This is a genomic window from Undibacterium sp. TJN19 (genome assembly GCF_049339485.1).
Taxonomy (GTDB): Bacteria; Pseudomonadota; Gammaproteobacteria; order Burkholderiales; family Burkholderiaceae_D; genus Undibacterium.
This window is the reverse complement of record NZ_JBMPPL010000006.1, coordinates 230,686-346,028: the sequence shown is the minus strand read 5'-3', so window position 1 is coordinate 346,028 and position 115,343 is coordinate 230,686. Positions and strand designations below refer to the sequence as shown.

Here is a 115,343-nt window from a genome sequence, read left to right as displayed (position 1 = left end):
AGGTTTATCCCTACCGGGGGTTCGAATCCCCCCTTCTCCGCCATGAATATTTTTAAAATCAAGCACTTAGATTTTAACAACGGCATCAAAATGGGGGATTTTGGGGCTAATTTAGCCCTGAAATGACAACATGATGACAGCACAAAAAGGCGACTTCGGTCGCCTTTTTTGTTGCCTAAATCAGACGCAATTTGCGATCTTAATTTGCATAGAAATAGGCACCTGGCCATGAGTCATAAAGTGATTTTTTGCTGTTCAAATTTTGACGAAAAAAGGCAGAAAAGTGCGCCCGTTCTAAAATAAAGCACCCCTCGGGAAAACCCTAACATCACTGACATTTTTTCCCAACACCTTGGAAACCCTTGATGTATATAGGTTTCAGCACTTCTTCAAACCCTAACTTTTTTCTAACCTTACCCTAATCAGCTTAGCTTTTAAATTCTAATTTCTATTAAAAATAATTCCTTTTAATATCAATTACTTAAAAAATAGTTAGGTTTTTGGTTAGTAGAGGTTAGGTTTTAACCCTAACATTACGATCTCCTAAAAATCAAAGACTTAGCAAGGTAAAACACTCGTTTTTCAATAGTGTTAGTGATGTTAGCGTTTTTCCTAGCTCAAACCTGGAATCAACATTTCCCCGCCCTCCTCACTTCATCGAATTTGCTGTGAAATTTGCGTCAAATTGCGTCAGCTTATCGAGGCATACGTGTGTCCGCAAACGTAAGCCGGGCTTGGTTCTCAGTGGTGACGCATATTTGAGTAAAAAGCGACCTATTTAGAGTGCAGGCTTGGTCGGGGAATGTCTGCGCGCCAAGGCTTCAAAACTGCAAAATATTGCAAATTGACAACAATCCTCATATGACCTGTATGCATCCGCGTGATATAACTGATCTGGGCCCGATGTGATTTAATTGCCAGTAATCACGTTATTCCTATTCTCAAGCTCTAAGAGTAGTATGTTTTGAATGAATCTTGCATTACCCAACGATGTCTTAAATGATGGATACGGCGCAAGATCTGAGCTAACCGCAGTAGCAAATACGCTGCATTAATTCTGCCAATTTATGAAAAATCAAGTGACTTCGATTAATCAGGCAAGTCCAGCGCCCAGAAAGAGATCCCTCAAATGGCTCGCTATGGGATTTGTTATCTTTGTTTGCGTGTCGCTTATATGCATGGATGGCTGGCGTAGCTGGACAGCAAGAAGGACGCAATTGCGTGAGATGGAAGTTTCCACTGCCAACATGGCACGCGCAATAGCACAACATGCAGACGATACGATAAAAGCGGCGGATACTGCACTGTTAGGAATTGCCGAACGAATCCAAGTAGATGGTACTAGCCCTGCAGCTTTGGAACGCCTCCACAATTTATTAGTACTCAGGACAGCGGAACTTTCCCAGCTCAAAGGCTTATTTGTTTATGACGAAAATGGACGGTGGTTAGTCAACTCACTCCCCACGATGCCATCAAATGCCAACAATGCAGATCGCGACTATTTCATTTATCACCGCACTCACGAGGGCAATAGCACCTATTTAGGATCGCCAATCCTTAGTCGTTCTAGTGGCATATGGGTCATAACATTGTCACGTAGGATTAATCACGTAGATGGAAGTTTTGCTGGTGTTGCACTTGCAACGATAGATATTGACTATTTCAATAAATTCTACGACAGATTCAATATTGGCAAGGCAGGAGCAATCGTTCTGGTATCGAATAGCGGCACCATGATTACCCGTCGCCCACTTTTGCCCGATTCTATTGGCAAAAACATGAAGACGACACCCGTTTTTAAAGAAAGCTCGTCTAAAGCATTAGGGTCATTCACTGTAAAATCGTCCCAGGATGGTGTCAAACGGTTAAACAGTTTTCAGCGCCTTGATAAGTACCCTCTGTTTGTCTCTGCAGCTGTATCAGAAGATGAAATTCTTGCCGATTGGCTGACAGATACATATTGGCACTCAGCAGGCGTCGCCTTGCTCGTTATCATATTGAGTTCTGTAGGTTTCTATCTGATTGGTCAGATGAAATTGCGCTTCAATGCAGAAGCTGAGCTTATTAGGGCGCGGGACGCAATGATTGATCTCAATAAGACACTAGAGCGCTTGTCTCTTCAGGATGCGCTTACTGAGCTTGCCAATCGACGTAATTTCGATCTCACTTTAGAAGAAGAGTTTAGCCGGGCTATCAGAAATGCCAGTTCACTGGCCCTCATCATGATTGATGTTGATCACTTTAAACAATATAACGACCTCTACGGCCATACTGCTGGGGATGAATGTCTGAGGAAAATCAGCCAAGCTGTTAAATCTTGCCAAAATCGCGCTGGCGACCTGACGGCTCGATATGGCGGTGAAGAACTGGCGGTGATTCTTCCTACTACTGACGTCGAAGGTGCCATATTAATTGCTGAGAAAATACGTCAGGCAATTCACAATCTAGGCATTTCACATGCTGGCAACGAGGCTGGAATTGTGACTGTCAGCGCGGGGGTTGAAGCCATTACCCCCGTAAGAAACTTGCATAACCCTGTGGAATTGATTGAGGCTGCAGACAACGCACTTTATGCAGCCAAAAAAAGCGGACGTGACCGTGTGTGCAGTAATTTGAATTTGGTACGTATTGCCAGTTAATAAATAAGGACATACGGAGGGTTCGAATCCCCCTTCTCCGCCATGAATATGAAAAACCCTTGATAATCTCAAGGGCTTTTTGTTTTCAATGGCCAAATAATTTTTGTCTTTTTTCATGGCGCTGTTGCGCTTCCAGTGACAGGGTCGCTGTCGGGCGTGCCAGCAAACGTTCTATGCCTATAGGCTCACCAGTGTCTTCGCACCAGCCATAATCGCCTTCGTCTATACGGGCAATCGCAGCACGTACTTTCTTGAGCAACTTTCTTTCGCGGTCACGTGCACGCAATTCCAGCGCATATTCTTCTTCAACAGTGGCACGATCGGCGGGGTCGGCAAACAATTCGTTTTCCTGGAGATGCGCTGAAGTTTCATTCGCATTTTGAACCAGGTTTAATTCAATTTCCTGCAAGCGTGATCTGAAAAATGCCAGTTGCGCATCGTTCATATATTCCATATCACCCATGTCGAGAATTTTCTCTTCTGTCAGCCTGGCTGGCGAGGAAAATACATTTGATCGAATTGCTTTTTTTGACGCTGGGTTGGTATGCATGGTGCTCATCGTAGACTCCTGAATAAATATTGGCTCACTATTTACAAAAATGTTTCTTCAAAAACCTGCCAAGCCGGGGCAAGTCACCGACTTGTTCATGCTCTGTTTGCGAAACACTTAAAACGTATGGCAAGATACCAAGCAATGCCCATGTTATCTACAAGGCAAAGGCGACAAAAGTTGTCAGCAAGTTCCTACGTAAATCAGCTTGTCTTCTTATGATGCGGTTATTGGATTTCTAAAAACTATCAGATCGCGGTAAGGGACAGGGTTCGTTGTCGTACGGAAGCCTTAAATTTTTTTTGAGACAATCATGCTGACTACAGTTTTATCGTATTCTGTAAAACAACTTCTCAAAAAAGAACTGAATCATCCTCACTCAATTAGACCTATAGATACCTACATATGGCTGACCTGGTTATCAATCGCAAGGAAGGACTATATTGCGTGCCGGGCGATTTCTATATCGACCCCTGGCGCCCGGTACCGCGTGCCATCATTACCCATGCGCACTCTGACCACGCTAGGATGGGTAATGAACATTATCTGACGGCAGCGTCTGGTGTCGGCGTAATGAAGTCAAGGCTGGGTGATATCCGCATAGAAGGGCTGGAATATGGCGAACAGCGCGTGCACAATGGCGTGACGATCTCCCTGCACCCGGCCGGGCATGTGCTGGGTTCTGCTCAGGTCAGAATGGAATACAAGGGCGAAGTATGGGTGGCCTCTGGCGACTACAAGGTAGAGGCTGACGGCACCTGCGCCCCTTTTGAATCCGTCGCCTGCCATACCTTCATTACCGAATCCACCTTTGGCCTGCCCATCTATCGCTGGCAGGCCCAGCAAAGTATTTTTGATGATATCAACCAGTGGTGGCGCAATAATGCAGCACAGGGCAGGACCAGCGTGCTGCTGTCTTATTCATTCGGCAAGGCACAGCGCATTTTGCATGGGCTCGATGCCAGCACAGGCAGCATTATCTGCCATGGCGCAGTCGAACCACTGAACCATGCTTACCGCGAAGCGGGCATACGCTTGCCAGCAACAAAAATGGTCGGCGATGTCAGCGACAAAAACGAACTCAGACAGGCGATCGTCATCGCCCCGCCTTCTGCTGGCAATTCGCCATGGATAAAACGCTTTGGCGATTTCAGCGATGCCTTTGCCAGCGGCTGGATGCAGTTGCGGGGCGCACGGCGCAGGCGTGGCGTGGACAGGGGCTTTGTGCTGTCTGACCATGCCGACTGGCCGGGCCTGATGCAGGCGATCAATGCGACGGGTGCCTCACGCATTATCGTCACCCATGGATCAATACCCGTCATGGTGCGTTATTTGCAGCAACAAGGCTTGCAGGCATCTGGTTTTGATACTGAATACGGCGATGAAGACGAAGCCTCTGCAACAGTTGCTGTAGAGGCAGCAGTAGCGGGAACAGAAACGGGAACAGAAAAACCCAAAGAAGGCGATCATGCGTGAATTCGCCCAGCTCTACGCCCAACTGGATGAAACCACATCCACCAACCGCAAGCTGGACGCCTTGAAAACGTATTTCAGCCAGTCACCGCCTGAGGATGCGGCATGGGCAGTGTATTTTCTGGCAGGCGGCAAACCACGCCAGGCAGTGCCCAGCAAACTGTTACGGCAGTTTGCCATGGAATATGCCAACATCGAAGAATGGCTGTTTGAAGAATGCTATCAGGCGGTAGGTGACCTGTCGGAAACCATCGCCCATGTCTTGCCGCCACCTGTACGGCAAGCTCACGTTGGCCTGGCAAACTGGATGTTGGAAAGAATCGCCCCTCTGCGTGGCGCAACACCAGAGGTGATTCGCAGCGCCCTGTTTTCTTTTTGGGATGAACTGACGACACCAGAGCGCTTTTTGCTGGGCAAACTGATAGGCGGTGGCTTTCGTGTAGGCGTATCGAAACTGCTAGTGACGCGTGCACTTGGCGATGTCGCCAAAGTCGATAACAAGCTGATCGCGCAAAGGCTCATGGGCTGGACAGATGGCCGTATGGCACCAACAGCAGACGGCTTCATGAAACTGATAGCCCCTCAGTCAGACCAGGAACATAGTTTGCGTGGCGGCCAGCCTTACCCTTTTTTCCTGGCGCATCAGTTATCCGCTGCGCCAGAATCCCTGGGCGACATCACTAGCTGGCAGGCAGAATGGAAATACGATGGCATACGTGCGCAACTGCTGCGCCGTGACAACCAGACTTTTCTGTGGTCGCGTGGTGAAGATCTGATTACTGAACGTTTCCCAGAAATAGCCGCCGTCCCTCTGCCAAACGGCACCGCCATTGATGGCGAAATCCTGGTGTGGACTGAAGACCGCCCTGCCCCGTTTGCTGATTTGCAAAAACGCATAGGACGCAAGAGTCTCACTACAAAACTCTTGTCCGAGCTGCCAGCCGTGCTGGTGGCCTATGATTTGCTGGAGCTGGGACAGGCTGACTTGCGCCATCTGCCACAGCATGAACGACGTGCCATGCTGGAACAGTTGGTCACGAGCATAGACAACCCCATGCTGAGGATTTCGCCTGTTTTACAGAAACCGGACTGGCAGGACCTGGCCCTGCTACGCCAGAACTCCCGTGCACTGGGTGTCGAGGGCATGATGCTCAAGGCTGTCAATGCGCAATATGGCGTGGGCCGCACCAAGGATGTGGGCACATGGTGGAAATGGAAGATCGATCCTTATTCCATCGACGCAGTACTCATCTACGCCCAGAGCGGCCATGGCCGTCGTGCATCGCTGTACACCGACTATACTTTTGCGGTATGGGATGAAGATGCCAGCGGCAAACACCTACTCGTGCCTTTTGCCAAAGCCTATTCCGGCCTGACGGATGCAGAAATTGCCCAGGTTGATGCCGTGATCCGCAAGACCACCATAGAAAAATTTGGCCCGGTACGCAGCGTCAAACCCAGCATGGTGTTTGAAATCGGCTTTGAAGGTATCTCGCTTTCCACACGGCACAAGGCTGGCATTGCAGTACGTTTTCCACGCATACTGCGGCGACGTGAAGACAAGCAGATAGAAGAAGCCAATACCCTGGAAGACTTGAAAAATTTACTGGCTACTAGCAATGCGCATGAGCTTGGCAACTAAAGCAGTCAAAGACTGGTTTGCTGCAAAGGGATGGAAAACCTTCCCCTTCCAGCGTGAAGTCTGGAAAGCGGCGCAGGCCGGCGAGTCTGGCATTTTGCATGCGAGTACAGGCTCAGGTAAAACCTATGCCGTCTGGTTTGCTGCGCTGTTGCGGGCCATGGAAAGAAAGCCAAATAAAAGAAGCGCAGCAGGTCTCAGGGTATTGTGGATCACGCCCATGCGGGCACTGGCAGCAGATACCTTGCGTGCCTTGCAAGAACCTCTGACTGAGTTGCCAAATGAGTTATTGCCACAATGGAGCATAGGCGCACGCACCGGTGATACCGGCTCTGCCGAGCGCGCGCGTCAGGCCAAGGCCTTGCCTGCGACCCTGATCACCACACCAGAAAGCCTGTCGCTGATGTTGAGCAAGAACGATGCCCAAGCCCAGTTTGCTCAGCTTGACATGATCATAGTCGATGAGTGGCATGAACTGATGGGTAACAAGCGCGGCGTACAAACCCAGCTCGCCATCGCCAGGTTGCGGGCATGGAACGCGCAATTACTGGTATGGGGTTTATCAGCAACCCTGGGCAACCTGGAACAGGCACGCGATGCCTTGCTGGGAGTCGGGAATGGCTTGCTGGTACAGGGCCAGAACCAGAAAAAGATCAAAGTCGATACACTGATACCGGCGAACCCTTCACGCTTCCCATGGGCCGGCCATCTGGGCTTGCAAATGCTGCCCGCGGTCGTCGCTGAAATTAACAAACATCAAAGTACCCTGGTATTTACCAATACCCGTTCACAGGCAGAAATCTGGTACCAGAACCTGCTGGAAGCGCGCCCCGACTGGGCGGGTGTCATCGCCCTGCATCATGGCTCGCTAGACAAACAGGTACGGGACTGGGTTGAGCAAGGCCTGAAAGCAGGACAATTAAAAGCCGTCGTATGTACATCCAGCCTGGACCTGGGCGTGGATTTCTTGCCGGTAGAGAGGGTACTGCAAATCGGCAGCGCACGCGGAGTCGCACGCCTCATGCAAAGAGCCGGGCGCAGCGGTCATGCACCAGGGCGTGTATCACGGGTGACCCTCGTCCCTACGCATACGCTGGAATTGCTGGAAGCTGCCGGTGCCAAACAGGCTGTTGCCCTGCGCCAGATAGAAACCCGCCAGTTACCTGACAAGCCGCTGGACGTGCTGGTACAGCATGTGGTGACCGTGGCGCTCGGTGGCGGCTTTCGTTCACAAGACCTGTACGCAGAAGTCAGGGCGGCATATTCCTACCGCAATCTGAATCACGATGAGTGGCAATGGGTGCTCGACTTTGTCGCCCGCGGTGGCCAAAGCCTGATTGCCTATCCTGAATACCATAAAGTGGTAGAAGATGAAGACGGCATCTATCGCGTGCCAGACCCCGCCATAGGCCGCAGGCACCGCATGGGCATAGGTACCATCGTTTCTGAAGCATCAATCAGTGTTAAATTCATCAGTGGCAGCCGCATAGGGACGATAGAAGAATCCTTTATCTCGCGCCTGAAAAAGGGCGATCATTTTTTGTTTGGCGGCCGCATACTGGAGTTTATCCGCGTTTATGAAATGACAGCCTATGTCAAACGTGCGGTAGGTAAAAAGGGAACCATACCGCGCTGGCAAGGCGGTAAAATGCCTTTGTCTTCTGAACTGGCCCATGCAGCGCTGGAGCAACTGCGTCTCGCCGCCAGGCAGGAATTTGATGGCCCTGAAATGAAAGCCCTGAAACCTTTGCTCGACATACAGCAACGCTGGTCTGCCCTGCCAACGCCAGAAACGCTGCTGATAGAAACCATGCAAAGTCGCGAAGGTTTTCACCTGTTCATGTATCCGTTTGAAGGGCGCGCCGTGCATGCGGGACTGGCGGCATTACTTGCCTACCGCATGGCAAAGCACCAGGCAAATACTTTTTCCATAGGCTTTAATGATTATGGTTTTGAATTGCTGGCACCACAGTCCACAGACTGGGCTTTACTGTTTAATGCAGAATCAGGCAAAGAGACAGCCCTGTTCAGCACCGACATGCTGCTGGAAGATGTCTTGCTGAGCCTGAATGCAACTGAATTGTCACAACGGCGTTTTCGCGAAATCGCCCGCATCGCAGGACTGGTATTCCAGGGCTACCCTGGCCAGCCAAAATCCAACCGCCAGTTGCAGGCATCATCGAGTTTGTTTTTTGAAGTATTCCGCAAACATGATGCTAACAATCTGTTGCTGACCCAGGCCCAGCGTGAAGTATTGGAGCAGGAACTGGAACTGACACGCCTGCGCCAGACCTTGCAGCAATTACAGCAAAAACAAATTGTCTTGCGTGAAATTGCCAGGCCTACGCCGTTTGCCTTCCCGCTCATGGTGGAACTGTTCCGCGAAAAACTCAGTACTGAAAAACTCTCGGACCGTATCGCCCGTATGGTGCGCGAACTTGAAAAGGCGGCGCAATCATGATGGCACTGGAACTTGAGGTCGCAGGTGAAATCCTCATGCTGTTGCCGCAGAAAGCCATGTACTGGCCCAGCAATTCAACACTGATCATTGCTGACATTCACTTTGGCAAGGCAGCCACATTCCGCCGCCTGGGTGTGCCCGTGCCGCATGGCACAACAGCACAAAATCTTGAACTACTGGATGAGCTCATAATGCTCTACCCGACCCAGCACATTATTTTTCTGGGGGATTTTTTGCATGCGCCTGATATTTCAGCAGCCACGCTACAAAGCCTGCTCAACTGGCGTACTACCCATCCTGCACTTGAAATGACGCTGGTACGTGGCAATCATGATTTGCGGGCAGGCGACCCACCGCAGCAATTAGGCATACATATCGTCAATGAGCCTTTCCGCAGCGGGCCATACGCCTTTTGCCATTATCCTGATGTTGAAAGCGACGGTTATGTGCTAGCCGGTCATGTGCACCCGTCTTTTCATTTGTATGGCAAACGTGATTCACTGCGTTTGCCCTGCTTTGTCGTCGGTGAACGGCGCACGATACTGCCAGCCTTCGGCGCTTTTACGGGCACCTATTCCATGGCCCCGCAAGCAGGAGAGCAGATATTTATTATTGCAGACGACAGGGTCATGAAAATTGGTAATTGAATGATTGCCCCTTATTGTCCCTTATTGCAGCATATTCCTACACGATTTTCATTATGTTCTGACATTTTTTACTCAGGATGAAGCGGAACATGGAGAGTGAATCCTAGAACTCATTTAACAGAAAAAATATCATCCAGTAGGAGTCAACATGGCACACGCAATATGGAAAGGTGCGATCAGCTTTGGTCTGGTCCATATACCGGTAGAGCTTTTTTCAGCAGTGACCGACAATGCACTTGATCTGACCATGCTGGACAAGCGTGATTTTTCTCCTATTGGTTTCCGTCGCTATAACAAGGCAAGCGGCAAGGAGGTCAAATGGGAAGATATCGTCAAAGGATATGAATACAAGCCAGATGAATATGTTGTACTGTCTGATGAAGACTTGAAACAGGCCAATGTAAAAGCAACACAGACTATCGATATCCAGTCTTTTGTCGATGCGAGTGAAGTGCCACTGACTTTTTATGAACAGCCGTATTTCCTGGTACCTGACCGGGGTGGCGACAAGGTATATGCCCTGTTACGTGAAACCCTGCGCAAGGCAGACAAGGTAGCGATTGCCGAAGTCGTGATCCGTACCAAGCAGCATCTGTGCGCCTTGCTGACCATAGATGATGCGATAGTCCTCAATACCTTGCGTTACAGTGACGAAATACGCGATACGGGTGAATTGAAATTGCCCGCCAAGAGTACAAAGACAGCAGGCATTTCCGACAAGGAAATTGCCATGGCAATGTCATTGGTGGATGGCATGACAGAAGCATGGAATCCCTCACAATACCATGATACTTACCGCGAAGACATACTGGCACTGGTCAAGAAAAAAGTGAAGGCCAGACAAACCAAGACCATCACTATGCCGAAAGCGGAAACAGAAGAAAAACCACGCAGTGCGCAGGTATATGACCTGGTCGGTCTGCTGCAACAAAGCCTCGGTAAAAAACCTGCTGCTAAAGCCACAAAAACTACAGCCAAGTCCAGCTCCAAAACCACGGCTGACAAATCCGGCGAACCTGTACCTATCCGCAAAAAAGCCGCTGCAATTGCCAGTAAAAGCAAGGCAAAACCGGTAGCAAAAACGAGCAAAACTGCGACAGTCAAAGCCAAAGCTGCTGCACCCAGACAAAGACGCAGCGCCTGATATCCGGCAAACAGGCATTATGAAAATTAACAGCCTGGAAAATATTAAAAATACTGCCAGGCTGTTTAAATTTTTTTGTTACAAACTAATGCTGCAAATGCTTTTCTACCGCAACAGCACTGGTGCCCACTTCTTGCACGGCAGTGACCAGTTCATCTTTGGTACAGTCAAATTTCCGGGTCCAGTAAGCGACTCCCCAGGGTTCACTCACGTTCACCCTTGACGCGTCTTGCGGACCACGGTTTTGCAGATTGTCGGCCATGTCAGCCTCCTTGATTTGTTGTTGACAGCAACACCGTGATTATGGTGCTGGCTGGCCTTTTACTGCGTTACGGTATTTAGCCTTGGCGGCCAGCTTCTTTTCTGCCTCTGCGGCGACATTGGTACGCTTGATGTCGCGTTTTTCCTGTTTGCCGCGGTGTTGCGCTTCGTCTTTATTGCCTATGCGTTTTGTCATAAATTTCTCCTGAAATAATTGATGATTTCATGCATCCAAAAGTGCAGATGCCGTGAAATGCCAGAGTAGACAATGCCATTCGCCTTGTATGTAGGAGGATAAATGAAGCAGATGTAGGATAGCTAGGCTTGTTCCTACATGCTTGTCATCACCTGGCTGATAGCCCGTCTCTCTTCATGAATTTATGCTCTGCCCTATCACATTTGATCAGTACATATGTATTTCACGGCAGAAAGTTCATCATGGCAAAACCAGACGCGCTGCAAAAATACAAATCCAAGCGCGATTTTTCAATTACGTCCGAACCTGCAGAAGGTGGCACGCCTAACGAAAAGGCGAGAGCTTTTGTTATCCAGAAACACTGGGCCAGCAGCCTGCATTATGACTTTCGCATAGAGCTCGATGGCACCATGAAAAGCTGGGCAGTACCGCGTGGCCCGAGTTTTGACACACATGACAAGCGCATGGCAGTGCATGTCGAAGATCATCCTATTTCCTATAACACTTTTGAGGGCACTATCCCGGCCAGACAATATGGTGCGGGCAAGGTCATCATCTGGGACAAGGGTTATTGGAAACCTCTGGGCGATGCCCGCCAAGGCTATGAAAATGGCAATCTGAAGTTTGAGTTGTTTGGTCACAAGCTGCGTGGCAAATGGGAACTGATCAAAATGCGCAATGCCAAAGGCAAGCAGGAAGCCTGGTTGCTGATCAAGGAAAAAGATGAATTTGCCCGCCCTGCCAGTGAATTCAGTGTTGTTGATGAACAGGCCGAAAGTGTCAAGACATTGGGTATGCCTGCCATGGAAGATGATGAATCAAATGCAGAAAAGGTAGAGACAGAAACTGCAAAAGAAGAATCCAGCTCTAGCGGGCCGCCTGCACTGGCAAAAGCAGCGAAGTTACCAGAGGGCCTCAAGCCCCAGCTTGCCACACTGGTCAGCAGCGCCCCGGCGAATGTGGATGACTGGCTGTTTGAAATCAAGTTTGATGGTTACCGCCTGTTAAGTCGTATAGAAAATGGCGCCATACAATTGTTCACGCGCAACCAGAATGACTGGACAACAAAGCTGCCACGCCTGCACAAGGAGTTGCTGGGCATGGATTTACCCGATGGCTGGTATGACGGTGAAATCGTGGTACTCGATGACGATGGCAAACCAGACTTTGGCGCACTGCAACTGGCTTTCGATGAAAACAATACCAGGGCCATTCATTATTTCATCTTCGACTTGCCCTACTGTGCCGGTCACGATCTGCGCGATGTACCCTTATGGGAAAGACGTCAGGTGCTGGAGCGCATCATGCAAAGACAAACGTCTGAAGTCGTGCGCTTCAGCGGCATATTCGACCATGATCCTAGCGAGATTGTCGCTGCGGCTTGCCAGATGGGTCTGGAAGGCGTCATTGGAAAACTGAAATCATCGACTTATATATCAAGGCGCAGCGATGACTGGATCAAGCTGAAATGCGCCCAGCGCCAGGAATTTGTCATCGGCGGTTTTACTGAACCGCAAGGTTCACGCATAGGCATAGGTTCATTATTGCTCGGTGTGTATGACAATGATGGCAAGCTGCGCTATGCCGGCAATGTAGGCACTGGCTTCAATGAGAAAAGCCTCAAAGCCTTGCGTAAACAACTGGATGGGCTGGTGAGTGAGCAAGGTCCATTCGCTGACAATACCGGCATAGACAGCAAATCACACTGGGTCAGGCCTGAGCTGGTTGCCGAAGTCAGTTTTGGGGAGTGGACCAGTGCCGGTCATATACGGCATTCGGTCTTCCAGGGCCTGAGGACAGATAAACCAGCCAGTTCCATCGTGCGCGAGCAAGCGGTAAGTCCTGCACATGCGGCATCAGCAGATAAAACACGGCCCGGCAAATGGCAGAGAATCAGGAATGCAGCAAAACCAGATAAAGCAGCCAAGGCAAGTAACAATGCAGATGTGCATGAGACCCTGCCAGCAAACTTCAAGATCACACATCCTGAACGCATCATGGATGAAGAAAGCGGCACCACCAAGCTGCAACTGGTGAGTTACTATGCCTCGATTGCTCCCTTGATGATGGAACACCTGAAAGACCGGCCACTGGCACTGGTGCGCGCCCCTACCGGCGTCAGTGGCGAGTTATTTTTTCAGAAGCATGCAGATACACGCACCCTGCCCGGCGTCAGTCAGACCGCGGATAATTTACTGCCGGGCCACCCCGGTTTGCTGGTGATCAAGAAACCGGAAGGTCTGATTTACTCAGCCCAGTGGAACACCGTAGAAGTACATACCATGAATGCTACCGCGGCTTCATTCGACAAGCCAGACCGCATGGTGTTTGACCTTGATCCTGGTGAAGGTGTAGATTGGAAATCAGTGCAAGAAGCAGCCAGTTTAATGCAGGCCATGCTCGTGGAGCTTGAATTGCTGCCATTTTTAAAAACCAGCGGTGGCAAAGGCTTGCATGTCATGGTGCCCATCAAGAAACGTTATGACTGGGACACCGTCAAGGATTTTTCTGAAGCCATCGTGACTCACATGGCCAATACCATCCCAGAGCGCTTTGTTGTAAAAAGTGGCCCTAAAAACCGTGTAGGGAAAATATTCATCGATTATCTGCGCAATGGCCTGGGTGCAACTACGGCCTGTGCCTGGTCGGCACGTGCCAGACCGGGCATGGGTATATCCGTTCCAGTCACTTGGGAAGAGCTGGACAAACTGCATGGCGGTAATCACTGGACCGTGCATACCGTCCATGAACGCCTGAATGTGGGAAATGAGCCCTGGAAAGATTATGCAGATTCAGCCAAGTCGCTGACAGCCAGTATGAAAAGGCTGGGGTTTAAAGCCGTACGTAAATAATATTCTCTTCTTCAATCCAGCTCACTTACATTCAAAGTTATCCATGTCAACAACATCACTTAAAGTCATCGCCCAGAGGAAGAAACAGGTCCACCGCCTGCTGCACGAGGTATTTGGCATTACCAAATTTCGCAATGGCCAACAAGCTGTGATAGATAGCGTACTGGAAGGACGGGATACGCTGGCGATCATGCCTACGGGAAGCGGGAAATCGCTTTGTTACCAAATCCCTGCGGCAGTTTTTGATGGTGTGACCATCGTCGTTTCGCCGCTGATTTCACTGATGAAAGACCAGCTGGAAAAACTGACGGCGCTGGGCATGCATGCCAGCCAGCTCAACAGCAGCCTTACTCATGCTGAAGAACGGGCTGCGCTCGATGACATTGCCAACGGCAACAGCAAGATCATATTTTGTACGCCAGAGCGTCTGACGTCGCCAGATTTTTTGCAGTTGCTGGCAACGGTCAACATTGCCCTGGTAGTCATCGATGAAGCACATTGCATTTCGCAATGGGGTCATGATTTCCGTCCGGCCTATCTGGAACTGGCAGCCGCAATCCGCAGTCTGCACCGCCCGCCTATACTTGCGCTGACAGCCACCGCAACGGAAGACATCATTGCAGATATGGAAAAACAACTGGGCATGATCAAACCCCATGTTATCAACACCGGCATCTACCGTAAAAACCTGCGTTATCGCGTTATCCAGACCACCAATGAAGAAGAAAAATTGGCACTGGTGACACGCATGATCAGGGAAAGCAAGGGCACAGGCATCATCTATGGCACGACGGTCAAGGCAGTCAATGTTTTGTATGAACACTTGCAACAGAGTGGGGAAAGTGTGGCTTGTTACCATGGAAAACTGTCTGCCACTGAACGTAAACAAAACCAGGAATTGTTCATGAGTGGTACCTGTCGCCTGATGGTGGCGACCAATGCTTTTGGCATGGGCATAGATAAAAGCGATATACGCTTTGTCATTCATTTGCAGGTACCTGCCTGTCTGGAAACTTATTATCAGGAATCTGGACGTGCCGGGCGCGATGGCTTGCCGGCAGATTGCACCTTGCTTTATTTTCAGGACGATAAACGCGTGCAACAATTCTTCCTGACAAAAAACTACCCTGAAGCGCACGAACTGCAAATGCTTTCGCAGCAGTTACAAGAAATGAGCGTAAAAAAACCAAGCATGTCCTTTACGGAAATTAAGGATAGGCTGACCGATATCCCTGGAAGCAAATTGAAAATCAGCCTCAAGTTGCTCAAGGATGGTGGCGTGCTGCGGCAGGATCGCAAATTGAACTATTTGATTAAGCCGAAGCAGACTCAGCCGGAAATATTCTCTGAATTAAGTGCCACGTACCAGCAAAAGCAGGATGCCGCCCGCGTCGCTTTGGAAAAAATGGTGGCCTATGCACAAAGCGGATTTTGCCGCTGGAAATTATTGCTGGACTACTTTGACGATGATCGCGACTTCAAGCAGTGCTGCCAGTGCGATAACTGCCTTTCTCCACCGACAGCCAAGGCTGAAGACAATAGTACTCTGGAAATTCTCATTCCTCCTGTGCATACACTAAAAGAACATAAAGAACTCATCTCCACTTTTGAAGTGGGATCACAGGTCAGGTTGAAGAAATTCGAGGTGGGTACTGTCATTGCAGTGGAAGGTGAACAGGTCACGGTGGAATTTCCACAAAACCTCATAAAAACCTTTTTGCGGGAATTCGTCATGCCCGCGTGACAGGCCTCCAAACTTAGGATAGCGACTTTCTCCTACACCAGAAGGCGCTTGAAACTGACCACATTTACCTGCAGCAGGATTTACCATGCTCGACGAATGTTCTGGAAAAAGCGATGAGTTCCAGATATCAAATAAAGTCCGGTACATGACGCAGATAGAAAAAAGAAATAAGAAAGCTTATGATGCCATTAGAAGAAACCGTTCAGGTCGAAGCCGCGGCAACACTTGCAGACAATGACAAGAAGGATTCCGTCCTGGCCAAGCTGGGGCCGGGGCTGATTACGGGCGCTGCTGACGATGACCCCAGTGGCATTGCCACGTATTCACAGGCAGGTGCACAGTTCGGCTTTAACATGCTGTGGACAATATTGCTGACTTATCCACTGATGTGCGGCATACAGATAGTCAGCGCACGCATAGGCAGGGTCAGCGGCCAAGGGCTCGCCACCAACATCGCACGGCATTATCCAAAATGGCTGCTGTACTTCATTGTCGGCTCTTTGCTGGTCGCCAATTGCATCAATATCGGCGCCGATCTGGCAGCCATGGGTGAAGCAAGCAAGCTGCTATTAGGTGGCCAGGCTAAATGGTATGCCATTATTTTCGGCCTGATATCCATCTTGTTGCAAGTATTCATCCCCTATCAGCACTATGTACGGGTATTGAAATGGTTGACGCTTGCCCTGCTGGCTTATGTGGCGACAGTGTTTGTAGTGCGCATCCCTTGGGGACAGGTAGTGCTGAGCACTATCATGCCGCATATTTCAATGAAAGCTGAATATCTGACGATGATCGTCGCTGTATTTGGTACCACCATCAGCCCTTACCTGTTTTTCTGGCAAGCCTCACAGGAGGTCGAAGAACTGCGCGCAAAGCCGGAAGAAACCGCATTATTGAAAGCACCCTTGCAGGCGATAAGAAGTTTGAAGCGTATCAATATTGATACCTTTATCGGCATGGGTTTTTCCAATATGGTGGCATTCTTTATCATGCTGACTACTGCAGTGACCTTGCACATGCATGGGCAAACCGATATACAGTCCTCAGCGCAGGCAGCGGCGGCATTGAAACCTATCGCAGGTGAATTTGCTTTCCTGCTATTCAGCCTGGGAATTATCGGTACAGGCTTGCTGGCTATTCCTGTACTGGCCGGTTCTTCTGCTTACGCCATCGCAGGCAGTTTCAAATGGAAAAACAGTCTTGAGCACACAGCCACACAAGCGAAGGAATTTTACGCCGTGATTGCAGTGTCAACTGTCATCGGTGTCATTCTCAGCCTCAGCAATATTGACCCTATCAAAGCACTGTTCTGGAGTGCGGTGATCAACGGCATCATCTCTGTGCCTGTCATGGCGGTCATGATGCTGATGGCAGCCAAACCTGCCGTGATGGGACAATTTGTCATTTCCCGCCGATTAAAAATCCTGGGGTGGCTGGCTACGGCAATGATGGGTGCAGCGGTTGTTGCAATGGGGTTTACACTTTGAATTGCAGGCTTTGACTTGCAGACTTTGAATCACAGACTAATAGCTGCAGGTCAGCCTATGCTTAAAAATGAAATCACCAGGATGTATGCAGCGATATAGTTAAGTGGAGGCCAAAATGATCATAGTTAAAAGCGTGGGCAGAGGCATTTTGCGAGCCACCGTCCGTCTCGAAACGATAGCGTATGGAAATGGCTGGACGGTAGGTGTAGAAATCAATGGCATCATGGTGCATCACCCCGACACGGATTTATATCTGACTGAACAGGACGCGCTGATAGCCGGCGACGAAGTTGTGGATGTCATGGTGCCGACAATGCATTAATAAAAAAAACAGCGTACTCCCCGAAAGAAATACGCTTTGAAACCAGAACTTGTTCTGGGAGGGGAAATTGCCGTGGAAGCTGGAAGTTACCAGCTTATTATTTGGCTTTTGCCATGACTGCCTTGGGATCAGTTTCCAGCCGTGTTGATGATGTCACTGGAGCAGAATGACGTGCATCCCAACCACCACCAATGGCACGTATCAAACTCACTGCCGATTTGGCGCGCGCACCATCCAGTTGTGCAGCGATGCGCTGTTGCTGTAAGACCGTGCGGTCAGCATCGATCACATTTAGATAACTGACTGATCCTTCGCGGTATTGCACATGCGAGAGTTTGGCTGCACGCTCTGCCGCCTGCACCGCGTTGTCTTGCGCCTGGGTTTGGTCGCGCAAGATACGCAAGTCAGCCAGGTTGTCTTCGACTTCCCTGAAGGCATTCAGCACGGTTTGGCGGTAATTGGCTACATCTTCTTCATAGGCTGCACCTGCCCTATCTACACTGGCCTGGCGACGGCCACCGTCAAACAGGGGCATGGACAACAAAGGGCCGAGCAAGAAGGTACGGCTGCTCCAGTTCAGCAAATCACCGAGGCTGGCCGATTCATAACCAGCAGAGCCTGTGATATCCAGCCTGGGGAAGAAAGCTGAACGGGCCACACCGATGCGAGCATTGGCAGCGGCCATGCTGCGCTCTGCTGCGGCAATATCTGGCCTGCGTTCCAGCAAGGCTGATGGCAAACCTGCGGGGATATTGACAGCAATGCGTGACAAAGGACGCGGCAAGAAATTGAACTCTGCCGGTGTCTTGCCCAGCAAGACGGCTAGTGCATGTTCAGCCACTGCACGGCTGCGTGCCAGGCCCAGTGATTCTGATTGCGCCGTTGCCAGTTCGGCTTTGGCACGAGCCAGATCAAGTTCGCTGATATCACCTTCATTAAAACGGGTTTGCACCAGCTTCAGGGTTTTTGAGCGCAGCTCTACCGTGGCTGCATACAAGGCCTGTTCTGCATCCAGTTCACGCAACAAAAAGTAAGCTTGCGCCACATCGGCTTGCAAGGCCAGTTGCACAGACTGGAACAGGGCCTCATTCTTTTGCGTATCTGCCGTTGCTGCGTCTATGCTGGAAGCGACGCGGCCAAACAGATCCAGTTCATACGATGCACCAAGCTGGGCATTATAGGTCGTGGAAGTCGGCATCCTGGTATTGTCAGGCAAACCCTGGGACGCCGGCGCAACACGCCCACGGCTGGCACCCAGCCCCGCATTCACTTGCGGGAACAGACCAGCACGCGCATCCTGCCGCAAGGCGCGGGATTGCTTAAGACGTGCAGCAGCGGCTTTGAGGTTCTGGTTGGCCGCCATGGCCTGGCTTTCCATCTCGTTCAGACTGTCGTCCGCAAAGATTTTCCACCAGTCGCCACGGGCAACTTCTTCTGAGGGCTGGGCTTCTTTCCAGTTGGTACTGGTTGCCAGCACTTCCTTGTATGCAGCAGGGGTAGACACTTCTGCTTTTTCATAAGTCGGCGCGACAGAACAGCCCGCCAACACCAGCAATAACATCAGCAGGGACGAAGCCGATTTCAGGGGTTTTATAGTATTCATCATCATGCTCTCTCAAACTTTAACAGTGACGTGATTATGGCCATGGTCATGACCGTGCACGATAGCTGGCGCTTCATGCACTACCGCAGAATGCAGCTTGCGGCCACCTGCAAGAGTACGCAGCAATACATAAAACACGGGTGTCAGGAACAGGCCAAACAGGGTCACACCCAGCATGCCAAAGAACACCGCCACACCCATCGCATGACGCATCTCGGAACCTGGGCCGCTGGAAATCACCAGTGGCACCACACCCATGATGAAGGCGATGGAGGTCATCAGGATAGGACGCAAACGCAGGCGGCTGGCATCTATCGCTGCCTGCAAAGGCGTGCTGCCCTGCAGTTCAAGTTCCCGCGCAAATTCCACAATCAGAATCGCATTCTTGGCCGATAGCCCCACCAGCACCATCAGACCGATCTGGGTAAAGATATTGTTGTCACCACCTGTGAGCCAGACGCCAGTCAAAGCCGCCAGCAAACTCATGGGCACGATCATGATGACAGCCAGTGGCAAGGTCAGGCTTTCATACTGCGCTGCCAATACCAGGAAGACCAGCAAGACACTGATAGGGAATACCCAGACACCGGCATTGCCAGCCAGGATTTGCTGGTAAGTCAGGTCCGTCCATTCAAACTTGATACCGGCAGGCAGGGTCTTGGCAGCGATACGTTCTGCCGCAGCCTGCGCCTGGTTCGATGAATAACCGGGTGCCGGGCCACCATTGATATCCGCCGCAGTGTAGCCGTTATAACGCACCACCATTTCAGGACCAAAGCTGGGCGTCACTTTGACCAGCGAAGACAAAGGCACCATTTCGCCAGCCGTATTACGGGTTTTCAGTTGCAGGATATCTTCAGGCTTGGCACGGTAAGGTGCATCTGCCTGGGCACGTACCTGGTACACACGGCCAAAACGGTTGAAGTCATTCACGTACAAGGAACCAAGATAAATCTGCATGGTGTCAAACACATCAGTCACGGGAACACCGAGTTGCTTGGCCTTGACGCGATCGAGATCGACATCCAGTTGCGGCACATTGATCTGGTAGCTGGAAAACATGGGCCCCAGTTCTGGTGCCGTCCTGGCCGCCGCAATAAAGGCCTGTGCTGCAGCATCCAACTCAGCATAACCGAGCGCACCCTTGTCTTCGATCTGCATCTTGAAGCCACCCACAGTGCCCAGGCCCATCACAGGTGGCGGCGGGAAGACGGCGATGAAACCATCCTTGATGGCTGAATACTTCTGGTTCAGCTTGCCAGCAATTGCATCGGCTGCCAGCTCCTTGCTGCGGCGTTCTTCAAATGGCTTGAGCGTCACAAAAACGATACCGGCGCTGGAGCTATTGGTAAAGCCATTGATAGACAGGCCAGGGAAGGCAACAGCGCTCTCCACGCCCGGCTCTTTGAGCGCGATGGCCGACATATCACGAATGACTTTTTCAGTCCTGTCCAGCGTTGCGCCATTTGGCAATTGGGTGAAGCTGATCAGGTATTGCTTATCTTGCCCTGGTACAAAACCACCAGGCACGATGTAGGAAATACCAACGGCTGCTGCCAGCAATACCACGTACACCACCATGCTCGAAGCCTTGCGGGAGATAACACCAGCCACACCTTTGGAATACTTTTCAGAACCGCGATTGAACATGCGGTTGAACGCATTGAAGAAACGGCCAAACAGGCGGTTCATGACTTTGGTCAGCCAGTCAGGTTTTTCATCATGGCCTTTGAGCAGGATGGCTGCCAGGGCTGGTGACAAGGTCAGCGAGTTGAAAGCCGAGATCACAGTAGATATCGCTATCGTCATCGCAAACTGCTTGTAGAACTGCCCGGTCAGCCCAGTCATGAAGGCCAGTGGTACGAATACCGCAACCAGCGTCAGGGCGATAGCGATAATAGGGCCACTGACTTCACGCATGGCTCTGTAAGTCGCTTCTTTCGGTGACAAGCCAGCCGAAATATTTCTCTCCACATTTTCTACCACCACAATCGCATCATCGACGACGATACCGATGGCCAGCACCATGCCAAACAGCGACAAGGCATTGATGGAATAGCCAAAGCCCAGCATCAACGAAAAAGTACCAACGATGGACACAGGCACGGCCAGCAAGGGTATCAGCGAAGCACGCCAGGTTTGCAAAAACACGATGACCACCAGTACCACCAGCGCAATCGCTTCCAGCAAAGTCTCAACCACTGCATGAATACTGGAACGCACGAATTGCGTAGGGTCATACACGATCTTGTATTGCACCGAGCTTGGGAAGTCTGCCGACAATTCCTTCATTGCCGCACGTACCTGGTCAGATACATCCAGCGCATTGGCGCCAGGTGCCTGGAAGATAGGTATCGCGACGGCTGGTTTATTGTCGAGCAAAGAACGCAAACCATATTCGGAAGCATCAAGCTCTATGCGTGCCACGTCCGCCAGGCGGGTGACTGCACCATCGGCAGAGGTCTTGAGTATGATCTCGGCAAATTCTGCTTCTGATTTCAAGCGGCCTTGCGCGTTCACATTGAACTGCAAAGGCGTACCCGGCACATTCGGTGATGCACCGATGACACCCGCTGCCACCTGCACGTTTTGTTCGCGTATGGAGTTGACCACGTCAGATGCAGTCAGGCCACGTTGTGCGACTTTTTGCGGGTCCAACCAGACGCGCATGGCGTAATTGCCAGACCCAAACAAGCCCACTTCACCGACACCCTTGATACGCGCCAAGCGGTCTTTGACATTCAGCACGGCATAGTTGCGCAGGTAGGTCATGTCATAACGGTCATCTGGTGAAATCAGATGCACGACCATGGTCAGTGCAGGTGAACTCTTGATGGTCGTCACACCCAGACGTTGCACGTCAGCAGGCAAGCGTGGCAAGGCTTGCGAGACTCGGTTTTGCACCAGTTGCTGTGCCTTGTCAGGATCTACACCGAGCTTGAAGTTGACGGTCACCGTCAGGTTGCCATCACTGTTTGCCTGTGACTGCATGTACAGCATGTTTTCCACGCCGTTGATGGATTCTTCCAGAGGAGAAGCCACGGTTTCTGCAATCACTTTGGGGTTGGCGCCGGGATATTGCGCCCGCACCACGACAGAAGGTGGCACCACCTCGGGATATTCCGATATAGGCAACTGGAACATGGCCAGCGCACCGGCCAGCAGGATAATTACCGACAGCACCCCGGCAAAGATAGGGCGGTCGATAAAGAATTTTGAGATATTCATGATAGATTTCTTTGTCTATATATTTTTACGTGACGATCAGGATTTTTTAGCAGTAGTTTTTTCTGCTAGCGGAGTCGTCTCGGGCACAGCAGATGCAGCAGGCCCAACAGTTGCGGCAGCCACTTTGCTCATCGGCACCATATTCGGCGTGATGGTGTCGCCAGGCCGGGTACGTTGCAGGCCATTGACAACAATGCGTTCGCCAGCTTTCAGGCCAGATTCCACGATCAGCAAATCTTCCTGCCTGCTACCCAAGCGCACTTCGCGGTAAGCGGTGTGATTTTCCTTGTCAACCGCTAGCACGAAACGTTTGCTCTGGTCAGTGCCAACAGCTTTCTCATCTATCATCAATGCTGCATGTGGTGCACCGCCACCCAGGCGTATGCGGGCATATAGCCCGGGTAGGAGCAAGCCATCCTGGTTTTCAAATACGGCACGCACGCGTATAGTTCCTGATGAAGTATCCAAGCGGTTGTCGATGGAAACCACTTTGCCCTGGCGCGAATAACCTTCTTCATTCGCCAGACCCAGGAAGACTGGTACCTGGCTATTTTTTGCCTGTGCCGGGTTCACGTATTTCAAAAAGCTTTGTTCGTCCACATCAAAAGATGCATACACTTGTGACACTGATACGAGTGTGCTCAAGGCTGGTGAACTGGCACCGACTGCAATGACGTTGCCGACGGTGACTTCAGCACGCGAGATACGGCCAGCAACAGGTGCCGTGATCTGGGTATATTCAAGATTGAGTTTTGCAGTTCTCAATGCAGCCTGTGCCGCCAATACATTGGCTGCAGCTTCACGCGATGCATTTTGTTTTTCTTCAAAATCACGGCGGGCAATGGCGTTTTCACCGAGTAGTCTCTCACCGCGTGCCACGTCAGAACCTGTGTAGGCTGCGCGCGCCTCGGCAGCAGCCAGTTGCGCCTGGAAGCGTGCCACTTCAGCCGCATACGGACGCGGGTCTATGGTGAACAGCAAATCACCTTTCTTGACCAGGCTGCCGTCCTTGAAATGCACGGCAGTCAGTGTGCCACCGACCAGCGGGCGTATCTCAACTCTATCGACAGCTTCTAGCTTGCCAGAATAATTTTGCCAGTCAACGATATTGCGGCTGACGACTTCGGCCACGTCGACCGTGGTTGCTGGTGGTGCGCCTTTCGGTTCAGTATTGCTTGCATGAACGCGGATTGCGCCTATGGTGCCTGCCCCCGCAATCAGAAGAACAATGGCGGCGCTGATGGCGATGGAAAAACGGCTGCGTTTGACGGGTAAATTGACTGAATTGGACATGATATTCCTCGTGGAGAGTGGATTTGTATGAATATGGTTTTCAAGTTTTGGGGTCGTGTCAGGCATGAGGTTCCTCCGGTTCAAAAACTGGCAGTTTTAATTCAGACGGCATTGCCAGCCGGCGGCGCAGGAATTCGGCGATTTCTACCAATGCCGGTGCATGCTCATGCAAAGACGCATGCTTGACACCGGCAAAACGTGCGACCTGGGTAGGCACGCCGACAGAAATCAGCGCTGTCGCATATTTTTCTGCTTCTACATGCAGCACATCATGTTCAGCAGTGGCAATGAAGGCAGGCGCAAGACCACCCAGACGACGCGATTCCAGCGGCGCGGCATAGGGGTGCAATCTTTGCAGGGACATGGGCAGGTACTGACGGTAGCAATTCGCACATTCCTGTGGTGTCAGATCGGAATCCAGTCGTTCTGCATCACCAAGGCGTGTCATGCTGGGATCAAGCATGGGGCCGATCAGGGCCTGGGCAAGTATGGGTTGCGCATTGCGGTCGCGGGCTATCAGCGTCAGGCAGGTGGCCAGGTTACCGCCAGCATCATCACCAGCAACTGCCAGACGACTGGCATCGGCATTGATACTGCCTGCATTTTTGCCAACCCAGACCATGGCGGCATAGGCATCTTCAGGTGCTGCTGGAAAAGGTTTGGCCGGTGCCAGCGCATATCCAACTGAAAGTACGAGAGCATTGCTGTTTCTGGCAATGAAGCGCGCGGTTACATCAGCATCATCGAGTGACCCGCTGATGAAACCACCACCGTGGAAATACAGCACGACAGGCAAAACAGTATTGCCTTGCGGCCGGTACAGGCGAACAGGGATGGAACCCAGCGGGCCAGGAATAAGGAAATTGCTTATCTGCAAAGCTGACTCAGCTGTCTTCGTGGTTTTGCTTCTTGCTTTTCCAGCAATAATTGTTGTTGCGATGGTCATGTTGTTGCGAAAATCCGCTCCATGGGTGAGATTGGAACGAATAGTAGGCGCTGCGCGATTGCAGATAAACAGCGATAATCCAACATGACTATTCCGCCAGGTCGACTAATCAAGGGACAAAATCCATTTATACTATGTCCAACAAAATAGTCACGCAGTTAGTCCTATAATTAGTCATGTAATACGGCAGGTCTTATCAAGGAGTCCGTAATGGATCGCTTTCAAGCAATGCAGGTATTCACCCGTGTGGTGGATTCGAACAGTTTTACCAGGGCCGCTGATAGCCTGGGCTTGCCACGTACTACTGTGACTACGACTATCCAGAGCCTGGAAAGCCTGTTGCAGGTGCGCTTGCTGAACCGCACCACACGCCGACTGAGCCTGACACCAGACGGCGCGGCTTACTACGAACGTTGCGTACGCATACTGGCAGATGTTGATGAGACAGAATCTTCTTTCCAGAACGTCGCACGCGGGCCGAAAGGCCAGTTGCGCATCGACGTACCGGCATCGATAGGCAGGTTGATCTTGCTACCTCAAGTCTGCGAGTTTTATGAGCGGTATCCTGACATCAAACTCGTCATGGGCATGGGTGACCGTATGGTGGACATGGTGCAGGAAGCGGTTGACTGCGTGATACGCGTTGGTGAATTACAGGATTCCAGCATGGTCGCCCGGCGCATAGGCACTTTCCAGAGCATCACCTGCGCTGCCCCCGCCTATCTTGACCTGCATGGTGAGCCACAAACCTTAGAGGATTTGCAGCACCACCAGGCGGTACATTATTTTTCCAGCCGCACGGGCCGTAACCTTGACTGGGATTTCATCGTCGATGGCAAAACCATTGATGTCACCGTCAATGGCAAAATCTCTGTCAATGATTCTGAAGCCTATATCGCTTGCGCACTCAAGGGCTTTGGGCTGATACAGGCACCGCGTTTCATGCTGATGCCGCATCTGCAATCTGGCGCATTGCGTGAGGTATTACCACAATGGACACCTGCCCCCATGCCTATCTCGGTGGTCTACCTGGCCAACCGGCATTTGTCACCGAAGGTGCGTGCCTTTGTTGACTGGGTAGCAGAATTGTTTCCACGTTGCCCGCTGTTTAGCGGACGCGATGCAGAATTCCTGAGTGGGCTCGGTGAATGTGCGTTCGCTGGCAAACCCGATCAGCGCCACACTGGAAACACCTTACGTGCAGTGCTGGAGCAGCAGAATATCGCTGAAACTGTATTTTAAGTTTTCATTGTTGCGAATATCTTCCAGCACAGATCTGGGCTGATGCAGGCTTACTCCAGCGGCAGCGGCCTTACTGTATAAAACTCACTGGCTATCTTCCAGTGACCATTAGTCTTCAAAAGCTGTAGCAGTTTCCAGCCAAAGCCACCCTTTTGCGTGCCGGCTTCTTTGGTGATGAAATCCAGTGATACTTGCGCAAGCGCACCATCCTGATTGATTTTGACATTGAAAAATGCCTGCTCAAGCTTTCTGCCACTACCAAAAACACTTTCGCGAAAATCCGCATAGCGACGGGTATCCAGCGTATCGCTGTTGTTGACGATATCAGGAACGCCACGCACCGCCATGAACGGTACTTTATCATCCAATAGCAAGGTGGCAAATGTCTTGCCGTCGCCAGTACTGACTGACGTAGTATAGGCACTGAGCAAGCGCTCGATAGCCAGCTTGTCTTCAGCGCTGCCAACGTAATGTGATTGAAAATCAATGTGGGATGAAACAGTTGCGGTAGCAGGATAGCTCATGGTCATTGTGCTTGCGAGAGTCATGGTGAAAAGTAGAATGAAGGAGATGGGGAAATTAATTTCATTGCGTGCGTTCATTCAAGAAGGCTTATTGATCTACTATAGAGTGACGACACCCATTAATAAATCGAATATTCATAATGCCAGACATTACAAAACCTAATGATTGAATACTCATCATGAAAAACCTCGATATAGGCTTGCTAAGAACTTTTTTGCATGTGGCAGAGACCCGCAGCATGACCTTTGCCGCGCAAAGGCTGCACATGACGCAAGGTGCTGTCAGCCAGCAAATCAAGCGGCTGGAAGAAGTACTCGACAGACGGATACTGGATAGAGGCAAAACCGGTGTCACCCTCACCCCTGAAGGTGAATTATTGCTTATGAAGGCACGTACGCTGGTAGAAATGAATGACAGCATATTGGCAACACTGGCAATCACCGAAGTCGCAGGCATAGTAAGGATAGGCGTGCCACATGACCTGATGGTCATGCACTTGCCGAATATCCTGCCTGCATTTGTCAAAGCCTACCCCCTGGTAGAGATCTCCCTGTTAGCAGGTTCATCCACTGAACTGATCAGGAGTTTTGATAGTGGTTTGCTCGATCTTGCTATCCTGGAAGAGCCAGCTACCCACGCCCAGGGCGAGCTATTGGCAATGGAAAGACCAGTCTGGGCAGGCAAAAAAGATGGTGGTGCCTGGCAAAAACGACCATTACCGATCTGCCTGGTATCAGAAACCTGCGTCTTCAAACCCACGGTATTGCGCGAACTCGCCAGGGCCAGCATAGACTGGCGCAATGTCGTCGACTACCCCAGCATGGAAGCCATTACCGCCACCGTACAGGCAGATCTGGCAGTAACAGCCCTGCTGCCATCGACCGTGCCGCCTGGGCTGGACATACTGGGTGAAGAGGCTGGCTTGCCAGTGCTGGATGAATTTGCCATAAGCCTGCGCATACCAGCACATGGCATCAGTGCTGCCAGTCTAGCACTGGCGGATGCGATACGGAGTGCTTATGCGGCTGGAGAGGCAGGCTGTTGACGTGTTTTAAATGCTAGAAACAGGCAGGCAAACTTTGTAGGTAAATTGAACGGAGCCCGGTTCATAAGTGGGGCTGGAAAACCGTAGCCCAACTTACCAAACCCAGCTCTACCTACGATGAAGATTGAAACTCAACAAGCTTCACCCACCAACATAAACAGGCAAACTCAACAAACCATCAAGCCGGTCTATCGTGCCGGGAATACGTTCCAGGCGCGGGTAGCGCAATGAGTCTGTGTAGTTGATACTGACAGTGCGAGGTTTTCCATCGGCCATGAAAGTCAGCGCTATCGCTTCCTTCGATACTGCTGCCGCCTTGATTGCCTGTTTTAGTGCAACATCCGAATATACTTCCTTGCCGACATTCAGCAAGCGCGTACCCAGGCTGATGCCAGCTTGAAAGGCAGGGCCTTCCCATGTCACACTATTGACTACACCCTTGCCATTGACTATCAAGCCCAGCGAATGAGAAAAATCCGTCGCGCCTGTATCGGCTTCCATTTTCGTGAAATAGTCCGTCGGTTCATCCGTGTAAATCAGGAGGTAGCCGCTACGTGTCAGGCCGTCAAGTACGTGGCTGGCATCATGGGCTTGCAGGCGTGTGGTGAAATAGGCAGCCCAGTCGTAAGGCACCAACTTGTTCAGGCCTTTGCAGATATCAGCAAAGGTATAGGTGCTGATTGCACTCGTCGCTTTGCCCCCGCCAAAGAACTTGCCAGCAAAATCAACTAAGCCTGTTTTGCCGGATGAGCGCTCACGCATCAGCATCTCTACATCCAGCCACAGCATCACGCCTTCGACATAATAATCTTCACGGCGCTGCCAGTCGCGCCAGCGCACTGCGGCCTTGCCACCCGCCATATAGATGGGATCAATAGTGCTGTCTTGCAGTGATTTCCATTGTCTGCCCACGCGGGCGCTGACAAACGCAGCATCCATCGCCAGCGCTTCCAGGCTTTGCTGGCGTGTCATGAAACCCAGGTGCGATGTCAGTATGCGCCCCCAGAATTCAGCCTGCCCCTCATACATCCACAGCAGGCTGCCACGCATGGGCAGGTTCAGATTAGGGGTCCATAAATCGGCAGGCTGACGAAAACGACCATTCCAGGCATGGGTATATTCATGTGGATGAAGACTGGCAATGCGTAATTGTGCGTCGGCGTTGGTAAAAAAATCTGCCGGCAGATTAATCTCTGTCGACTCAGAATGTTCGGCACCACCGCCAGAAAATACCGTATCCGACAATGTCACCAGAAAATCAAAATGCGGATAAGGCTGCCCCTTGAACAGCTTAGGAACAGCCAACACCATGGCCTGGTACTTGGCCAGAAATTCTGGGGTGATGGCGATAGCAGCTTCCGTATCACCTACCATATTCAAGCGTATGGGCACAACCGCACCGGTAGCCGTGAGCTCTACGCGTTTGAAATACCTTCCTGCATACACAGGCGCATCCATCAGTTTTTCAACACTTGTCTGTTTAAAGCTGATCTGGTTGCCATTGACTGCATCGCTATCCAGCGACGTAGCAAATTGAAAGCCCTTCGGCAGAGTGAGGGAGGCGGTGCTGGCAATATTGCGCAGATACCAACCCGCCGGATACAGCGCCAGCCTGGACCATTGCAACTTCAATATATCCGGCGACAAGCCACGGCTGGCTGGCAGTATCTGGAATTCCAGCCTGAGCTCACGCGCATTTTTTGGCACAGTGATATGAAAGGCATACGGATTCACCGTATCACGCTGCCATTCCAGCCTTGTGTTACCCGCCATGATGCTCAAGCCTGCGAGGTCGGCGACCGTTTGCGTGGCTGCATGGCTGGCAGTTTCCCACTCGGGATATAGCAAAACCATGTCGCCACTTTTTTGCACAGGTATGCTTTGCCGCACACGGATAATCTTGTGCACAGTATCTGATGCATCCACGTCCAGTTTCATGACACCATGAAATATCCTGTCACGTGGTGCTTCTATCTGCGGCGTTGGCGCTGCTGGCCTGGGGCCAGTGCCAGCTTGTACTGGCTGTGAAAAAGCGATCTGTGACAAGGTGAAAATGAAGGCGGGCAGTATTTTAGTCATGGGCAATCTGTTAACGGTAAATCTCAGGCTGTGTTGGCAAATGCAGATATATGCCTATTGAAACGGTGCTTGCTCTGCATTTTTTTATTTCGCTTCCTCACATGAAAGAGTTCAGCTCTTCCATCACTATAATTCTATGTCGTCGGAATGTGTGCGTGTAAAACGCCGCGAACTTTTGTACCGCTGTCTTTTCCTATCTCCGTTTTTCAAACTTAGACAAACATCCCACCCTCATCCGCATCGAGTATCACCGACAAAGTAATATGCCGCGGACGGGTCAGCGCAAACAAGACTGCATCTATTACGTCTTTGCTCGTCGCACGCCCCCCTTTCTTGCGGTCTTGCACTGCATCCCATTCGGGCTGCTTCGGCATGACATCATCAAGATAAGGCGGATGCACGATGATAGATCTGATGGGTGTGCCACTCAGCATTTGCCTGAAGCCATCTGCCAGACCCGCCTGCGCATGCTTGGCAGCATAAAATGGTACAGACACGCTTTGCATCCGTGCATTTGCTAAGCCGCTGATCGAACCTATGGTGAGAATATCTGCACCGCTCGATAGTCTCAACAGCGGTAACAAACCCTGGGTAAATAAAAAAGTACCTGTGACAGCAGAATTAATCACACCCAGCACTTCAGCAGCCGTATAGGCTCCGTCTCTGGCTTGCAGCCACATGGCACCATTGTTGATGAGCAGGTCAATATGCGCGTGCGATTTGATGATCGTATCAACGGCATCTTGTACGCTCTGCACATCGGCCAGATCGGTTTCTACACATATCGGATTTTCGCGTCTCATGCCTTGTATGATGCTGGCAGTATCCTTGAGTTGTGCAAGATTGCGGCCACATAAAATCACTTTACAGCCTGCCTCTGCCAATGAAATCGCCAGCGCAGCCCCCAGGCCCCGTCCTGCGCCAGTGATCACCGCGATTTTCCCAGCAAGACTAGTCATGCATGCTCCTCACGAATTTCCACATTATTTCCCCATTAATGCGGGAGAAACTATACATGAGTCTTATCACCCACGCAGAGCGCCTGCAAAGAAAAACGGCTGTTGAACATGCCTCTGTTCAGCAGCCGTTTTACAAAATAATGCTGGTTGATTACAAGGATTTACAAAGACTTCAGGAAAGCCAGTACTGCATCACGGTCCGTTTTTGACAGGGCTTCAAAACGCTGGCGGGCTTTATCTGCTTCGCCCCCGTGCCAGAGTATGGCCTCAGTCAGGTTACGGGCGCGGCCATCATGCAGGTAGCCGACCTTGCTGCTGTTACCCATGACTTTGTCGGTATAACCTATGCCCCACAAAGGCGAGGTGCGCCACATATTGCCCAGTGCCTGGCCTTCCACCAGTTTATCCGCCAGACCTGACCCCATGTCGTGCAACAGCAAATCAGTGTAGGGTTTGATGGTTTGATTGCGCAATTCAGCCAGCAAGTGACCTGAACCTGTTTTCATCTCTACGGTATGGCAAGCTGCACAGCGCATACCCTGGAAGAGTTTGGCGCCAGCACTGACCTGCTGCGCGTCGACGCGGTGTTCGTCCAGTGGTGCAACGCCTTTCGGGAAACCACTGGCAATACTGCGTTGAGCAGGCACTGCGACCAAAGCCAGATAACGCGAGATGGATTGCAGATCTGTTTCTGACAAGCCTTGCTGGCGCACGGCAGAGGCGCAGGTGGCAGGGTCGGTCGTGCAGCTACGGTTAGGGTAAGGAGTCGAAGTCACTGCCATATCCTGTAACAACGCGGCAGCAGCCTGATGACGCAATGTTGCTTTCGAAGCCTTCCAGCCAAAACGCCCCAGGCGAACTGCGCCAGTTTCAGGCTCGAAGACAAAGTTGGCCACGCCAATGACGCCATCTGCGTCTGGTGCAGTGCGTGCCCGCGCCAGTATGTCTGCTTCAGGTATGGCTTCAAGCAAACCCATGCCTATCATGGGCTGTGCGGCACGTAATGAATAAATGCTTGGCACTGCCCCTTCAAAGGCCAGCGTTGGTTTACGCAATTCAACTGAGCTGCCATCTGCCAGTTTGACAGTGCTGGTTTCGAATCCGGCAACATTGACATTGTTGCCCCAGTTTTGCGGTATACCAGTACTGGAAAAAGCATTCATCTGCACCGCACTGCCATACTGCGGATGGGGTAATTGCTGCCCAGCTGCATTCAGCGTCGCCACACGCACGGACATACTGTCCAGACGCTGGTTAATGGCTGTAGGTGCCGGGCTGCGGCCATTATTGACGTGACAGGCTATGCAGGCTGACTGATTGAAACGTGGCCCCTGCAAACCCACTGCCTGCAAATAGCGGTCATTACCTGGTTCATTGTGATCACCGGTGGTGAAATTGGTATGTACCAGACGCCGTCCTTCAACAAAGCGCTGGATATTCTGCATACCTGCATTGTTATGCGGCTGCTGGAACATGAACAAACCATTATCGGAATAGTTGTATGACACCGAGCCTTGTCCACCGGATAAAGTCTCAACCGGCAAGGGTACCGAGTTCAGTCGTGGCTGCACACCATACCAGGGTTTCAGACCGGCACCGACGACGTAAATCCATTCAGATGAATAATAACGCACCCCGCCGCTATCGCCTTTGGCTGCCATGCCATCCGGTGTTGAAAACATCGATGGCGACACTTCGATTACATCACCTACCACCAGGGCGCGTCCTGGCACATCTTTACCATTCGGGAAGCCATTCGCATCCAGGTCGCCATGACCAGGATAATCCTTCACGCGCAGGGTACAAGCACCATTGATACCATCCGGGGTATTGAGCTTGCCATTGGCCGGATAAGGAACCGGCTTGCAAATACTGACATTGCGATCGACCAGTTCACCTGGATTCATCCAGCCATAGCCAGTCACACCCGGGCGGTCGAACGCGCGGAAGAATGCCACACCGCCAGGTAAAAAGTCCACCGTATTGTACTGATTGACGATCAAGGTTGGCTTGGTCACACCAGCCACGCGACTGTTATCGATGATCTCAAAACCCCAGGTACGGTTCTTGAAATACTGGGCAACGAAAGTCAGGTAATTTCCCGGCCCTTTATCAACAGGCAGGCCTGTGGCAGCATCAACAGTATCGTTGGGGCCATAGCCGATTTCATTCCATTCTTCACCACGCTCGCGGCCATGACGAGCCAGGCCACGAGCACCGAAACGTGTCACCAGCGTACCATCAGCCAGTGTGAATTGCAGGGTTTCAAGCGGTTCTGCAGATGCAGGCAATGGCGCCAGGTTGCTGCCGTTCACCGGGAATTTCAGTGCTGAAGTAGTTGCATCAGGCAAGGTATTATCACTACCGGGTGTCTTGAATTCAACTTCAAAAAGCGAGTAGCCATATTGGGTAGCACGGGCAACTCCTTGCAGACGTATATAACGGGCATTGGCACCGAGATTGAAAAACTCTTCTGTGCCCCCCTTGCCATTGCTGACATAACGCAATTGCGACCAGTTCTGGCCATCGTCAGATACACGCAGGGCATATTCCTTGCCGTAGGCATTTTCCCAAACCAGTTTCATATAACCGACCGGGGTTTTGACACCAAAGTCGAACTGTATCCAGGCACCATCTTCTGAGGTGCTGCCCCAGCGCGTATTCAATTGGCCATCGATAGCCATTGCAGCAGACATGGCCTGGTTTTCGACTGCTGACGATGTGGCAGCGACGGGCTTGACGGCGACACCGGGCTTGCTCAGATCAACTTGCACTGGTTGTTGTGGGTCTGTTCCAGGTTGTGTCGTCACCGGAACACCAGAGAATGCCTGGATTTCGATAATAGAATAACCGTATTGCGTCGATCGCTTGATACCCTTCATGCGCAGATAACGGCCCTGTCCATTGAGCCCAGTCAGGTCCTCGGTCCCTCCCTGACTATTATCAACAGTCTTGATCGTTGTCCAGTCACTGTTATTATCAGAAACCTGCAATAAATATTGCGTGGCGTGGGCGTTTTCCCACTCTATGCGCACGCGTGTAATGAGTTGGGATTTACCAAAATCCAGTGTCAGATACTGGTCATCAGTAAATGCACTGCCCCAGCGTGTCGCTTCGTTGTGATCAATGGCGGCAGCCGCAGACAGGTCACCACGCTCCATGGAACTGGCAATTGCGCTTACTGGTGTCAGAGCGGTTTCCGCGGGTGCAGCTTGCGGCGGTGTGGCCATGGGCATATTGCCAGTGCCATTCTGGGCAGCAGGGTCAGCAGTACTGGAACCTCCGCAGCCGGCCAGTTGCAAACAGAGTAGAGATGACGCCAGACAGAGGGTCGTCATGCGAGCAGATATTTTTTTCACGTAAGAACTCCTGGTTTATACGTTTGGTCATTTTGATGATGCTTGTGTGCGGAATCTTTTTGAAATTCCCGACATATGCTTTTGAATGCACACGGATATGGTGCAGCGTAATGACCTAACAGTGGATGTCTTTGCTTGTCGAAGCGCCACAGTACCTAGTTGACATGCAGCTTGCAAGCCATCAAAAGCAGGATGCACATTGACTGACAATGCATTGAATGCGCTCTAAAATGAGGCGTGGTTTATTTCAATTTTTGTCAGTGCACTGACAGATTTGGTCACTTCCGCCCCCGCGCAATAATTACCCTTAATGCAAGATGCAGCCTTCAAATGGAAACTTTTCCATTTTTTGACGTTTTTATTCAATGATGAACATGCATTCGAATATCAAGACCGATGCTTGCTCTCATACAAGATGAATGCGGGCATGGAAGACGTGTTTATGAGGCATATTCATTTTGCATTGCCAAAAGAACGAAGAGGCTTGGCACTTCGTACTACATCCATAAAATGAGAATGGCGGATGGCAGGTAGCACTGATGAACAGAAATAAGAGATCGGTGAATCAACACTAATACCACTAACAATAACAACTTGAACTGGTGACAAAAAATGGCAACAAGATGTCAACATTCAATCCCATTCAGGCAATTTTTGCACACAAAATAAAGTGGTATTGTCGCTTGCCTTATTTATGACAAAAAAGTCAGAAACAAATTGACGTTGTTGTTACATAAAATTACAAATGATGCAGACTGAAAAGAGCTACAAACGACACTTTGCGACACTTAATTGAAATCAATACCCCGTCATTTCAGATAGACTTAAAATCAGGTACCTGACTATCTGGTGTTGTTGTACCACGCAGAAAAAAAGATAAAACAGTGGGGTGGTATCACTATAAAAGTCACCATCAGCGGGGCTCCGGCTCGTGTACTTCTGCACGAAGACGAGAGGGCGAACTTAAGCTGATCGCCTTTTCCGGACAAGCTGTCACACATAAGCCACAGGCCCGGCAAGCATCCGTGTTTGGCGTATAGGCCACTTGCATGCCATGTAAACGCAGTTTGATCTGTGCAAGCAAGCCCAGCGCCTTGTAGGCAGGGGTGTCAATGCGGCGTATTTCAAACACATTTTCTGGAAAGACATCAAGGCAATCGCCCTTGCCTTCGCATTTACCGAAATTCACGATGGGGATGAAAAGGCCAGGATCTTGTTTACAGGCTGATGTTTTCATATTTGCAGGTAAATTTTATTTTGATATTTTCCGTGGTGATTTGAATGCGGGCAACGAAACATAGTTCATTGCCCGTATCTCATGACCACCTCTCACTGCATCAATCGCAATGCACTCTATTCGTGATGATGATGCTTCCTGCGCAAATGCATCGCCTGGTGGAATTTCTCGCGCTCTTCGGCCGTCATACTTTCCCAGCGACTGTGATGGATATGTCTATGCCAACCGCCATGACCACGCCAGCCGCCAAACAGGATTTTGCTCAGCACCAGCAAGCCCAATGCGTGCAGGTAACCGATTTCACGGGCACCTGTAAACAATGCAGGCATAAGCCAGTTCCACAACAGCATCACCACACCACTTAAAGCAGCAATGCCAGCCAATACCATCACCCCTATTTTTAATACTCTTAAACGATGAAACATATCTTTACTCCTCTTTCAATTAAATTCGTCTACGATAGTCTGCAAGCGGGTACGTAAAAACAGGACGGCATACCGTTTTCGCGCCAACAAGGTATTCACTCCCACACCAGTTTCTGCTGCCATTTCTTTGAAGCTGCGTCCTTCCAGTTCATGACTGATAAAGGCTTCACGCTGCGTCTGGGGTAATTCTTCCAGAGCGTCGTAGAGCTCTCCTAACAAGACATTGCGTGCATACGCTGCTTCTGGCCCGTCATCAGTCGATGGCAAAACCTTGTCCAGCCATGTCGCGTCATCTTCGTCATCGCCTGACTCTGGCAAGGCCAGCTCTTTCTTTTTACGGAAACGATCAATAATGCGATTGCGTGCCACGCGAAACAGCCATGCACCAACCTGCTCTATCGGTTCTGGCAGGCGATAAGCCTCCACCAGTTCGTAAAACACATCCTGCAAGATATCTTCTGCTTCACTGGCGTCTGCGACGCGTTTGCGTATAAAACTGCCAAGCCGCGCCCGCTCACGCAATACGGTTTCAGTGATGTGATTATCTTGATCAGCCATCAGCTTTTGAGGGGGTGATGTGGTTTCCATACAAGTGTAGACGCATCAGTGTCACAAATATTGTATGGAAAAAATGATTAAAGACTTGACCCTGCATCTTGCAAAATAAACACGCGTTCAGGCAAACAGAGGGAAAGGAATCGCATGAATTTATATTAACTGTTTAAATTAACTAACCGCTATCAAATATGAAGCAGTGCCTTAGCCAGCCAGCGTTAACTCAGGAACAATTTGCGGCGCAACAAGCGGCAAGGTCATGGTAAAAGTAGCGCCATTTCCAGGCGTGCTAAAAAGTTGTATCTCACCGCCCAGGACGCCAGTTACAAGGTTATAAACAATATTCATTCCCAGGCCTGACCCACCCTGCCCCAGTTTGGTGGTAAAAAAGGGATCAAATACTTTTTTCTGGATATTTTCTGTAATGCCTATGCCATTGTCGGAAAAAATAATTTGCACCTGCTGATCTTGAAATAGCTGGGTACATAAACGCATTTCACCACTGGCACGCCCCTCAAATGCATGGGTCAGGGCATTCGTCATGAAATTGGTGATAATTTGACCCAATGGCCCGGGATAACTATCCATCCCTATGCCTGGTGACAATTCAGTCACCAGATTGAAAGCACTTTTTTTATACATGGGTGCAAGCGTAACGATGAGTTCCTCAAGCACTGTCTGCAAATCGAATTGACGCCTTTGGCTGCTCGATTGATCCACCGCGACTTGCTTGAAACTGCCTATCAGTTCACGCGCCATACCCAGGGTACGCATCAACAGTTCAGTTCCATTGCTGGCGTTATCCAGATACTTGTCCAGCGTTGAGCGTTTCAACTTTCCTTCTGTCACATCACGCAGCAACTCCCTGGTTTTATCCTGCAAGGTACTGGCCACGGTGACGCTGTTACCTATCGGCGTGTTGAGTTCATGTGCGACCCCGGCGACGAGCGAGCCCAATGCCGCCATTTTTTCCGAACGGACCAATTCATCTTGCGTATGCCGTAGTGATACCATGGCCGCAGCAAGTTCAGCATTTGCCTGCTCAAGGTTCAGGGTTCTCATTTTGACGCGGTCTTCCAGTTGCGTCGTCATTTCTCGAATTTCCTGCTCTATTTGCACCTGCCTGGTCACATTGAGCAATGAAAAAATGCACATGCGATGGCTACCCATATCGATCAACCTGGCAGACAACAGGAAAATCATTTCTACGCCAGCCTTAGCTTTCAAGCGCACTTCCAGTTGATCGACTTTTTTATTCTGCCTGAGCGCCGTATTAAATTTTTCCCAACCATTTGTATTGCTGGCAAAGCCGAGTTCTACCGTGGTCTGGCCTAACACTTCGTCACGCTCATAACCAAATTCCTTGAGCCAGATATCGTTAACTTCGACAAAACAATTGGTGTGCACATCAACCAGGCCGAGGGGAATTGGCGACAGTTGAAATAAGCTGGCGTATTTACGTTCGTTTTCTCGCAACAAAGATTCAGTCTGAAGACGCGCCGCCTCGGCGCTCAATTCCTGATCAATATTTCTAGATGACAGCAGCAAATAGGTTTCGTTACCAGCTTCAAATTTGGACCCGGATATACGACATTGTGTGACATGCCCCCATTTATGGCGAAAGGCAATTTGTATATTTCTGACTTCGCCATCGCGGACTATCATGGAGATCAGTTCTTCACGTTGCTCTGGCTTTTCCCATAAGTTCAGTTCATTCGACGTCTTCCCGATGACATAATCCCGCGTGTAACCTGAAAGCGGCTCCCAGTTGCGATTCACATCCACATATTCACCGGTCGACATTCTGGTAATCGTCAAAGTGTCAGGTACGAGCTGGAAGACTGTTGAAAGCAATTGCTCGCGCTCCTTCAACTCCCGCTCAGCCTGCTCCTGAAGTTTTTCTACTCTGCGTAGAGCGGTCACGTCTTGCATCGCATAAACGACATAGGGCTCGCTGCCAGCATCAAAGCGGGTGCCTGAAATAAGTACATGGTAATGATGCCCCTGCTTATGGCGATACACCGCTTCAAAATTACTTACTTCGCCATCACGAAACAGGTGCGCCAACATCTCGGCGCGCCGGTCTTTATCTACCCACAAGTTCAGTTCCAGTGAAAAATGACCCAGTGTCTCTTCCCGGGAATAACCAGTAATGGCTTGCCAGTGCCGGTTCACTTCCAGATAGCAGCCATCTTTTTCACGACAGATTGCCAACACATCAGGAACCATTTGAAAAACTTTTTCAAATAAGGTTTCACGCTCTTTTGAGAGTCGCTCAATTTGCTTGCGTTCCAAAATTTCTTGCTGGAGATTTTCATTGATGTCTGCTGCATCGCTTTGCTGACGCAACAATACAGCGAGCAAAAACAGCATGCCTATGGACAAATCAAGAAAGGCAGAAATCTCGAAACCGATAACAGCAAATTCTTGCCTGTCACGGAAAAATGGGAAATCCAGCAGATGCAGGCCTTTAAGGAAAATCAACCCGCCCAGCACTACATGGCCTGGTGCCGGTCTTTTAGCCGGCACGCGCCAAAAAGTCAGTGCCGCCGCGACTAACAATCCACCCGCAAAAAAGTAAACGGGAAGCATGCGCCAGAATGGTGTCATCCCCGTTGAAAATGCCATCAGCAACCATAAAACAGCCAGAGAAAAAGCAAGCATGACCGGCATGACATATACAGTCACGGCATGAAAAATTCTAGTGCCTGCCCATAGAAAACAGATATACCCAAGCATGAAGATATCGGCACCGACGGCAAACAAGGGATTGTGCGTTTCCATCAACAAACTGCAGGCATGACGGGCAGCCAGGCAAGCATAGGCCAGAGCCCAGCATCGTGTAGTGCGGACCAGTACATTCAAATGCTGCATATACAACAGCACGAACATGATCAAAGCCGAAGCAACCAGTGATGTCGATATCGCTGCGGGAAGGTAAATTGACGACATATATATCCTGATTCGCTACCTAACTCCGGGGCATGTTGACAACAGGAAGTAAAAACCTTGCAAGATGAATGATCTTAGCTATTAAAAAACTAATTTGACCAATACTTTACCCGCAAAACATCGTGTTTTACACATTTTAATTGAATACCGTGCCCATAGCGTAAGCAGGCTGTAAGCTGAAATCGATATACACTAGTGGGCACGACTTTAATAATCATTATTTAACAGTTTTCAATTTTTTGAACTTGATTATGCTGGCTGCTTCACATAAGATTGAATGGTAAGTAAGTCAATTCAAGCAACAGGGAGCACACTGATGAAGAATCAATACAGTAGAACACCCGGCTTGTTACAAAACGATCTTTATGTCGCCAGCATGGTTTGCGATGTTCTGGCGAAAAATGAAAGATTAACGGGTTCTGGATTTTTTTACTGTCTGGGAAAAGATTTTATATCCGATGGCGCACTGGGCACCAATCAGGACGACGATATCATTGATTTTATAGACGAAGATGATAATGCGTTGCAGCCCAAGATAGCGCTACATCCATGGAAAATCCTGATTGCTGATGATGACAGCAATGTCCATGACACGACACTGTTAGCTTTAAGTGATGTCAAGATTCATGGCAGGCCATTGGAATTTGTTCATGCTTATTCTGCCAGGGAAGCACGTGCCATCATTACTGCAAACCAGGATATTGCTCTGGTCTTGCTTGATGTTGTCATGGAAACGGTTGATGCCGGCTTAAAATTGGTGAATATCATCCGCAACGAAATGGGGCTGACCAATCTGCGTATCGTTTTGCGTACAGGTCAACCCGGCTATGCTCCGGAACAACAGGTTAGCGAGGCCCTGGCAATCGATGGTTATACAACCAAATCCAAGCTCACCCGTTCATTGCTGATTTCAGTGTTAAACGACACGCTGGCAAATTCTTATGACAACCCTGAATTGTCGAATTGAATTGAGCCGGATTCATTTTAGTTCAACACATTAAAAGACCTCTTCAGAGGTCTTTTTTTATTCTGCGTCTGCTTGATTGGCAGGTGCTGCACGTACGAATGCAGGGTGTTCAATACAGGCCTGGTGAATTCGCATCAGCACAGGCATACCAGACAAGTCGCAATTGAAACGCTGGGCGTTGGCAATTTGTGGCACCAGAAAACAATCTGCCAGTCCCGGCGTATCACCGAAACAAAAGCGCCCTGCCTGTGGCGCCAAAGCCAATTTCTGCTCCAGTATTGCCAGACCCGCGACACACCAATGACGATACCATGCATTTTTCTGTTCATCGCTGACGTGCAGTGTGCCGGACAGGTATTTCAAGACACGTAAATTATTAACCGGATGAATTTCGCAAGCAATGGACAATGCCAGTGCGCGTACGTGGGCACGTTGCAAAGGATGTGCAGGCAACAGACTGATTTCTGGATAGACCTCGTCAAGATATTCAATGATCGCCAGCGATTGGGTCAGGGTTGCAGCTTCACCATCGAAACTGTCTTGCAATGCTGGCACCAGGGTATCGGGGTTAAGCGCACGATAGGCTTCGGAAAATTGTTCGCCCCCATTTTTAACCAGATGAACGGCAACCTGTTCATAATCAAGCCCCTTCAGATTCAAGGCTATCCTGACACGATAAGAAGCTGAACTGCGGAAGTAACCATAAAGTTTCATATTATTTTCCTTTCACACCAGTTTGATATTAAGTTCGCTTAAGCCTGTAATGCGGGCCTGTAAAACATCACCCCGCTGCACCGCAGCAACACCGGCGGGTGTTCCGGTAAATATCAGATCACCAGGCTGCAGGGTATATAACTGGGAAAGGCAGTGAATGATTTCAGCCAGGCTCCAAATCAGTTTTCCCGTGTCACTGTTTTGTCTGGTCTTGCCATTGACCTCCAGGCTGATGCGTGCCTGATCCATGTCGGACACCGTTGCCGCAGGGTGTATCGCACCCAGCGGCGCAGAAAAATCAAACCCCTTTGCCGTACACCATGGCCGCCCCTGCGCTTTCGATTCTGCCTGCAAATCGCGACGTGTCATATCCAGGCCGACTGCATAACCCCAGATATGTGATAAGGCGCCTGCTACTGGAATATCCTTACCGCCCGTACCGATTGCCAACACCAGCTCAACCTCGTGATGCAGGTTATCCGTCATCGGTGGATAAGGCATTTCGCCCACCGCCGTTTCGGATACGGCCAAAACCGCATCCGCCGGCTTCATGAAGAAAAAGGGCGCTTCCCTGCCCGTTCCCCCCATCTCCTGGGCATGCTCTACATAGTTACGACCAACACAATAAATTCTGTGCACTGGAAAGACGGCATCGCTTCCAGCGACTAAAGCTACCGCTTGCGGCTGAGGTGGGATAAGGTAATCCATGCGAACTCCAAAAAAAGTACCGGGAACTAGTGCCATATATTTTCATATATCGTCACAGCGCCAGCTTATGTGAAATCAGGCGAAAGTCTCATTATGACATTGGTGCCAAACCATGTGATACCTGACAGATAAATATCCTGAAGCCTGGCTTTTTGTTGAGCCCGGCATTCAACGCGCCAAGCTCGCTATAATGCAGGATCAATTGTGGAGCAAACAACATGAATACCTGCATACATCCTAAATACCTGGTTCCTGTCGAGCCACGTTCCGTGATGCTGACTGAGCATGCGCTCGTCATTCAGGAAGAAAAAATCCTGGCCATCCTGCCCAGTGCCGAAGCACGTCAGCAATACCCGGACGCCCGGCACCTTGAACTCAGCGGGCACGCTTTATTGCCAGGCATGGTCAATCTGCACGGTCACTCTGCCATGAGTTTATTACGTGGTCTGGCCGATGACCTGAGTCTGATGGACTGGCTGCACAACCATATCTGGCCTGCCGAGAAGAAGCATGTGTCGGAAGAATTTGTATTTGATGGCAGTGTCTACGCGATGGCAGAAATGCTGCGTGGTGGCACCACCACCATCAACGATATGTATTTTCATCATGAGGCGGTGGCACGAGCGGGCCTGCATGCAGGCATGCGTACCGTCGTTGGCTGTAGTGTGCTGGAGTTCCCTACCGGGTATGCAAATGATGCCGATGCCTATTTGGAAAAAGCCATGGCTGCACGACAGACGTTTCAGGGTCAGAAAGGTGTTGAATTCAGGCTGGCACCGCATGCTCCGTATACGGTTTCAGATGCCACTTTCCGCAAGATTATTGAACTGGCTGACAAGCATGATATGGGCATACATTGTCACATTCATGAAACCATGGATGAAGTCAACGACAGCCTGAAAGAACATGGCATGAGGCCCCTGCAGCGCCTGCATCAGTTGGGCTTGCTGTCGTCACGCCTGATCGCTGCCCATATGGTGCATGCCAATGAGGATGAAATCGCTTTGATCTCCAGGCAAGGTGTCCATATCGCTCATAACCCTGCCAGCAATCTTAAACTGGCATCCGGTTTTGCCCCTGTACATGCAATGCAGGCAGCAGGCGTCAATGTGGGCATAGGTACCGATGGTGCGGCCAGCAACAACAAACTCGATTTGCTTGGCGACTTGCGCATGGCGGCCTTGCTGGCCAAGGCAGTATCAGGCAACCCCACTGCACTGAATGCCAGCAACGCCCTGGAAATGGCAACCCTGGCTGGTGCCAGGGCGCTGGGGCTTGATCATCAGATCGGCAGCCTGCAAAGCGGCAAGCTCGCAGATGTGATCGCCATTGACCTGTCTGCCATTGAAACCTTGCCGCTGTTTGACCCGATATCGCAAATCGTCTACGCAGCAGGACGCGAACAAGTCAGCCATGTCTGGGTCAATGGCCGTTGTGTCATGGCAGAACGCCAGTTGCAAAGCCTGGATGAAACACAACTCAAAGACAAGGCGCTGTGGTGGCAGCAACGCATAACAACAGCCTGAGCATACACCTTTTAACTTATTCTCTTTATTCCATGAAACCAGCAAGCAAATTTATCGCTACATTCATTTTGTCCGGTTGCGCGTGGGCTGCCATGGCGGCCAACAATAACAGTACCAGCACCCTGAGCACCATTGCCGAACAATCTGGCTTCCAGAAAACCGGTCGCTATGATGAAGTAGACAGGCTTTGCCATGCATTCCAGGCAAGCTATCCCAAGGAAGTACGCTGCATCACATTTGGCCATACGCCTGAAAATCGACCCATGCTGGCCTTGCTGGCAACACGTACTGACGTATTTCGCGCAGAGGATGCGCGAAATAAACACCTACCTGTCACGCTGATACAGGGCGGTATTCATGCGGGGGAAATTGACGGCAAGGATGCCGGCTTTCTCGCCCTGCGTGAAGCGCTAAACAACACCGCAGCAAAAAATACGCTGGATATGCAGATTTTGCTGTTTGTACCCGTGTTTAATATCGACGGTCACGAACGCTTTGCCGCATGGAACCGCCCCAATCAGCGCGGCCCGGAAGAAATGGGCTGGCGCACGACAGCGCAAAATTACAATCTGAACCGCGACTATATCAAAGCCGATGCGCCAGAAATGCAGGCGATGCTGAAACTGATCAATGACTGGGACCCGCTTGCCGTCATCGACCTGCATGTCACCGATGGGGCAAAGTTTGAACACGATATCTCGATACAGGTAGAACCTGTCAACTCCGGGGACTTGGCCTTACGACAGGCCGGTAAGCTGTTGCGTGATAATGTGATTGCTGACCTGGCTAAATCGGGTTCATTGCCACTGCCCTTCTATATGTCTTTCCAGCGTGAAGATGATCCCATGTCGGGCTTTGTCGACAATGTGGCGCCACCTCGTTTTTCCAATGGCTATCTGCCATTGCGCAATCGCTTCGGCATGCTGGTGGAAACGCATTCCTGGAAAGACTACCCCACACGCGTGCGCATTACCCGCAACACCATTATCGCGATACTGGACCAGGTCGCCCAAAATGGTCAGACATGGTTAAAAACCGCACAGGAATCAGATCAGCGCGCCAGCCAGCTTGGCGGCCAGAATGTTGCGGTCACCTATAAAACCTCAGGCAAGGAAAGAGATATTGCCTTTCGCGGTTATGCATATACACGCAGCATGTCAGATATTTCCGGCGCACTGATGACGCACTATGATGAATCAAAACCGCAGATATGGAATGTTAAATTGCGCGATGAAATTCTGCCAGATGCCGTGATACAGGCACCCAAGGCAGGTTACATCGTGCCGGCGGGCTACAGCACAGCCGTAGCAGAAAAACTGCGCCAGCATGGCATCTCGTTCCGCACCATCAATGCTGACCTCGACAATATCGCTGTTGAGCAATTCAATGCCAGTAAAGTCAGTTTCCAGGCACAGTCTTTTGAAGGGCACCAAGGTTTAAAATTGCAGGGTGACTGGGCTGGCAAAAAACAGAATGTGCGCAAGGGTGCGCTGTTTGTTCCGATTGCCCAGGCCAGGTCACGTCTGGTCATTGCCCTGTTTGAACCTTTGGCCCCGGATGCCCTGGTCAACTGGGGATGGTTCAACAACGCCTTCGAAAGAAAAGAGTATATGGAAGCCTATGTTGCAGAAGACGTAGCGCGTCAGCAACTGGCGAATGACCCTCAACTCAAAGCTGCGTTCGAAAAGAAAATTGCTGAAGACAGTGATTTTGCCAAAAGCCCGTCCGCCCGTCTGGACTTTTTTGCACAACGCCATTCATCCTGGGACAATCGTTATCAAGTCTATCCGGTCATGCGCGTGGATAATATTCCCCAATAATCCATATCAATCAAAGTAGTGTGGCTATTACAAGCCACACTACTTTGTCTTTTCCCATGCTAGTGAAAAAATAGGTAGGCGACAAAAATGGCGGCGATTACACCAGAAAAATCTGTCAGCAAACCCATGGAAATCGCATAACGGGTCTTGCGTATGCCTGCTGATCCAAAATACAAAGCCACGATATAAAAAGTGGTGTCGGCAGAGCCCTGGAAGATACAGGCAAGCCTGGCGACGAAAGAGTCTGCCCCATAGGTTTTCATCACATCCACCATCATGGCGCGTGAACCGCTACCGCTCAAGGGGCGCATCAATGCTGTCGGCAAGGCCGGCGTAAAATCGGTATTGACCCCGATTTGCGTAAACACCCAGTTAAAACCGGAGATGATGAATTCCAAAACACCAGAGTTGCGCAATACACCGATGGCAACCAGCATGCCTATCAGGTAGGGAATTATCGTCAGTGAAGTCTGCATGCCGCCTTTGGCACCCTCAATAAAGGCTTCATAGACATTCACCTTCCTGCGCATCGCGCCAAGTATGAAGCAGATAATGATGCTGAATAACAGCAGGTTACTGCTGACTTTGGAAAAAACTTCAATCTCGGCACGCGTCATATGCTGACTAAGATACCAGACCATGCTGCCAATAAAAGCACTCAGCCCACCCAGCCAGCCCATGACGACGCGATCAAACAGATTAATCTTTTGCCTGATCGCCACGGCAACCAACCCCACTACGGTAGCCACATAGGTGGCAATCATGCAGGGAATGAAAATATCGGATGGGTCATTCGCCCCCAGCACGGCACGCTGCGCCATGATCGCCAGCGGGATCAATGTCAGGCCAGATGTATGCAAAACCAGAAACATGATCTGCGCGTCACTGGCTTCATCTTTGCTGGGGTTGAGGCTTTGCAGGCTTTCCATCGCTTTCAGGCCAAACGGCGTCGCCGCATTATCGAGGCCCAGCAGGTTGGCTGAAAAATTCATCACCATATGCCCGTTAGCCGGATGATTTTTAGGCACACCCGGAAAAATCCGCGCAAAGAAAGGGGCAATCAGTTTGGCGATGAAATCGATCGCTCCCGCCTTTTCACCAATATTCATGATGCCCAGCCACAAGGTCATGACGCCTGCCAGGGGCAAGGCAATATCCATCACACCAATGCGTGCTGAATCAAAGGTGCCATCCACAATGCGCTTGAATACTTCTACATCGCCCAGAAACAGCCATTGTCCCAAAGCAGCAACAAAACCAATCAGAAAAAAACCTGCCCAGATGTAATTAAGAACCATGATGACGAAAAAATCCGCAGTAAGTGTGCTGGCTTTTTATCACGAAAACCTTGCTATGACGTATGAAAATTTCATGCAAACCTATAGACAGGCAACATAGTTGAAACATCCTGTTGCATTTTTCTCCGGCTTTTGTGTCAGCGTGCTTGCCGCGGCCAGCGTTATACCACTACTGAAACAAAGGAGTGATGTCATGAGTAAAAGCACCTTGATCAAATGCATGATGGCCGCCGCTATCGTATGCGCAGCCGGCGCAAATGTGGCCTCTGCCCACGATTATGATGGCAGAGCTTATGGTTGGCACCCAGCCCCGCCGCCAGTGCGTCATGTAGTGCGCAACTATAATTACGTCTACTACCCCAGCCATCAAGTGTATTACGCCCCTGCTGAGCGTAACTGGTACTGGGCAAATGGTGGAAGCTGGTCGGTAGGCAGCAGTTTGCCCTATGGCTTCAACGTCGATATGCGTGTGGGTGGCGTACCCATCGTGTTGAGCTCACCAAGACCGTATGTTGAGCACGTGTATGTGGAGCAACGGTATGGCCGCCCATGGCGTGACAGCCACAGGTGGCAGGATGACCGGTATTACAGGCACGAATGGCATGATGACCGCCGCGATTATCACCACGGCTGGAGTCGCTAACTGCTCACCAGGCTCGCAGCGATGTTAATGGAAAAGCCAAGAACTGCGATATTGAAAAAGAAACTGAGCACAGATTGCGCCAAAACTGTCTTGCGTGCTGAACGGCTCATGACAGTCACATCAGATGTCTGTGCCGCAACCGCGATGGTGAAGGAAAAATACAGGAAATCCCAGAAATCAGGGAGCTCTTCACCATCGGGAAAAGCTAACGCACGTTTGTCTTCTGGCGCATTGTAAAACAGCAGCGCATAGTGAAAACAGAATATCACTGCCAGCAAAGTCCATGAGCCCAGCACTGTGGATGCCGCAAACAGGTATTTCACGATACGTTCATCACTGGGCAGACCAGACAAGCCTGACAATTCATGAATGATCGCCATCAGGCTGATAATGGCTGATAGCGAAAGCAGTACCAACACCCCAATGGCACTTTCATCTTCTTCTTGTGCCATCCTGCGCACTTTTTGCTGACTTGCCCGTGTCATCAGCAATGCCATCAAGATAAGATAAGCCCAGACACCGATATTCCAGCCACTCAGCGCACGTGTGACGAAAGGCGTAGTATCGGGTAATAAAAACGCAGAAAAAATTCCCAAGCCCAGAGTTATTACCAGTCTGGAACGCCGTTGCACGAATTTTTTAATCATTTGGCCTTTAATTTAACTTTAAGCTATATTTACCTGAATCAACAGTATATGGAATTGCGCACAATTATGCTTTTTCAACTTTTCTTAAAAAAGTTTCAAGGCGTGTAGTATATGCATTAACAATGAAATACGATCTGAAATTACCTGAGTTTCATCAGGAAAATCCGATTTCATCATAAAGCCCGTGAAAAAGAAGGTTTACTATCAACATGGCTGATTGCATTCCATCTTTACGGATAAAACTGTCATAGCGAGAGGCAAACAAAATGAGCAAACGTTACCATTATTTGCCCCTGTCCAAAGTCAGCGCCGGCATGGTGCTGGCAGATAATTTGCTCGATAAGGTTGGGCATGTCCTGCTGCCCGCTGGCGTTACCTTGACTGATGCCATGCTGCGTGCAATCGCCCATCACGAAATACACCAGTTATCGGTAGAGGCCGCGCCAATTTCAAAGCAGGAAGAAATGGAACTGCGCCAGAAACAATTACTACGTGTTGAAAAGCTGTTTCGCCACGCACCAGATACAGAACCCGCCAGTTTATTGAAGTCTTATATCCTTGAATACCGTCAGGGTGAAATAAAATGAATCAGCCCAGCGAACACCATAAACAACTTGAAGATATGGTCAAACATATCAAGGATCTACCCACCCTGCCCGAAGTTGCGCTGGAAATGCTGCAAAATCTCGACGATGAAGAGAGCAGTCTCGATATGATTACCGAGAAGATTGCCATGGATCACTCGATCACTGCCAAATTGTTGAGGCTGGCAAATTCATCTTATTATGGCAATAACTCACGTGTCGTCACCTTGCAACAGGCAACCGCCATGCTGGGGGTCACCAATGTCAAGAACCTGATACGGGTCAGTATCTTCACCAGCAAATTTCCCGCTGCGAATTGTCCTTTTTTTGATTTCCAGGCATTTTGGCGTCACAGTATAGCAACCGCAGTATGCGCTGAACTGATCTCACGTGCCTTGCACATGAAGCATGATTTTGCCTTCACAGCCGGTTTGTTGCATGACATAGGTAAACTCGTGCTGGTGACCTGCTATCCAGAACAATACAATGCCGTGCTCGAATATAAAGCCAGGGAAGATTGTCATTTATTACAGGCTGAACGGGCAATCATGCATATTGACCATGTAGATGCAGGCCTGGCGCTGGCAACACAATGGAATTTCTCTGAAGCCGTGTGCGATGCCATACGTGGGCACCATGACCCGGATCAGGAAAATCTGCATGCGCTAGCACCCGTTGTGCATATCGCCAATGCGATTGTGCACGCGCTCGACTTGTCTGGTGAAGAAAACGATATGCTACCCTTGCTGTCGCAGGCGGCTTGGGATACGCTAGGGCTTGGCAAGGAAGACTACATCGGCATTTTCAGGGAAACCGAAATGCGTTTTGGTGCCTTGGACCAGACTGTATTTTGATTTTTTATTTTGCCCATGTATCTGGATAAAACAATTTTGGAACATTTGATGCAATTCAGAGATACGGATTACCGTATAGAAGACATCCACCTGTTTCGTGACATTACCGACGACAACCGAAAATCCATCGCCGACATCATCAAGGATTGCATCGTCGTCAGAGCCAGGACCGGTCAGGTCGTACTTGATGCCAACAGTTCAGGCGCCAAGCTGTTTATCGTACTGAAGGGTGCCCTCGGCGTTACCCGTGTGACGGAAAACACCAACCAGCTGGAAAACACCATCACCCAATACCTGCCCGGTGAATGCGTGGGTGAGATATCCGTACTCGATGAAGAAATTCATTCTGCCACCATTGCAGCCATCAGTGATAGTGAGCTGTTGCTGATTGAAGCAGAAACCCTGTGGCGCATGATCGATGAATCCAACGGCGTGGCACGCAATCTTTTGCAACTGCTGTCCTTTCGCATCCGCGCTGCCAATGCGCAAATCCGTAATCGTCAGAAAGTAGGCGAATTCTACCGCCAGTTATCGATGGTAGATGGCCTGACCGGGCTGCATAACCGCGCCTGGCTCAATGCACAATTGCCGGGTATGGTAGAACATGCACGGGCGACCGGTGCAGCACTCAGCATCATCATGGTTGATCTTGACCATTTCAAACGCTTCAATGATGAATACGGTCATCTGCTCGGCGATGATGCATTGCAAACAGCGGCAAAGGTCTTGAATGCAGGCTTGCGGCCCAGCGATTTTGCGGCACGTTACGGTGGTGAAGAAATGATGGTCATCTTGCCAAATACCACGCAAAAAGCCGCTGTCGGCGTGGCGCAGCGATTGTGTACACGACTGGCCAAGACCAAGGTCTTTGCAGACAAACATAAAGCCTTACCGCACATCACCGGCTCTTTCGGGGTGGCCACGCTGGCAGCAGACCAAGACGGTAATGCCCTCATCAGCGCCGCTGACGCAGCACTATACCGCGCCAAGGACAATGGCCGCAACCAGGTAGCAAGTTAAGCCAGGCATGCCAGGTTTTTGGTAGTGTGCAGCTCCATTAAAGCCATGCGGTCAGGGGCTGAATAATAAAAAAGGGTTCCAGCATTTGCTGGAACCCTTTTTTCATCGTGCGTATTTTACTAATTGATCAGAAGCTATAGCCCACTGCGACACCATAGACCACGGGACGGAAATCGATCGTGGTTTTACGCTCGATACTGCCTGTCGTTGCTGTCATGTCTGATTTGACTTTGGCAGCAGCGATGGAGGCATTCACAGACCAGCGATCGTTGATGCGGTAATTGATACCCGCCTGACCTGCCAGACCAAACGAGTCTTTCAAATCAATCTTGGTTGGGCCACCGGTTGCGATATTGCCTATTGCTGTCGATTTCGCATCAAAGAACTGGGTGTAGTTAAAACCCAGACCTACGAATGGGCGCCAGGTATTTGTCGCTTCGCCAAAATTGTAGTTGATGAAGAACGTAGGAGCACGTTGCTTGACTTTGGAAATAACACCGTAAGGTGCCAGTGTGCCACGGCCAACGACTTCATGTTCTGGTGGAATACCGGCAACGAAATCGAAATCGAAATGATCAGTCAGCCTGCGGGTGTAACCAAATACCACTGTGGTTGCATTATTGACGACCAGACCGGCAGGTTGCGGTGTCAGGAAAGCCGGGCCATTGCTGGTGAAATCTGGTGATTCTGAATGAACCTGGACATTGATCACACCAGCACGTACCGTATTTTCATAGGCAGATGCGGAGAGTGAGGCCAGACCAAGTGCAGCACATACAGCTAAATGAAGTTTTTTCATGATGGCGTCCTCTCTTATTTAGCCAAGACTTGCTGGAAGAAAGCACGGGCCGCCGCATTACAGAACGGAGGAACCAGAGTCGCATGATAAACACCGGCAACTGCTGTAGCCGGGTCTTGCTTGGCAGCGATAGCCGCATTGATCGTAGCTGTCTTGCTTTGACCAAAACCCACTTTTGCTGCGGCAAAAGGATCAGCAGCGCTAGTTGGGGCAGAATCGACATCCAGCACTGTCAACGCAGCTGCTGGCAAACCTTTGGCCTGGAAGAAACCAGCTGTTGCCTGGGTGCTGGCAAAGAACACGGTAGGGTCACCGTTACCACCACAAAGGAAGACAGGCACATTTGGTACGTAATTACGCAAATCATTTTTCACGCCAGCCTTGCGGAATGCATTCGCAGGTGTGCAGTTCAAAGGATCAGCAGGATTGACGTTACAAGGATTTTTCTGTGCATCAGCCAGGTAGGTATTGCGATAGCTGGTTTTCACCAGGTTACCGTCACCGAAGAAAGCAGCAAATGCTGGAGATGATGGACCAGGCAGAGAATCTTTGGCGAACATTGCGTACGCAGGCAATTTACCCGAGGTGAACAAATCGTTGAACGCCAATGGGCCAGGCAACAATGTTTCTATACCGGTTGCATACTTGTCTTCATAGATTTCGTTCGGGCTCGCATACAGACCACCGTAAGATTTTTGCCAGCTAGTCGTGATCAGGGGGACAAACACCGTGCCGCCTGCATTTGGGCTACCGGCAAAGGTTGCGTCACCCAACAAGGATATCGCATAAGGACCAGACATACCGGCCAGAGCAGTAACCTTGAACTCGGAAGCGTAGGTTGTTTGCATGGCGCGTTGTGTTGCCATGGCAACATAACCACCTTGCGAGTAACCACTGATGACCAGCTTGCCAGAATCCTGCGCACCGATCCCGCCAAAAGCCTTGCGTGCTGCACGCAGGGAATCGATCATGTCGTTGGCTTGTTGCTCGCCGTTCAGGTAAGGATGGTAAGTCAATGAGGACGTATCGTAACCGGCATAGTTTGGTGCAACCACGATGAAACCTTGAGCGGCATACATGGCAGCCAGCAGAGTGGCTTCCGAGTTATCACGCAGGTTTGCCATGTTGAAAGATTTTTCAACTGTGGTGCCGTGCGCATACAAAAGTACAGGGCGTGGGCCAGTACAGGCAGGGTCATTGCCAGACGGTACCATGATGGCACCAGTTGCATCAGTGGCTTCATTCGCGCCACCAACAGTGGTGTATTTCATGTAATAAGTGCTGATTTCGCACTTTGGTGCACCAGTGATCTGCGTCAGACCAGGCTTGGCAGCATCCAGGGAATTTTTGAAGACGACGGGGTCAAGTTTGGTCAAAGCAGGGCCGCTTGCCTGAGGAATAGGCACCAGCACAGGTGGATTAGCGACCAGTGTGCCGCGAGCAGGTGTGTTATCGATTGTTGGACCAGCACTACCACTGCCACCGCAAGCCGATAAAACGGCAGCCGAAAGCAGACCCAGCGCTACGTGAATTTGACGCATTATTGTCTCCTGTTAAGTATTTTTTGCAAGTCACTAGAAACGCAAGACACTCTGCAATAAAATGGAACGAGCGTTCTAAAACTTAGCAAGTAGTATGTCATTTACGCAATTTGCTGAATAGGGAAAAATACAAATCTAGAGTAAACACTCTTAAAAATCTGCTTGTATTTGCCTCATATACTTTCTATACGATGCAAATACAACAATCCAGCAAAATCATCAAACAGCCTGATATTTTTTTGTGCAAACGCACATTTTATTGGTGTGCTGTCTCGACCATACCAGTATCTTTATAGGCAAAAAAACCAAGTGCCTTTTTACCCAGGTCATCCAGATAAGTGTAAGCAATAGGTACTACCAATAAAGTCAATAAGGTAGATGTGATAATGCCACCGATGACAGCACGCCCCATCGGAGCCTGCGTTTCTGCACCATCGCTCAAGCCCATGGCCATGGGCAGCATGCCGAAGATCATCGCCAGCGTTGTCATCAGAATTGGCCGCAGACGAACCTGTCCCGCCGCCAGGATGGCATCGGATTGCGCCATGCCCTGCTTTTGCGCCTGATTGATGAAATCAACCAACAAAATCGCATTTTTCGTAACCAGCCCCATCAGCATGATGAAACCAATGATAGAGAAAATATTCAGGGTACTTCCTGTAACCAGCAAAGCCAGCAAAACACCGATTAAAGAAAAAGGCAAGGCAGTCATGATCGCCAGTGGTTGCAGGAAACTGCCAAATTGCGACGCCAGTATCAGGTAAATAAAGATGACAGCAATACCCAGTGCAGCGACGGCGGAACTGAAGGATTCCTGCATTTCCCGGGTTTGCCCACCAATGTCGAAGCGATAGCCTGGTGGCAGTTCTATGGTCTTGACCAGCTTTTGCACTTCCGTGCCGACATCCCCCGTAGGCCGCCCTTCCACATTGGCGTAGATGGCTGCCCGGCGTTGCAGATCCTGGCGCTTGATGACGCGCGGGCTGGTACTGGGAATAAACTGCACGACCTGGCGCAAAGGCACCATCATTGGCTTACCAGTTGCATCAATACGGGTGCTGGCCAGCGATAATTCTGCGAGATCAGAAATTTTTTGCCTTCCCGATTTGGGTAACTGCACATTGATTTCATAATTTTGCCCATCAGGTGCCAGCCATTGACCAATATTGTCGCCGGCGACAAAGGGTCGTAAAGCTGCACCGATTTGCTGTACAGACAAACCAAGGTCGTTTGCCATTTCATTGTTGACCTTGACCAGCACAGTCGGGTTGGCACCTGTCAGGCTGCTTTCGAGGTCAGTAATACCCTTGATCCTGGCCATTTGTTGCATGACCCTTTCAATAACATCCTGAAGCTTGTCTGCGTCCGGCCCCAAAATGGCGACATAAATAGGTTTTTCAAAACCTACGCCCATTTCTATGCCGGGTATGGATTTCAGGCGTTCACGAATTTGCATTTCCAGTTGCTTTTGCGATTTGCGATGAGACAGTTTTACTCGCGTCAGCTTCATATTGATCTGCGCCGTGTTGCGCTCGTTCTGAAGACCTACCGAAGTATTCATGGTGACCACTTCAGGCATGGATTTCAGCACGGCCTCAACTTGCCTGGTTTTCTGATCCGTATACTGCAGGCTGGAACCTACGGGCGTCTTCAGGCTCAGCGTGATTTGTCCTTCATCTGCCTCAGGGGTGAATTCAGTGCCTATCATAGGCAGCAGGAAAAAACTGCCTATGAATAAAGCCAGCGCCAGTGACAAGGTCGTTTTGCGCTTGCGTAAAACCAGCTTTAGCAAGCTTCCATAAATTTGATGCAGCTTGTCGATGCCATGTTCTATGCCATCCATCATCTTCGCCAGCCAGGGCAGGCGCTTGAAGCGATTTTCCGACGGGTCGCGCCATACCGAAGACAGCATGGGATCAAGCGTAAAGCTGACAAACAGGGATACCAGCACCGCCACGGTCACCGTGATGCCAAACTGAAAAAAGAATTTACCTATCATGCCTTTCATGAATGCCACGGGTACAAACACGGCAACGATGGCAAACGTCGTTGCCATGACGGCCAGGCCAATTTCATTGGTACCGTCTTCAGCAGCTTGCCGGTGTCCCTTGCCCATACCCAGGTGACGCACTATATTTTCCCTGACAACGATCGCATCATCAATAAGCAGACCTATACACAGCGACAGGGCCATCATCGTCAGGAAATTCAGGGTGAAGCCAAAGGCTTTCAAGGCAATGAAGGTGGCAATGACGGATATCGGCAAAGTCAGGCCAGTGATAATGGTGCTGCGCCAGGAATGCAAAAACAAAAACACAATGAGTACCGTCAGACCAGCGCCTTCAAGTATGGTTTCTTTCACGCCGTCCAGAGACTGACGGACAAAGTCTGCATTATTTTCACTGACGGTCATCACCACATCTTTTGGCAGACGGGTTTTTAGTTCTGCGATAGCATCGACGATGCCATCGCCTACCTGCACGATATTGGCGTCCTGTATTTTGGTGACGGCAAGAGCAATTGCCCTTTGACCATTCACTCGCGAAATCGAATACTCTTCCCGCTCGCCGTCAGCGACTTCTGCAACCTGTTCCAGATAGACTGGGGACCCGGCACGACGCGCCACGATGACTTTGTTAAAACCACGTGCATCGGTAATTTTCGCTTCCAGCCTGACCAGTTGATCCTGCGCGCCACGCGTAATCAAGCCGGCCGGCATGTTCTGATTGGTTTCCTGTATCGCTGCCAGCACCTCATTCACACCGACATGATTTGCTGCCATACGGTCAGGGTTGAGCTTGACCTGTACCTGACGTACTACCGCGCCACGCACATCCACCCGCCCTACCCCTGGCACACTTTGCAATTTCTTGACGATAATCTGCTCTGTCAGTGTCGACAGTTCACGCAAACTGCGTTCACCAGAACGGATCGCCATCTGCACCACCGGGCGATCATTTTCGTTCCCGCCGCGCACGATGAATGGATCTTTGACATCCTTGGGAAAACTGGGACGTATCTGCGCCACTTTGTCGCGCACTTCCTGCAACACGCGGTCAGCATTGACCGATAACTGAAATTCTATCCAGATACCTGCACGGCCTTCATATGAACTCGCCATGATGCGCTTGACGCCGCTGATGGTATTGACGACATTTTCTACCGGCTTGGTAATATCGTTTTCGACAATCTCTGGTGAAGCCCCTGGATATTGTACTTCCATCCAGACGCCGGGCGATTCCACGCTGGGCATATTTTCCAGGCCGAGACCCTGATAAGAAAACACGCCCAATACCACCAGCGCCACCATGATCATGGTGGCAAATACCGGGTGCTGGATACTGACTTTAGTCATCCACATGATCAGGCTTTCGGTGCTGAGGCGGCGCTGGAATCCGTATTTGCAGCAGGCTTTGCATCTGCTTTTGGCAAACGCACTTTGCTACCTGCCTTTACCGTATCCAGACGTGAGACAATCACCAACGCACCTGGTTCCAGGCCCTGTACGATTTGTGCCAGGCCCTCGTCCTCGCTACGCAAACCGAGCTTGACGGGCTGTATTTTCACCTGCTCATTCACAACCTGATACACCACGTCAGCACCATTGACTTGCCGCACTGCGCTCAAGGGCACAACGGCTGACGAAGCCGTTTTTTCCAGTACCAGGTTGCCTTTGGCGAACATACCCACTTTTAGAGACGTATCTGGATTATCAACTGCGATATAGACAATCATCGAGCGCGACCCGGCTTCGACTGCCGGATTGATACGGGCCACCTTGCCCTGGAATTCGCGGGCGCCAAAACCGTCTACCCGGAACAAGACCGTCTGACCAGCTTTGACACGTGGAATTTCACTTGCCGGCACTTGCGCTTCCAGTGTCAGGTGGCTCAAATTGACAATGCTATATAAAGCAGTATCAGGCGATACTTTTTCACCGGGCTGCACATGGCGTTTGCTGACAACGCCATCAATTGGCGAGCGTATCTGGGTATCCGCCAGTGCCAGTTGCGCCACTTCTTTTTGCGACAGGGCAGACTTCAGGCTGGCCTGTGCCAACTCCAGACCATTGTGTGTAGTATCAAAGGCATTTTGCGAAATGTAGTTTTGCTTGAGCAAAGTTTCATTGGATATACGGTTTTTCTTTGCCAGCGCCAGTTTAGCCTGTGCTTCATCCACCATGGCTTCTTGCGTGATCAAACGTGCATGCAGATCAGCAGCGGTAAAGCGCGCAATGATTTGTCCTTTGTGTACGGCAATGCCTTCCTGTACTGGTGCTTCAGCAACTTCGGCGATGACTTTGGAGCGAACTGTTACCTGCGTCTCCGGAGCCAGTGCCCCGGACAGCGCCAATTGGGAAGATATCTGCCTGGTTTCTGCATTGGCCACATCGACGGCAGACAATTCATAAACCGGCTCTTTCGATGCTGCCGGATTTTCTGTGGTTTTTGCCTGCGCCGTTGTTTTGTTGGCATAGATTAGCCAGGCAATACTGCAAAGCAGTACCACACCGACACTGATCAGTGGCATGCGCCAAAGCAATTGGCCACGCTTATTTCGTTTAAGGAAGATATTTTGCATGATGAACATTTCTCAGTAGGCGTCTGCGTGGAATCTCTGTTGCGACGGGCGTCGCAGGATCCTGTTTGCTATCTGACTGAGTTGCGGAAGATTAGTTCATCCGCTGTTGGCATGAATATCGAAAAACAGCGCTCGTATGTACACCCGGGCGCTGTTTGATATGCAAGACTGGTTTCTCTAAATAGGCACCAGGTATTTAATTCACTTGCTGGCCCAGTTCACCAGATTCACTCGCTGCTTTCCCGCGTTTGCTTAACCATTGATCAAGAGATAATTTGCCAGGGCCAAAACTGACCAGTACCAGCAATAATATGCCCCAGTAAAAATGCGAATTAATCGCGGCCGGGCAATCAAGGGTGAATAATAAAGGATAAGAAATGACCGCCATGAGATTCACACCAAACAATGCCAGCGCCGCAGGCCGGGTGAAAATACCCACCAGTAACAGTACCGGCAAAGCCAACTCCCCTGCTGCCCCCAGCCAGGCGGCCAGTTCAGGCGGAATCACGGGCACCATATACTCATCTTGAAACAGAGAAAGCGTGACCGACCAGTCAGACACTTTGACCATACCTGCCTTGAAAAACTGCCAGCCGACATAAAGTCTGAGCGCAAAGCTTAAGGCCGAGCCACCCCATTCGGTAAGGCTTTGATCGAAACGGGTACTTAATTTATGAAAGTATTGCAGGCTATACATTGATATTCTCCAGTTTAATCTCCTGCCTTTTAGTCAGTCCAATCGCATTTTCCTTACACCAGCATTTCAGAAATTTTAATTTGGGTAAATAATCCCAGATTAAACCAGGACTGCAAATGCGCATTAATATCAAAATCCGTATCCGCACCGACAGCAATTTCCAGCGCGTCACCCAGTTTGACACCTTGTTGCAATGCCTGTAATGCAAGGAAAGCCGGTCCTGTCAGCACGGTCAATTCAACCTGCCACTGTTTTCTGGAGATAAGGCCAAAACTGCCTTGCCGGATGTTTTCCGGGGCTGCCATGCCAGGCTCGGCTTGATGCGCATGCCAGATAGCCACACTTGCCCAGTCTGACTGATACAGACTGACGGCGGGATGCAGACCCAGCACCACATCTGGCAACGCCAGGCCTTTTCCTGCAATCAACTGCACAAAACCAGGCAAACTAAAGCTTTCTGCATCGCTTGCATAATAAGCATTATGAACTTGCCATTCCAGTCTGGCGACTTCCGGGAAATAAGGGTAATCAGCAGCATCAGGAATTTCGCTCAGGAAGCCTGGCAATTGTGTGCCGAATTGATTCAAGTCACCAGAAATGGAAGGATAAGTACGTCCGAACGCACGCGCTACCTGTTCGAAATAATCGTCACCGACCAATTGACGTAAAACCGGGTAAGCGTTGCCCAGCGCTGCAAGCCAGATCGCCGTTAAATTACCGCGGTATAAAGCCAGCCGGTCATCTTGAAAAGAATGTGGAACCAGCATGGCAGCGACGTCAGCAGCAGCCTCTGGATGGATCAGCGCATTGGCAAATGCCTGCTGAATCTCACTAAGTGAGTGATGTTGTATGGCACGTGTCATTGCGCACGAGCCTTCTGCAACATTTGTTCTTTTACTTGTTCTGTTATTTGCCGCGCCTTATGCGCTTCGCCCAGCAACACAGGTAAGGCTGGTATCGCCGTATCCCATTCAATCAGTACAGGGATATCTGTCTGAAGCAAATGACAGGCCTGCTCAAACAAAGCCCACACTGCCGGGGCCACCTGGCTGCCATGGTCGTCCACCAGGCAAATATCGGTGTGCAAATGCCCGGCCAGATGTATTTCGCCCACGGAGCCAGCTGGTAATGCTGCCATGGCTTGCAGGGCATCAACTGCACTTTCCCCATGATTGGATTGATTCACATAGAGATTATTAATGTCCAGCAGAACACCGCAACCTGTGCGTTTCACCAGTTCTGCCAGGAATCCCGCTTCTGACATATCGTCCTGGGCAAAGCGCACGTAGGTGGAGACATTTTCGATCAATACCCGTCTTTGCAAGCTTTCCTGCAATTGTTCAACCCGCTGGCAAACCAGGTCCAGCGCGCTTTGCATCAAAGGCAAGGGTAATAAATCATTCAGATGGCGGCCTGTGACCGCTCCCCAGCAAAGGTGCTCTGAAACCAGAAATGGATCCACACGCTCAATTAAACGTTTAAGACGCTGTACATGATGTTCAGCATACGTCTGTGCCGAACCCAGGCCCAAGCCAACGCCATGCAGGCTGACAGGGTAATCACGGCGAAGCTGTTGCAAAACATGCAAATCATAGCCGCCATCCCCAAAATAATTTTCTGAATGCACCTCCAACCAGCCTGTATCAACAGGCGCATTCAGAAAATCACGATAATGCGGCGTACGCAAACCCACGCCCACCCTGTTTAGGGTGGGCGTGGGCATTTGGTACGATTGATCTGAATTATTCAAAGCAAATCAAGTAACTCAGACCAGCAATAAAATCGCCTCAAACAATTAAGACTTAGGCGCTTCTAATTTGCCGCCCATTTTTTCGCAAGAACCTGATGGTACTTTTTTCCATTCAGATGCGTCATTGTCTTTCTTGGCCTGACCAGCGCAAGAATGGGAACCAGATTTTGTGGCGCAGTCATTTTGACCGGCTTTTGCTATACCAAAACATTTTTCCGTTTTAGCTGGCTCTGCAGCCATTGCCAAACTTGTGCCAAGCAAACCAGCCAGAGCTACTGCAACCATTGCCTTGTTATTCATTTTCATCTCCTGAAAAATTCAATATGCCCAAATGGGAAAAGTTAAAACTACAGCTTATAGTCGGCGCAGAAACAGTAAACTTACAAAAATTTTTAAAAAAATTAATGATCTACCGATCCACGCAATAATATACGCGGAAAAATCCACAACGGATTCAAGCCACGTTCAAATCATCGTACTATCTTATTACTAATTTTCAAGTAAAAGCTTTCAGTATGCTTAACAAATTAAAAGAATTGCAAGTCAGCATTCAAGATTTATCCGCTGAGCGCATCAATGCGCACGAGTTTTGCCGTGTTTGGCGAACGCAGGAAGAATTATTGGGCAATTTGCCACCCCAGTTTGCCGATGTGATGGAAAACCTGTTAGGCAGATTGGAAGCCAGCAGCATGTTCACTGAAGAGAGCTGCTCCTTCAGTCAGGCTGATTTAGTGGCGCAATTGCAAATCTGGCTGGACAAAGCAGCTACACGGCTTCAGAAATAGTGTAAGCTGCGCCCCTTTTATTACGCCACATCAGAGGAATTTGTATGCAAAAACTGAGTTTTAGCCTTGAAGGCGAATACGTAGAATTGAATCAGCTGTTAAAACTGGTAGGCCTGTGCGAAAGCGGCGGCGCTGGCAAAGCGATAGTTTCCAGCGGCGACGTCAGTGTTGACGGTCAGCAGGAATTACGCAAGACCGCAAAGATACGCGCAGGTCAGGTGGTCAGCATTGGCGATATCGAGATTCTGGTGCAGGCCGCCTGAATCACAGGCTTACGCGAGATTGGTCTCAGGTTCAGGGCTGGTTGAGATTTTTTCCGGATTACTTGCCATGAAACGTGCCAGCATATTGTCCATGGTATCGACATGATGCTCAAACCATAAAGGCAATTCCTCAGCCAAACGACCAGCCAGGTCCGTTTCACCGATTTCTACCCTGCGTCTGACCTCTTGCATGACTTCCAGTACAGCTTCATGTTCTTGCTTATGGCAGCCTGCGGGTGGGAAACCCGTTTCAGCCATCCATTGATTTTCCTGCTCAAAATGGGCAATGGAATGCACTATCAGCGCATCAAGTCGCTCAATGAAAGTAGCTGGATTATCCTCGGACAAGGCTGCGCACAATTCAACGAACTCTCGATGCGTGTCGTCCATGGGTTCATAACTAAGGCTAAGGCGATCAGACCAGCCCCAAGAATTTTCATTCATGCGTCTTCCTAAATTCTGGATCAACCCAATTATCGCTGATCAGGTAAAAGCTTGCTTGTGATAAATCATAAAGCACAAGACGATTAAAACACAGCATGCAAAAACAAAGCGCGCCTGAGGCGCGCTATTCAAAACCAGGCAACAGATGGCTACTCAACCAAGACCTGTTGTGAAGTATCAAGCTGTCGTATTGATATTACGGCCCAGATTAGGTGGCAGGTTGGCGACCGATTTGTTATCTGGTATCGCTTCGATCAAGGCTGTCGCACTTTCCGCACTGACATCAATTGCTTTTTTCAATACAGCAATACTTACTGCCTGACTGGTACCTACGTCAGCCAAAGTGGTTGCCACACTGGCAATTCCGGTTACATCCATGACAATTCTCCTTATCTGTCTACTTAAGTAACGGCAGCATTAAGGGAAATCTTTAACGAATTCCAGGATTTTTTTCAAGAATTCGTTTTGCATCGCAATAAATAACTATCTTGCAACCAGGCCAACACCAGATGCAACTGATTTAAATCCAGCCAGCTCACACCCTGGCGCAAATCATCCGGCGCGACGACATCGGATGCAACGGCAATGACATTCATATCATCAGGATACAGTGCCGGTTTGCCCAGGGATGGCCTGTACACCTCAAGCTTGGGAACCGGCTCCCATTTATAACCTTCAATCAATGTCAGGTCTGCGGGTGACAGTCGCTCTAACAAGGCACTCAAAGGAGGCTCCTGCTCTTCTCGCAATTCACGCGTCACAACATAACGATAAGGTGAAGCCAGCAAAACTTCGCTGGCGCCCGCCAGGCGCAGCCTTGCGCTGTCTTTATGTGGCGGCTCTATGATGATGTCATGATGGCTATGCTTGACGATATTGATACGTTTTCCGGAAGCAGACAACTCTCTGATCAGATATTCCAGCAAACTGGTTTTTCCACTGCCCGACCAGCCAACCACGCCCAGTATTTCCCCTGACATCTTGTTTCCACCCACAGACTATGAAGCCGCAAGTATAAACATATTTCCTATGAATATAAGCAAGCGTATGTCCTGGTCATTACTGCGTAACAATCAGATGACATAATTGCCACTTTGCAACAAATACAGGTTTATCAGGATGCCCGCCTTCCTCCGTCTTTGGTTTTTAGTCATTCTCCTCTGCCAATTTTTGGTCGCCAGTGCCCACGCGCAAAGCAATGCGATTATCATCGGCCAGGCGATCGATTTATCCGGCCCGAACGGCAGCATAGGGCGTGATTACGTCGCTGGCATTACAACCTATTTTGACAGTATCAATGTCAGTGGCGGCATTGGTGGCAGGCGCATCAAATATCTGGTGCGCGATGACCAGGGCATTCCGGCGCAATCCGCGCAGGCAGTTACTGAACTGATAGAAAAAGACAAGGCAGAATATTTGCTGGGTGGCATAGGTGCGGCGGTAACAGATGCAGTGCTGGCAGCACCGCGCTTTGCACAAAGTGGCCAGACCTTGTTTGCCCCACTGGTCGCCTCAGTCAAAAACTATAATTCCAGGGTCTTGTTCTGGCGCCCCAGCCCAGAGCAAGAAATGCAATACATCTTCTCTTACTTCGATAAACTGGGCATCAAGAGTGTCGGCATCGCCATTCAGGAATCAGCACTTAACCAGGATATGTATCAATATGTCGTCACAGAACTGCGCAAGCGCAGCATGACATTGAGTGGCATTGTGCACTTGAGCGCTGCGCCGGCAGATATGCAAAGAGAATCCGCAGCGCTGGCAAAAGCCAACCCTGGCATTGTCTTTGCCATTGCAGACACCTTCGGTACCGGCACTTTTCTCAAAGAATTCAGAAAATCTGCGCCGCGCACGTTTGTTGCAGGTATGTCCCTGATCAACCTGGATACACTCGCCGAAGTAGCCGGCCCGAAAGCACTGGAATGGACAGTTTTTTCCCAGGTTGTACCTAATCCCTTAAGCAAAAAATCTGTGATACAGATAGATCATAGCAGCATGATGAAGAAATTCAGGGATGAAGACTTATCGTCTTTAACCTTTGAAGGCTTTATTGTTGCCAAAACGCTGGTCAAGGGAATACAGATGGCTAAACCTGGGCGTGATGCCGTGCAGACCCTGGCGCTGCAAAAAAACCTGATTGATCTGGGCGGTATCAGCATCAGCGTATCGGAAGGAACGCATCGCATGTCCAATTTTGTTGACATGGCGCTGTTCAGGAAAGGCGGCGGTCTGCTCTTCTGACGCATCATCACAGGCAACGGTATGCAAAAATTAAAATCCCCAAACACCTTAAGATGCTTGGGGATTTTTTATGTCACGTGACCTGAGTTACCGGTCATTGCCAGCTGTCACCCGCTATTGCGCAAACCTGCCGCAATACCATTGATCGATAAATGTATGCCGCGATGTACACGCTCATCATCGTCACCATTACGGTAACGCTCCAGCAATTCCACCTGCACGTGATTCAAAGGCGACAGATAAGGGAAGCGGTTGCGTATAGAACGTGCCAACAAGGGGTTTGCCGCCAGCAGTTCATCCTGACCAGATATGGCCTTCAATATGTCTATGGTCGTTTCATGCTCGGCCTGTATGCGCGGGAAGATGCGGTTACGCAAAGACTCATCCTTGACCAGTTGCGCATATCGGCTGGCGATACCAATATCACTCTTGGCCAGCACCATTTCCATATTTGACAGCACCGTGCTAAAGAAAGACCATTCCCTGAACATGGCTTGCAAAGTCTGCAAGCCATTATCAGGATGCGCCTTCATGTATGCTTGCACGGCAGAGCCAAAACCAAACCAGCCCGGCAACATCAAACGGCATTGCGACCAGCTGAATACCCAGGGTATGGCACGCAAATCTTCAATCGCTGTCGATTTTTTACGCGATGCAGGGCGGCTGCCGATGTTCAAACCGGCTATCTCGGAAATGACTGTCGATTCCCAGAAATATTTTTCGAAACCTTCGGTCTCATAGACCAGGTTACGGTAGGCTTTGAAAGCATGGTCAGACAATTCTTCCATTGCCGATAAAAATTCTGGCTTGGGTGCAACCTCCGTATAGGCCAGCAAACTGGCTTCCATCGTTGCTGCGGCCAGCACTTCCAGGTTACGCCGCCCGACTTCAGGGTTACCGTATTTGGCAGTAATCACTTCGCCTTGCTCGGTCAGACGAATCTGGCCTTGCACGGCACCGGCTGGCTGTGCCAGGATAGCCTGGTAGCTAGGGCCACCACCACGACCAACAGAGCCGCCACGGCCATGGAACAGGCGCAAACGTATCTGATGCTTGGAGAATATCTCGATGAGATCAAGCTCTGCCTTATACAGTTCCCAGCCTGACGTCAAAAAGCCGCCATCCTTGTTACTGTCTGAGTAACCGAGCATGACTTCCTGCGCATTATTACGGCTGGCCAGCAGGCGCGCATAGGCAGGTATGCCGAATAATCTGTCCATCACGGGCGCGCTGTTTTGCAAATCACCTATGGTTTCAAACAGCGGGATGATATTGACATCGACACGCCCTTCTGCGGGGTGCAGCAAGCCAGACTCTTTCAAGAGCAAGGCCAGTTCCAGCATATCTGACACGCCATCAGTCTTGGAGATGATGCAATTGGGTACTGCGCCTTTACCATAGCGTTGTTGCGCAGTGAAGGCAGCACGATAAATTGCCAGCTCTGATTGTGTCTCTTCAGAATAGCTCAGGTAAGGTGAAGCCAGCGGGCGGGCGGAACTGATTTCCTTGACGAGCACGTCGATACGCTGATCTTCATTCAATTCCAGATATTTCAATTCAGGGTTGGCGGCTTGTAATAACTCATGAACCACGCGTTCATGCACGTCAGAATTCTGGCGCAAATCCAAAGGCGCGAGATAGAAGCCAAAAACCTTGACGGCACGGCGCAAATGGCGCAGGCGGCCACGTGTGATGGCGGCGGAACCATTTGCATGCAGCGAATGATGGACAATATCCAGATCGGCAGCCAATTCTTCTGCTGTTGCATACGGTTCAGCATCACCGCTCGCATGAATGGTTGGTTCCAGCCCCAGCAATTGCTTATAGCTGGCGGCAAGTCGCGCATATACACCGCTGATTGCCAGACGATATGGCTCATCAGAACGATGCGGCGAATGATCAGGTGAGCGTTGTGCCAGGGCCAGCAAGTCGTCAGATACTTTCACCAGCAAATTTGCCATCGACAATTGCGAGCCCAGGGTATGCAATTCATCAAGATAAAATTTAAAGGCGCGGGTGGCCTGCATGGCCAGGGTTTTTTCCAGTACGGTGGCTGTAACGAATGGATTGCCATCGCGGTCACCACCTATCCAGCTACCCATTTTCATGAAGCTGGGGAGTTCATGTTGCGCCAGTGCTGCGTCCTTGCTTGCTAGAAGATCTTCCAGACCGGCATACAGATGCGGCAACTCACGCAGGAAGGTATAGTCGTAAAAACTCAGGCCGTTTTCGACTTCATCGAGTACCGACAATTTGGACGTGCGCAGCATGCGTGTTTGCCACAAGGTCAGCACTGCACGACCCAGGGCTTCGTCATTGGCGGCAGATTCTTCCGGCGTCAGTTGCATGCGGTCGCGCTCATCCAGCAGTCGTGTAATCACCATCTGGCAATTCAGGATACTCTTGCGCTGCACTTCTGTTGGATGTGCAGTAAGTACAGGAAAAACTTGTGCGGTCTCAAAAAAATCCAGTAACTGCTGGCTGCTATGGCCGGTGTTGTACAGCGCTTCTATCGTATGTGCGAGACTGCCCTGACGCGGTGCAGAACCTGCAATCAGATGGGCACGTGTGCGGCGTATGTGATGCTGGTCTTCAGCCAGGTTCACCAGATGTGAAAAATAACTGAAAGCACGTATGACTTGTGTGGTCTGGTCATTGGTCAGTGTATCAAGTGTGGTTTCCAGCTCCGCGCGTGCGGCTTCATCGGCATCACGGCGAAAGCGTATGGAATTCTGGCGCACTTGTTCAATGAGATCGAATACTTCATCGCCATGCTGGTTTCTTACCGTATCGCCTAATATGCGGCCCAGCCTGCGTATGTCTTCACGCAGGCTCTGGTCTTTGTCGTCGCTGATATCGTTCATTTTTAATTGCGGGTGTAGGTGGGCGTTCATGCTGACAAATTCTACGGTAAGGATAAAAACGGTGTGATGAAAATTCTTGTGGGCCTGTGTGCGGCAATATATTTACAGCGTCAAAGAATCAAGCTCACTGAGTAAGCATCTGCCTTGACAGCATGCTTACGCCAGGATTGATATTTAATATATCAAACACACTGAGGCTTGCTTACAACAGCTGCGCGCCTGAAATACAATGCTAAGCAGCTTTTTTCAATTTATGACTGCGCCCTACTGCCAGCAACAACCCCTTGGTAGAGCTATCGTAATCTTCCTTGACTGCACTAGGATCAAGGCTGATCAATTGCTGTGCCAGCGATTTACCCAGTTCCACGCCCCATTGATCAAAGGCATTGATATCCCAGATCACCGATTGTACAAACACTTTGTGTTCATACAGTGCAATCAGCGCGCCCAAGGAACGTGGTGTCAAAGAATCCAGCAAGACTGTCGAAGTCGGGCGATTGCCTTCAAATACGCGCGGTGCCAATACCTTGTCAGGCAGATCGCCAAGTTCGGCACGCACCTCCTGCATGCTCTTACCCCAGGCCATGGCCTTGGATTGGGCAAAACAATTTGCCAGCAGCGCCTGATTATGACCAGGCAAACCGGCATCATCATCAGCCACTACGATAAAGTCGGTAGGGATAATTGTTGCGCCCTGATGCAATAACTGGAAATAAGCATGCTGGCCATTAGTACCCGCTTCGCCAAACAAGATAGGTGAAGTGGTGTAATCAACCCGCTGGCCTTCACGCGTGACGGACTTGCCATTGCTTTCCATTTCCAGTTGCTGCAGGTAAGCGGGCAAGCGTGTCATGCGCTGGTGGTAAGGTGCTATCGACAGCGCTTGCAAGCCAAGGAAATTAATATTCCACACCCCTATCAAGGCCATCAATACTGGCAGGTTTTGTTCCAGCGGTGCCTGGGCGAAATGCAGATCCATTTCATGCGCACCAGCCAACATTTCTTCAAAACGGTCTGCGCCTACATACAGCGCAATCGACAGGCCTATCGCGCTCCACATCGAGTAGCGACCACCAGCCCAGTTCCAGAATGGGAAGACATTTTCAGGCGCTATACCAAAATCAGCAGCAGCTTTTACATTCGTACTGAGTGCCACGAAATGCTGGCGTATCTGATCAACCGGGCAGCCGTGAGACAACATCCATTCACGCGCAGTGCGGGCATTGGTCAGGGTCTCCATGGTCGAGAAGGTCTTGGAGGCGACCACGAACAAAGTCGTTTCAGGATCAGCATTGGCCAGCGCATCAGCCACATGACGGCCATCAACATTCGAGACGAAATGCAGGGACAGGTTTTTTTGCGACCACGGTGCCAAAGCAATGCAAGCCATTTGCGGGCCGAGATCTGAACCACCGATACCGATATTAACAATAGTGCGTATCGCCTTGCCGGTATATCCGTGCCAGCGCCCTTCCCTGACCGCATCGCTGAATGTTCGCATTTGCGCCAGCACCTGGTGTACATCGGCAGCAATGTTTTCACCATTCAAATCAAAGGACTCACCTTTAGGTAAGCGTAATACCGTATGCAGGACTGCACGGTTTTCCGTCTGGTTGATCGCTTCACCGCGCAGCATGGCGTCGCGACGTGACTCTACATCCTGCTGCCTGGCCAGCGCCAGCAAATTCAGCTTTGCTGTCGTGTCTATGCGTTGCTTGGAGTAATCAAGCATGATGCCGCAGGCAGAAGCTGAAAAATGCGCAAAGCGCTGAGGATCAGCACGGAACAAATCTTTCAGGTTGGGCATGTTGGTGGCACGTTGCTGCAACAAACCCCAGATAGGAGTACGCGATACGGAAGTGACCATAATCTTGCTTAATGACGAAAAGTGATGGGTGAAATGATGAAATAATTTGATTGAACCTGGATTTACTTCTTGCCTGCTGCGGCAGCCGCTGCCGCCAGTGCACCAATTGCTGCCCAGTCACCAGCATTGATCAGAGACGCAGGGCACATCCACGAACCGCCCACGCACAGGATGTTTGATTGATGCAATAGCGTTGGCGTTGCCTCCACTGTGACACCACCGGTCAGACAAAATTTCACATCCGGGAAAGGGCCGCCCAGGGCCTTCGCCATCTTGGTGGCACCGACGATATCGGAAGGGAAAAGTTTGACGACATTGAAGCCATGTTCCAGCGCCAGCATCAGGTCACTGGCACCGCCAACACCAGGAAAATACGGCAGACCAGAATCAGCAGCGGCTTTGGCAAGCACAGGCGTGATGCCAGGGCTGATACCAAAGGCAGCACCGGTTTCTTTGACCGCATCCAGTTGCGCCTGCGTCAGGATAGTACCTGCACCAACGGTCACAGTCGGGCAAGCCTTGACGACTTCACGCAAGACCGTCATGGCATTTGGCGTGCGCAAAGTAATTTCCACAGCTGGCAAACCATTCTCTGCCAAAGTAGTCACGCAGCGTATTGCCTGATCAACGTTATCAGTAACGAGGATAGGTAGTACGCGAATTTGCTCCAGTTGGGCGATGATGTTTCGCTTGCTCAGACTCATGATCTTGTTTCGCTTTCAGAAATAATTATTGAAGTTTTGGCGTTAATCGATGAAAAGAGTAGATGCGCCGTGTTCCGGTGCAGTCACGACACGGCGCTGAGCGGCAAACAAGTCACGGCCATAGCCAAAAGTGACTTCCTTACTGAGTTCACGCACGGCACGTTGTGACCAGACATCGGCATCCACCAGAGCACGCAATTCGCCGGTATGTACATTCAATTCAACCATATCACCATCACGCACTTTACCAAGCGGGCCACCTTGCGCCACTTCCGGGCTGACATGCAAGGCCGCTGGTACTTTGCCGGATGCGCCAGACATACGGCCATCCGTCACCAGCGCTACTTTATACCCGGCTGACATCAGGCTGCCCAGCACAGGTGTGAACTGATGCAGCTCCGGCATGCCATTCGCTTGCGGCCCCTGGAAGATGACGACAGCGACGAAGTCCATATTCAGCTCGCCAGCCTTATACGCTTTGACGAGGGCATCCTGAGATTCAAATACTTTTGCCGGTGCCTTGATGATCCAGGCATCTTCAGGCACGGCAGAGGCCTTGACGATGGCCCGACCCAGATTGCCGTGCAACAAACGCAGGCCACCGGTAGGTGCGAAAGGATCAGTCACATTGCGAACGACTGTAGTGTCGGTCGATTCTGCTGGCAGCGCGTCCCATCTGACCTTGCCATCTTCAGTCAATTGCGGGCGGCTGGTGTGTGAGTTCAAACCATCATCACCATAGACTGTCATGACATCTGCATGCATGAGGCCAGCAGACAAGAGTTCACGTATCACGAATACCGGTCCGCCAGCATCTTCAAAGGCATTCACGTCAGCAGTGCCATTAGGATAAACACGTGTCAGCAGAGGAATGACAGATGACAGTTCATCAAAGTCTTGCCAGTCAATGATGATGCCAGCCGCGCGGGCCACAGCAATCCAGTGGATAGTGTGGTTGGTGGAACCACCCGTCGCCAGCAAGGCGATGACGGCATTGACGATGGTTTTTTCATTGACCAGTTGGCCTATGGGTTTGTAATTGCCACTTTGCTCTGTCAATTGCAGGACACGCTCTACTGCGGCATCTGTCAGCACACTGCGCAATGGATCACCAGGATGGACAAAGGCAGCACCCGGCAGGTGCAAGCCCATGGCTTCCAGCAACATCTGATTGCTGTTGGCCGTGCCATAGAAAGTACAGGTGCCTGCGCTATGGTAGGCGGCACTCTCTGCGGCGAGCAATTCTTCCTTCGTTGCTTTACCCTGCGCATAACGTTCCCGCACTGCGGCTTTTTCTTTGTTCGACAAACCAGAACCCATGGGGCCTGCAGGTATGAAGATAGTAGGCAGGTGACCAAAGGCCAGCGCACCTATCAGCAAGCCAGGCACGATCTTGTCGCAGATACCCAGACAAAGCGTGGCATCAAAAGCATCATGGGTCAGCGCCACGGCTGTGGCCTGGGCAATTACATCACGTGAAAACAGCGATAACTCCATACCTGGGCGGCCTTGCGTCACGCCATCACACATGGCAGGTACGGCACCAGCTACTTGCGCAGTTGCACCGAAGCGCAAAGCGGTCTGACGTATCTGGGCGGGATAAGATTCATAAGGCTGATGGGCCGACAGCATGTCGTTGTAAGCAGTGACAATGCCGATATTCGGTTTTTGCGCCTGATTGAGCCAGATCTTGGTGCTACTGTCCATTGCGGCATTGGCATGCGCCTGATTGGCACAGGACAGACTGGCGCGACGCGGGCCACGGCCACGCATTTGTTCAAGTTGGGAAAGATAAGCACTGCGTAAGGTCTTGCTGCGCTCGGTGATGCGCTGGGTTACCTTGTCGATAACAGGATGCAGCGCATTAGATGAGGTTGTCGTCATATAAACACCTGATGCCCTTGGGGCTAAATAAGAAAGCGGTACTGATTAGATGCTTACAAAGATAGCATAAATACGCTATTTCTGTAACAAACTTTCAGTATTTTGTAATTTAGCTGTTTTTTTCGGCATAAACATCAAATTTATCGTAATGAAACTACATTTTTGAATATTTTCTGGCATAATCAGGATAAATCACTATCATCAATGTAGTACATTTAACGCAATACATCTGTACAAAACCCAACACAACACGGAGTCAGCATGACCACATTTGTCTTATTTGGCGGCACTGGCGATCTTGCCAAGCGCAAGATCATCCCTGCTTTGTATAGCGCATTTGTGAATGGCAGGCTGGATCAGGATTTCAAATTCATCGGCGCTGCACGTGAGAAACTGACGGATGAAGAATTTCGGGTACGCGTGGGTACCGCCATAGAATCCTATGCCGCCGATGTGGATGGTGCTACAGAAGAAAAACGTGCCGCCTTTCTTGCGACCACGCATTATTCAAAAATCGATGCGCGCATCCCGGAAGACTTTGCTGCACTCAAAGGCAGCCTGCAAACCAGCGACACCAATGCCACCCTGTTCTATCTGGCAACTGGCCCGGATATTTTTATCCCCGTTGTCGAGCAATTATCCAAACATGGCCTGGTCGAGGGCAACGCCCGCGTAGTGGTAGAAAAACCGCTGGGCCGCGATGCCCAGTCTGCCAAGGAAATCAATCAGTCCCTGCGTTCCTACCTGAACGAAAACCAGATTTACCGTATTGACCATTATCTTGGTAAAGAGATGGTGCAAAATCTGCTGGCACTGCGTTTTGCCAATTCCTTCCTTGAGCCTTTGTGGAACCGCAAGTGGATACAGGATGTGCAAATTTCCATCTCCGAACAAGTAGGTGTGGAATCACGCGGTGATTTCTACGACCACACTGGTGCGTTGCGCGACATGGTGCAAAACCATTTGCTGCAACTGGTCTCCATCGTCGCCATGGAACCACCGGTAAATGCCAACCCGGACGCCATCCGCGATGAAAAAGTCAAAGTCTTGCGCGCCCTGCATAAGTTCACGCCGGATGAAGTCAGCAAAAAAACAGTGCGCGGCCAGTACCGTGCCGGTGCTGTCGATGGCAAACCCGTCATCGCCTACCAGAATGAGCCTGGTGTGCCACCATCATCACGCACCGAGACCTTTGTTTCCATCCGCGCTGAAATCGATAACTGGCGCTGGGCCGGTGTACCTTTCTACCTGCGCACAGGCAAGCGCATGGCCAGCCGCAGCGCTGAAATCACGATCAATTTCAAGCCTATTCCCTATTCCATTTTTGGCAAGTCACAGGGACCTTTGCGCTCGAACCGTCTGGTGATTTCCTTGCAGCCAGAAGAAAGCGTGCAACTGTACCTGAAGGCCAAAGAACCAGGCGAAGGCATACGCCTGTCTGACGTGGCGCTGAATCTGGATTTTGCCGAAGTATCAACCTCACGCCGTGTGGAATCGTATGAACGTCTCTTGCTTGACGCCATGCATGGCGACCTCACTCTGTTTGTGCGTGATGATGAACTGAGCGCCGCCTGGGCCTGGATAGATCCTATCATGAGCGCCTGGCAAAACGACAGCGAAGGCTTGAAATCGTATATTGCCGGCAGTTGGGGCCCATCCGCAGCCAGTTATCTGCTGGCGCAGCATGGCGCTGCCTGGGGTGAAGAATTCGTAGAAAGTTAAGCGATAAAATGACCATGAAATACCATACCTTTGAGAATTTTCCGGCATTGACTGAAGCCCTGAGCCAGCAATGGCTGGACGTTATCCAGACCACGCCGGACAACAGCAGTGCCAGTTTTGCCCTGGCTGGCGGCTCGACACCAGCGCCAGTCTATCAGCGGCTTGATCAGTTGCTGGCCAATGTTGACCAGCATAACCCCATCAAACTGGTAGCCACCGATGAACGCTGGGTTGCAGACCAGGACACACAAAGCAATGAAGGCTTGTTCCGCCGTTGCCTGTCTGGTTCTGCCACACGTAAAAGCTGGCAACTGGTGTCGCTGAAAAATGCAGCCAGCACCCCCGAAGTTGCTACTGAAGCCATCAATGCGAGGCTCAATGAGCAATTGCCGCAAGCCTTTAGTGCCGTCTTGCTGGGCATGGGTGCCGACGGCCATATTGCTTCGCTATTCCCTGGTGCACCTACCCAGCATGATGACCTTGCCTGCCTGGCAGCCGTGCACCCGCAAACCCGGCAAAGCCGCATGTCATTGTCCCTGCCCCGCTTGTTGAATACCAAACGTATCTGGCTCGTCATCACTGGCGCAGAAAAACGTGAAGTGCTGGACAAGGCAATGGAAAATAATCTGCCGGTTGCGTCCTTGTTGCGCGAAGCAGGCTGTACCATAGATGTTTTCTGGTGTCCGTAACCAATATAAACAATATGGCCAATCCGTTTTCCGACAACAAACCAAACAGCCCACCTGAAAAAGGTTTGCTGGCACGCATACGTACTGCCAGCACTGCCTTAAGTCGTGCCGAGCGCCAGGTTGCTGATTTTTTGCTGCAAAAGCCACATGATGCACTGGAAATGTCGATACGCGTATTGGCGCAGGCCTGCGATGTCAGCGAGCCAACCGTAGCACGCTTTGCCCAGAGTCTGGGCTTTGATGGTTTCAAAACGTTCAAACTGGCCTTTGCAAAAAGCCTGGCAACCGGCATTCCTTATCTGCATCTGGATGTGAACCAGGCAGATCACGTGCGCGATGTCTTGCCCAAAGTATTTGACCGCACCATCGCCACGTTGATGGAAGCACGCAATAATGCCAATGCCTCCACCTTTGAAGCGGCAGTCAACCTGCTGGCAAGAGCCAGACGCATAGAATGTTATGGCCTCGGTTATTCAGGTGCACTGGCGATTGATGCCCAGCTTAAATTTTTCCGCTTTGGGATTCCCACTACGGTATTTTGCGATGCCCACTTGCAGGCGCAGTCTGCCACTTTATTGAACAGCGATTGCGTGGTCGTGGCCTTTTCGCGCACAGGCCGCACACGCGACCTGATCAATAGCGTACAACTGGCCAAGCAGGCTGGTGCGAAGATTCTTGTACTGTGCGCCAGCGGCGGCCCACTGGCTGAACTGGCCGATGTGCATATTGGTGTCGATGTCGAAGAAGACCCGGACATCTATACACCAATGACCTCTCGCCTCGCACATCTTACTTATATTGATGCACTCGCAGTTGCTGTTACCCTGTTACGTGGCCCCGCTGCGATTGACATGCTCGAACGTGCGAAAGCCAGTATCAGCGAAAAACGCCTGGTGCCAAAATTGGAATAATGGCAGTAACAATACCGACTTGATCAGGCTCAAGACTATGCTTTTGCAGGAGTCAACCGGGCCAGGCTGAAGCCTGACCGGGCACGCCGTTTCCTGACCCAGATAATCAGCCCCGTAACGCTGAGCATGGCAACTACCAACCCCAGCAATGAAATAAGTATACGGCCCGTTAACCCCAGGATGCGTCCCGAATGCAAAGGGAACTGCGCCTGCAGGAAAATATCCCCGGCGCTGCCCGTGCCTGGAATCTTCCCGCCCAGCGAACGGCCGTCCTTGCCGTCAAAATACAGCCAGGCATTGCCGAGGCCAACATCACCGTGATCATTACCAGCCTCAAAAAAACCTACGCCATAGACACCAAAGGCAGGTGAATAGAACACTCCGCCTGCTGGCAAAGTCCAGCCACGCTGACCGGCTTCGCGTCTGGCAAGCTCAACAATATGCTCGCGGCTCATCACCGGCACCAAAGGCTTGTCCAGTGCCTGTGGTACGCGGCTGGCGAAAACATCGGCACTTAAAGGTGAGAACAGAGACACGACGGGCCGCACCACCTGCGCATTGAGATTCATCGATACCGAGGTAATTGCCAGCAACAGCATGAACAACCATAGCCAGACCCCGCTGGAACGATGCAAATCAAAATTGAGCTTGTGCCCGCCCTGCCCCCATCGAAAAGCAAATGATTTGCGCCAGCTACGCCAGTTGGGGAAGGAAATCCATAAGGCAATAAAGCAATCAAATGCCCATACCAGACCGATGATACCCATGAACCAGATACCCAGTTCCACACCGGATACATCGGGAATATGCATGGTGTAATGCAGCTTGTATAAAAATGGCAGCAGGTTTTCACGGCTCAGGGATATTTCCCCCCATTGCCGCTTACCCTGCACGTCACTCGTGACCGGGTCAACCGCAATCTGGTTAAACCCTAGCGGATAGGCTTTGCCGGTAGCCGGATCAATTCTGCCCTCCACCGACATTTGGCTGGTATGCCCCGGCTCAGTCTCATTTAAAACATAGGTGACCCAGATTCTGGGGTCGCGTGCCTCGACACGGTTCGCCAGTTCAAGACCTGACAAAGGTCTTGAACTGTCTGTTGCTGACAATTTTTTCGCGGTGCTGTTCGCCTGGAACAGATGCGGGTTAAGCAAGGCATCGAGCTCATGGTCCCATGAAATAAAAGCGCCCGTCAGGCCGGAAATAAACAGAAATATTGCTACCGCCAGCCCAAACCAGCGGTGTAGCAAAACCAGGACAGGACGCATCAACATGGGGTTCCCTCAGCCTCTCAATATTTCCAGTTGATAGCGATGCTGCCGTTTCTTGGTGCCGCATAATAAGCCTGGCTCCAGTAAAGGCTGGTCAGGTATTTTTGATTACTGACATTGTTCAGATTGGCCGATATGTTGAAATTCTGGGTCACATCGTAGCGTGCCAGCAAGTTCATCGTGGCATAACCGGCTTGACGGATAATGATGCCCGAGCCTTCATCACGGAAAGTATCTGCCTGCCAGTTCAGGCTGCCACCCACTTTCAACTGCGGCAAGAATGGCAATTGATAAGTCGTCGACAGGCGGAACAGCTTTCTTGGCACATAGGTTTTAACATCCTTGTCATTGCTGCCCTTGATGCTGATTTGCGTGTAGCCTGCGCTCAGATTCCAGCCTTTTGCCAATTCTCCGCTGGCATCAAATTCGAAACCTTGTGATTGCGCATCGATACCTTTGTAATATGTTTTGGTGCCGTTGATACCAGCCTGCTCTGCTGCATTGTTTTGCTGTATCTTGAAAACAGCGGCAGACAGATTGAGCTTGCGGTCAAACAATTCTGTCTTGACGCCCAATTCATCACCTTTGCCCTTGACCGGGTCAAGTGTCCGGCCATTCACATCGACCTCACTTTGCGGATTGAATATTTCTGTGTGACTGGCATACACGGAGGCGTTGGGTGCCAGGTCATATACCACGCCCAGGTAAGGTGTCGTATTACGTGCCGATTTCTGGCTGCTGACACCGTACGAAGTACCTGTGGTATCCGCCTTGGTCAGGTTGACACCAGCAATCAGCTTGACCTGGTCAGCGAGGTTGAAGCGTGAAGCAGCAAATACGGTTTTACGTGTATCTTCATACGCGCTGCCATCAGTAAAGGCATTAAATGCGGGCTGCGGATAATTGCCTGTCCAGTTGCTGATATCAGGCAAAGGCGTGCCTATGCCGACGCCATAATGCGAAATATCATCGAGTTTGGATTTAGACCAGTTAACTCCAAAACTCACATCATGCTGCCGCCCTGCCAGCGTAAACTTGCCCGTTGCATACAGGTCAAACAGAGTCTGGATATTGGTATCGTTATACAGAGAAGGATAGCTATACAAACCCAGGCCGGTTTTACGGTCGGGAGTGCCATAGGCGTAAAACAATTTGGAATCAGCTGTTGATTTATTGTAGCTGAGCACAGACTTGAGTTGCCAGTCAGTGTTTAATTGATGGCTTAATTCAATAAAGCTGCGGTCATCCTGCGTGATCCAGTGTGACCAGTCGGCAGCAGTACTGGTGGATGTTCTGTAATTGGTGGGGCTGCCATCCGTATAATACAAAGGCAAGGCACCCCACATACCACCTTTGGCATCGCTTTTCTGATGCGAATGGCCCAAGGTCAACAAGGTAGATTCACCGAGATTGGCTTCGATCACGCCATAGATCACGGTTTTTTCAGGCGAATATCTGTCGAGGTAAGAATCACCAGCCTGCTTCGCCACGACGATGCTGCCTGCAACAGTCCCGGCAGCATTCAAGGCGCCGGAAACATCTGCATCAATCCTGCGGGTATTCCAGGATCCCACTGTCAAACCAGCAGATGCCTGGAACTGGTAGGTCGGGCGCTTGCGCACGAAGTTAACGGTTGCAGACGGATTACCCGTTGCAGACATCAGGCCATTCGCACCCCGTACGATATCTATCCTGTCATAAATCGCTGTATCGATATCGCCTGCTACATTGCCTGAGGTGAATGGCATGCCCACGCCATCATACTGAAAATTAGTAATATCAAAACCACGTGCCATGTAATAAGTGCGGTCCGTTTCCACCTTTTCCACTGACACGCCGGTGGTATTGGCCAGCACATCATTGATATTGACCTGCTTGAAATCATCCATCCTGGCACGCGTGACTACTGAAACAGATTGTGGGGTTTCCCGCAGGGACAAATCAAGTTTAGTAGCTGAATTACTTTTCCTGGTTGTATAAGAACCGGTTTTTTCTGTACTGGGTTCATTACCTGCAACACCAGTCACGACCACTTCAGGCAATTCCCCCTTGGCTGTTTTAGTCCCTGGTGCATCATCGGCGAATGCCATGGCAGGTGCAATGAAAACCAAGGATAAAGCCAGCACCATAGGCGTTGGGCGAGGAAGACTTTGCCGGATCAGATGAGATATGTGTGGTGAAGATGATGAAATGCGCTGAATCATGAATAGCCTTTGAAAAGAACCGCTCACACAGCAATTTGCTTCTATTTGCTACTGCTGGCAGACCGTAAGTGATAAAAATCCTGGGCGCATTGTACTTATACGTAACGTTAATTGCAAATCATTCTCATTATCATTTGCAATTAATGAATTGTTGTTTATCTACGATTTACATAAGCCGCCAGCCCTCATGATCGACACGTTTGCCGGCATCATGACGTCGGTAGATCGTCTGAAAAAAATCAACTCATGAACAATAATGCGTGAAAATTTCTTAATGACGTTGTTCATCACTACGCTGGTAGTCAACCCCGTCTTTACCGGAACCGTCGTGACACTTACTGTTCTCGCATTAAATAACAATACAGAAACCAGCAAGGAAACTGAGCAGGAAAAATGCGGCCACGCAGAAACGGTGGTTATCAGCGGCGATAAACTGAAGCTTTGGGTTTGTGGATGCCTGACATTCCCCTGCGCGGATCCAAGGGAGCAGATGGCAAGACAAGGGCAATCACCATAGATGGCATTGCCTGGACGATTTTTACCAGGACATCAGAAGTATATCGATCCGGCATACTGATCGCTTCTATATATCACGCGACCCCAATCACCCGGGGCCAGGAAATTACTATTGCCGATGACGCTGAACGCAGGTCATTGCGACTTCATTTCAGCACTCAAGTGTGGTGCCATCACAAGATGCTCATCATGCATGGCTCTTTTTTGATAAAAATTAAGGATGACTTCTTCAAAATTATGAATCAATAAGCTGGCGACCATATCGGCATACCAGTTGAACTCTGTACTCACCCGGTAGCGCATCTGTATTTTCAACTCGGTAATCTGGGCGTTTTGAGGCTTCAGCGAATAAGTCGTATCCAGAATATCAAAATAACGTCCGCCTATCATGACATGGTCATCAAGCGCATCAGGTGGAAAAGAATCCGCATAAAAATGATAGCGCCAGACTACATATTGATTTTCTGCCCAGTCACTGGACACCTGGTCAAAATGGATGGACTTGTTCATCTTTATGCTGCGTACCAGACCCGCCGGACTTGCGCGGGTAATGCCGGCGACTGGCAAAGGGACGCCTATGCGGTACATCCAGGCCTGCCCTACTTCATCTGGGCGTATATTGTCAGCATGGTGAAGCTGATGCCAGATCTGTTCAGGTGTCGCCTGAATTTTTATCGACCGCTCCAGCACCGCGACGCGTTGCAAATCAGGTTCAGATGCAGGCGCAGCGCCTAGCAATAATGGCAATAATACAAAACTTCCCAAGGCCTGTTTAGGCCAATTGGTCGTACGACAAATGAAGCCCATCAGCAAACCGCCTGCTGCACCAGCCACGGCGAATAAAGGAATGATGATAATGGCGCAAATCGCCCCCTCAATAAAAATCGCCATGGTGCCCAGCACAAACAAGAAATTTGCAATAATGGGAGCGGCTATATAGAAACTCCAGCTCCTGCGCTTCTGGCACTCGGCAACAAAGACCGTCGTCGCACCAACTGCCATCGGCACCAGCAAGACAAATGTGCCAGCCATCGCGGCATATGCAGCTTCAGGTTTGCCTGAAAAAACCAGGCGCAAGATCACACCAATCAGCGCCCCGGCAACCAGAGGAAACCAGTTTGAAAATGGCAAAGTCTTTTTATGCTGTCTTGAAGCTGAAAATTCTCCGGCACTGGTCACGGAAGTTTGCTGCAGTTGCATTTCAGGGCTGGGCTGATGGGCTGCATCGTCGTTGTGATCATTGCTCTCATCATTGCTCTTATCTTCGTTCATATTAATTTCCAGGTTGAACTGCCGCGCTGACAGTCACAATTTGTTGACTCATTTTTGAGCCGGGAGACATCGATATGGCGACGGCATGAATATGTAGCTCTGGCCGGAATGGCAGATCAGATGGCAACTTTAAATTGGATACCAGGCCCATTTTCTGAAGCAGTATCAAGGCCCACCAGCCTGGATCCCACTCTCCCGCCTGCAAACCCAGTCTGGCAGAACCGGGATAGGCATGATGGTTGTTATGCCAGCATTCACCCATGGTCAGCAAAGAGACGAAAGGTATGTTGTGGCCCTGCACCGCAGCACCTTTGACTTCATAATGCAGTTGCCCATGGTTGTGCGCAAAATAGCCGATGAACCAGTGGCCAAAGACAGTCGCGGTAACACGTGCGCAGACGCCCCAGAACACAAATGCCCAGCCTCCCCAGCCATAGAACAACAAGGCTATTGGTAACTGTTGCAGCATCCAGGTTTTTTCCAGAAAGCGATAAAACCTATCATCGGCTATTTGTGGCTCTATGCGGATTTCCGGAGGTTGGAGCAAGCGCAGGTCGCAGTGCAATTGCCACCATGCGTCAGTCCAGATACCACGCCCATGCCGCAGATAATCATGACAAGCCGGCAGGCGCTGTGCATAGTCACGTAATTCATGTTGCCGCAATAAGCCGATTGGCCCCGCCAACCCAACCTGCACGCCCAAATAAACCAAAATGTATTCCAGCCATAAGGGGCAACTGAAACTATTGTGGATTAGTTTCCTGTGGCTACCGAGTGAATGCCCGAACAGTAAAACCACGACCGTAGAGGAAACGAAGAGCACAAATGCTGCCCAATTAAAATAATGAAAGCCACCCACGATCGCGGCGAAAAACATACTGCTGATCCAGATTGACTTTACCGGTGAATAAACGACTGTGCCTGTTTGTACGCTAAGCGCATCGGCCGCCATTACACGATGCTCAACGACGGGAAATTGCGTTGTTTTCATAAAATTCCATCTCTGGATTTAGAGGGATACTTGCGCCTAACAGCAATGCTGCAAAAAAAAGCGCTGACAAGCTATCTTTGCGAGCCTACTTCAATTAAAAATTATATTAAGTTAATTAGCCAATTAACTAATCAACTAAGACATTAATTGATAATTTATTTTTTGTCAAAGATTAAATTCTTCAATCAATCAGGAGCATGGCTATCGTTTTAGAATGTGTCAGAGAACGCGGTGTTTTGGTAGAGAATGAAAATGGTAAGCACAGTGCAACGGTAAGTGCAGATTTTCATCATTCACTTTATACATGAGCGAAACTTCAGGTAGAGCTCAATTGCCAGACAGGCTGGGCCTCGCGCTGATCGCCCGTATTTTCTGTTTTTTTTGTAGCAAATTGACACACATGAAGAAAATACAAGTTCATTCCTTATATTTTCTGGCAAGCTATGAGAAATCGTCTTCATAGGAGCCAGATCAATGAATTCCATCTCTGTTGCCCAGATCATTGACAGTGTGAAAGATTTGCCGACCTTGCCGGCAATCGTGATGGAATTGTTGAATAATATCGACAATGAAGAATTGGATATGCATGAACTGGCGCAAAAAGTCAGTCATGACATGGCGCTGACGGCCAAGACTTTGCGCTATGCGAATTCGCCCTATTATTCAACCATGATCAAGGTCACGACGGTGCAGCAGGCGATTTCCCTGCTGGGTTTGACTACTGTGCGGCAGATTGTCATGACTGCGGCACTGACAGGCTGCTTTCCTGAAAATAATTGCCGCGGGTTTAATCATAAAGACTTCTGGCGACACTCCAACGCCGTTGCCATTGCTGCCCGCATACTGGCACGTCGCCTCAAATTCAATGTTGATGTCGCTTTCACGGCCGGCCTGCTGCATGATATTGGCGCCCTGGTACTGGCAACCTGCCATACTGAAGCCTATGAAGCAGCATTGGCGCAACGCCAGGAACTACACGCAACGCAATATGAAACCGAAAGACAGGTATTGGGAATCGATCACGCCATGGTTGGCGAGGCATTGGCAATACAGTGGAATTTTTCAGAGATGATGATCAAGGCGATCTCCGGTCATCACCATCCAGAAAAACCCGGCCTGGGTTTTCTGGCCACCATCATCCACGTTGCTGACGGTATCGCCCATGCACTGGGCGTAAGCATTACGCCAGACCATGCGCCACCTGAAATCACCGGACAATCCTGGGAAAGCCTGGGGCTGGATCAGGCTTCACTTGACGAAGTGCTGAGTGAAGCCGCCGCAGAATTTGAGAAACTGCAAGATCAGGTCGAGGTCTGACCGCAATTAAAGATCGGGCTGTATCAGATGCCCCAGCTTGGTCGCCTTGGTAGCCAGGTAACGTTCATTAAATGGATTGCGTTTGATGATCAGGGGAATATGTTCTTTCACAGTGATCTTCATGCCTTCCATTGCGGCGATCTTGCGCGGGTTATTCGTCATCAGTTTGACAGACGTAATGCCAAGGTGCCTGAGCATGGGGTCACACAGGCTGTAATTGCGCAGGTCGGCAGCAAAGCCCAGTTTTTGATTGGCCTCAACCGTATCAGCACCCTCGTCCTGCAAATGATACGCCCGTACCTTGTTGACCAGCCCTATGCCACGCCCTTCCTGGCGCAGGTATAAAATCGCACCACGTCCTTCATGGGCAATCTTTTGCATGGCCAGTTCAAGTTGCGGCCCGCAATCACAACGCTGGCTGAACAGGGCATCGCCAGTCAGACATTCGGAATGTATGCGCGCCAGCACAGGCTGGCCATCCGCGACATCGCCAAGAGTCAATGCAACATGCTCTTTGCCGGTTGCTGCTTCGACAAAGGCATGCATGCGAAATGTCGCCCAGGTGGTGGGTAAATTGCAGGAGGTAATATATTCCAGCGCCTGTTCCTTGATATCAACAGGCTGGTCATTGCTTAACATACAGTTCTCGCGGATTCTTATTCTGAATTAATGCCTGATTATCATTTTTACAAATACGGTAAGCATGAATGATTTTGGCTCAAGCTCAAGTATAAACGACCTGCGCATTTCACACTTTATAGTGAACGATCGTATTATTTCCTCTATGCTTGGATATGTATGGGCTGGATGCCAGAAAGCAAGTACGTGCTTGTCCAAAGAAAAATTACACAGATATGCAAATGTAAAATTGCCAATTAAATAAAAACGCCCTGTTGGACAGGGCGCTTCATCGGTTAGCAATTTCGTGTATCAGTTACATTAACGCTTCAATTGCGAAATATCTCTTACCGCACCACGGTCAGCCGATGTTGCCAGAGCCGCATAAGCCTGCAAGGCTTGCGAGACATAACGGTCACGGTCTACTGGCTGCCAGGCTTGCGGTCCACGTGCTTCCATCGCCGCCCTGCGCTGTGCCAGTTCGGTATCGCTGACTTTCAGGTTAATCGTGCGGGCCGGGATATCGATTTCTATGATGTCGCCCTCTTCCACCAGACCAATAGCCCCGCCCTCGGCCGCTTCTGGCGAAGCATGACCGATGACAAGTCCGGAAGAACCGCCAGAGAAACGACCATCCGTAAACAGGGCACAGGCTTTGCCCAGGCCCTTGGATTTGATATACGAAGTCGGATACAGCATTTCCTGCATGCCGGGGCCGCCTTTGGGGCCTTCATAACGAATGATGACGACATCGCCTTCATGCACGGTATCGCCAAGAATGGCTTCGACCGCTGCATCCTGGCTTTCAAACACACGGGCCTTGCCAGTGAATTTCAGGATACTTTCATCGACACCCGCGGTTTTGACGATACAACCTTTTTCTGCCAGGTTGCCATACAACACGGCGAGGCCACCATCCTGCGAATAGGCGTGCGCCTTATTGCGTATGCAGCCCGCTTCGCGGTCAGTATCAAGGCTGTCAAAGCGTTTGTCTTGTGAGAACGCAGTCTGGGTAGGCACGCCACCCGGTGCAGCGCTGAACAGTTTACGTATTGCAGCATTGTCAGTCACGGCAATATCGTTTTGCGCAATCGCATCTGCCATGGTCGGACTATGTACAGTCGGACGTGTCGTATCGAGCAAACCAGCACGCGCCAGTTCACCCAGGATAGAGATAATGCCGCCAGCGCGATGTACATCTTCGATATGGTATTTATCGGTCATCGGCGCGACTTTGCACAGACAAGGTACTTTGCGTGAGATGCGGTCAATATCTGCCATCTTGAAATCGACGCCGGCTTCATGCGCGGCAGCCAGCAGATGCAAAACTGTATTGGTAGAACCACCCATGGAAACGTCGAGTGCCATGGCGTTTTCAAAGGTCGCCTTGTTGGCGATAGAGCGTGGCAGGACGGAATAATCATCCTGCTCATAATGACGTTTGGCCAGTTCAACCACCAGGCGACCAGCGCGTAAAAATAATTCCTTGCGATCAGCATGCGTCGCCAGTATCGTGCCATTGCCTGGCAAGGACAGACCCAGTGCTTCGGTCAGGCAATTCATCGAATTTGCCGTAAACATGCCAGAACAGGAACCACAGGTAGGACAGGCAGAACGTTCTATACGACCTATCTCTTCATCTGACACACTACTGTCACCGGCCTTGATCATGGCATCAACCAGATCAATCTTCATTATTCTTTGTTCGCCAGTCTGCTTGGGATGCAAAGTCTCCAGCACCTTGCCTGCCTCCATAGGGCCACCGGAAACAAACACGACCGGGATATTCAAACGCATGGCAGCCATCAGCATGCCAGGTGTGATTTTGTCGCAATTGGAGATACACACCATGGCATCAGCACAGTGGGCATTGACCATATATTCAACAGAGTCAGCAATCAGTTCGCGTGAAGGCAACGAGTACAGCATGCCGCCATGGCCCATGGCGATGCCGTCATCCACGGCTATCGTATTAAATTCTTTGGCAACACCGCCAGCCGCTTCAATCTCACGCGCCACCATCTGGCCCAGGTCTTTCAGATGCACATGGCCAGGCACAAACTGGGTGAATGAATTGACGACAGCAACGATAGGCTTATCGAAATCGCCATCTTTCATGCCAGTCGCGCGCCACAGCGCGCGGGCACCGGCCATATTGCGGCCATGGGTGGTGGTACGGGAACGGTAAACTGGCATATCTGACTCCGGGCTGGCGATAAATGAAAAAGTTATATCAGCATGCGCTTGAGGCTACGATATGTCAAATATGGAATTTATTGAAAATTAGGTCGTTTTATATATCAGACCAAAAAACTCACCACAGAGGCACCGAGACACAGAGAAAGGCAGGAGAAAACCTAATACTTTATAAAAACGAGTTTGGTTTTCTCTGTGCCCCTCTGTGTCTCCGTGTCTCTGTGTTGAGAGGTCTTTAGTCAAATAACGAGTAACCATAAAAAAACGCGAAGCTCACACTTCGCGTTTTCAAGGATCATGACTCCATCATTCCTGATGGTATTGCGTCACTCTTTCCACTTCGTTTTTTGACCCCAGGAACACCGCGACACGCTGATGCAGTTTTTCTGGCTGGATGTCGAGCATGCGTTGCTTGCCGTCTGTCGATGCGCCGCCGGCCTGCTCAACGATGAAGGACATGGGGTTGGCTTCGTACATCAGGCGCAGCTTGCCTGCCTTGTCTGGCTCACGCTTGTCGGCCGGGTACATGAAGATACCGCCGCGGTTCAGGATACGGTGAACGTCAGCAACCATGGAGGCGATCCAGCGCATATTGAATTCTTTGCCGCGTGGGCCGGTGCCGCCTGCCAGCATTTCATCCACATAGCGTGTGACCGGAGGATACCAGTGACGGGTATTGGAAGCGTTAATGGCAAACTCTTTGGTATCGACCGGGATTTGCATATTGCGCTGGGTCAGTACCCATGAACCCATTTCACGGTCAAGGGTGAAGCAATTGACGCCATTGCCTGTGGTCAGCACCAGCACTGTTTGTGGGCCATACACGGCATAGCCAGCGGCGACTTGCTTGCTCCCAGGCTGCAAAAAGTCTTGCTCAGTCGGCTTGCCCATGCCATCCGGCGCCTTCAATACCGAGAAGATGGTACCGATGGACACATTGACGTCGATATTGCTGGAACCATCGAGTGGATCAAACAAGAGCATGTATTCACCCTGCGGATAGCGGTTCGGTATCGGGTGTATGCTTTCCATCTCTTCCGATGCCATCGCTGCCAGGTGGCCGCCCCATTCATTCGCTTCGAGCAAAATTTCATTCGACAGGATGTCGAGTTTCTTTTGCACCTCGCCCTGGATGTTTTCGCTGCCGGCAGTACCCAGCACTTCACCCAAAGCGCCTTTACCAACAGCATGGCTGATGGTTTTACAGGCGCGGGCAACGACTTCTATCAGCAGGCGCAATTCTGCAGGTATGGAATTATTCAGCCGTTGTTCTTCGACCAGGTATTGGGTGAGGCTTACGCGTTTCATGTTTATCTTTCTTTACTTGAGGATCAGGAAGCCAGTGCCTTGCTGACTACTTCCAGCACATCTTTTGACAGCTTTTTGGTGTCAGCCACTTTTTGCAAAGCCGCTTTCATATGTGTCTGCAGATTCTTTGGATATTTCTTCCAGCGATCCATGCTGCGCGCCAGGCGGGCTGCCACTTGCGGGTTGATCTTGTTCAAGGCAATCACCAGTTCTGCCCACAAGGCATAACCGCTGCCGTCAGCCGCATGGAAGCGTGATGGATTGGCATTGCAGAAAGCAAAAGTCAGGCTGCGTGCACGGTTGGGGTTAGTCAGCGTAAATGCCGGGTGTTTCATCAATTCGCGCACTTTGGCGACATCGGTAGTGCGTGCCGTTGCCTGCAACATGAACCATTTATCGATGACCAGCGCTTCTTTCTTGAAGTCTTTATAGAACTGGTTAAGTGCCTTGGCAGCTGCTTTCCTGTTCTTTTCAGATCCGCTGAAATTGCTCAATGCATTCAGGGCGGCTAAACGGTCAGTCATGTTTTCAGCCGCTTCAAACTGGGTTTTCGCCAGTTCGAAGGTGGAATCATCTGACCATTCCAGCAAGTAGGACAGGGCCAGATTTTTCAGTCCACGTTTTGCCATCGATTCCGCATCAGGGCTGTATTTGCCTGGCGTCAGGTTGGCTTCATAGGCACTCAGCAAATCAGCGCGCAAATGTTCCGTCAATGTCGCACGTACAAACTGACGTGCGGTATGGATGGCTTGCGGATCAACTACCTTGAATTCTTCGGCAATCATTGCTTCAGACGGCAAGGTCAGCACCAGCTCACGGAAGGAAGGGTCAAGCGTTGCATTGTTTAATATGCTGCGCAAGGCTTCGATAAACACGCTGTCGAGCGTCAGGGCTTCACCTTGCTGCACAGCTATCGTCAGTTTGACCAGGCGACGTGTTGCCAGGCGTTGACCGGCTTCCCAGCGGTTGAAAGGATCTGCGTCATTTGCCAATAACAAGCCCAGTTCTTCATCGCTGTAATCAATTTCCAGCACAACAGGAGCAGAAAAATTGCGCAGCAGGGATGGAACCGGCTTGCTTGTCACGCCGGTAAAGCGGAAAGTCTGGCTTTCTTCAGTCAATTCCAGCACGAGATTTGTAGCACCTGCCTGCGCTTCATAACCAGCACAATTGAGGCCGATATCTTTGCCATCAGCGCCCAGCAAACCCATCGCAACCGGGATATGGAAAGGCAGTTTTTTTGCCTGACCTGGCGTCACGGGGCAAGATTGACTCAGTGTGATGTCATAGGTCTGTGCCTGTTCATCATAGGTGGTTTCGACTTTGACGCGGGGAGTACCAGCCTGGCTATACCAGCGTTCGAACTGTGTCAGGTCACGGCCGCTGGAATCTGCCATCGCAGCACGGAAGTCATCACATTCAACTGCCTGGCCATCATGGCGCTCGAAATACAAATCCATGCCCTTACGGAAGCCATCATGCCCCAGCAGGGTGTAATACATGCGCACGACTTCCGAACCTTTTTCGTAAATCGTGACTGTGTAGAAATTATTGATTTCGACGAAAGAATCGGGACGCACAGGATGAGCCATCGGGCCGGCATCTTCAGAGAACTGCACCTGGCGCAACAGGCGCACATCTTCTATGCGTTTAACGGCACGGCCCGTAGCGGTGCCAACCAGGTCAGCAGAAAATTCCTGGTCACGGAAAACAGTCAGGCCTTCTTTCAGCGACAACTGGAACCAGTCACGGCAAGTAACGCGGTTACCTGTCCAGTTATGGAAGTATTCGTGACCAACGACGGATTCTATACCTGCATAATCTACGTCAGTGGCAATGCTTGGGTTGGCCAGCACGAACTTGGTATTAAAAATATTCAAGCCCTTGTTTTCCATCGCCCCCATATTGAAGTCACCCGTAGCGACAATCATGAAGCGGTCAAGGTCGAGTTCCAGGCCAAAACGCTCTTCGTCCCAGCGTATGCTGTTCTTCAGGGAATCCATCGCATGCTGGGTTTTGTCGAGGTTGCCGTCTTCGACCCATACCTGCAACAGGGCTTTACGGCCGGATTTCAACTTGTATTTTTCTTCCTGGCAAACCAGCTTGCCAGCTACCAGAGCGAACAGGTAAGAAGGTTTTTTGAACGGGTCTTCCCATTTGGCGAAATGGCGGCCATCCCCCAGATCACCTTCGGCAATCAGGTTACCGTTGCTCAGCAGGACAGGAAATTTTTTCTTGTCACCACGCAGCATGACGGTGTATTTCGCCATGACATCAGGGCGATCAGGGAACCAGGTAATTTTACGGAAGCCTTCTGCTTCACACTGGGTAATGAAATTACCGTTGGACGCATACAGGCCTGACAACGAAGTATTCTTTACAGGATTGACCAGCGTCTCGATCTCCAGCGTCACTTCATCTGGCGCATTGGCGATACGCAGGGTTTCGCCTTCTATCTTGTAGGCTGATTTCTTCAGGTTCACGCCATTCATGCGCAATTGCAGCAGTTTCAGCGATGCGCCAAACAGCACCAGGTCTTTCTCGCTGCTGTCGTGGTTGCGGCGCATGGTCATACGGGTGGCAACATGGGTGGCTTGCAGATCAAGGTCGAAACCCATCTCTACGGTATCAACCCAAAAACCAGGGGCAACATAATCTTTACGGAAAATAGCCTGGGGTGCCTGAGCTTTGCTTGCAGTATCGTTACGCATGGATGGAATATCTCGCGAAAAAAATGGGAATGACAAAGTCTTTTGGACCCTGCGAAGACCGCCATTTTACCAAGCTGTCACTGTACTGGTGTAAAACCGCTCACAATTCCCATGCTTTAACAGAGAAAATTTGGCATGGATGGTGATTTTTTTCCTTTATCGCCCAAAATAAGTAAAAAATCGATGCCGTCATCGATAAGAAACTGCTGATTAATATTGATCAATGCTGATGAGTGCTGATCAGTACTGATTAAGCTTCGCGCTTGGCTGAATCAGGGGTCGATAGGTTCTCAAACCCCTCGTCCCTACGCATGAGAATTTTTAAATCCAGCATCAAAATAGAAAGACACCCACACTTACCGACTTACACACTTACCAGCACTAACAATATCGTTACAACCCGTTACATAAACCACAAGAAATTTGCGAGATCATGCTTATGATTAATAATGTAGCTGGGATATTTTCAGGAGCAAAAAAATGAGAAAAATTATTACGCTGTTTGCGGTCGCCTGCAGCCTCTTGCTAAGCGGATGCGCGACGACATTTAGCAGCCAGGTCAGTGTTTTTCATGAATGGCCAGGCGGCAATCAGGATAAATCCTATATTTTTGAACGGACACCAGGTCAGGAGAATAATCTGGAGCACAAGCATTATGAGGAGTTATTACGCCCTCGCCTGCTCAATCTGGGTTTTCATGAAATTACTGCTGGCGCAACGCCTTCTTTGAAAATTGGCATGCAATATGCCACCACCTTGCGGGAGATTCAATATTCACCGCTCTGGCGCCCTGCTATCTACGATCCGTTCTGGAATCTGCATTTCAGTCGCGGCGTTTATCGTAGCCGCGTGATTTATCCTTATTATCCTGGTTGGGGCTACTATCCAAGGGGCATGCTGGATGTCAGCATACAAAGCAATTACCTGCATCAATTGTCCATCAGCATTGCTGACATCAACTCTGGCAAAAAGCTGGCCGATATCAAGGTCAGTTCAGATCAACCGGGATCAGAACTGGTCGATTACATGCCTTATCTGATGGATAGTGCCTTAAAAGAATTTCCAGGCAACAATGGGACGACGACGAAAGTAGAGCTGAAAATCGGTAAATAGTCATCATAGGAAGCAATAAAATCCATCATCTGCCAGCAAATGTCTTGCCATGCACGGCGGATGATGGATTTTTAAATGGCTGGCTTTAAAACTCAGCAACAGTGATTCAGGTCTGTGTCGGCGGGTCACGCAACGCTTCAACCAATGCCCTGTCTACCACTGATTCTGCAACGATCTGTATCGCATTACCGGTACGGAACTGGGTAATCAGTTCTTCGCTGGAAACCGAGAAAGCGTCATGCCCCTGACGATTGGTGAAGATATAGCGTGTACGCTTGGGGCTGACCCAGGCTAATTTAAAGCGCGTAGTCACCCCATTGGGACGGGTAAAGTCAACCCAGATGCCACGCTCCATGGTTTCTATGACGCGCGCCCATTCATCCACAGGTTGATCAATCTGGTCTTGCACATGCCGGTTCAGGCGTCTTTCACTGGCGCGCTGGGCGATATTGACGGCAATTTCCAGTTGGCGGCGTGGTGAAAATTCCAACGGGGCCCTGGCAATCGCAGCATGCCGTTCAGCGAGTTTGGAGAAAAACAGGACGCGGTCAGGTTCATCCCATTTAATCGCATTCAGCCATGCATTCAACAAAGACAGCATGGCTGGCAGTTTGCTGACCAGTTCTTTACGCTCTTCCGCGCTGTTCTTGGGCTTCAGGCTCCAGATCAGATCATCCATGGTGCGCAGGGCATTTTCTAGCGCATTCGGCTTTTCTTCCTTGACGTTATGGGAAATCGTCAAAATCCGTATCCACTGCTCTTTCAGGAAAACTTCCAGAAAACCTGCTACTTCACCGGTTTCGACCCGGATCGCCACATCATTTTCAGCAAATTCACGCGCCAGGCGCATTTTTTCCTGTTTAAGGGCAACAGCGACAGGCTCGCTGATGGCCACCTCAGTCTGCTGCTCTTCTTCTTTCAGGAAAGCTTCGAGATCAGCCACCACATCTGAGAAAAGCTCAATTTGCTGGTCGAAGTCTTGCTGCACCCGCTCAACGATGCCCTCTATCATCTGATACAAAGGGTCGTCAGCAGAGGTGTCGCTATTGAGTAAAACGCTGGATTTGGCCAAAGTGTCGATCAAGACACGCGCCGGATGATTTTCCTTGAAGAAAAAGTCTTTATCCAGCAGAGCCACTTTCAGCGTTGGGATCTGCAATTGCCCGATGAGATTCTTGATATCGGAAGGGATGCTGGCATCGTTGAAGACATAATCAAAAATCCGCGCCAGCAACTCTATCGTGCTTTGGTCTATATGAGTCAGGCCTTCGGCAGTTGGCTGCTGGGACAATTGCCGCAGATGGGCAGTATCCATAGGCATGGGATGACTGCTGACATTTCTTTGGACACTGGTCAGGTAATCAAAAAACTGACGGTCTATAGTGACCATATCTGGCGCATTATTTTCCCCGCCATAACCACCCCCGCCACTACCGCCCCCCATACCTGAGCCGCCACCGCCGTTACCAAATGCCGCAGCGCCGTCCCCCCCGGAAGAGTTTCCGCCATTAAATGGCATATTGCCCATAGAGGCTCCGCCACCGCCAGTGCCCCCGGTGCCAGAACCGCCACCGCCCATCCCACCACCAACCGTGTTACTGAACGATGCAGGTGCAGAATTGCCGGAAAAAATATTCCTGAGCTTATTTTCTAAATAAGGGTCGCGATCGCTGATGTCTTCAGAACGGGAAAGCATATTTTTTTTAGGTTTATTGCGATAACCATCATTAAGATCGGGGAGAATTCCACGTTCAACGAGAGCCTGATTCAACTCACGATAAATGGCACCTAACTGTAAAAATAGTTCAGGTTGCAATAAACGCAAGATAAGATGGTGTGTTTCTGGATTTGGCTCCAGCTCCATCCAGGCCTGATGCACGGCTTTGACAAACAATTCTGGCCTGAACGGATTTTGCGAAACGCTGATAGGCGTGCGGCGCAAGACATGGCCGATGCGCACATTCAGGGCAACCAGTTGTTCTGCATTGTTGACTTCCAGCGATTGACTCAGATTACGGCTGAGTACCTTGCTTTCCATCTCTTCGAAGCTGACCAGTGAAAAATCCTGCTTGCCCTCATCTACCCTGGCACGTTTGCGAGTATTCACGACACTGACTTCCTTCGCCAATGCCGCGTTAATTTGCCCGGCAACCAGGCGATAAAAAGTTGTGCCATTGCGTTTCAACTGCTGATAGGCCTGGAAACTGATGGCCACTTCTTCAGGCCGGACAGTCTGGTCAGATAATTTGAACAAGGCTTCGGTCAGACGGACAGCAAACGCCTCCAGCTGAGAGGACACCAAGTTTGTCGCGATAGGTACCAGGCTTTGCAAAATCAGCAAACGACTTGAGCTCGAAAATTCGCTGGTTTTAGCGGTATTCAGTGGGATGGTATCCATTGCTTTTTTTTATTTTTTCAAATGATTGATAAAACTCAGCTCAATTTCACTACAAAACCGTTTTCTTGACGCTTGGCCACGCTATCCCTGAATACCATGGAGTACCAGTGACTTCACTTGCATTTGTCGTACCTGGGCAAGGCTTCCTTACAGACATTTAAAAGCATCAGTCTCTGATCCGCCTGCTTCTTCAATTGGTATAGTAAGCCTCGGAGGCAATAGTAATGATAACAATCAGGAACACGGCAAAAAACAGGACAATCAACAAGCGACCAAACTTGGGTCCCTCATTCTGGTTTTTTGCAGGTGTTTCCGTAGGTGGTATTATTTTCGTCATATTATCTTGCATCAAGGAATCAATATACTAGAGCCTGTTGTTTTTCGCGCTTCCAGATCACGATGTGCTTGTGCAACATCGCTTAAGGCGTAGCGTTGGTGTATGTCTATTTTAACTTTGCCACCCTGCACCATGGAAAACAGGTGTGCTGCCATCTGTTCCAGGTCGTCACGTTTTGCCGTATAGCTCATCAGGCTAGGGCGGGTAATGAATAGTGACCCGCGGGAAGCCAGTTCGCCCAGGCTAAACGGGGGTACGGGACCAGATGCATTGCCAAAACTGACCATCATGCCAAGGGGAGACAAACAATCAAGGGAGCCAATAAAGGTGTCCTTGCCTATGGAATCATAAACTACAGGTACACCTTTTCCATCCGTAATTTCACGGACACGCTGAACAAAATTTTCTGTATTGTAATTGATCACATGAGTGCAACCGTGTGCTTTTGCCAACTCACCCTTCTCATCCGATCCAACGGTACCGATCACGGTGACACCAATCGCCCTCGCCCACTGACAGGCAATCAGGCCTACACCACCCGCTGCGGCATGAAGCAGAATAGTTTCACCTCCCTGCAAGGCAAAGGTGCGATTGAACAAATATTCCACAGTCAAACCTTGCAGCATCATCGCTGCCGCGGTCTCAAAGTCTATGCCTTCCGGCAAACGCACCAGGTTATCCGCAGGCATGATGCGTGCCTCGGCATAGGCGCCGGTCGGACGTCCTGCATAAGCAACCCTGTCTCCGGCCTGCACATGCGTGACTCCTGGCCCAACAGCTTCAACAATACCCGCAGCTTCCATACCCAGACCGCCGGGCAAGGGCTGAGGGTAAAGCCCGGTGCGAAAATACACGTCAATAAAATTCAGGCCACAAGCCTTGTGACGCACCAGCACTTCACCAGCCCCCGGTTCGCCAAGGTCGACATCAATATATTCCATGACCTCGGGGCCACCAGCCTCACGCATTCGGATCGCTTTAACCATTCTCATCTCCAGAAATTTTTACCCATATCCAGCATCAGGCCTTCTTGGTGGACAGCAAATACATTCCACCCATCACCAGCACGGTGCCTGCCATTTGCCAACTGGTAATCGGTTCGCCTAAAAAATACGCCCCCAGAAACAGGGTAGATACCGGTCCTATCATACCTGCCTGCGATGCAGTGGCTGCGCCTATCTTCTTCACCGCGATCATGGTCATAAACACCGGCAGTACAGTACAAAATATGGCATTCACTACTGACAGTGAATATACAGCAAGCGGTTGGACCAACATGCTTGCCGGACGCAAAATAAAGAACTGGCTGATGCAAGCTGCACTCGATACACACATTGCATACGAAACCAGCCGCAAAGAACCCAGTCTTTGCACCAGTTGACCAGACTGTATCAAATACAGCGCATAAGAGATGGCGGCTCCCAGTACCAATGCCGACCCCAACAGCACATTATTGCCGCCGAACTTGAGGTCGTGAAAAAATACCAGCACGATGCCCAGATAAGAGACAGCAAGCGCCATCCACTCCAGCAGGCTGACCTTGCGCTTCAAAAAGAAAGCTGAAATCAGCAAAACAAAGGATGGCGTCAAAAACAGGATCAGCCTTTCCAGGCCAGCCGTAATATATTGCAGGCCGAGAAAATCGAGGAAGGAAGATAAATAATACCCAACCAAACCCAGCGCCACCATACGCCAGCGGTCTGCCGTGGTCAGGCTGCCGGCTTTGTGCATCTGCCAGATGGCAATCGCCGCAAAAATAGGCAGCGAGAATGCCATGCGAAAGCAAATCAGCGTGACAGCGTCTACGTTATAGCGATAAATCAGCTTGGCAACGATGGCCTTGGTTGAGAAAAGTATCGCACCAACCAGGGCAATGGCGAGGCCGGTGAGGTATTGCTGCCTTGCATGGAGATCTGAGCTATTGGATTGCATGAATTGATTTTAAAGAGTTTTACGCTGAAGCTGCACATGCCTGGCGCAAGCTTACAGGGACTATTTTTACATTTAAAAGCAGAAGACTGGATAGTTTCATTTCTGTCAGGCAAAGAACTCACAATGTTTTACAAGAAGCAAGCTTTTTACCCACTGAATTTGACTTTGTGTAACCATTTATTCAAGTTTTTTTCATTACACTGGTTTCATGGATAACCGGCATGGAGAAACAAAATGTACACACCAAGATTACAATATGCAGATCAACCTGTACTTCGCCCAAAACGCATACAGAACGACGCGCAGCCTGTGCAGAAAAAACCTGTTGAACTGAAACACAATGGATCTGATCTGAACAGCATTTTCAAACGCCTGCTCAATAGCAGCAATCACGATTGATCAAGGCGAAATCACTTAAACAAGCTGCATTCACAATGAATCGCTGGCCATAAATTGACATGGCAGAGTACCAGACTCTGCCAGTCGACACAAAACTCGATTCACTTCTTCAGGATAGATCCCAACACGCCGCGCATGATTTCACGGCCAACTTGCGAACCCATCGTCCTGACTGCCGATTTCACCATGGTTTCGACAACATTGTCACGTCGGCGCAAACCACCGCTGCTGCCACCAAGCAAATTACCAAACATGCTTTTCAGCGTGTCTGTCACACCACCACTCCCGGCATTACCGGCACTGGCATTTGGCTGAGCCTGTTGTGATGTAGTAGCAGGCGGCGCAGATGACGCTGGTGCCTGTGGCATATGACCCCAGCCATTGGCGTCTGGCTTGGCAGACTCACTGTTACCTGCTGGCTGCGCAGTTGGCGCACTGGCACCACGCCCATTTACCCGTCCCTTGATTTTTTCATAGGCAGATTCACGATCGATGGTTTTTTCATAGACACCTGCGACAATCGAATTGCTGATGATTTGCTGACGCTCTTCCAGCGAGATGGCACCAATTTGCGAGGCAGGTGGCACAATCAGTGCCCGTTGCACGATTTCTGGTCTGCCTTTTTCATCCAGAAATGAAATCAGGGCTTCACCCACGCCCAGTTCGGCAATCACCTGGGCTGTGTCCAGGGCAGGATTGGGGCGGAAAGTTTCTGCCGCTGCCTGAACAGCTTTCTGGTCACGTGGGGTATAGGCACGCAAGGCATGCTGGACGCGGTTACCCAGTTGCCCCAACACCGTGTCTGGTATATCCAGTGGATTTTGCGTGACAAAATACACGCCCACGCCTTTGGAACGTATCAGACGCACGACCTGCTCGATTTTTTGCAACAGCACCTTTGGCGCTTCATCAAACAGTAAATGCGCTTCATCAAAGAAAAATACCATCTTTGGCTGATCAACATCGCCCACTTCAGGCAAATGCTCATATAACTCGGACAGCATCCATAACAGGAAGGTGGAATACAGGCGCGGCGATTGCAATAACTGATCGGCTGCCAGAATATTGACATAGCCTTTGCCATTACCGTCAGTCTGCATCATGTCATCCAGGTTCAGCATGGGTTCGCCAAAGAACTGCTCGCCTCCCTGCTCTGAAATGGTCAGCAGCGATCGCTGTATCGCCCCTATGCTGGCGGCAGAAATATTGCCGTATTCCGTCTGGAATTCTGACGCATTTTCACCCAGATATTGCAGCATGGCGCGCAAATCTTTGGTATCGAGCAAAAGCAGGCCATTATCATCGGCAATCTTGAAGGCCAGTTGCAATACACCGGCCTGTGTCTCATTCAAATTGAGCATGCGGCCCAGCAGCAAGGGCCCCAGGTCTGACACCGTGGCACGAACAGGGTGCCCTTGTTTGCCGAACACATCCCAGAATGTCACCGGGCAAGCTGCCCATGCAGGCGCTGGCAATTGCATGGCCTGCAAACGTTGCTGCATCTTGGTAGTGGCGCTGCCGGCTTTTGCCATTCCAGACAAATCTCCTTTCACGTCAGCCATGAAAACAGGCACACCAATATCGGAAAAAGCCTGAGCCATGGTTTGCAGGGTAACCGTTTTCCCCGTACCGGTAGCACCGGTAATGCAGCCGTGCCGGTTAGACCAATCGGAAAGTAAATTCAGGTCGAATTCAGAATTTTTAGCGATCAACAAAGGTTTTGACATAGTTTTGAACGGTGATTTGAGGAATTAGGGCAGTGCCACTATGGTAAAATAGTGGTCTTCATTATAAAACCAAGCTAGGCAAATTTGCCGCCCCAAGGGTGAGCTATTGTCAATTCAGGAAAGAGCGATCATGGCAGGACATAGTAAATGGGCCAATATCAAGCACAAAAAAGCAGCAACTGATGCCAAACGCGGCAAAATCTGGACGCGTCTGATCAAGGAGATCACGGTTGCCGCACGCATGGGCGGTGAGGATGTCGATTCCAATCCACGGCTGCGTCTGGCAGTGGACAAGGCAGCTGACGCCAACATGCCAAAGGAAAATGTCACGCGCGCGATACAACGCGGCGCGGGCACACTCGAAGGTGCAAATTACGAAGAAGTACGCTATGAAGGTTATGGCATAGGCGGCGCTGCCCTGGTAGTTGACTGCATGACGGACAATCGTGTTCGTACCGTCGCAGAAGTGCGCCATGCGTTCAATAAATATGGTGGCAATATGGGCACTGAGGGTTCAGTCGCATTTTTGTTCACGCACTGCGGCCAGATGTTCTTTGCCCCGGGCACCAATGAAGATGCCTTGATGGAAGCCGCTCTGGAAGCCGGTGCAGATGATGTCACTACGGACGAAGAAGGCGGCATCGAAGTCATTTGCGCCCCGTTCAGCCTGTCGGACATACGCGCCAGCCTCGAAAAAGCCGGTTTTAAACCGGAAGTGGCAGAAGTCGTCATGAAACCAAATACAGAAACCGTATTTTCCGGAGAAGACGGTATAAAAATGCAAAAATTGCTGGACGCACTGGAAAACCTCGACGATGTACAAGAAGTATCCACTAACGCCATCATAGAAGATTAAGATGAAAATTCTCGTTGTCGGCTCTGGTGGCCGTGAACATGCACTTGCCTGGAAACTCGCCCAGTCTGAACGCGTACAGACCATTTTCGTCGCGCCAGGCAATGGCGGTACGGCGACTGATGTACGCCTTAAAAATATCAATATTACTGACCCTGTCGCGCTGGCAGATTTTGCTGAGCAAGAAAATATCGGCATCACTGTCGTCGGCCCTGAAGTTCCGCTGGCTGCTGGCATCGTCAATATTTTCCGTGACCGTGGCCTGAAAATTTTTGGCCCGACCAAAGAAGCAGCGCAACTCGAGAGCTCCAAGGATTTTGCCAAGGCTTTCATGCACAGGCATGCAATTCCTACGGCTGAATACCAGACCTTTTCCGATCTGGCACCAGCGCATGACTATATCAACGCCAAAGGTGCCCCTATCGTCATCAAAGCAGACGGCCTGGCCGCCGGCAAGGGTGTCGTGGTGGCCATGACGCTCGAAGAAGCGCATGCTGCTGTTGACATGATGTTGTCTGACAATAAGCTGGGCGATGCGGGTGCACGCGTGGTGATTGAAGAATTTTTGGCTGGTGAAGAAGCCAGCTTCATCGTCATGGTGGATGGCAAAAATATTCTGCCACTCGCCACCAGCCAGGATCACAAGCGTTTGCTGGACAATGACGAAGGCCCCAACACGGGCGGCATGGGTGCGTACTCCCCTGCCCCTATCGTCACACCGCAACTGCATGCACGCGTGATGCGCGAAATCATTGTGCCTACGGTACAGGGCATGGCAAAAGACGGTATCGTCTTTACCGGCTTTCTGTACGCCGGCCTGATGATAGATGATCATGGCAATCCTAAGACACTGGAATTCAATTGCCGCATGGGTGACCCGGAAACCCAGCCCATCATGGCGCGCCTGAAAACTGATTTGCTGCAAGTCATGGAACATGCCGTCAGCGGGACACTCGATACCGTGGAACTGGAATGGGACAGGCGTACAGCGATGGGTGTCGTGATGGCCGCAGCTGGTTACCCCGACACGCCGCGCAAAGGCGACAAAATCACAGGCATACCAGCCGAAACTGCTGAAACCGTCACTTTCCATGCTGGTACGACCTTGAACGATAAAACCCTGTCGGTGACTGGTGGCCGCGTTTTATGTGTGGTTGGCCTGGGTGACACTGTCAAACTGGCGCAAAAACATGCTTATGATGTCGTCGAAAAAATCCATTTCGATGGCATGCAATATCGCCGCGACATAGGCTGGCGCGCACTGAACCGCAAACATTAAACCCTGATTCGGCGCATCAGACAGTGCGCCTGATGATCCTGGCAGCTTGGACTTTGTCCAATCTGCCATGCTTTTTTGAGTAGAACCAGAATGACCGATACGCTCGCTGTTAAAAATTACTTCTTGTCCTTGCAGGCCAGTATCGTGGCGGCACTGGAAGAAGTTGACGGCAAACCTTTCCTGACTGATAGCTGGCAACGTCCTGAAGGCGGCGGAGGCATTTCTCGTGTCATCGAAGAAGGTCATGTATTTGAGCGTGGCGGCGTGAATTTCTCGCATGTCATGGGCAGTAACCTGCCCCCGTCTGCCGCAGCCAGCCGCCCTGAACTGGCTGGCAGGCAATGGGAAGCCATGGGCGTTTCACTGGTGCTGCATCCACGCAATCCGTATGCACCGACAGTGCATATGAATGTACGCTTCTTTACCACTCATGCCGAAGGCAAGGAAGCGGTCTGGTGGTTTGGCGGCGGCATGGATTTGACGCCCTATTACGGCTTTGTCGAAGATGCACGTCATTTCCACCAGACCTGCAAAGATGCCGTGCAGGGGTTTGGTGCTGATTTGCATGGCCGTTTCAAGAAATGGTGTGATGAGTATTTCTATCTGAAACACCGTAAAGAAGCACGCGGCGTGGGCGGGATTTTCTTTGATGACTTTAATGAGTTAGACTTCGCCAGCAGTTTTGCGATGACACGTAGCGTTGGTGATGCCTTCATACCTGCTTATCGCCCGATTCTGGAGTTGCGTAAAGATCTGCCATATGGCGAGCGTGAACGCGATTTCCAGGCTTACCGGCGTGGTCGTTACGTCGAATTCAACCTGGTATTTGACCGTGGCACCCATTTTGGCCTGCAATCGGGCGGGCGGACAGAATCCATACTGATGTCCATGCCCCCCATCGTCAAATGGCGTTATGACTGGAAACCGGAAGCAGGCAGCCCGGAAGCGCAGTTAACGACAGATTTTCTGGCGCACAGGGAATGGGTGTAAACTCCTTGCCTGGCCCGTGCCTTCTGGTATTGGGTGGCAGCTTTGATCCCGTACATCTGGGCCATCTTGCACTGGCACGTTGTCTGGCAGAAGTCTTGAAGCCTGATGAACTACGTCTTATTCCAGCTGGACAACCATGGCAAAAGAATGCCTTGCAAGCCAATGCGAGGCAACGCACAGACATGCTCAGGCTAGCTTTTGCAGAATGGGATGTTTGTCCTTTTAGCATTGATGAGCAAGAGATTCGCCGGGCAGAACAGCATCAGGCAAGCTATACCATAGACACCCTGCGTCAGTTACGCATTGAATACGGCGCGCAGGCAGCCATTATTTTTGCCATGGGTGCAGATCAGTTGCAAAATTTACATACCTGGCGGGAATGGCAAGGCTTATTTGACTATGCCCATCTGTGCGCTGCCTCCCGCCCGGGCTTTAGTCTGGACATGACGACCCCGGATATCGCCGGAGAATGGAATAAACGTGCCTTAACCGCACAAGAAATGCGCTCCCGGCCAGCGGGTGGTACCTACCTGGAGCGAAATCTGGCACAAGATGTATCTGCCACCCAACTACGTACAGAATTAAAACAGCATAACCCGACAACAAGATTGCTAGTCCCGCACAAGGTGCTAGACTACTTACAACAACATTCAATATATCAATAAATATGGACATCAAAAAACTGCAAACCCTGGTCGTTGACGCACTGGAAGACGTCAAAGGGCAAGATATACAGCTGTATGAAACTTCTCACCTGACCAGCCTGTTTGACCGCGTCGTCATCGCTTCAGGCACTTCCAACCGCCAGACCAAGGCGCTGGCGGCCTCGGTACGTGACAAAGTCAAGGAAAACGGTGGCAACGTCATCAGCATGGAAGGTGAAGCGACAGGCGAATGGGTGCTGGTCGATCTGGGCGATGTCGTCGTGCATATCATGCAACCGGCGATCCGCGCTTATTACCGCCTCGAAGAACTGTGGGGCGACAAGCCTATCAAACTGGGTGCTGCGAAACGGACATCGAAAAAAGTGGAAGCAGAAGAAAGCGAAGAGAAGCCAAAACGTGTACGTAAAGTTGCTGGCAAGGCTGCACCGCTGGAAGTGACCCATGACATGATGGCGATACAAACAACGCTGGATGACGACAAAAAACCGGCACGCAAGCCCCGCGTCAGCAAAACAGTTGGTGGTGATACAGATGCCAAACCAGCGCGCAAACCGGCAGCCCGCAAGGCTGCTGACGGCACGACTGCAAAAGCACCGAAAATACCAACTGGTGGACGTGTCAAGGTTGCTGCAACCAAGACCGCTGTTGCATCCGCCAAGGAAGCTGCTGGCAAACGTACCTCCCGCGCTGCGACACGTCCGGCAACACGGGCAACAAAAACTGAAGAATAAGATTGGTAACAACTTTTTCTACAATGGCTGCCTGGTGCAGCCATTTGTTTAAAAGCAAGCCTGCCAGCAACCTGGCACACTTAAGCAAACAATATTGATCGACCCTGGCAAAAATTTTTCACATGCAATTGATTATCGCCGCTGTCGGCCACAAAATGCCCGCCTGGATAGAAACCGGCTTTCAGGAATACGCCAAGCGCATGCCGCCTGAATGTCGCGTACTGCTAAAAGAAATCAAACCGATTGAACGTTCTGGCAGCAAAACGGCCGAAACCGTGATGGCGCTCGAACGTACAAAGATAGAAGCCGTGATCCCCAAGAATGCCCGCATCATCGCGCTGGACGAACGTGGCAAGGACTGGACCAGCGTTGCTCTGTCACAAAACCTCACGCAATGGCAGCAGGATGGCCGTGATGTCGTCTTTGTTATTGGCGGTGCTGATGGCCTGGATGCAGAATTCAAGGCCAGTGCCGATACCTTGATACGCATATCCAGCCTGACGCTGCCGCATGGCATGGTCAGGGTATTGCTGGCAGAACAGCTATACCGCGCCTGGTCAATCACGCAAAATCACCCCTATCACCGGGTTTGAACAGAGAGGACAAGCTCATGCTCCGCGAAAATAAAATCTACCTGGCATCCAAAAGCCCAAGACGTCGCGAACTGCTGCACCAGGCTGGCATAGAATTCGATCTGCTGTTATTGCGCGACGCCGCCCCGCGAGGGCCGGATGTGACTGAAATCGTCTTGCCAGGCGAAGCGCCAGATGCCTATGTCAGCCGCGTCACTCGCGAAAAAGCTGACAAAGCCTGGGAAGCCATGCACCTGCGCAGGCTACCGGCTCGCCCTGTGCTCGCGGCGGATACGACAGTCGTAATAGGTCAGCAAATACTGGGCAAGCCAGCCAATTTGCAAGAAGCAGTACAAATGCTGCAAATGCTGTCTGGCCATACACACCAGGTATTGACCAGTATCGCCGTCCATTCAGCCCAGGGCAGTACGGCGATCACACAATCATCCGAAGTCAGCTTCGCGGCACTCGACCCGGAGCAGATCCTCGCCTATTGCAATAGCAATGAACCGTATGACAAAGCAGGTGGCTATGGCATACAGGGTGCGGCTGCCCGCTTTATTTCACACATCAAGGGCAGTTATTCTGGCATCATGGGATTGCCCTTATATGAAACCTGCCAGTTATTGCGTCAGGCTGGTATTTTTATCCCTTAATTGTTGAATAGTTGAAGTCCATGAGCGAAAACCTCCTCATCAATATCACTCCGCAGGAAACACGCGTCGCCCTGATGTTCCAGGGTGCAGTACAAGAACTTCATATAGAAAGAACTTTGTCCCGCGGCCTGGTCGGCAATATTTATCTTGGCAAGGTCGTCCGCGTTTTACCGGGCATGCAATCTGCCTTTATCGACATCGGACTTGAGCGCGCTGCCTTCCTGCACGTTGCCGATATCTGGGATGCCCGTACCCAAGATGCCAATGGCAATACCAATACCCCGCTGACACCGATAGAAAAACTGCTGTTTGATGGCCAGTCCGTGACGGTACAAGTGGTCAAGGACCCGATAGGCACCAAGGGTGCGCGTCTTTCCACCCAAATTTCCATCGCCGGCCGCATGCTCGTGTATTTGCCGCAGGATTCACACATCGGCATTTCGCAAAAAATAGAAAACGAAGCCGAACGCGAGGCCTTGCGCGCCAAAGTGCAAAGCCTTCAGCAAACGGATGAAAAAGGCGGCTTCATCGTCCGCACCATGGCAGAAGATGCCTCCGATGAAGACCTCAAGGCTGACGTTGACTACCTGCGCCGCACCTGGTCTACCATACTGCAACTGGCCAAGACACAGCCACCAACGACCTTGCTGTATCAGGATCTGAACCTGGCACAACGCGTCCTGCGTGACTTCGTCAATGAAGAAACCAGCAGCATACAGGTCGATTCGCGTGAAAATTATCTGATGCTGCAAGAATTTGCAACGCGTTACATGCCATCTGTGCTTGCCAAATTGCAGCACTATATCGGTGAGCGCCCGCTGTTCGACCTGCACGGCGTGGAAGAAGAGATAGAAAGAGCCCTGGGCCGTCGCGTAGACCTCAAATCAGGTGGTTACCTTATCGTTGACCAGACGGAAGCCATGACCACCATCGACGTCAATACCGGCAGCTTTGTTGCGGGACGCAATTTCGATGACACCATCTTCAAAACCAATCTCGAAGCAGCCCACGCCATCGCCCGTCAACTGCGTCTGCGCAACCTGGGTGGCATCATCATTCTCGACATTATCGACATGGAGAATGAAGAACATAAATCTGCGGTATTGACTGAGCTGAACAAGGCCCTGTCACGCGACCGTACCAAGCTTTCCGTATCCGGCTTTTCTGCGCTGGGATTAGTAGAGGTTACACGCAAGCGCACACGTGAATCGCTGGCCCACGTGCTGTGCGAGCCCTGCCCTGCCTGCAATGGCAAAGGCCAGGTCAAGACGGCCCGCACGATCTGCTACGAAATCCTGCGTGAATTGCTACGCGAAGCCAAGCAATTCAACCCGCGTGAATTTCGCATCATGGCTTCGCAAGTCGTGGTGGATATGTTTCTGGAAGAAGAGTCACAGCATCTGGCCATGCTCGGCGATTTCATCGGCAAGCCGATATCACTGCAAGTGGAAAACGTGTTTCATCAGGAGCAGTACGATATTATTTTGATGTGATGTAGCACGTCGCTAAGAAATTTTCAGGCACGAAAACTATAAATTTTCTAGTGCTGCTTCAGGCTCTGCCTTTGCATGATTGGCGTCATATGTCGTATGCAGAGCAAGGTTGAAGTTATTTTTGCCTGAATATCTCAATGGGTATAGCCAAGTAAAATTAATGAGTACAGCGCCACCAGGCCCCAGACTATTTATCATTTTTGCCAAAAACGCGCATGTGGCGGCAATCTTCGCCCGAGGACCGACAAACTGGTTTCATGTGATTCGCTGGGATACACGCAATGACACGTTTGAATCCGGCGCGTGGATATGTGGCCGCCTGTACCCCGAACGTTGCGACCTGTCGCAGGATGGGGAACTCTTGCTTTATTTTGTGCATCAGGGGCGACGCAGCCGTACCAGCTACACCTCTGCCTGGACAGGTATCAGCCGCCTGCCGTGGTTACATGCTCTGGGGCTCTGGCCCCAAGGTGATACCTGGGGTGGCGGCGGTCATTTTGAAACAAACCGCAGAATCTCTCTTGCTGCGGGCTCGCTTCAACAGCCACATCCAGAACATATTCCCTATGGACTGGAAGTCAACTACGGCAGCAGAGAACGAAGATCATCGAGTAAAGAGGTCGCTGGAGCGACGTGGTCAGGCCGTGACCAGAGCAAACGCCTGATATTTACTGCCAATGGAAAAGTACATTGGCAGCGTGATGAACAGACTGTGCAGGTATTAACTGACTTCAACGACGACAAACCCGCTCCTTGTGAAGCGCCCGCATGGGCCAGACGGCCACTGACAAGCTAGTCTTCCATATACGATTCCATGGCAGCAATGCGCAAATCAAGGCAATAGCTGTCATTGAAAGGAGCAGGGTGTCGCCTCGGGTAGCCAGGTATTTCAAAAATAATTAATTCACATTATTTTTGGATTTTGCCAGAATCTTCAGGAGTAAAATGATTTCTTGATGGCGCAAGCCTAATCGGTCAATTTGTGAAGAAGATCACAGCAATGATATTGAGAAAACTACATCAACAAAGACGGTTTCTCATCTGTGCCCTCCTCTTATTGTTTAATGCAGCAAGCTGGGCCGCAGAATTGCCCAGGCAAGTCTTGCTGATCGCCGAGTCTAATGCCAGCAATAATCCGCAAGTTCCATTCAACCCGATTTTCCAGCAAGTGGTCGGTTATGTGGAAAAAGAAATGCATGTGTCGTTCGAAACCAGGCGTTATCCCTGGAATCGATTATTACAAAATTTGAACGAAGGTGAAGGCCTGGCCTTTGGCTTGTCAAAAACCCGGGAACGGGCGCAAACCCTGCATTTTTCCCTGCCGGCTTTTGCCACCCACATATGGCTGGTAGTGCGTAGCGACCAGGCCTTCCCTTTTTCCCGTCTGACCGACTTGCAAGGCAAAACCATAGGCATGGTACGCGGCTCAACCTATGGCGATGAATTTGAAAAAGCCAAATCGAGCTTGCTGATCATGGAAGAGGATATCTATTCCCTGCCCTCGCGCCTGAAAAAATTACTTAACAAGCGCACCGATGTCATGCTGTTTAGTCACTACGACCCCGATCCACGCAAAGTGGAAGCCATGCTGAACAAGTCCATGTCTGAAATAGCTCCTGACACACCTATGCCTCCAGGTGTTTCGTTCAAGGTACTCGATCATTTTCTGTCTGTTGATTACATCCATTTTGCAATACTGGCATCCAAAGACAATGGCATCATAGAACAAATCGACAAAATCATAAAACGGGGGCAGCAAGATGGTTCTCTGCCTGCAGTTGTAACGCCAAAGAAATGATGGTCTGCCCTGTACCGATTTACAGCGCGTCCCCCATGTTTGCCTGATAAAGCCTGACTTGATCACGCCCCCCTGCTTTGGCAGCATACATGGCGAAATCGGCTCTTTTGGACAATTCGATCTCAGTTGTGCCGTGATCTGGATAAATGGCAATTCCTATACTGCACGAGACGATATGCGCATTGTCCGCAATGTGGAACGGTTGCCCCAGGGCGGCGCGTATTTTTTCTGCCAGCAAACAGGCACTTTGCCCATCACTGACATTGAGTGTCAATGCAACAAATTCATCGCCACCTATACGCCCGACGGTATCAGAATCACGCAGGCAACTCTTCATACGCTCTGCTGCCTGTTGCAACAAAAGATCGCCAACGGAATGACCGAAGCTGTCATTGATAGGTTTAAAACGGTCCAGATCAATATACATAAGCGCAAGTCGTGTCATGTTTCTTTTTGCCAGGGCCAGGCCCTGCGCAAGCCGTTCAAAAAACAAAGTGCGATTGGGTAGATTGGTCAGGCTGTCATGATGTGCCATGTAGGCTAGCCTGTCATTGGCCAGCTTGCGTTCACTGACATCCACCTTCACGGCAACATAGTGCGTGGTTTTGCCTGAGTCATCCTTTACCGGTGCGATACGCGCCTCTTCCCAATAGACCTCGCCATTTTTGCGTCTGTTGATCAATTCACCGGCCCATACTTCACCACGCAATAACTGCGTCCACATCTCCTGATAGGTAGTGGCATCAGTTTGCCCGGATTGCAGCATATTGGGCTTTTTGCCTATCGCCTCGTCAGAGGGATAGCCAGTTTCGCGGGTAAAGTGTGGATTAACATATTCAATGACGCTATCAGCATCGGTAATCATGACAGATGCCGGGCTGTGTTCAATCGCTGAAGACAACAAGCTGAGCCTGAGTTCGTTTTTTCTGATCTTGTCCAGACTCAGTGCCAGCCGGCGATTGACACGGAAAATATACACCGCCGCACCACCCACAATGCCAGCAAAGACAATGGCACCAGCACTCCAGAAATAAAACCAGACCAGGTTCACGTCCGGGTTGGGGTCATACACAAATTCTTCCAGCGGAAAATGTGCTGGCAACATGCCAAGCTCAGCATAAGTATCGGCAATATGCCGCCAACGGCCTATATTCATATAGCCAACTGCGATCATGTCACGGCTTAACAAATAGGATGTCTGGGCAGCTTCATAATGGAAAAATTCCTTGGTGTTTTCAGTATTGCCGGGCCTGGTATACCGTTGCAATATCAGGTCAATGATTTCTTCCTGATGATTCATTGCATATTCCCAACCGCGCAAGCTGGCTGCCCGAAAGGCTTTTACCCGTTCAGAGTGCGTCTTGATTTCTTTTTCTGACGTGAACAGGTTATCGCCATAAAAATCGATGCCGACTGAACGTGGTGTATAGATATTGTAGGCAACCCCGGCCAGGCCCAGGCGAAACGGCTCATTGGTCAGATAGGCAGAAATGACATCGACTTTTTTATCGATCAGGTCTTCCAGCTTGAAACTGTGTTCAATATTTTTGAATTGTTCAAAGGGAATCCCTTCCCGCTTCATGTAGGCCAGCAGTTCTTGAGACTGGTGCTCAAGCATGATGCGCTTGCCGATAATATCGTGCACGGTTTGTGCGTCACTATCGCGCCTGGCAATCAATATCATGGGGGAATGCTGGAAAATCACCGCCAGCGCGACCACTGGTTTACCAGCCTTGCGCGACAGCAGCAGGCTACTGGTACCAACACCATATTCGGCATTGCCGGCAACAACTTCGTCTACGACGTCCAGACCGGGCAAAGCTTCCTTGATATCGACATCCAGGCCAGCTTCGCGATAATAACCGAGCTCCTTGGCGGCGTAATAGCCTGCAAACTGGAAAGCATGTGTCCACTTTAATTGCAGACGCACCTTCTCCACCGCCTTTGCATGCGCAATGCTAACAGGAAGCAATGGCAAGCCAAGGCACAGCAAGCTCAGCAACAACTGTCGGTGAAGTTTCATTTTCAAGGCTGCAAGGTATGAAATGGCTATTAAAACCGACACGCTAACGCGTCAGGCCTTATGAAATACCAGTGCTAGAAGAACCATGCAAAGATCAAACAGGATTGCCTGAAACCACATAAAAATGGCTAATTTGTGCACATTGCCAGGCCAATCTTCGTCCCGTGTAAGCAGATGTGCAAGCTTTTCTTTATGTCTTTGTCGCTATTTTTTCATCTTACAACAGCTTAACTTCAAGATTAAGCCTTTACACAATGATTTACAGTCGCTTGCAAATGGGTGCGACTGGCTGTTCAGCCATCCGCATGGGAATAGCTGAACACATAATTAATTTACAATGATTAAAGAACGGATACCGCCTGATCATGCAATATCTGCTGTAAAGGCTGCCAGACCAGACCGGGTTCCAGCTTTTGCATGCAGTCATGGTGGCCTAACGGACACTCTCTTTGCCGGCATGGTGCACAGGCGAGTCGCAAGGACAAGGAATGGGCGATATCAGAAAACGGCGGAGCATGATCAGGATCGGTCGGGCCGTATATCGCAATCACAGGTCGATTCAGCGCAGAAGCAATATGCAAAAGGCCAGAATCATTGGAGACAATGGCGGCTGCCTGGGCGATTAGTGCCAGCGCCTGGTCCAGCGTGGTCTTGCCTGCCAGTTGATGCACTGTGGGGCAAATCGCCTTGATCTCAGCACATACCGCTTCATCTTTGGACGACCCCAATAAGACGATCTGGGCATCTGGCAAAGTCTGCATGATAGTCAGGGCCAGTGCGGCAAAATGTTTGGTCGGCCAGCGCTTGGCATTGCCAAATTCTGCCCCCGGTGCAAAACAGATCAATGGTCTTTGAGTTGACAGCCCAAGGGTTTGCATGACGCTGGCAAGCCTGTCACGATCAAGATGCAGGCGCGGCCGTGGCAAGTTAAGTGGCGCTTCAGGGCTGGGTGCAAAGGCCAGTGCGGCATAAAAAGGCACCATGGCACGTTTGGCCTGTTTGTCGTCATGATGCATGACATTGATCAGACCATAACGGCTTTCGCCCTTGTAGCCCACACGTTTTCTTATGCCGGCCAGCCATGGCAACAGCGCGAACTTCAGGGTATTGGGCAACACATAGGCCGCAGCATAACCACGTTGACGCAGCAATCTGGCATAGCGCCAGCGCTCACCCAACTGCAAGGCACCATGTTTGAACGGGGCTTCGAGGACAGTATCCACCTCAGGCATTGCGCGCAAGACCGGCGCAACCCAGGCTGGTGCCAGCACATCAATGGGCTGATCAGGATTTTGCTGCTTCAATAGCAGCAACAGGGGTTGCGCCATGACGGCATCACCTATCCAGTTTGGCGCGATGACCAGGATACCCTGCTTGGAAAACTGTCCCACGACGCTCATCTTGGCGTGCGCCCCATCAAAAAAAATTCATCATTCGGGCGCATGGATATCACATTCGCCATGCGGTTGGATAAACCAAAAAACGCCGTGATGGCGGCAATATCCCAGATATCTTCATCATCAAAACCATGGTTGTGCAATACCGCATAGTCTGCATCACTGACAGTTTGCGAATCAAGACAGACCTTGATGGCAAAATCCAGCATCGCACTCTGGCGTGGCGTGATATCAGCCTTCAGGTGATTGACGGCAACCTGGTCAGCTACCAGCGCATTCTTGGCATAGATGCGCAAGATTGCACCATGGGCGACAACACAATACAGGCAATTGTTTTTCGCGCTGGTGGCGGTGACGATCATTTCACGCTCAGCCTTGCTCAGCTTGCCTGTGGTTTTCAACATCAGTGCATCATGATAGGCGAAAAAGGCGCGAAACTCGCCTGGCCTGTGGGCCAGCGTCAAAAACACGTTCGGCACGAAACCGGCTTTTTCCTGCACGGCCAGTATTTTTTCGCGTATATCGTCGGGCAAATCCTTTATTTCAGGAACAGGGAAACGTGAAATGGCCATCGTCATTATTCTTCCTTTTCATTCACAATACAAACTACAAAGACCCGCGATCAGGCGGCAAATTGCAGGCGATGCAAATTGGCATACACGGCGTTATTGCTCAGCAGTTCGGCATGCGTGCCGATTTCCACTATCTTGCCGTCAACCAGTACCGCGATGCGGCTGGCACGTTCTATCGTTGACAAACGGTGCGCAATCACCAGCGTGGTACGGCCCAGCATCAACTCGTCCAGGGCTGCCTGCACCGCACGTTCAGACTCACTGTCGAGCGCAGAGGTTGCTTCGTCCAGTATTAGTATCGGCGCATTTTTATAAATGGCACGGGCAATCGCCAGGCGCTGTCTTTGTCCACCGGACAGGCGCATGCCATTATCGCCTATCAGGGTATGGAGGCCATCTGGCAAATCTCGCACGACATCCGTCAGGTGGGCGGCCTGGACGGCGGCTGCCACGCGTGCGGGGTCAGGGTTAGAATCACCATAGGCAATATTTGACACCAAGGTGTCGTCAAACAACACCACATTCTGGCTGACCATGGCGATTTGTTCGCGCAGGCTGGACAGAGAGATGTCTTGCAAGGAAAGGCCATCGAGCAGGATATCGCCAGAATCCGGTGTGTAAAAACGTGGCACCAGGTTCACCAGCGAAGTCTTGCCGCCGCCAGACATGCCCACCAGGGCAATGGTTTCACCCGGTGCGATGCTGAGGTTAATGTCTCGTAATGCCTCCTGCTCCTGGCCTGGATAAGAAAAGCTGGTGTGAACAAATTCCAGCCTGCCTTGTGCGCGGGCGGGCAGAGGCTTGCCGCTATCGGCTTCTGGCGCGGTATCAATCATGGAAAACACGGATTCTGCCGCTGCCATACCGCGCTGCATGGGGCCATTCAAGTCTGCCAGGCGTTTTAATGGCGTCAGTAATAGCATCATAAGGGCGACAAATTCTATAAAACTGCCTGCTGTGGTTGAATCTTGTGCAGCCTGCGAAACCGCAAACATGATGACCACAGCCACCGCAATGGCTGCCGCCAGTTGTGTCAGCGGTGTGGTCGATGCCACTGCAATGGTCGTGCGCATGGCATAGCCACGCAATTTTTCATTCTTCGCCTCGAAGCGTTCCTGCTCGTATTTCTGGCCACCGAAAATGCGTATCACCTGGCTGGCACGGGTTGCTTCTTCTATGACCTGGGTCAGCTCATTGCTGACATCCAGCTGACTTTGATTAAGCTTGCGCAAACGCTTGCTGACTCCACGCACCAGATAAGCCATGACAGGCATCATGACCAAGGCAATGATGGTCAACTTCCAGTTACTCCATAATAAAGCGGCCAGCAAAACCACCACGGTCAATGAATCGCGGAACAATGTCGTCATCGACACCTTGAGCATCTCTACGATTTGCTGCGCCTCAAACATGATGGTATTGATGATGCGGCCACTGGATTCGCTGTGATAAAAACTGATAGGCACATTCAGGATGCGGTCAAATACCCCGGCACGCAGTTGATTGAGCAGCCTGGTAGATATCCAGGTCATGAGGTAACTGGTCGTAAATGTACAGATACCGCGCAACAAAAAAATCCCGATGATGGCGGTTGGCACCATCCACAAGGCCAGATTTTTTGCATTGCCATGAAAGCCATGATCAAGGATATAGCGTAGCACTTTGGGAAACATGACTTCTGTCGACGCTGTACCCAGCATCGTCAGCAGTGCCCACCATACCCGCGACCGGTAAGGCGTAATTGACGCCCACAGGCGCCGGAAAACATCGATAGTTTCTTTATTAATCAAACTCATAGTGTGAAATTCATATTTTTTATTCGTGCAAGCATGTCCAGCCGCGCCCGCACATCCCTATTCGGACTACTTGGTTTTAATTCTTTTTGCTTACGCCCGTCAGGGGTATCGCCAGCAAGATCATGAACGCCATGCCAAACACGGCATCACGCAAGATGGCATTGAACATCCCGCCCAGCATCATTGCGATGGTCAGCATGACCAATGGCATGGCGTGATTTCTGACCACCATATCCCCATGCAAAGCCATACGGTGCGCCGTCCAGAATTGCATACCCCAGATTGCCAGTAAAGCAAGCAAGCCAAAAATACCCAGCTCTGTCAGATACAACAGATAGTCATTGTGCGGCGTGGTCATGGTGGCGCTGCTCAGGCCTTTTGCACGCTGCTGGTATAGCGGCATCCAGCTGGCAATGCCGTGCCCGGACCATAGTTTTTCAGCGATGATATTGCCGGTGAGTTTATAAATTTCCAGACGCATGCCATCTTCATTGACCTTGCGGCCCTCTGAAAAATCCCGCAACTGCTGTACCGTACAAATGCTGCGCAACTTGAAAATCTCCCATGGGCTGGCTTGTACCAGCCGTATTTCACAGGTCGCAGGAGGTGGCAGGCTCAGGGCATATTTCCATCCGCCGGCAAGGGCTGCCAATACGATCAGCGGCAATACCGCCGTGCGCCATGACCAGCTTATATGCCGCAAGACCAGCACAACACACAGCACGATAAACAATAAGCTGGCAGTCCGGGTTTTCGCCAGCAATACCAAGGCAGCCACGACGTAAATCAGAACCAGTATCCGCAGTACCAGATGATCGCGGTGCAGGCGCAATTCATGCAGCATCCAGCCACTGGCAATCGCCAGCAAGATACCCAGCAGTATCGATTTATTGCCTTCATAAATCACATAGCTGCGAAACAAAGTATTCACCGGCAACAAATGAAAGAAATTTGCCACGAACAAGCTCGCCGCCAATACTGCACCTGCAAAAAAGAAATGCATGGCACGACGCTGCCAACCTCCAGGTGCCACCATCAAAAAGGGGAGCAGGAATACATAGGTCTGGTAATGCCAGAAACCAGGCCAGAATTCCTTACCGGCTTCATCTGGCCTGCCCTGGCTGATGGCAATGACCATACTAATCACACTCAGGGACACAACCGGCAGTAACATGGGGCTTTGCCTGACCCGCATCAACTTGGGCTGAAAATCGCCAGATACCAGCAAGCCTATATAAAACAGCAGTACGCCGCCATACATGATGCCGACCGGGAAAAACAGGGTCAGCGGCAAGACGGCTAATATCTGCTGAGGCAAAGTCTGGCGCCAGCCTGTCGTCTCGCCAGAAACCACTGTCTCGTTTGCCAAAGGCTCAAGTGATAAAGCCATGGAATCAGGCGTACTCAATTTTGACGTTTTTCATCGACAGCCATTCGCCCAGGCTCTGGCGCAAATTGTCGTCCGGGTTGACGCGCCATTGATCAGACAGATACATCTCTGCACTGGCATTGGCGTTCTGGTAGCGTATCAATACAGGGCAACCGTCGGCATTCAGGTGGGGCTTTAACAATTCCTGCAATTTTTTGGTATCGGCACCAGCCGTCAAGGTCAGGCGCAAGCCCTGGGAAAACTGGACGCGGGCGCGGCCTATGTCCATCACTTTTTCAGCAGAGATGCGCAAACCACCAGAGAAACGATCTTCCGACACTTTGCCCAGCACCGCCAGGAATTCATCTTCCTTGAACAGGGATTTGAATTCTTCCATGATCTCGCTGTACACAGTCACTTCCACCACGGCTGTGCCATCATCAAGCGTGACGATCAACAACTTGCCACGCTGCGTCATTTGCGTACGCACGCCAGTAATGATGCCGCAGATCAGGCGCAAATCGCGTGAAGGTTCCACCTTTGCCAGGGTAGTCTTGATGAATTGACGCACCTCTGGCGCGTAAGAGTCAAACAAATGGCCGGACAGGTAAAAACCCAATGCCAGCTTTTCTTCGGTCAGGCGCTTCTTGTCGGTCCAAGGTGCCACTTGCAGATAGTCTGGCGGCGGGATCAAATCATCGTCATCACCAAACAGGCTGACCTGGTTTGCAGCGGCCTCTGCCTGCTCGGCGGCTTCCAGCGCAAAATCCACGGTTGCCAGCAAGACAGCACGGTCCTTGCCCAGACAATCCATGCCACCGGCACGTATCAGCGATTCCACAGTACGGCGGTTGACCTGGCGTTTATCGACGCGCTTGCAAAAGTCAAACAGATCAGTAAACGGGCCGCCATTCTTGCGTGCTGTAACAATGCTCTCAATCGCATTTTGCCCCGAGCCTTTGACCGCGCCCAGACCATAACGGATTTGCGAAGATTTTTTACCAGGCTCAGCCACCGGTACGAAGCGGTATTCAGACTGGTTAATGTCTGGCGGCAGCAGTTTCAGTTTGCAGATATCGATCGCATCTTCTACCAGAATCTTGACCTTGTCGGTATCATCCATCGCCAGCGACATATTGGCGGCCATGAAGGCAGCAGCATGATGGGCCTTCAGGTAAGCCGTGTGATAAGACAGCAATGCATAGGCGGCGGCATGGGATTTATTAAAACCATAGCCCGCGAATTTTTCCATCAAATCGAAAATTTCATCGGCTTTTTCTTGCGGTAAGCCATCCTTGGCAGCTCCGTCACGGAAAATCTGACGATGCTCGGCCATCTCTTCAACCTTCTTTTTACCCATGGCACGACGCAGCAAATCGGCGCCACCGAGTGAGTAGCCACCGACCACCTGCGCCATCTGCATAACTTGTTCCTGATACACCATGATGCCGTAGGTTTCAGACAAAATGCCTTCGGTACGCGGATCAGGATAATCAAAGCGTTCGCCGTGCTTGCGTTTGCAGAAATCTGGAATCAGGTCCATAGGGCCCGGGCGGTACAAGGCCACCAGCGCGATAATGTCTTCAAAGCGATCAGGCCGTGCATCTTTCAGCATGCCTTGCATGCCGCGGCTTTCCAGCTGGAACACAGCCACGGTTTTGGCCTTGGTCAGCAATTCATACGATGGCCTGTCATCCAGCGGCAATTTGGCCAGATCGAAATCTGCCATGGCGGGGTCCAGCATCTTGATATAACGAACTGCCCGGTCTAGAATGGTCAACGTCGTCAAACCCAAAAAGTCGAACTTGACCAGGCCAACGGCCTCCACATCGTCTTTATCATATTGGGAGACCACGCCGGAATCGCCACCCTGCGTATATAAAGGGCAAAAATCGGTCAGCTTGCCTGGCGCGATTAACACACCACCGGCATGCATACCGATATTACGCGTGATACCTTCTACCTGCTGCGCCAGGTCGAGCAGGGTTTTGACTTCTTCTTCATTTTCCTGACGTTCGGCCAGCAAGGGTTCTTCAACAATGGCCTCGGCAATCGTCACCTGTTTGCCTGGTTTGAACGGGATCAGTTTGGAGACGCCATCGCAAAACATATAGCCAAAATCCAGCACCCGGCCCACGTCGCGTATCGCGCCCTTGGCGGCCATGGTACCGAAGGTGGCGATCTGCGACACTGCTTCTTTACCGTAACGGTCTTTCACGTATTGAATAACGCGGTCACGACCTTCCTGGCAAAAATCAATATCAAAGTCGGGCATGGATACCCGCTCTGGATTAAGAAAACGCTCGAACAGCAGGTTGTATTGAAGCGGGTCAAGATCGGTAATCAGCAATGAATAAGCGACGAGAGAACCTGCACCTGAACCACGGCCCGGGCCTACCGGCACACCATTGTTTTTCGCCCACTGGATAAAATCGGCCACGATGAGAAAGTAACCGGGGAAACCCATCTTGATGATGGTGTCGGTTTCAAACTTCAGGCGCGCCTCATAACGGGCACGTTCTTTCTCACGCTTTTCTTCATTCGGGAACAAATGCTGGAGCCGGAACTCCAGCCCGCGCTGGGATTCGTGCACCAGAAAATCATTGATGGTCATGCCATCAGGGGTAGGAAAATCTGGCAGCTTGGGCTTGCCCAGTTCCAGTGTCAGGTTGCAACGTTTGGCAATTTCTACTGAATTGCGCAAGGCACCCGGCATGTCGGCAAACAATTCTGCCATTTCTGCCTGGGTTTTAAAGCACTGCTGGTCGTTGAAGCGGCGCACGCGGCGACCGTTCGCCAGCATATCGCCATCAGCAATACAGACCCGCGCTTCATGGGCAGTGTAATCATCTTTATTGATAAATTGCACCGGGTGGGTCGCCACGACAGGCAATTTCAACTTGCTGGCCAGGCCTACGGCAGCACGCACATGATTTTCCATGTTCGCCTGGCCTGCCCTTTGAATTTCTATATAAAAATGACCAGGGAAGATAGCAGACCAGCGTTGGGCATTTGATTCTGCAAGATCCAGGTTACCATTTTCAATCGCGATGCCAACATCACCAAAATGCGCGCCTGACAAGGCAATCAGGCCACCACCCTTGCCTTCTTCATGCAATTTCTGCAACCATTCATAACGGATTTCTGCGCGGCCACGATGCTGGTTCGTCAGCCAGGCTTCAGCCAGCAATTCGCATAATTGCAGATAACCCTGGCGATTTTTTACCAGCAATAGCAGGCGCGATGGTTTATCGCGGTCAGTATCATTCGTTACCCAGATATCACAACCGGTAATTGGCTTAATACCCTTGCCACGTGCGGCCTTGTAAAACTTCACCATGGCAAACAGATTTGCCAGGTCAGTAATCGCCATGGCTGGCTGTTTGTCTTTTGCACCCGCTTTGATGACATCATCAATGCGTACCAGGCCATCCACGATCGAATATTCGGAAT

Annotated in this window: 92 protein-coding genes and 1 tRNA gene (2 of these 93 only partly in view); 40 read left to right on the top strand and 53 right to left on the bottom strand. The window is 50.6% G+C overall.

Features of this window, described 5'->3' with window-relative positions:
- A tRNA-Ser gene (locus ACO0LH_RS18280) sits at positions 1 to 43 on the top strand; it begins 47 nt to the left of the window's first position.
- A 1,024-nt stretch (positions 44 to 1,067) separates the two neighbouring features.
- Positions 1,068 to 2,639 carry a sensor domain-containing diguanylate cyclase gene (locus ACO0LH_RS18275; protein ID WP_422942557.1) on the top strand — a complete coding sequence of 524 codons (1,572 nt, stop codon included), beginning with the start codon at positions 1,068 to 1,070 and terminating at the stop codon, positions 2,637 to 2,639.
- A gap of 85 nt (positions 2,640 to 2,724) precedes the next feature.
- Here ACO0LH_RS18275 and dksA read toward each other — a convergent pair whose 3' ends face one another.
- Positions 2,725 to 3,189, bottom strand: a complete 465-nt coding sequence (gene dksA / locus ACO0LH_RS18270; protein WP_422942577.1) for an RNA polymerase-binding protein DksA — start codon at positions 3,187 to 3,189, stop codon at positions 2,725 to 2,727.
- A 405-nt stretch (positions 3,190 to 3,594) separates the two neighbouring features.
- On the opposite strand from dksA, the gene ACO0LH_RS18265 reads away from it, so the two are divergent.
- The 5 genes from ACO0LH_RS18265 to ACO0LH_RS18245 all read left to right on the top strand — a co-directional run bounded on the left by ACO0LH_RS18265 (position 3,595) and on the right by ACO0LH_RS18245 (position 10,553).
- A complete protein-coding gene (locus ACO0LH_RS18265) occupies positions 3,595 to 4,665 on the top strand; it encodes a ligase-associated DNA damage response exonuclease (RefSeq protein ID WP_422942556.1) in 1,071 nt (356 codons plus the stop codon).
- Entirely contained in the window at positions 4,658 to 6,304 is a 1,647-nt protein-coding gene (locus tag ACO0LH_RS18260; RefSeq protein ID WP_422942555.1) for an ATP-dependent DNA ligase, read from the top strand. The genes ACO0LH_RS18265 and ACO0LH_RS18260 overlap by 8 nt, the downstream gene beginning before the upstream one ends.
- Complete coding sequence (locus ACO0LH_RS18255; RefSeq protein ID WP_422942554.1) at positions 6,288 to 8,762, top strand: ligase-associated DNA damage response DEXH box helicase; 2,475 nt, start codon at positions 6,288 to 6,290, stop codon at positions 8,760 to 8,762. The genes ACO0LH_RS18260 and ACO0LH_RS18255 overlap by 17 nt, the downstream gene beginning before the upstream one ends.
- On the top strand, positions 8,759 to 9,409 hold the full coding sequence (gene pdeM / locus ACO0LH_RS18250; protein ID WP_422942553.1) for a ligase-associated DNA damage response endonuclease PdeM: 651 nt from the start codon (positions 8,759 to 8,761) through the stop codon (positions 9,407 to 9,409). The genes ACO0LH_RS18255 and pdeM overlap by 4 nt, the downstream gene beginning before the upstream one ends.
- Before the next feature lie 148 nt (positions 9,410 to 9,557).
- Positions 9,558 to 10,553, top strand: a complete 996-nt coding sequence (locus ACO0LH_RS18245; protein WP_422942552.1) for a Ku protein — start codon at positions 9,558 to 9,560, stop codon at positions 10,551 to 10,553.
- An 85-nt stretch (positions 10,554 to 10,638) separates the two neighbouring features.
- Here ACO0LH_RS18245 and ACO0LH_RS18240 read toward each other — a convergent pair whose 3' ends face one another.
- Entirely contained in the window at positions 10,639 to 10,815 is a 177-nt protein-coding gene (locus ACO0LH_RS18240; protein WP_422942551.1) for a DUF3606 domain-containing protein, read from the bottom strand.
- A 39-nt stretch (positions 10,816 to 10,854) separates the two neighbouring features.
- Positions 10,855 to 11,010 carry a hypothetical protein gene (locus ACO0LH_RS18235; RefSeq protein WP_422942550.1) on the bottom strand — a complete coding sequence of 52 codons (156 nt, stop codon included), beginning with the start codon at positions 11,008 to 11,010 and terminating at the stop codon, positions 10,855 to 10,857.
- Between the two features lie 242 nt (positions 11,011 to 11,252).
- Between ACO0LH_RS18235 and ligD the strand changes: the two genes are divergently transcribed.
- The 4 genes from ligD (at position 11,253) to ACO0LH_RS18215 (ending at position 17,415) form a co-directional block, all read left to right on the top strand.
- Complete coding sequence (gene ligD, locus ACO0LH_RS18230) at positions 11,253 to 13,862, top strand: DNA ligase D (RefSeq protein WP_422942549.1); 2,610 nt, start codon at positions 11,253 to 11,255, stop codon at positions 13,860 to 13,862.
- A gap of 43 nt (positions 13,863 to 13,905) precedes the next feature.
- Positions 13,906 to 15,606, top strand: a complete 1,701-nt coding sequence (locus tag ACO0LH_RS18225) for a RecQ family ATP-dependent DNA helicase (protein ID WP_422942548.1) — start codon at positions 13,906 to 13,908, stop codon at positions 15,604 to 15,606.
- Between the two features lie 182 nt (positions 15,607 to 15,788).
- Positions 15,789 to 17,093 (top strand): Nramp family divalent metal transporter, encoded by a 1,305-nt coding sequence (locus ACO0LH_RS18220; protein ID WP_422942576.1) that lies wholly within the window; start codon positions 15,789 to 15,791, stop codon positions 17,091 to 17,093.
- Between the two features lie 115 nt (positions 17,094 to 17,208).
- On the top strand, positions 17,209 to 17,415 hold the full coding sequence (locus ACO0LH_RS18215) for a hypothetical protein (protein WP_422942547.1): 207 nt from the start codon (positions 17,209 to 17,211) through the stop codon (positions 17,413 to 17,415).
- A gap of 97 nt (positions 17,416 to 17,512) precedes the next feature.
- On the opposite strand, the gene ACO0LH_RS18210 is transcribed toward ACO0LH_RS18215, so the two are convergent.
- From ACO0LH_RS18210 to ACO0LH_RS18195, 4 genes are read right to left on the bottom strand one after another with little or no spacing between them, the layout of a single operon-like run.
- On the bottom strand, positions 17,513 to 19,021 hold the full coding sequence (locus tag ACO0LH_RS18210) for an efflux transporter outer membrane subunit (protein WP_422942546.1): 1,509 nt from the start codon (positions 19,019 to 19,021) through the stop codon (positions 17,513 to 17,515).
- 9 nt (positions 19,022 to 19,030) lie between these two features.
- The gene (locus ACO0LH_RS18205; RefSeq protein WP_422942545.1) at positions 19,031 to 22,246 is read right to left on the bottom strand and encodes an efflux RND transporter permease subunit; all 3,216 of its coding nucleotides are present in this window, start codon (positions 22,244 to 22,246) and stop codon (positions 19,031 to 19,033) included.
- A 36-nt stretch (positions 22,247 to 22,282) separates the two neighbouring features.
- A complete protein-coding gene (locus tag ACO0LH_RS18200) occupies positions 22,283 to 23,539 on the bottom strand; it encodes an efflux RND transporter periplasmic adaptor subunit (protein WP_422942544.1) in 1,257 nt (418 codons plus the stop codon).
- A gap of 58 nt (positions 23,540 to 23,597) precedes the next feature.
- Complete coding sequence (locus tag ACO0LH_RS18195; protein WP_422942543.1) at positions 23,598 to 24,485, bottom strand: alpha/beta hydrolase; 888 nt, start codon at positions 24,483 to 24,485, stop codon at positions 23,598 to 23,600.
- A gap of 210 nt (positions 24,486 to 24,695) precedes the next feature.
- Between ACO0LH_RS18195 and ACO0LH_RS18190 the strand changes: the two genes are divergently transcribed.
- The gene (locus ACO0LH_RS18190) at positions 24,696 to 25,727 is read left to right on the top strand and encodes a LysR family transcriptional regulator (RefSeq protein ID WP_422942542.1); all 1,032 of its coding nucleotides are present in this window, start codon (positions 24,696 to 24,698) and stop codon (positions 25,725 to 25,727) included.
- Between the two features lie 50 nt (positions 25,728 to 25,777).
- Here the strand turns inward: ACO0LH_RS18190 and ACO0LH_RS18185 are convergent, their stop codons facing one another.
- On the bottom strand, positions 25,778 to 26,251 hold the full coding sequence (locus ACO0LH_RS18185; protein WP_422942541.1) for a nuclear transport factor 2 family protein: 474 nt from the start codon (positions 26,249 to 26,251) through the stop codon (positions 25,778 to 25,780).
- A gap of 179 nt (positions 26,252 to 26,430) precedes the next feature.
- Between ACO0LH_RS18185 and ACO0LH_RS18180 the strand changes: the two genes are divergently transcribed.
- Positions 26,431 to 27,297, top strand: coding sequence for a LysR family transcriptional regulator (locus ACO0LH_RS18180; RefSeq protein ID WP_422942540.1), 867 nt, complete (start codon positions 26,431 to 26,433; stop codon positions 27,295 to 27,297).
- A gap of 141 nt (positions 27,298 to 27,438) precedes the next feature.
- Here ACO0LH_RS18180 and ACO0LH_RS18175 read toward each other — a convergent pair whose 3' ends face one another.
- The 7 genes from ACO0LH_RS18175 to ACO0LH_RS18145 form a co-directional block, all read right to left on the bottom strand.
- Positions 27,439 to 29,376: a peptidase M61 gene (locus tag ACO0LH_RS18175; protein WP_422942539.1), complete on the bottom strand. Its 1,938-nt coding sequence runs from the start codon at positions 29,374 to 29,376 to the stop codon at positions 27,439 to 27,441.
- A gap of 212 nt (positions 29,377 to 29,588) precedes the next feature.
- Positions 29,589 to 30,335, bottom strand: a complete 747-nt coding sequence (locus tag ACO0LH_RS18170) for an SDR family oxidoreductase (protein WP_422942538.1) — start codon at positions 30,333 to 30,335, stop codon at positions 29,589 to 29,591.
- Between the two features lie 161 nt (positions 30,336 to 30,496).
- Positions 30,497 to 33,673 (bottom strand): di-heme oxidoredictase family protein, encoded by a 3,177-nt coding sequence (locus ACO0LH_RS18165; protein WP_422942537.1) that lies wholly within the window; start codon positions 33,671 to 33,673, stop codon positions 30,497 to 30,499.
- A gap of 934 nt (positions 33,674 to 34,607) precedes the next feature.
- Positions 34,608 to 34,931 carry a 4Fe-4S binding protein gene (locus tag ACO0LH_RS18160; protein WP_422942536.1) on the bottom strand — a complete coding sequence of 108 codons (324 nt, stop codon included), beginning with the start codon at positions 34,929 to 34,931 and terminating at the stop codon, positions 34,608 to 34,610.
- Between the two features lie 116 nt (positions 34,932 to 35,047).
- A complete protein-coding gene (locus tag ACO0LH_RS18155) occupies positions 35,048 to 35,356 on the bottom strand; it encodes a hypothetical protein (RefSeq protein WP_422942535.1) in 309 nt (102 codons plus the stop codon).
- A gap of 15 nt (positions 35,357 to 35,371) precedes the next feature.
- Positions 35,372 to 35,914, bottom strand: coding sequence for an RNA polymerase sigma factor (locus ACO0LH_RS18150; protein ID WP_422942534.1), 543 nt, complete (start codon positions 35,912 to 35,914; stop codon positions 35,372 to 35,374).
- Positions 35,915 to 36,115: 201 nt separating this feature from the next.
- On the bottom strand, positions 36,116 to 38,863 hold the full coding sequence (locus ACO0LH_RS18145) for a PAS domain S-box protein (protein ID WP_422942533.1): 2,748 nt from the start codon (positions 38,861 to 38,863) through the stop codon (positions 36,116 to 36,118).
- A 316-nt stretch (positions 38,864 to 39,179) separates the two neighbouring features.
- Here ACO0LH_RS18145 and ACO0LH_RS18140 point away from each other — a divergent pair, with 316 nt between their 5' ends.
- Positions 39,180 to 39,830 (top strand): response regulator, encoded by a 651-nt coding sequence (locus ACO0LH_RS18140; protein WP_422942532.1) that lies wholly within the window; start codon positions 39,180 to 39,182, stop codon positions 39,828 to 39,830.
- A gap of 57 nt (positions 39,831 to 39,887) precedes the next feature.
- On the opposite strand, the gene maiA is transcribed toward ACO0LH_RS18140, so the two are convergent.
- Positions 39,888 to 40,544 carry a maleylacetoacetate isomerase gene (gene maiA, locus ACO0LH_RS18135; RefSeq protein WP_422942531.1) on the bottom strand — a complete coding sequence of 219 codons (657 nt, stop codon included), beginning with the start codon at positions 40,542 to 40,544 and terminating at the stop codon, positions 39,888 to 39,890.
- 12 nt (positions 40,545 to 40,556) lie between these two features.
- A complete protein-coding gene (locus ACO0LH_RS18130; protein WP_422942530.1) occupies positions 40,557 to 41,252 on the bottom strand; it encodes a fumarylacetoacetate hydrolase family protein in 696 nt (231 codons plus the stop codon).
- A 218-nt stretch (positions 41,253 to 41,470) separates the two neighbouring features.
- On the opposite strand from ACO0LH_RS18130, the gene ACO0LH_RS18125 reads away from it, so the two are divergent.
- A complete protein-coding gene (locus tag ACO0LH_RS18125) occupies positions 41,471 to 42,778 on the top strand; it encodes a TRZ/ATZ family hydrolase (RefSeq protein WP_422942529.1) in 1,308 nt (435 codons plus the stop codon).
- A 32-nt stretch (positions 42,779 to 42,810) separates the two neighbouring features.
- A complete protein-coding gene (locus tag ACO0LH_RS18120; RefSeq protein ID WP_422942528.1) occupies positions 42,811 to 44,598 on the top strand; it encodes a M14 family metallopeptidase in 1,788 nt (595 codons plus the stop codon).
- 59 nt (positions 44,599 to 44,657) lie between these two features.
- Here the strand turns inward: ACO0LH_RS18120 and ACO0LH_RS18115 are convergent, their stop codons facing one another.
- Positions 44,658 to 45,896 (bottom strand): nucleoside recognition domain-containing protein, encoded by a 1,239-nt coding sequence (locus ACO0LH_RS18115; RefSeq protein ID WP_422942527.1) that lies wholly within the window; start codon positions 45,894 to 45,896, stop codon positions 44,658 to 44,660.
- A 193-nt stretch (positions 45,897 to 46,089) separates the two neighbouring features.
- On the opposite strand from ACO0LH_RS18115, the gene ACO0LH_RS18110 reads away from it, so the two are divergent.
- Complete coding sequence (locus ACO0LH_RS18110) at positions 46,090 to 46,539, top strand: hypothetical protein (RefSeq protein ID WP_422942526.1); 450 nt, start codon at positions 46,090 to 46,092, stop codon at positions 46,537 to 46,539.
- Here ACO0LH_RS18110 and ACO0LH_RS18105 read toward each other — a convergent pair.
- Positions 46,536 to 47,186 (bottom strand): DUF1345 domain-containing protein, encoded by a 651-nt coding sequence (locus tag ACO0LH_RS18105; protein ID WP_422942525.1) that lies wholly within the window; start codon positions 47,184 to 47,186, stop codon positions 46,536 to 46,538. The genes ACO0LH_RS18110 and ACO0LH_RS18105 overlap by 4 nt on opposite strands.
- A gap of 266 nt (positions 47,187 to 47,452) precedes the next feature.
- On the opposite strand from ACO0LH_RS18105, the gene ACO0LH_RS18100 reads away from it, so the two are divergent.
- The 3 genes from ACO0LH_RS18100 to ACO0LH_RS18090 are packed head-to-tail and all read left to right on the top strand — an operon-like array spanning position 47,453 to position 49,644.
- Positions 47,453 to 47,773: a hypothetical protein gene (locus tag ACO0LH_RS18100; RefSeq protein WP_422942524.1), complete on the top strand. Its 321-nt coding sequence runs from the start codon at positions 47,453 to 47,455 to the stop codon at positions 47,771 to 47,773.
- A complete protein-coding gene (locus ACO0LH_RS18095; RefSeq protein WP_422942523.1) occupies positions 47,770 to 48,624 on the top strand; it encodes an HDOD domain-containing protein in 855 nt (284 codons plus the stop codon). Before ACO0LH_RS18100 ends, ACO0LH_RS18095 begins: the two co-directional genes overlap by 4 nt.
- 48 nt (positions 48,625 to 48,672) lie before the next feature.
- Entirely contained in the window at positions 48,673 to 49,644 is a 972-nt protein-coding gene (locus ACO0LH_RS18090) for a diguanylate cyclase (protein WP_422942522.1), read from the top strand.
- A 127-nt stretch (positions 49,645 to 49,771) separates the two neighbouring features.
- Here the strand turns inward: ACO0LH_RS18090 and ACO0LH_RS18085 are convergent, their stop codons facing one another.
- The 8 genes from ACO0LH_RS18085 to ACO0LH_RS18050 all read right to left on the bottom strand — a co-directional run bounded on the left by ACO0LH_RS18085 (position 49,772) and on the right by ACO0LH_RS18050 (position 59,312).
- Positions 49,772 to 50,443 carry an OmpW/AlkL family protein gene (locus ACO0LH_RS18085; protein ID WP_422942521.1) on the bottom strand — a complete coding sequence of 224 codons (672 nt, stop codon included), beginning with the start codon at positions 50,441 to 50,443 and terminating at the stop codon, positions 49,772 to 49,774.
- Between the two features lie 14 nt (positions 50,444 to 50,457).
- On the bottom strand, positions 50,458 to 51,984 hold the full coding sequence (locus ACO0LH_RS18080) for an alpha/beta hydrolase (protein WP_422942520.1): 1,527 nt from the start codon (positions 51,982 to 51,984) through the stop codon (positions 50,458 to 50,460).
- 256 nt (positions 51,985 to 52,240) lie between these two features.
- Positions 52,241 to 55,345: an efflux RND transporter permease subunit gene (locus tag ACO0LH_RS18075; protein WP_422942519.1), complete on the bottom strand. Its 3,105-nt coding sequence runs from the start codon at positions 55,343 to 55,345 to the stop codon at positions 52,241 to 52,243.
- 2 nt (positions 55,346 to 55,347) lie between these two features.
- A complete protein-coding gene (locus ACO0LH_RS18070) occupies positions 55,348 to 56,565 on the bottom strand; it encodes an efflux RND transporter periplasmic adaptor subunit (protein WP_422942518.1) in 1,218 nt (405 codons plus the stop codon).
- A 196-nt stretch (positions 56,566 to 56,761) separates the two neighbouring features.
- Entirely contained in the window at positions 56,762 to 57,262 is a 501-nt protein-coding gene (locus ACO0LH_RS18065; protein WP_422942517.1) for a DoxX family protein, read from the bottom strand.
- Positions 57,263 to 57,315: 53 nt separating this feature from the next.
- Positions 57,316 to 58,125: a putative DNA-binding domain-containing protein gene (locus tag ACO0LH_RS18060; protein WP_422942516.1), complete on the bottom strand. Its 810-nt coding sequence runs from the start codon at positions 58,123 to 58,125 to the stop codon at positions 57,316 to 57,318.
- Positions 58,122 to 58,985, bottom strand: coding sequence for a DUF692 domain-containing protein (locus ACO0LH_RS18055; protein ID WP_422942515.1), 864 nt, complete (start codon positions 58,983 to 58,985; stop codon positions 58,122 to 58,124). Before ACO0LH_RS18055 ends, ACO0LH_RS18060 begins: the two co-directional genes overlap by 4 nt.
- A 72-nt stretch (positions 58,986 to 59,057) precedes the next feature.
- Positions 59,058 to 59,312, bottom strand: a complete 255-nt coding sequence (locus ACO0LH_RS18050; RefSeq protein WP_422942514.1) for a DUF2282 domain-containing protein — start codon at positions 59,310 to 59,312, stop codon at positions 59,058 to 59,060.
- A 215-nt stretch (positions 59,313 to 59,527) separates the two neighbouring features.
- Between ACO0LH_RS18050 and ACO0LH_RS18045 the strand changes: the two genes are divergently transcribed.
- Together ACO0LH_RS18045 and ACO0LH_RS18040 are read left to right on the top strand one after the other, a co-directional pair.
- Entirely contained in the window at positions 59,528 to 59,797 is a 270-nt protein-coding gene (locus ACO0LH_RS18045) for a hypothetical protein (protein ID WP_422942513.1), read from the top strand.
- A 44-nt stretch (positions 59,798 to 59,841) separates the two neighbouring features.
- Positions 59,842 to 60,060, top strand: a complete 219-nt coding sequence (locus ACO0LH_RS18040) for an RNA-binding S4 domain-containing protein (RefSeq protein WP_422942512.1) — start codon at positions 59,842 to 59,844, stop codon at positions 60,058 to 60,060.
- Positions 60,061 to 60,069: 9 nt separating this feature from the next.
- Here the strand turns inward: ACO0LH_RS18040 and ACO0LH_RS18035 are convergent, their stop codons facing one another.
- The 3 genes from ACO0LH_RS18035 to mobB form a co-directional block, all read right to left on the bottom strand.
- A complete protein-coding gene (locus ACO0LH_RS18035; RefSeq protein ID WP_422942511.1) occupies positions 60,070 to 60,504 on the bottom strand; it encodes a hemerythrin domain-containing protein in 435 nt (144 codons plus the stop codon).
- 177 nt (positions 60,505 to 60,681) lie between these two features.
- Entirely contained in the window at positions 60,682 to 60,882 is a 201-nt protein-coding gene (locus ACO0LH_RS18030; RefSeq protein WP_422942510.1) for a YjfB family protein, read from the bottom strand.
- Positions 60,883 to 60,956: 74 nt separating this feature from the next.
- A complete protein-coding gene (mobB, locus tag ACO0LH_RS18025) occupies positions 60,957 to 61,484 on the bottom strand; it encodes a molybdopterin-guanine dinucleotide biosynthesis protein B (protein ID WP_422942509.1) in 528 nt (175 codons plus the stop codon).
- Between the two features lie 190 nt (positions 61,485 to 61,674).
- On the opposite strand from mobB, the gene ACO0LH_RS18020 reads away from it, so the two are divergent.
- Positions 61,675 to 62,745, top strand: a complete 1,071-nt coding sequence (locus tag ACO0LH_RS18020; protein WP_422942508.1) for an ABC transporter substrate-binding protein — start codon at positions 61,675 to 61,677, stop codon at positions 62,743 to 62,745.
- Positions 62,746 to 62,852: 107 nt separating this feature from the next.
- Here ACO0LH_RS18020 and ppc read toward each other — a convergent pair whose 3' ends face one another.
- The 4 genes from ppc to edd all read right to left on the bottom strand — a co-directional run bounded on the left by ppc (position 62,853) and on the right by edd (position 70,064).
- The gene (gene ppc / locus ACO0LH_RS18015) at positions 62,853 to 65,639 is read right to left on the bottom strand and encodes a phosphoenolpyruvate carboxylase (protein WP_422942507.1); all 2,787 of its coding nucleotides are present in this window, start codon (positions 65,637 to 65,639) and stop codon (positions 62,853 to 62,855) included.
- Between the two features lie 202 nt (positions 65,640 to 65,841).
- Positions 65,842 to 67,476, bottom strand: a complete 1,635-nt coding sequence (pgi, locus tag ACO0LH_RS18010; RefSeq protein ID WP_422942506.1) for a glucose-6-phosphate isomerase — start codon at positions 67,474 to 67,476, stop codon at positions 65,842 to 65,844.
- A gap of 62 nt (positions 67,477 to 67,538) precedes the next feature.
- Positions 67,539 to 68,180: a bifunctional 4-hydroxy-2-oxoglutarate aldolase/2-dehydro-3-deoxy-phosphogluconate aldolase gene (eda, locus tag ACO0LH_RS18005; protein WP_422942505.1), complete on the bottom strand. Its 642-nt coding sequence runs from the start codon at positions 68,178 to 68,180 to the stop codon at positions 67,539 to 67,541.
- Between the two features lie 42 nt (positions 68,181 to 68,222).
- Complete coding sequence (gene edd / locus ACO0LH_RS18000) at positions 68,223 to 70,064, bottom strand: phosphogluconate dehydratase (protein ID WP_422942504.1); 1,842 nt, start codon at positions 70,062 to 70,064, stop codon at positions 68,223 to 68,225.
- A gap of 261 nt (positions 70,065 to 70,325) precedes the next feature.
- Here edd and zwf point away from each other — a divergent pair, with 261 nt between their 5' ends.
- Genes zwf through ACO0LH_RS17985 form a run of 3 tightly spaced genes read left to right on the top strand, consistent with a single transcriptional unit; the run spans position 70,326 to position 73,386 of the window.
- Entirely contained in the window at positions 70,326 to 71,786 is a 1,461-nt protein-coding gene (gene zwf / locus ACO0LH_RS17995; protein ID WP_422942503.1) for a glucose-6-phosphate dehydrogenase, read from the top strand.
- Between the two features lie 14 nt (positions 71,787 to 71,800).
- On the top strand, positions 71,801 to 72,475 hold the full coding sequence (gene pgl, locus ACO0LH_RS17990; RefSeq protein ID WP_422942502.1) for a 6-phosphogluconolactonase: 675 nt from the start codon (positions 71,801 to 71,803) through the stop codon (positions 72,473 to 72,475).
- A gap of 14 nt (positions 72,476 to 72,489) precedes the next feature.
- Complete coding sequence (locus ACO0LH_RS17985; RefSeq protein ID WP_422942501.1) at positions 72,490 to 73,386, top strand: SIS domain-containing protein; 897 nt, start codon at positions 72,490 to 72,492, stop codon at positions 73,384 to 73,386.
- Between the two features lie 35 nt (positions 73,387 to 73,421).
- Here ACO0LH_RS17985 and ACO0LH_RS17980 read toward each other — a convergent pair whose 3' ends face one another.
- Positions 73,422 to 74,654, bottom strand: a complete 1,233-nt coding sequence (locus ACO0LH_RS17980) for a PepSY-associated TM helix domain-containing protein (RefSeq protein ID WP_422942575.1) — start codon at positions 74,652 to 74,654, stop codon at positions 73,422 to 73,424.
- A 23-nt stretch (positions 74,655 to 74,677) separates the two neighbouring features.
- Positions 74,678 to 76,747 carry a TonB-dependent siderophore receptor gene (locus tag ACO0LH_RS17975; RefSeq protein WP_422942500.1) on the bottom strand — a complete coding sequence of 690 codons (2,070 nt, stop codon included), beginning with the start codon at positions 76,745 to 76,747 and terminating at the stop codon, positions 74,678 to 74,680.
- Positions 76,748 to 77,117: 370 nt separating this feature from the next.
- On the opposite strand from ACO0LH_RS17975, the gene ACO0LH_RS17970 reads away from it, so the two are divergent.
- Positions 77,118 to 77,378, top strand: coding sequence for a hypothetical protein (locus ACO0LH_RS17970; RefSeq protein WP_422942499.1), 261 nt, complete (start codon positions 77,118 to 77,120; stop codon positions 77,376 to 77,378).
- A 134-nt stretch (positions 77,379 to 77,512) separates the two neighbouring features.
- On the opposite strand, the gene ACO0LH_RS17965 is transcribed toward ACO0LH_RS17970, so the two are convergent.
- Positions 77,513 to 78,649 carry an SRPBCC domain-containing protein gene (locus ACO0LH_RS17965; RefSeq protein WP_422942498.1) on the bottom strand — a complete coding sequence of 379 codons (1,137 nt, stop codon included), beginning with the start codon at positions 78,647 to 78,649 and terminating at the stop codon, positions 77,513 to 77,515.
- A gap of 1 nt (position 78,650) precedes the next feature.
- Positions 78,651 to 79,640: an acyl-CoA desaturase gene (locus tag ACO0LH_RS17960; protein WP_422942497.1), complete on the bottom strand. Its 990-nt coding sequence runs from the start codon at positions 79,638 to 79,640 to the stop codon at positions 78,651 to 78,653.
- A 474-nt stretch (positions 79,641 to 80,114) separates the two neighbouring features.
- On the opposite strand from ACO0LH_RS17960, the gene ACO0LH_RS17955 reads away from it, so the two are divergent.
- Positions 80,115 to 80,957 carry an HDOD domain-containing protein gene (locus ACO0LH_RS17955; protein ID WP_422942496.1) on the top strand — a complete coding sequence of 281 codons (843 nt, stop codon included), beginning with the start codon at positions 80,115 to 80,117 and terminating at the stop codon, positions 80,955 to 80,957.
- A gap of 6 nt (positions 80,958 to 80,963) precedes the next feature.
- Here the strand turns inward: ACO0LH_RS17955 and ribA are convergent, their stop codons facing one another.
- The 4 genes from ribA to pepN all read right to left on the bottom strand — a co-directional run bounded on the left by ribA (position 80,964) and on the right by pepN (position 87,790).
- Positions 80,964 to 81,596: a GTP cyclohydrolase II gene (ribA, locus tag ACO0LH_RS17950; protein WP_422942495.1), complete on the bottom strand. Its 633-nt coding sequence runs from the start codon at positions 81,594 to 81,596 to the stop codon at positions 80,964 to 80,966.
- 300 nt (positions 81,597 to 81,896) lie between these two features.
- A complete protein-coding gene (gene ilvD, locus ACO0LH_RS17945) occupies positions 81,897 to 83,771 on the bottom strand; it encodes a dihydroxy-acid dehydratase (protein WP_422942494.1) in 1,875 nt (624 codons plus the stop codon).
- 306 nt (positions 83,772 to 84,077) lie between these two features.
- Complete coding sequence (locus ACO0LH_RS17940) at positions 84,078 to 85,079, bottom strand: class 1 fructose-bisphosphatase (RefSeq protein WP_422942493.1); 1,002 nt, start codon at positions 85,077 to 85,079, stop codon at positions 84,078 to 84,080.
- Between the two features lie 23 nt (positions 85,080 to 85,102).
- Positions 85,103 to 87,790, bottom strand: coding sequence for an aminopeptidase N (gene pepN / locus ACO0LH_RS17935; protein WP_422942492.1), 2,688 nt, complete (start codon positions 87,788 to 87,790; stop codon positions 85,103 to 85,105).
- Positions 87,791 to 88,270: 480 nt separating this feature from the next.
- On the opposite strand from pepN, the gene ACO0LH_RS17930 reads away from it, so the two are divergent.
- Positions 88,271 to 88,903 carry a DUF4136 domain-containing protein gene (locus ACO0LH_RS17930; protein WP_422942491.1) on the top strand — a complete coding sequence of 211 codons (633 nt, stop codon included), beginning with the start codon at positions 88,271 to 88,273 and terminating at the stop codon, positions 88,901 to 88,903.
- Between the two features lie 106 nt (positions 88,904 to 89,009).
- Here the strand turns inward: ACO0LH_RS17930 and ACO0LH_RS17925 are convergent, their stop codons facing one another.
- The 4 genes from ACO0LH_RS17925 to ACO0LH_RS17910 form a co-directional block, all read right to left on the bottom strand.
- Positions 89,010 to 91,301: a DUF1631 family protein gene (locus tag ACO0LH_RS17925; RefSeq protein WP_422942490.1), complete on the bottom strand. Its 2,292-nt coding sequence runs from the start codon at positions 91,299 to 91,301 to the stop codon at positions 89,010 to 89,012.
- 190 nt (positions 91,302 to 91,491) lie between these two features.
- Positions 91,492 to 91,638, bottom strand: coding sequence for a hypothetical protein (locus ACO0LH_RS17920; RefSeq protein ID WP_422942489.1), 147 nt, complete (start codon positions 91,636 to 91,638; stop codon positions 91,492 to 91,494).
- A gap of 11 nt (positions 91,639 to 91,649) precedes the next feature.
- The gene (locus ACO0LH_RS17915) at positions 91,650 to 92,624 is read right to left on the bottom strand and encodes a quinone oxidoreductase family protein (RefSeq protein ID WP_422942488.1); all 975 of its coding nucleotides are present in this window, start codon (positions 92,622 to 92,624) and stop codon (positions 91,650 to 91,652) included.
- 34 nt (positions 92,625 to 92,658) lie between these two features.
- Positions 92,659 to 93,570 carry a DMT family transporter gene (locus ACO0LH_RS17910; RefSeq protein WP_422942487.1) on the bottom strand — a complete coding sequence of 304 codons (912 nt, stop codon included), beginning with the start codon at positions 93,568 to 93,570 and terminating at the stop codon, positions 92,659 to 92,661.
- Positions 93,571 to 93,804: 234 nt separating this feature from the next.
- Here ACO0LH_RS17910 and ACO0LH_RS17905 point away from each other — a divergent pair, with 234 nt between their 5' ends.
- Positions 93,805 to 93,969: a hypothetical protein gene (locus ACO0LH_RS17905; RefSeq protein ID WP_422942486.1), complete on the top strand. Its 165-nt coding sequence runs from the start codon at positions 93,805 to 93,807 to the stop codon at positions 93,967 to 93,969.
- A 101-nt stretch (positions 93,970 to 94,070) separates the two neighbouring features.
- Here ACO0LH_RS17905 and ACO0LH_RS17900 read toward each other — a convergent pair whose 3' ends face one another.
- Positions 94,071 to 95,696, bottom strand: coding sequence for a helicase HerA-like C-terminal domain-containing protein (locus ACO0LH_RS17900; RefSeq protein ID WP_422942485.1), 1,626 nt, complete (start codon positions 95,694 to 95,696; stop codon positions 94,071 to 94,073).
- Between the two features lie 130 nt (positions 95,697 to 95,826).
- On the opposite strand from ACO0LH_RS17900, the gene ACO0LH_RS17895 reads away from it, so the two are divergent.
- The 10 genes from ACO0LH_RS17895 (at position 95,827) to ACO0LH_RS17850 (ending at position 104,733) form a co-directional block, all read left to right on the top strand.
- Complete coding sequence (locus tag ACO0LH_RS17895) at positions 95,827 to 96,552, top strand: YebC/PmpR family DNA-binding transcriptional regulator (protein ID WP_422942484.1); 726 nt, start codon at positions 95,827 to 95,829, stop codon at positions 96,550 to 96,552.
- A 1-nt stretch (position 96,553) separates the two neighbouring features.
- The gene (purD, locus tag ACO0LH_RS17890) at positions 96,554 to 97,828 is read left to right on the top strand and encodes a phosphoribosylamine--glycine ligase (RefSeq protein ID WP_422942483.1); all 1,275 of its coding nucleotides are present in this window, start codon (positions 96,554 to 96,556) and stop codon (positions 97,826 to 97,828) included.
- A gap of 90 nt (positions 97,829 to 97,918) precedes the next feature.
- Positions 97,919 to 98,818: an oxygen-dependent coproporphyrinogen oxidase gene (gene hemF, locus ACO0LH_RS17885; protein ID WP_422942482.1), complete on the top strand. Its 900-nt coding sequence runs from the start codon at positions 97,919 to 97,921 to the stop codon at positions 98,816 to 98,818.
- Complete coding sequence (gene nadD / locus ACO0LH_RS17880) at positions 98,809 to 99,483, top strand: nicotinate-nucleotide adenylyltransferase (protein WP_422942481.1); 675 nt, start codon at positions 98,809 to 98,811, stop codon at positions 99,481 to 99,483. The genes hemF and nadD overlap by 10 nt, the downstream gene beginning before the upstream one ends.
- 2 nt (positions 99,484 to 99,485) lie before the next feature.
- Positions 99,486 to 100,214: a ribosome silencing factor gene (gene rsfS, locus ACO0LH_RS17875; protein WP_422942480.1), complete on the top strand. Its 729-nt coding sequence runs from the start codon at positions 99,486 to 99,488 to the stop codon at positions 100,212 to 100,214.
- Between the two features lie 122 nt (positions 100,215 to 100,336).
- Positions 100,337 to 100,807 carry a 23S rRNA (pseudouridine(1915)-N(3))-methyltransferase RlmH gene (gene rlmH / locus ACO0LH_RS17870; protein ID WP_422942479.1) on the top strand — a complete coding sequence of 157 codons (471 nt, stop codon included), beginning with the start codon at positions 100,337 to 100,339 and terminating at the stop codon, positions 100,805 to 100,807.
- Positions 100,808 to 100,824: 17 nt separating this feature from the next.
- Positions 100,825 to 101,442 (top strand): Maf family protein, encoded by a 618-nt coding sequence (locus ACO0LH_RS17865; protein WP_422942478.1) that lies wholly within the window; start codon positions 100,825 to 100,827, stop codon positions 101,440 to 101,442.
- Between the two features lie 20 nt (positions 101,443 to 101,462).
- On the top strand, positions 101,463 to 102,935 hold the full coding sequence (gene rng / locus ACO0LH_RS17860) for a ribonuclease G (RefSeq protein ID WP_422942477.1): 1,473 nt from the start codon (positions 101,463 to 101,465) through the stop codon (positions 102,933 to 102,935).
- 160 nt (positions 102,936 to 103,095) lie between these two features.
- The gene (locus ACO0LH_RS17855) at positions 103,096 to 103,731 is read left to right on the top strand and encodes a hypothetical protein (RefSeq protein ID WP_422942476.1); all 636 of its coding nucleotides are present in this window, start codon (positions 103,096 to 103,098) and stop codon (positions 103,729 to 103,731) included.
- Positions 103,732 to 103,941: 210 nt separating this feature from the next.
- Positions 103,942 to 104,733, top strand: a complete 792-nt coding sequence (locus ACO0LH_RS17850; protein ID WP_422942475.1) for a substrate-binding periplasmic protein — start codon at positions 103,942 to 103,944, stop codon at positions 104,731 to 104,733.
- 19 nt (positions 104,734 to 104,752) lie between these two features.
- Here ACO0LH_RS17850 and ACO0LH_RS17845 read toward each other — a convergent pair whose 3' ends face one another.
- The 6 genes from ACO0LH_RS17845 to dnaE all read right to left on the bottom strand — a co-directional run.
- Entirely contained in the window at positions 104,753 to 106,756 is a 2,004-nt protein-coding gene (locus ACO0LH_RS17845) for an ABC transporter substrate-binding protein (RefSeq protein ID WP_422942474.1), read from the bottom strand.
- A 341-nt stretch (positions 106,757 to 107,097) separates the two neighbouring features.
- A complete protein-coding gene (waaF, locus tag ACO0LH_RS17840) occupies positions 107,098 to 108,156 on the bottom strand; it encodes a lipopolysaccharide heptosyltransferase II (protein ID WP_422942473.1) in 1,059 nt (352 codons plus the stop codon).
- The gene (locus tag ACO0LH_RS17835) at positions 108,153 to 108,731 is read right to left on the bottom strand and encodes a peroxidase-related enzyme (RefSeq protein WP_422942472.1); all 579 of its coding nucleotides are present in this window, start codon (positions 108,729 to 108,731) and stop codon (positions 108,153 to 108,155) included. Before ACO0LH_RS17835 ends, waaF begins: the two co-directional genes overlap by 4 nt.
- Before the next feature lie 44 nt (positions 108,732 to 108,775).
- Positions 108,776 to 110,521 carry a lipid A export permease/ATP-binding protein MsbA gene (gene msbA, locus ACO0LH_RS17830; protein ID WP_422942471.1) on the bottom strand — a complete coding sequence of 582 codons (1,746 nt, stop codon included), beginning with the start codon at positions 110,519 to 110,521 and terminating at the stop codon, positions 108,776 to 108,778.
- Between the two features lie 76 nt (positions 110,522 to 110,597).
- Entirely contained in the window at positions 110,598 to 111,911 is a 1,314-nt protein-coding gene (locus ACO0LH_RS17825) for an O-antigen ligase family protein (RefSeq protein WP_422942470.1), read from the bottom strand.
- Between the two features lie 4 nt (positions 111,912 to 111,915).
- A protein-coding gene (dnaE, locus tag ACO0LH_RS17820) for a DNA polymerase III subunit alpha (protein ID WP_422942469.1) crosses the window boundary here: on the bottom strand, positions 111,916 to 115,343 show its 3' portion. It continues 91 nt past the right edge of the window; the window shows 3,428 of its 3,519 coding nt (coding positions 92–3,519); the start codon falls outside the window, past its right edge — the gene reads right to left on this strand; the stop codon is at positions 111,916 to 111,918.

What these genes read in the sequence shown, in the direction of transcription:
- ACO0LH_RS18275 (WP_422942557.1), top strand. Translation starts at nt 1,068, where the DNA reads ATGAAAAATCAAGTGACTTCGATTAATCAGGCAAGTCCAGCGCCCAGA.
- dksA (WP_422942577.1), bottom strand. Translation starts at nt 3,189, where the DNA reads ATGCATACCAACCCAGCGTCAAAAAAAGCAATTCGATCAAATGTATTT.
- ACO0LH_RS18265 (WP_422942556.1), top strand. Translation starts at nt 3,595, where the DNA reads ATGGCTGACCTGGTTATCAATCGCAAGGAAGGACTATATTGCGTGCCG.
- ACO0LH_RS18260 (WP_422942555.1), top strand. Translation starts at nt 4,658, where the DNA reads ATGCGTGAATTCGCCCAGCTCTACGCCCAACTGGATGAAACCACATCC.
- ACO0LH_RS18255 (WP_422942554.1), top strand. Translation starts at nt 6,288, where the DNA reads ATGAGCTTGGCAACTAAAGCAGTCAAAGACTGGTTTGCTGCAAAGGGA.
- pdeM (WP_422942553.1), top strand. Translation starts at nt 8,759, where the DNA reads ATGATGGCACTGGAACTTGAGGTCGCAGGTGAAATCCTCATGCTGTTG.
- ACO0LH_RS18245 (WP_422942552.1), top strand. Translation starts at nt 9,558, where the DNA reads ATGGCACACGCAATATGGAAAGGTGCGATCAGCTTTGGTCTGGTCCAT.
- ACO0LH_RS18240 (WP_422942551.1), bottom strand. Translation starts at nt 10,815, where the DNA reads ATGGCCGACAATCTGCAAAACCGTGGTCCGCAAGACGCGTCAAGGGTG.
- ACO0LH_RS18235 (WP_422942550.1), bottom strand. Translation starts at nt 11,010, where the DNA reads ATGACAAAACGCATAGGCAATAAAGACGAAGCGCAACACCGCGGCAAA.
- ligD (WP_422942549.1), top strand. Translation starts at nt 11,253, where the DNA reads ATGGCAAAACCAGACGCGCTGCAAAAATACAAATCCAAGCGCGATTTT.
- ACO0LH_RS18225 (WP_422942548.1), top strand. Translation starts at nt 13,906, where the DNA reads ATGTCAACAACATCACTTAAAGTCATCGCCCAGAGGAAGAAACAGGTC.
- ACO0LH_RS18220 (WP_422942576.1), top strand. Translation starts at nt 15,789, where the DNA reads ATGCCATTAGAAGAAACCGTTCAGGTCGAAGCCGCGGCAACACTTGCA.
- ACO0LH_RS18215 (WP_422942547.1), top strand. Translation starts at nt 17,209, where the DNA reads ATGATCATAGTTAAAAGCGTGGGCAGAGGCATTTTGCGAGCCACCGTC.
- ACO0LH_RS18210 (WP_422942546.1), bottom strand. Translation starts at nt 19,021, where the DNA reads ATGATGAATACTATAAAACCCCTGAAATCGGCTTCGTCCCTGCTGATG.
- ACO0LH_RS18205 (WP_422942545.1), bottom strand. Translation starts at nt 22,246, where the DNA reads ATGAATATCTCAAAATTCTTTATCGACCGCCCTATCTTTGCCGGGGTG.
- ACO0LH_RS18200 (WP_422942544.1), bottom strand. Translation starts at nt 23,539, where the DNA reads ATGTCCAATTCAGTCAATTTACCCGTCAAACGCAGCCGTTTTTCCATC.
- ACO0LH_RS18195 (WP_422942543.1), bottom strand. Translation starts at nt 24,485, where the DNA reads ATGACCATCGCAACAACAATTATTGCTGGAAAAGCAAGAAGCAAAACC.
- ACO0LH_RS18190 (WP_422942542.1), top strand. Translation starts at nt 24,696, where the DNA reads ATGGATCGCTTTCAAGCAATGCAGGTATTCACCCGTGTGGTGGATTCG.
- ACO0LH_RS18185 (WP_422942541.1), bottom strand. Translation starts at nt 26,251, where the DNA reads ATGAGCTATCCTGCTACCGCAACTGTTTCATCCCACATTGATTTTCAA.
- ACO0LH_RS18180 (WP_422942540.1), top strand. Translation starts at nt 26,431, where the DNA reads ATGAAAAACCTCGATATAGGCTTGCTAAGAACTTTTTTGCATGTGGCA.
- ACO0LH_RS18175 (WP_422942539.1), bottom strand. Translation starts at nt 29,376, where the DNA reads ATGACTAAAATACTGCCCGCCTTCATTTTCACCTTGTCACAGATCGCT.
- ACO0LH_RS18170 (WP_422942538.1), bottom strand. Translation starts at nt 30,335, where the DNA reads ATGACTAGTCTTGCTGGGAAAATCGCGGTGATCACTGGCGCAGGACGG.
- ACO0LH_RS18165 (WP_422942537.1), bottom strand. Translation starts at nt 33,673, where the DNA reads ATGACGACCCTCTGTCTGGCGTCATCTCTACTCTGTTTGCAACTGGCC.
- ACO0LH_RS18160 (WP_422942536.1), bottom strand. Translation starts at nt 34,931, where the DNA reads ATGAAAACATCAGCCTGTAAACAAGATCCTGGCCTTTTCATCCCCATC.
- ACO0LH_RS18155 (WP_422942535.1), bottom strand. Translation starts at nt 35,356, where the DNA reads ATGTTTCATCGTTTAAGAGTATTAAAAATAGGGGTGATGGTATTGGCT.
- ACO0LH_RS18150 (WP_422942534.1), bottom strand. Translation starts at nt 35,914, where the DNA reads ATGGCTGATCAAGATAATCACATCACTGAAACCGTATTGCGTGAGCGG.
- ACO0LH_RS18145 (WP_422942533.1), bottom strand. Translation starts at nt 38,863, where the DNA reads ATGTCGTCAATTTACCTTCCCGCAGCGATATCGACATCACTGGTTGCT.
- ACO0LH_RS18140 (WP_422942532.1), top strand. Translation starts at nt 39,180, where the DNA reads ATGAAGAATCAATACAGTAGAACACCCGGCTTGTTACAAAACGATCTT.
- maiA (WP_422942531.1), bottom strand. Translation starts at nt 40,544, where the DNA reads ATGAAACTTTATGGTTACTTCCGCAGTTCAGCTTCTTATCGTGTCAGG.
- ACO0LH_RS18130 (WP_422942530.1), bottom strand. Translation starts at nt 41,252, where the DNA reads ATGGATTACCTTATCCCACCTCAGCCGCAAGCGGTAGCTTTAGTCGCT.
- ACO0LH_RS18125 (WP_422942529.1), top strand. Translation starts at nt 41,471, where the DNA reads ATGAATACCTGCATACATCCTAAATACCTGGTTCCTGTCGAGCCACGT.
- ACO0LH_RS18120 (WP_422942528.1), top strand. Translation starts at nt 42,811, where the DNA reads ATGAAACCAGCAAGCAAATTTATCGCTACATTCATTTTGTCCGGTTGC.
- ACO0LH_RS18115 (WP_422942527.1), bottom strand. Translation starts at nt 45,896, where the DNA reads ATGGTTCTTAATTACATCTGGGCAGGTTTTTTTCTGATTGGTTTTGTT.
- ACO0LH_RS18110 (WP_422942526.1), top strand. Translation starts at nt 46,090, where the DNA reads ATGAGTAAAAGCACCTTGATCAAATGCATGATGGCCGCCGCTATCGTA.
- ACO0LH_RS18105 (WP_422942525.1), bottom strand. Translation starts at nt 47,186, where the DNA reads ATGATTAAAAAATTCGTGCAACGGCGTTCCAGACTGGTAATAACTCTG.
- ACO0LH_RS18100 (WP_422942524.1), top strand. Translation starts at nt 47,453, where the DNA reads ATGAGCAAACGTTACCATTATTTGCCCCTGTCCAAAGTCAGCGCCGGC.
- ACO0LH_RS18095 (WP_422942523.1), top strand. Translation starts at nt 47,770, where the DNA reads ATGAATCAGCCCAGCGAACACCATAAACAACTTGAAGATATGGTCAAA.
- ACO0LH_RS18090 (WP_422942522.1), top strand. Translation starts at nt 48,673, where the DNA reads ATGCAATTCAGAGATACGGATTACCGTATAGAAGACATCCACCTGTTT.
- ACO0LH_RS18085 (WP_422942521.1), bottom strand. Translation starts at nt 50,443, where the DNA reads ATGAAAAAACTTCATTTAGCTGTATGTGCTGCACTTGGTCTGGCCTCA.
- ACO0LH_RS18080 (WP_422942520.1), bottom strand. Translation starts at nt 51,984, where the DNA reads ATGCGTCAAATTCACGTAGCGCTGGGTCTGCTTTCGGCTGCCGTTTTA.
- ACO0LH_RS18075 (WP_422942519.1), bottom strand. Translation starts at nt 55,345, where the DNA reads ATGTGGATGACTAAAGTCAGTATCCAGCACCCGGTATTTGCCACCATG.
- ACO0LH_RS18070 (WP_422942518.1), bottom strand. Translation starts at nt 56,565, where the DNA reads ATGCAAAATATCTTCCTTAAACGAAATAAGCGTGGCCAATTGCTTTGG.
- ACO0LH_RS18065 (WP_422942517.1), bottom strand. Translation starts at nt 57,262, where the DNA reads ATGTATAGCCTGCAATACTTTCATAAATTAAGTACCCGTTTCGATCAA.
- ACO0LH_RS18060 (WP_422942516.1), bottom strand. Translation starts at nt 58,125, where the DNA reads ATGACACGTGCCATACAACATCACTCACTTAGTGAGATTCAGCAGGCA.
- ACO0LH_RS18055 (WP_422942515.1), bottom strand. Translation starts at nt 58,985, where the DNA reads ATGCCCACGCCCACCCTAAACAGGGTGGGCGTGGGTTTGCGTACGCCG.
- ACO0LH_RS18050 (WP_422942514.1), bottom strand. Translation starts at nt 59,312, where the DNA reads ATGAATAACAAGGCAATGGTTGCAGTAGCTCTGGCTGGTTTGCTTGGC.
- ACO0LH_RS18045 (WP_422942513.1), top strand. Translation starts at nt 59,528, where the DNA reads ATGCTTAACAAATTAAAAGAATTGCAAGTCAGCATTCAAGATTTATCC.
- ACO0LH_RS18040 (WP_422942512.1), top strand. Translation starts at nt 59,842, where the DNA reads ATGCAAAAACTGAGTTTTAGCCTTGAAGGCGAATACGTAGAATTGAAT.
- ACO0LH_RS18035 (WP_422942511.1), bottom strand. Translation starts at nt 60,504, where the DNA reads ATGAATGAAAATTCTTGGGGCTGGTCTGATCGCCTTAGCCTTAGTTAT.
- ACO0LH_RS18030 (WP_422942510.1), bottom strand. Translation starts at nt 60,882, where the DNA reads ATGGATGTAACCGGAATTGCCAGTGTGGCAACCACTTTGGCTGACGTA.
- mobB (WP_422942509.1), bottom strand. Translation starts at nt 61,484, where the DNA reads ATGTCAGGGGAAATACTGGGCGTGGTTGGCTGGTCGGGCAGTGGAAAA.
- ppc (WP_422942507.1), bottom strand. Translation starts at nt 65,639, where the DNA reads ATGAACGCCCACCTACACCCGCAATTAAAAATGAACGATATCAGCGAC.
- pgi (WP_422942506.1), bottom strand. Translation starts at nt 67,476, where the DNA reads ATGGTCACTTCCGTATCGCGTACTCCTATCTGGGGTTTGTTGCAGCAA.
- eda (WP_422942505.1), bottom strand. Translation starts at nt 68,180, where the DNA reads ATGAGTCTGAGCAAGCGAAACATCATCGCCCAACTGGAGCAAATTCGC.
- edd (WP_422942504.1), bottom strand. Translation starts at nt 70,064, where the DNA reads ATGACGACAACCTCATCTAATGCGCTGCATCCTGTTATCGACAAGGTA.
- zwf (WP_422942503.1), top strand. Translation starts at nt 70,326, where the DNA reads ATGACCACATTTGTCTTATTTGGCGGCACTGGCGATCTTGCCAAGCGC.
- pgl (WP_422942502.1), top strand. Translation starts at nt 71,801, where the DNA reads ATGAAATACCATACCTTTGAGAATTTTCCGGCATTGACTGAAGCCCTG.
- ACO0LH_RS17985 (WP_422942501.1), top strand. Translation starts at nt 72,490, where the DNA reads ATGGCCAATCCGTTTTCCGACAACAAACCAAACAGCCCACCTGAAAAA.
- ACO0LH_RS17980 (WP_422942575.1), bottom strand. Translation starts at nt 74,654, where the DNA reads ATGCGTCCTGTCCTGGTTTTGCTACACCGCTGGTTTGGGCTGGCGGTA.
- ACO0LH_RS17975 (WP_422942500.1), bottom strand. Translation starts at nt 76,747, where the DNA reads ATGGCATTCGCCGATGATGCACCAGGGACTAAAACAGCCAAGGGGGAA.
- ACO0LH_RS17970 (WP_422942499.1), top strand. Translation starts at nt 77,118, where the DNA reads ATGCGTGAAAATTTCTTAATGACGTTGTTCATCACTACGCTGGTAGTC.
- ACO0LH_RS17965 (WP_422942498.1), bottom strand. Translation starts at nt 78,649, where the DNA reads ATGAACGAAGATAAGAGCAATGATGAGAGCAATGATCACAACGACGAT.
- ACO0LH_RS17960 (WP_422942497.1), bottom strand. Translation starts at nt 79,640, where the DNA reads ATGAAAACAACGCAATTTCCCGTCGTTGAGCATCGTGTAATGGCGGCC.
- ACO0LH_RS17955 (WP_422942496.1), top strand. Translation starts at nt 80,115, where the DNA reads ATGAATTCCATCTCTGTTGCCCAGATCATTGACAGTGTGAAAGATTTG.
- ribA (WP_422942495.1), bottom strand. Translation starts at nt 81,596, where the DNA reads ATGTTAAGCAATGACCAGCCTGTTGATATCAAGGAACAGGCGCTGGAA.
- ilvD (WP_422942494.1), bottom strand. Translation starts at nt 83,771, where the DNA reads ATGCCAGTTTACCGTTCCCGTACCACCACCCATGGCCGCAATATGGCC.
- ACO0LH_RS17940 (WP_422942493.1), bottom strand. Translation starts at nt 85,079, where the DNA reads ATGAAACGCGTAAGCCTCACCCAATACCTGGTCGAAGAACAACGGCTG.
- pepN (WP_422942492.1), bottom strand. Translation starts at nt 87,790, where the DNA reads ATGCGTAACGATACTGCAAGCAAAGCTCAGGCACCCCAGGCTATTTTC.
- ACO0LH_RS17930 (WP_422942491.1), top strand. Translation starts at nt 88,271, where the DNA reads ATGAGAAAAATTATTACGCTGTTTGCGGTCGCCTGCAGCCTCTTGCTA.
- ACO0LH_RS17925 (WP_422942490.1), bottom strand. Translation starts at nt 91,301, where the DNA reads ATGGATACCATCCCACTGAATACCGCTAAAACCAGCGAATTTTCGAGC.
- ACO0LH_RS17920 (WP_422942489.1), bottom strand. Translation starts at nt 91,638, where the DNA reads ATGACGAAAATAATACCACCTACGGAAACACCTGCAAAAAACCAGAAT.
- ACO0LH_RS17915 (WP_422942488.1), bottom strand. Translation starts at nt 92,624, where the DNA reads ATGGTTAAAGCGATCCGAATGCGTGAGGCTGGTGGCCCCGAGGTCATG.
- ACO0LH_RS17910 (WP_422942487.1), bottom strand. Translation starts at nt 93,570, where the DNA reads ATGCAATCCAATAGCTCAGATCTCCATGCAAGGCAGCAATACCTCACC.
- ACO0LH_RS17905 (WP_422942486.1), top strand. Translation starts at nt 93,805, where the DNA reads ATGTACACACCAAGATTACAATATGCAGATCAACCTGTACTTCGCCCA.
- ACO0LH_RS17900 (WP_422942485.1), bottom strand. Translation starts at nt 95,696, where the DNA reads ATGTCAAAACCTTTGTTGATCGCTAAAAATTCTGAATTCGACCTGAAT.
- ACO0LH_RS17895 (WP_422942484.1), top strand. Translation starts at nt 95,827, where the DNA reads ATGGCAGGACATAGTAAATGGGCCAATATCAAGCACAAAAAAGCAGCA.
- purD (WP_422942483.1), top strand. Translation starts at nt 96,554, where the DNA reads ATGAAAATTCTCGTTGTCGGCTCTGGTGGCCGTGAACATGCACTTGCC.
- hemF (WP_422942482.1), top strand. Translation starts at nt 97,919, where the DNA reads ATGACCGATACGCTCGCTGTTAAAAATTACTTCTTGTCCTTGCAGGCC.
- nadD (WP_422942481.1), top strand. Translation starts at nt 98,809, where the DNA reads ATGGGTGTAAACTCCTTGCCTGGCCCGTGCCTTCTGGTATTGGGTGGC.
- rsfS (WP_422942480.1), top strand. Translation starts at nt 99,486, where the DNA reads ATGGACATCAAAAAACTGCAAACCCTGGTCGTTGACGCACTGGAAGAC.
- rlmH (WP_422942479.1), top strand. Translation starts at nt 100,337, where the DNA reads ATGCAATTGATTATCGCCGCTGTCGGCCACAAAATGCCCGCCTGGATA.
- ACO0LH_RS17865 (WP_422942478.1), top strand. Translation starts at nt 100,825, where the DNA reads ATGCTCCGCGAAAATAAAATCTACCTGGCATCCAAAAGCCCAAGACGT.
- rng (WP_422942477.1), top strand. Translation starts at nt 101,463, where the DNA reads ATGAGCGAAAACCTCCTCATCAATATCACTCCGCAGGAAACACGCGTC.
- ACO0LH_RS17855 (WP_422942476.1), top strand. Translation starts at nt 103,096, where the DNA reads ATGAGTACAGCGCCACCAGGCCCCAGACTATTTATCATTTTTGCCAAA.
- ACO0LH_RS17845 (WP_422942474.1), bottom strand. Translation starts at nt 106,756, where the DNA reads ATGAAACTTCACCGACAGTTGTTGCTGAGCTTGCTGTGCCTTGGCTTG.
- waaF (WP_422942473.1), bottom strand. Translation starts at nt 108,156, where the DNA reads ATGAGCGTCGTGGGACAGTTTTCCAAGCAGGGTATCCTGGTCATCGCG.
- ACO0LH_RS17835 (WP_422942472.1), bottom strand. Translation starts at nt 108,731, where the DNA reads ATGACGATGGCCATTTCACGTTTCCCTGTTCCTGAAATAAAGGATTTG.
- msbA (WP_422942471.1), bottom strand. Translation starts at nt 110,521, where the DNA reads ATGAGTTTGATTAATAAAGAAACTATCGATGTTTTCCGGCGCCTGTGG.
- ACO0LH_RS17825 (WP_422942470.1), bottom strand. Translation starts at nt 111,911, where the DNA reads ATGGCTTTATCACTTGAGCCTTTGGCAAACGAGACAGTGGTTTCTGGC.